104 protein-coding genes and 4 pseudogenes (1 of these 108 cut by a window edge) are annotated in these 114,805 nt (G+C 57.3%); 48 read left to right on the forward strand and 60 right to left on the reverse strand.

From position 1 onward, the window contains the following. Nucleotides 1-94: 94 nt before the first annotated feature. Nucleotides 95-589 (forward strand): annotated as a pseudogene (locus tag C8K58_RS23045) (conjugal transfer nickase/helicase domain-containing protein); the annotation flags it as partial. Between the two features lie 266 nt (nt 590-855). Here C8K58_RS23045 and C8K58_RS23050 read toward each other — a convergent pair. The 11 genes from C8K58_RS23050 to C8K58_RS23095 all read right to left on the reverse strand — a co-directional run bounded on the left by C8K58_RS23050 (nt 856) and on the right by C8K58_RS23095 (nt 16,306). Then, nucleotides 856-3,984: an AAA family ATPase gene (locus C8K58_RS23050; protein ID WP_108574369.1), complete on the reverse strand. Its 3,129-nt coding sequence runs from the start codon at nt 3,982-3,984 to the stop codon at nt 856-858. Continuing rightward, nucleotides 3,981-4,514, reverse strand: coding sequence for an ABC-three component system middle component 1 (locus tag C8K58_RS23055; RefSeq protein WP_108574370.1), 534 nt, complete (start codon nt 4,512-4,514; stop codon nt 3,981-3,983). The genes C8K58_RS23050 and C8K58_RS23055 overlap by 4 nt, the downstream gene beginning before the upstream one ends. Next, a complete protein-coding gene (locus tag C8K58_RS23060) occupies nt 4,498-5,715 on the reverse strand; it encodes an ABC-three component system protein (protein ID WP_256592541.1) in 1,218 nt (405 codons plus the stop codon). The genes C8K58_RS23055 and C8K58_RS23060 overlap by 17 nt, the downstream gene beginning before the upstream one ends. Before the next feature lie 73 nt (nt 5,716-5,788). Continuing rightward, the gene (locus tag C8K58_RS23065; RefSeq protein WP_108574372.1) at nt 5,789-6,841 is read right to left on the reverse strand and encodes a ComEC/Rec2 family competence protein; all 1,053 of its coding nucleotides are present in this window, start codon (nt 6,839-6,841) and stop codon (nt 5,789-5,791) included. A gap of 346 nt (nt 6,842-7,187) precedes the next feature. Further along, nucleotides 7,188-7,382, reverse strand: coding sequence for a hypothetical protein (locus tag C8K58_RS32345; protein ID WP_133822144.1), 195 nt, complete (start codon nt 7,380-7,382; stop codon nt 7,188-7,190). 61 nt (nt 7,383-7,443) lie between these two features. After that, the gene (locus C8K58_RS23070) at nt 7,444-8,157 is read right to left on the reverse strand and encodes a hypothetical protein (RefSeq protein WP_108574373.1); all 714 of its coding nucleotides are present in this window, start codon (nt 8,155-8,157) and stop codon (nt 7,444-7,446) included. An 87-nt stretch (nt 8,158-8,244) separates the two neighbouring features. After that, nucleotides 8,245-9,549, reverse strand: coding sequence for an RES family NAD+ phosphorylase (locus C8K58_RS23075; protein ID WP_133822145.1), 1,305 nt, complete (start codon nt 9,547-9,549; stop codon nt 8,245-8,247). A gap of 34 nt (nt 9,550-9,583) precedes the next feature. Further along, nucleotides 9,584-11,353, reverse strand: a complete 1,770-nt coding sequence (locus tag C8K58_RS23080; RefSeq protein WP_108574375.1) for an alkaline phosphatase family protein — start codon at nt 11,351-11,353, stop codon at nt 9,584-9,586. 5 nt (nt 11,354-11,358) lie between these two features. Beyond that, nucleotides 11,359-12,483, reverse strand: coding sequence for a DUF4062 domain-containing protein (locus C8K58_RS23085; protein WP_108574376.1), 1,125 nt, complete (start codon nt 12,481-12,483; stop codon nt 11,359-11,361). Between the two features lie 1,020 nt (nt 12,484-13,503). Further along, the gene (locus C8K58_RS23090) at nt 13,504-14,730 is read right to left on the reverse strand and encodes a nucleotidyltransferase (RefSeq protein WP_218279010.1); all 1,227 of its coding nucleotides are present in this window, start codon (nt 14,728-14,730) and stop codon (nt 13,504-13,506) included. After that, complete coding sequence (locus tag C8K58_RS23095; RefSeq protein WP_133822146.1) at nt 14,720-16,306, reverse strand: SAVED domain-containing protein; 1,587 nt, start codon at nt 16,304-16,306, stop codon at nt 14,720-14,722. Before C8K58_RS23095 ends, C8K58_RS23090 begins: the two co-directional genes overlap by 11 nt. A gap of 822 nt (nt 16,307-17,128) precedes the next feature. Between C8K58_RS23095 and C8K58_RS23100 the strand changes: the two genes are divergently transcribed. The 6 genes from C8K58_RS23100 to C8K58_RS23125 all read left to right on the forward strand — a co-directional run bounded on the left by C8K58_RS23100 (nt 17,129) and on the right by C8K58_RS23125 (nt 23,371). Then, nucleotides 17,129-17,443 carry a hypothetical protein gene (locus C8K58_RS23100; protein ID WP_371921657.1) on the forward strand — a complete coding sequence of 105 codons (315 nt, stop codon included), beginning with the start codon at nt 17,129-17,131 and terminating at the stop codon, nt 17,441-17,443. 189 nt (nt 17,444-17,632) lie between these two features. Beyond that, nucleotides 17,633-18,316: a hypothetical protein gene (locus C8K58_RS23105; RefSeq protein ID WP_108574378.1), complete on the forward strand. Its 684-nt coding sequence runs from the start codon at nt 17,633-17,635 to the stop codon at nt 18,314-18,316. A gap of 101 nt (nt 18,317-18,417) precedes the next feature. Next, nucleotides 18,418-19,041, forward strand: coding sequence for a TetR/AcrR family transcriptional regulator (locus tag C8K58_RS23110; RefSeq protein WP_108574379.1), 624 nt, complete (start codon nt 18,418-18,420; stop codon nt 19,039-19,041). A gap of 104 nt (nt 19,042-19,145) precedes the next feature. Further along, entirely contained in the window at nt 19,146-20,651 is a 1,506-nt protein-coding gene (locus C8K58_RS23115; RefSeq protein ID WP_108574380.1) for an efflux transporter outer membrane subunit, read from the forward strand. After that, nucleotides 20,648-21,838, forward strand: a complete 1,191-nt coding sequence (locus C8K58_RS23120) for an efflux RND transporter periplasmic adaptor subunit (protein ID WP_108574381.1) — start codon at nt 20,648-20,650, stop codon at nt 21,836-21,838. Before C8K58_RS23115 ends, C8K58_RS23120 begins: the two co-directional genes overlap by 4 nt. Before the next feature lie 12 nt (nt 21,839-21,850). After that, on the forward strand, nt 21,851-23,371 hold the full coding sequence (locus C8K58_RS23125; RefSeq protein ID WP_108574382.1) for an MFS transporter: 1,521 nt from the start codon (nt 21,851-21,853) through the stop codon (nt 23,369-23,371). Between the two features lie 73 nt (nt 23,372-23,444). Here the strand turns inward: C8K58_RS23125 and C8K58_RS23130 are convergent, their stop codons facing one another. Together C8K58_RS23130 and C8K58_RS23135 are read right to left on the reverse strand one after the other, a co-directional pair. Beyond that, nucleotides 23,445-24,389: a LysR family transcriptional regulator gene (locus C8K58_RS23130; protein WP_108574383.1), complete on the reverse strand. Its 945-nt coding sequence runs from the start codon at nt 24,387-24,389 to the stop codon at nt 23,445-23,447. Nucleotides 24,390-24,510: 121 nt separating this feature from the next. After that, nucleotides 24,511-24,945, reverse strand: coding sequence for a MarR family winged helix-turn-helix transcriptional regulator (locus C8K58_RS23135; RefSeq protein WP_108574384.1), 435 nt, complete (start codon nt 24,943-24,945; stop codon nt 24,511-24,513). A 222-nt stretch (nt 24,946-25,167) separates the two neighbouring features. Between C8K58_RS23135 and C8K58_RS23140 the strand changes: the two genes are divergently transcribed. Then, nucleotides 25,168-26,082 carry a LysR substrate-binding domain-containing protein gene (locus C8K58_RS23140; RefSeq protein WP_108574385.1) on the forward strand — a complete coding sequence of 305 codons (915 nt, stop codon included), beginning with the start codon at nt 25,168-25,170 and terminating at the stop codon, nt 26,080-26,082. 42 nt (nt 26,083-26,124) lie between these two features. On the opposite strand, the gene C8K58_RS23145 is transcribed toward C8K58_RS23140, so the two are convergent. From C8K58_RS23145 to salA, 6 genes are all read right to left on the reverse strand, one after another. Beyond that, nucleotides 26,125-26,679 carry a cytochrome b gene (locus C8K58_RS23145; RefSeq protein WP_108574386.1) on the reverse strand — a complete coding sequence of 185 codons (555 nt, stop codon included), beginning with the start codon at nt 26,677-26,679 and terminating at the stop codon, nt 26,125-26,127. A 131-nt stretch (nt 26,680-26,810) separates the two neighbouring features. Next, nucleotides 26,811-27,734: a transporter gene (locus C8K58_RS23150; RefSeq protein WP_108574387.1), complete on the reverse strand. Its 924-nt coding sequence runs from the start codon at nt 27,732-27,734 to the stop codon at nt 26,811-26,813. 121 nt (nt 27,735-27,855) lie between these two features. Beyond that, nucleotides 27,856-29,307: an aldehyde dehydrogenase gene (locus tag C8K58_RS23155; protein ID WP_108574388.1), complete on the reverse strand. Its 1,452-nt coding sequence runs from the start codon at nt 29,305-29,307 to the stop codon at nt 27,856-27,858. A 29-nt stretch (nt 29,308-29,336) separates the two neighbouring features. Beyond that, complete coding sequence (locus C8K58_RS23160) at nt 29,337-30,485, reverse strand: NAD(P)-dependent alcohol dehydrogenase (protein WP_108574389.1); 1,149 nt, start codon at nt 30,483-30,485, stop codon at nt 29,337-29,339. Between the two features lie 41 nt (nt 30,486-30,526). Next, nucleotides 30,527-31,465 carry a catechol 1,2-dioxygenase gene (gene catA / locus C8K58_RS23165; RefSeq protein WP_108574390.1) on the reverse strand — a complete coding sequence of 313 codons (939 nt, stop codon included), beginning with the start codon at nt 31,463-31,465 and terminating at the stop codon, nt 30,527-30,529. Between the two features lie 71 nt (nt 31,466-31,536). Next, a complete protein-coding gene (salA, locus tag C8K58_RS23170; RefSeq protein WP_108574391.1) occupies nt 31,537-32,820 on the reverse strand; it encodes a salicylate 1-monooxygenase in 1,284 nt (427 codons plus the stop codon). Nucleotides 32,821-32,963: 143 nt separating this feature from the next. On the opposite strand from salA, the gene C8K58_RS23175 reads away from it, so the two are divergent. Next, nucleotides 32,964-33,863, forward strand: a complete 900-nt coding sequence (locus C8K58_RS23175; RefSeq protein WP_108574392.1) for a LysR family transcriptional regulator — start codon at nt 32,964-32,966, stop codon at nt 33,861-33,863. A 15-nt stretch (nt 33,864-33,878) separates the two neighbouring features. Here the strand turns inward: C8K58_RS23175 and C8K58_RS23180 are convergent, their stop codons facing one another. Then, nucleotides 33,879-34,781, reverse strand: a complete 903-nt coding sequence (locus C8K58_RS23180; RefSeq protein WP_108574393.1) for a LysR family transcriptional regulator — start codon at nt 34,779-34,781, stop codon at nt 33,879-33,881. A 150-nt stretch (nt 34,782-34,931) separates the two neighbouring features. On the opposite strand from C8K58_RS23180, the gene C8K58_RS23185 reads away from it, so the two are divergent. The 3 genes from C8K58_RS23185 to C8K58_RS23195 all read left to right on the forward strand — a co-directional run bounded on the left by C8K58_RS23185 (nt 34,932) and on the right by C8K58_RS23195 (nt 36,254). Next, nucleotides 34,932-35,129, forward strand: a complete 198-nt coding sequence (locus C8K58_RS23185) for a 4-oxalocrotonate tautomerase family protein (protein WP_003445639.1) — start codon at nt 34,932-34,934, stop codon at nt 35,127-35,129. Nucleotides 35,130-35,215: 86 nt separating this feature from the next. Then, the gene (locus C8K58_RS23190) at nt 35,216-35,569 is read left to right on the forward strand and encodes a putative quinol monooxygenase (protein WP_108574395.1); all 354 of its coding nucleotides are present in this window, start codon (nt 35,216-35,218) and stop codon (nt 35,567-35,569) included. Nucleotides 35,570-35,639: 70 nt separating this feature from the next. Further along, a complete protein-coding gene (locus C8K58_RS23195; RefSeq protein ID WP_108574396.1) occupies nt 35,640-36,254 on the forward strand; it encodes a nitroreductase family protein in 615 nt (204 codons plus the stop codon). A gap of 54 nt (nt 36,255-36,308) precedes the next feature. Here C8K58_RS23195 and C8K58_RS23200 read toward each other — a convergent pair whose 3' ends face one another. Together C8K58_RS23200 and C8K58_RS23205 are read right to left on the reverse strand one after the other, a co-directional pair. Beyond that, on the reverse strand, nt 36,309-36,893 hold the full coding sequence (locus C8K58_RS23200) for a carboxymuconolactone decarboxylase family protein (RefSeq protein ID WP_108574397.1): 585 nt from the start codon (nt 36,891-36,893) through the stop codon (nt 36,309-36,311). A 47-nt stretch (nt 36,894-36,940) separates the two neighbouring features. Continuing rightward, a complete protein-coding gene (locus C8K58_RS23205) occupies nt 36,941-38,320 on the reverse strand; it encodes an MFS transporter (RefSeq protein ID WP_108574490.1) in 1,380 nt (459 codons plus the stop codon). Between the two features lie 100 nt (nt 38,321-38,420). Here C8K58_RS23205 and C8K58_RS23210 point away from each other — a divergent pair, with 100 nt between their 5' ends. After that, complete coding sequence (locus C8K58_RS23210) at nt 38,421-39,293, forward strand: LysR family transcriptional regulator (protein ID WP_108574398.1); 873 nt, start codon at nt 38,421-38,423, stop codon at nt 39,291-39,293. Between the two features lie 67 nt (nt 39,294-39,360). Here C8K58_RS23210 and C8K58_RS23215 read toward each other — a convergent pair whose 3' ends face one another. Continuing rightward, nucleotides 39,361-40,155, reverse strand: a complete 795-nt coding sequence (locus C8K58_RS23215) for an SDR family NAD(P)-dependent oxidoreductase (protein WP_108574399.1) — start codon at nt 40,153-40,155, stop codon at nt 39,361-39,363. Between the two features lie 138 nt (nt 40,156-40,293). Continuing rightward, nucleotides 40,294-41,202, reverse strand: coding sequence for a LysR family transcriptional regulator (locus C8K58_RS23220; protein ID WP_108574400.1), 909 nt, complete (start codon nt 41,200-41,202; stop codon nt 40,294-40,296). Between the two features lie 106 nt (nt 41,203-41,308). Here C8K58_RS23220 and C8K58_RS23225 point away from each other — a divergent pair, with 106 nt between their 5' ends. Continuing rightward, nucleotides 41,309-42,262, forward strand: coding sequence for an alpha/beta fold hydrolase (locus C8K58_RS23225; RefSeq protein ID WP_108574401.1), 954 nt, complete (start codon nt 41,309-41,311; stop codon nt 42,260-42,262). A gap of 19 nt (nt 42,263-42,281) precedes the next feature. Here the strand turns inward: C8K58_RS23225 and C8K58_RS23230 are convergent, their stop codons facing one another. Then, a complete protein-coding gene (locus C8K58_RS23230) occupies nt 42,282-43,181 on the reverse strand; it encodes a LysR family transcriptional regulator (RefSeq protein WP_108574402.1) in 900 nt (299 codons plus the stop codon). A gap of 109 nt (nt 43,182-43,290) precedes the next feature. Here C8K58_RS23230 and C8K58_RS23235 point away from each other — a divergent pair, with 109 nt between their 5' ends. From C8K58_RS23235 to C8K58_RS23250, 4 genes are read left to right on the forward strand one after another with little or no spacing between them, the layout of a single operon-like run. Continuing rightward, the gene (locus tag C8K58_RS23235) at nt 43,291-43,920 is read left to right on the forward strand and encodes an NADPH-dependent F420 reductase (RefSeq protein ID WP_108574403.1); all 630 of its coding nucleotides are present in this window, start codon (nt 43,291-43,293) and stop codon (nt 43,918-43,920) included. Nucleotides 43,921-43,940: 20 nt separating this feature from the next. Beyond that, nucleotides 43,941-44,783: a class III extradiol ring-cleavage dioxygenase gene (locus C8K58_RS23240; RefSeq protein ID WP_108574404.1), complete on the forward strand. Its 843-nt coding sequence runs from the start codon at nt 43,941-43,943 to the stop codon at nt 44,781-44,783. After that, entirely contained in the window at nt 44,776-45,447 is a 672-nt protein-coding gene (locus C8K58_RS23245; RefSeq protein WP_108574405.1) for an alpha/beta hydrolase, read from the forward strand. Before C8K58_RS23240 ends, C8K58_RS23245 begins: the two co-directional genes overlap by 8 nt. Before the next feature lie 17 nt (nt 45,448-45,464). Continuing rightward, entirely contained in the window at nt 45,465-45,866 is a 402-nt protein-coding gene (locus C8K58_RS23250) for a DoxX family protein (RefSeq protein WP_108574406.1), read from the forward strand. Nucleotides 45,867-45,942: 76 nt separating this feature from the next. Here the strand turns inward: C8K58_RS23250 and C8K58_RS23255 are convergent, their stop codons facing one another. Further along, nucleotides 45,943-46,824, reverse strand: a complete 882-nt coding sequence (locus tag C8K58_RS23255) for a LysR family transcriptional regulator (RefSeq protein WP_105521497.1) — start codon at nt 46,822-46,824, stop codon at nt 45,943-45,945. Between the two features lie 158 nt (nt 46,825-46,982). Between C8K58_RS23255 and C8K58_RS23260 the strand changes: the two genes are divergently transcribed. The 8 genes from C8K58_RS23260 (at nt 46,983) to gfa (ending at nt 53,276) form a co-directional block, all read left to right on the forward strand. After that, nucleotides 46,983-47,999 (forward strand): LLM class oxidoreductase, encoded by a 1,017-nt coding sequence (locus C8K58_RS23260; RefSeq protein ID WP_108574407.1) that lies wholly within the window; start codon nt 46,983-46,985, stop codon nt 47,997-47,999. Further along, on the forward strand, nt 47,996-48,796 hold the full coding sequence (locus C8K58_RS23265; protein WP_108574408.1) for a TIM barrel protein: 801 nt from the start codon (nt 47,996-47,998) through the stop codon (nt 48,794-48,796). The genes C8K58_RS23260 and C8K58_RS23265 overlap by 4 nt, the downstream gene beginning before the upstream one ends. Nucleotides 48,797-48,811: 15 nt before the next feature. Beyond that, a complete protein-coding gene (locus C8K58_RS23270) occupies nt 48,812-49,618 on the forward strand; it encodes a sugar phosphate isomerase/epimerase (RefSeq protein ID WP_108574409.1) in 807 nt (268 codons plus the stop codon). Between the two features lie 35 nt (nt 49,619-49,653). Further along, nucleotides 49,654-50,637 carry an LLM class flavin-dependent oxidoreductase gene (locus tag C8K58_RS23275; RefSeq protein ID WP_108574410.1) on the forward strand — a complete coding sequence of 328 codons (984 nt, stop codon included), beginning with the start codon at nt 49,654-49,656 and terminating at the stop codon, nt 50,635-50,637. Nucleotides 50,638-50,663: 26 nt separating this feature from the next. Continuing rightward, nucleotides 50,664-51,008: a helix-turn-helix transcriptional regulator gene (locus C8K58_RS23280; RefSeq protein WP_108574411.1), complete on the forward strand. Its 345-nt coding sequence runs from the start codon at nt 50,664-50,666 to the stop codon at nt 51,006-51,008. 170 nt (nt 51,009-51,178) lie between these two features. Further along, nucleotides 51,179-51,454 (forward strand): formaldehyde-responsive transcriptional repressor FrmR, encoded by a 276-nt coding sequence (frmR, locus tag C8K58_RS23285; protein WP_103408668.1) that lies wholly within the window; start codon nt 51,179-51,181, stop codon nt 51,452-51,454. 67 nt (nt 51,455-51,521) lie between these two features. Next, on the forward strand, nt 51,522-52,631 hold the full coding sequence (locus C8K58_RS23290; RefSeq protein WP_060765978.1) for an S-(hydroxymethyl)glutathione dehydrogenase/class III alcohol dehydrogenase: 1,110 nt from the start codon (nt 51,522-51,524) through the stop codon (nt 52,629-52,631). A 66-nt stretch (nt 52,632-52,697) separates the two neighbouring features. Continuing rightward, entirely contained in the window at nt 52,698-53,276 is a 579-nt protein-coding gene (gfa, locus tag C8K58_RS23295) for an S-(hydroxymethyl)glutathione synthase (RefSeq protein ID WP_108574412.1), read from the forward strand. A gap of 118 nt (nt 53,277-53,394) precedes the next feature. Here gfa and C8K58_RS23300 read toward each other — a convergent pair whose 3' ends face one another. The 6 genes from C8K58_RS23300 to C8K58_RS23325 all read right to left on the reverse strand — a co-directional run bounded on the left by C8K58_RS23300 (nt 53,395) and on the right by C8K58_RS23325 (nt 60,933). Next, entirely contained in the window at nt 53,395-54,519 is a 1,125-nt protein-coding gene (locus C8K58_RS23300; RefSeq protein ID WP_108574413.1) for a glycerol dehydrogenase, read from the reverse strand. Nucleotides 54,520-54,593: 74 nt separating this feature from the next. Further along, nucleotides 54,594-55,376: a (S)-acetoin forming diacetyl reductase gene (locus C8K58_RS23305; protein WP_108574414.1), complete on the reverse strand. Its 783-nt coding sequence runs from the start codon at nt 55,374-55,376 to the stop codon at nt 54,594-54,596. A 62-nt stretch (nt 55,377-55,438) separates the two neighbouring features. Then, a complete protein-coding gene (locus tag C8K58_RS23310; protein ID WP_108574415.1) occupies nt 55,439-56,770 on the reverse strand; it encodes a carbohydrate porin in 1,332 nt (443 codons plus the stop codon). A gap of 113 nt (nt 56,771-56,883) precedes the next feature. Further along, complete coding sequence (gene gabD, locus C8K58_RS23315; RefSeq protein WP_108574416.1) at nt 56,884-58,332, reverse strand: NADP-dependent succinate-semialdehyde dehydrogenase; 1,449 nt, start codon at nt 58,330-58,332, stop codon at nt 56,884-56,886. Then, nucleotides 58,329-60,008, reverse strand: a complete 1,680-nt coding sequence (locus C8K58_RS23320; protein WP_108574417.1) for an NAD(P)/FAD-dependent oxidoreductase — start codon at nt 60,006-60,008, stop codon at nt 58,329-58,331. Before C8K58_RS23320 ends, gabD begins: the two co-directional genes overlap by 4 nt. 124 nt (nt 60,009-60,132) lie before the next feature. Next, on the reverse strand, nt 60,133-60,933 hold the full coding sequence (locus C8K58_RS23325) for an SDR family NAD(P)-dependent oxidoreductase (RefSeq protein WP_108574418.1): 801 nt from the start codon (nt 60,931-60,933) through the stop codon (nt 60,133-60,135). Between the two features lie 312 nt (nt 60,934-61,245). On the opposite strand from C8K58_RS23325, the gene C8K58_RS23330 reads away from it, so the two are divergent. Beyond that, nucleotides 61,246-63,114, forward strand: a complete 1,869-nt coding sequence (locus C8K58_RS23330; protein WP_108574419.1) for a sigma-54-dependent Fis family transcriptional regulator — start codon at nt 61,246-61,248, stop codon at nt 63,112-63,114. 42 nt (nt 63,115-63,156) lie between these two features. On the opposite strand, the gene C8K58_RS23335 is transcribed toward C8K58_RS23330, so the two are convergent. The 6 genes from C8K58_RS23335 to C8K58_RS23360 are packed head-to-tail and all read right to left on the reverse strand — an operon-like array spanning nt 63,157 to nt 69,706. Further along, nucleotides 63,157-64,086, reverse strand: coding sequence for an electron transfer flavoprotein subunit alpha/FixB family protein (locus C8K58_RS23335; protein WP_108574420.1), 930 nt, complete (start codon nt 64,084-64,086; stop codon nt 63,157-63,159). Nucleotides 64,087-64,088: 2 nt separating this feature from the next. Beyond that, on the reverse strand, nt 64,089-64,838 hold the full coding sequence (locus C8K58_RS23340; RefSeq protein WP_108574421.1) for an electron transfer flavoprotein subunit beta/FixA family protein: 750 nt from the start codon (nt 64,836-64,838) through the stop codon (nt 64,089-64,091). A gap of 59 nt (nt 64,839-64,897) precedes the next feature. After that, nucleotides 64,898-66,136, reverse strand: a complete 1,239-nt coding sequence (locus C8K58_RS23345) for a CaiB/BaiF CoA-transferase family protein (protein WP_108574422.1) — start codon at nt 66,134-66,136, stop codon at nt 64,898-64,900. 24 nt (nt 66,137-66,160) lie between these two features. Then, nucleotides 66,161-67,363: a 3-oxoadipyl-CoA thiolase gene (locus C8K58_RS23350; RefSeq protein ID WP_108574423.1), complete on the reverse strand. Its 1,203-nt coding sequence runs from the start codon at nt 67,361-67,363 to the stop codon at nt 66,161-66,163. 24 nt (nt 67,364-67,387) lie between these two features. Beyond that, entirely contained in the window at nt 67,388-68,917 is a 1,530-nt protein-coding gene (locus C8K58_RS23355) for a 3-hydroxyacyl-CoA dehydrogenase (RefSeq protein WP_108574424.1), read from the reverse strand. Between the two features lie 3 nt (nt 68,918-68,920). Further along, nucleotides 68,921-69,706: an enoyl-CoA hydratase gene (locus C8K58_RS23360; RefSeq protein ID WP_108574425.1), complete on the reverse strand. Its 786-nt coding sequence runs from the start codon at nt 69,704-69,706 to the stop codon at nt 68,921-68,923. A 237-nt stretch (nt 69,707-69,943) separates the two neighbouring features. Between C8K58_RS23360 and C8K58_RS23365 the strand changes: the two genes are divergently transcribed. From C8K58_RS23365 to C8K58_RS23375, 3 genes are all read left to right on the forward strand, one after another. Further along, a complete protein-coding gene (locus C8K58_RS23365) occupies nt 69,944-70,810 on the forward strand; it encodes an IclR family transcriptional regulator (protein WP_108574426.1) in 867 nt (288 codons plus the stop codon). A gap of 61 nt (nt 70,811-70,871) precedes the next feature. Beyond that, a complete protein-coding gene (locus C8K58_RS23370) occupies nt 70,872-72,026 on the forward strand; it encodes an acyl-CoA dehydrogenase family protein (RefSeq protein WP_108574427.1) in 1,155 nt (384 codons plus the stop codon). Nucleotides 72,027-72,083: 57 nt separating this feature from the next. Next, nucleotides 72,084-73,358 (forward strand): MFS transporter, encoded by a 1,275-nt coding sequence (locus C8K58_RS23375; protein ID WP_108574428.1) that lies wholly within the window; start codon nt 72,084-72,086, stop codon nt 73,356-73,358. An 86-nt stretch (nt 73,359-73,444) separates the two neighbouring features. On the opposite strand, the pseudogene C8K58_RS32760 reads toward C8K58_RS23375, so the two are convergent. Further along, nucleotides 73,445-73,589: pseudogene (locus tag C8K58_RS32760) on the reverse strand (8-oxoguanine deaminase); the annotation flags it as partial. Nucleotides 73,590-73,831: 242 nt separating this feature from the next. Between C8K58_RS32760 and C8K58_RS23385 the strand changes: the two are divergent. The 3 genes and pseudogenes from C8K58_RS23385 to tcuB all read left to right on the forward strand — a co-directional run. Then, nucleotides 73,832-74,437: pseudogene (locus C8K58_RS23385) on the forward strand (LysR substrate-binding domain-containing protein); the annotation flags it as partial. Then, nucleotides 74,376-75,647 (forward strand): annotated as a pseudogene (gene tcuA, locus C8K58_RS23390) (FAD-dependent tricarballylate dehydrogenase TcuA); the annotation flags it as partial. The pseudogenes C8K58_RS23385 and tcuA, both read left to right, overlap by 62 nt. Further along, the gene (gene tcuB, locus C8K58_RS23395; RefSeq protein WP_027605744.1) at nt 75,634-76,791 is read left to right on the forward strand and encodes a tricarballylate utilization 4Fe-4S protein TcuB; all 1,158 of its coding nucleotides are present in this window, start codon (nt 75,634-75,636) and stop codon (nt 76,789-76,791) included. The pseudogene tcuA and the gene tcuB, both read left to right, overlap by 14 nt. A gap of 99 nt (nt 76,792-76,890) precedes the next feature. On the opposite strand, the gene C8K58_RS23400 is transcribed toward tcuB, so the two are convergent. The 3 genes from C8K58_RS23400 to C8K58_RS23410 are packed head-to-tail and all read right to left on the reverse strand — an operon-like array spanning nt 76,891 to nt 81,187. Continuing rightward, nucleotides 76,891-78,543, reverse strand: a complete 1,653-nt coding sequence (locus tag C8K58_RS23400; protein WP_108574431.1) for a N,N-dimethylformamidase beta subunit family domain-containing protein — start codon at nt 78,541-78,543, stop codon at nt 76,891-76,893. Beyond that, nucleotides 78,540-79,889 carry an MFS transporter gene (locus C8K58_RS23405; RefSeq protein ID WP_108574432.1) on the reverse strand — a complete coding sequence of 450 codons (1,350 nt, stop codon included), beginning with the start codon at nt 79,887-79,889 and terminating at the stop codon, nt 78,540-78,542. Before C8K58_RS23405 ends, C8K58_RS23400 begins: the two co-directional genes overlap by 4 nt. Nucleotides 79,890-79,936: 47 nt before the next feature. After that, nucleotides 79,937-81,187 (reverse strand): MFS transporter, encoded by a 1,251-nt coding sequence (locus C8K58_RS23410; protein WP_108574433.1) that lies wholly within the window; start codon nt 81,185-81,187, stop codon nt 79,937-79,939. A 101-nt stretch (nt 81,188-81,288) separates the two neighbouring features. Here C8K58_RS23410 and C8K58_RS23415 point away from each other — a divergent pair, with 101 nt between their 5' ends. Continuing rightward, nucleotides 81,289-82,257, forward strand: coding sequence for an AraC family transcriptional regulator (locus C8K58_RS23415; protein ID WP_108574434.1), 969 nt, complete (start codon nt 81,289-81,291; stop codon nt 82,255-82,257). Between the two features lie 21 nt (nt 82,258-82,278). Here C8K58_RS23415 and C8K58_RS23420 read toward each other — a convergent pair whose 3' ends face one another. The 5 genes from C8K58_RS23420 to C8K58_RS23440 form a co-directional block, all read right to left on the reverse strand. Next, nucleotides 82,279-83,040, reverse strand: coding sequence for an SDR family oxidoreductase (locus C8K58_RS23420; RefSeq protein ID WP_065948722.1), 762 nt, complete (start codon nt 83,038-83,040; stop codon nt 82,279-82,281). A 29-nt stretch (nt 83,041-83,069) separates the two neighbouring features. Further along, nucleotides 83,070-83,897, reverse strand: a complete 828-nt coding sequence (locus C8K58_RS23425) for an EamA family transporter (RefSeq protein WP_108574435.1) — start codon at nt 83,895-83,897, stop codon at nt 83,070-83,072. A gap of 74 nt (nt 83,898-83,971) precedes the next feature. Continuing rightward, nucleotides 83,972-84,877: a transcriptional regulator GcvA gene (gcvA, locus tag C8K58_RS23430; RefSeq protein WP_065927676.1), complete on the reverse strand. Its 906-nt coding sequence runs from the start codon at nt 84,875-84,877 to the stop codon at nt 83,972-83,974. Between the two features lie 181 nt (nt 84,878-85,058). Then, complete coding sequence (locus tag C8K58_RS23435; RefSeq protein WP_098479594.1) at nt 85,059-88,148, reverse strand: efflux RND transporter permease subunit; 3,090 nt, start codon at nt 88,146-88,148, stop codon at nt 85,059-85,061. After that, nucleotides 88,145-89,254 carry an efflux RND transporter periplasmic adaptor subunit gene (locus tag C8K58_RS23440; RefSeq protein ID WP_027605737.1) on the reverse strand — a complete coding sequence of 370 codons (1,110 nt, stop codon included), beginning with the start codon at nt 89,252-89,254 and terminating at the stop codon, nt 88,145-88,147. The genes C8K58_RS23435 and C8K58_RS23440 overlap by 4 nt, the downstream gene beginning before the upstream one ends. Before the next feature lie 300 nt (nt 89,255-89,554). Here C8K58_RS23440 and C8K58_RS23445 point away from each other — a divergent pair, with 300 nt between their 5' ends. Both C8K58_RS23445 and C8K58_RS23450 read left to right on the forward strand, forming a co-directional pair. Beyond that, nucleotides 89,555-91,012, forward strand: coding sequence for an efflux transporter outer membrane subunit (locus tag C8K58_RS23445; RefSeq protein WP_108574436.1), 1,458 nt, complete (start codon nt 89,555-89,557; stop codon nt 91,010-91,012). A gap of 41 nt (nt 91,013-91,053) precedes the next feature. Beyond that, nucleotides 91,054-91,839, forward strand: coding sequence for an SDR family oxidoreductase (locus C8K58_RS23450; protein ID WP_098479996.1), 786 nt, complete (start codon nt 91,054-91,056; stop codon nt 91,837-91,839). A 71-nt stretch (nt 91,840-91,910) separates the two neighbouring features. Here the strand turns inward: C8K58_RS23450 and C8K58_RS23455 are convergent, their stop codons facing one another. The 4 genes from C8K58_RS23455 to C8K58_RS23470 form a co-directional block, all read right to left on the reverse strand. Then, nucleotides 91,911-93,182 (reverse strand): OmpP1/FadL family transporter, encoded by a 1,272-nt coding sequence (locus tag C8K58_RS23455; RefSeq protein WP_108574491.1) that lies wholly within the window; start codon nt 93,180-93,182, stop codon nt 91,911-91,913. Nucleotides 93,183-93,569: 387 nt separating this feature from the next. Further along, entirely contained in the window at nt 93,570-94,190 is a 621-nt protein-coding gene (locus tag C8K58_RS23460) for a TetR/AcrR family transcriptional regulator (protein ID WP_027605733.1), read from the reverse strand. Nucleotides 94,191-94,330: 140 nt separating this feature from the next. Beyond that, nucleotides 94,331-95,194, reverse strand: a complete 864-nt coding sequence (locus tag C8K58_RS23465) for a class I SAM-dependent methyltransferase (protein ID WP_098479596.1) — start codon at nt 95,192-95,194, stop codon at nt 94,331-94,333. A 104-nt stretch (nt 95,195-95,298) separates the two neighbouring features. Then, complete coding sequence (locus C8K58_RS23470) at nt 95,299-96,192, reverse strand: NAD(P)/FAD-dependent oxidoreductase (RefSeq protein ID WP_098479597.1); 894 nt, start codon at nt 96,190-96,192, stop codon at nt 95,299-95,301. 107 nt (nt 96,193-96,299) lie between these two features. Here C8K58_RS23470 and C8K58_RS23475 point away from each other — a divergent pair, with 107 nt between their 5' ends. Continuing rightward, complete coding sequence (locus C8K58_RS23475; protein ID WP_027605730.1) at nt 96,300-96,941, forward strand: TetR/AcrR family transcriptional regulator; 642 nt, start codon at nt 96,300-96,302, stop codon at nt 96,939-96,941. Nucleotides 96,942-97,047: 106 nt separating this feature from the next. Here the strand turns inward: C8K58_RS23475 and C8K58_RS23480 are convergent, their stop codons facing one another. Continuing rightward, on the reverse strand, nt 97,048-98,088 hold the full coding sequence (locus C8K58_RS23480; protein ID WP_108574437.1) for a GlxA family transcriptional regulator: 1,041 nt from the start codon (nt 98,086-98,088) through the stop codon (nt 97,048-97,050). 243 nt (nt 98,089-98,331) lie between these two features. On the opposite strand from C8K58_RS23480, the gene C8K58_RS23485 reads away from it, so the two are divergent. The 4 genes from C8K58_RS23485 (at nt 98,332) to C8K58_RS23500 (ending at nt 100,876) form a co-directional block, all read left to right on the forward strand. Further along, nucleotides 98,332-99,036: an alpha/beta fold hydrolase gene (locus tag C8K58_RS23485; protein WP_108574438.1), complete on the forward strand. Its 705-nt coding sequence runs from the start codon at nt 98,332-98,334 to the stop codon at nt 99,034-99,036. A gap of 58 nt (nt 99,037-99,094) precedes the next feature. Continuing rightward, nucleotides 99,095-99,724, forward strand: coding sequence for an FMN-dependent NADH-azoreductase (locus C8K58_RS23490; RefSeq protein ID WP_108574439.1), 630 nt, complete (start codon nt 99,095-99,097; stop codon nt 99,722-99,724). A gap of 27 nt (nt 99,725-99,751) precedes the next feature. Next, nucleotides 99,752-100,060 carry a YciI family protein gene (locus C8K58_RS23495; protein WP_108574440.1) on the forward strand — a complete coding sequence of 103 codons (309 nt, stop codon included), beginning with the start codon at nt 99,752-99,754 and terminating at the stop codon, nt 100,058-100,060. A gap of 183 nt (nt 100,061-100,243) precedes the next feature. Continuing rightward, nucleotides 100,244-100,876, forward strand: coding sequence for a LysE family translocator (locus C8K58_RS23500; RefSeq protein WP_108574441.1), 633 nt, complete (start codon nt 100,244-100,246; stop codon nt 100,874-100,876). A gap of 62 nt (nt 100,877-100,938) precedes the next feature. Here C8K58_RS23500 and C8K58_RS23505 read toward each other — a convergent pair whose 3' ends face one another. Continuing rightward, nucleotides 100,939-101,856 carry a LysR substrate-binding domain-containing protein gene (locus tag C8K58_RS23505; protein WP_108574442.1) on the reverse strand — a complete coding sequence of 306 codons (918 nt, stop codon included), beginning with the start codon at nt 101,854-101,856 and terminating at the stop codon, nt 100,939-100,941. 191 nt (nt 101,857-102,047) lie between these two features. Here C8K58_RS23505 and C8K58_RS23510 point away from each other — a divergent pair, with 191 nt between their 5' ends. The 4 genes from C8K58_RS23510 to C8K58_RS23525 all read left to right on the forward strand — a co-directional run bounded on the left by C8K58_RS23510 (nt 102,048) and on the right by C8K58_RS23525 (nt 106,080). After that, nucleotides 102,048-102,797 (forward strand): SDR family NAD(P)-dependent oxidoreductase, encoded by a 750-nt coding sequence (locus C8K58_RS23510; protein ID WP_027605723.1) that lies wholly within the window; start codon nt 102,048-102,050, stop codon nt 102,795-102,797. Between the two features lie 96 nt (nt 102,798-102,893). Beyond that, entirely contained in the window at nt 102,894-104,195 is a 1,302-nt protein-coding gene (locus C8K58_RS23515; RefSeq protein ID WP_108574443.1) for an MFS transporter, read from the forward strand. Nucleotides 104,196-104,212: 17 nt separating this feature from the next. Next, entirely contained in the window at nt 104,213-105,061 is an 849-nt protein-coding gene (locus C8K58_RS23520) for a transketolase (RefSeq protein WP_027605721.1), read from the forward strand. Next, entirely contained in the window at nt 105,058-106,080 is a 1,023-nt protein-coding gene (locus C8K58_RS23525) for a transketolase family protein (RefSeq protein WP_027605720.1), read from the forward strand. The genes C8K58_RS23520 and C8K58_RS23525 overlap by 4 nt, the downstream gene beginning before the upstream one ends. A 65-nt stretch (nt 106,081-106,145) precedes the next feature. On the opposite strand, the gene C8K58_RS23530 is transcribed toward C8K58_RS23525, so the two are convergent. The 7 genes from C8K58_RS23530 to C8K58_RS23560 all read right to left on the reverse strand — a co-directional run bounded on the left by C8K58_RS23530 (nt 106,146) and on the right by C8K58_RS23560 (nt 112,577). Then, nucleotides 106,146-106,919 (reverse strand): phosphate/phosphite/phosphonate ABC transporter substrate-binding protein, encoded by a 774-nt coding sequence (locus tag C8K58_RS23530; protein WP_092358104.1) that lies wholly within the window; start codon nt 106,917-106,919, stop codon nt 106,146-106,148. A 34-nt stretch (nt 106,920-106,953) separates the two neighbouring features. Next, nucleotides 106,954-108,267 (reverse strand): LLM class flavin-dependent oxidoreductase, encoded by a 1,314-nt coding sequence (locus tag C8K58_RS23535; protein WP_256592542.1) that lies wholly within the window; start codon nt 108,265-108,267, stop codon nt 106,954-106,956. 51 nt (nt 108,268-108,318) lie between these two features. Then, complete coding sequence (locus C8K58_RS23540; RefSeq protein WP_108574445.1) at nt 108,319-109,224, reverse strand: ABC transporter substrate-binding protein; 906 nt, start codon at nt 109,222-109,224, stop codon at nt 108,319-108,321. A 49-nt stretch (nt 109,225-109,273) separates the two neighbouring features. Then, nucleotides 109,274-109,957: an ABC transporter permease gene (locus C8K58_RS23545; protein ID WP_043293549.1), complete on the reverse strand. Its 684-nt coding sequence runs from the start codon at nt 109,955-109,957 to the stop codon at nt 109,274-109,276. Then, nucleotides 109,957-110,586, reverse strand: a complete 630-nt coding sequence (locus tag C8K58_RS23550; RefSeq protein WP_027605716.1) for an ABC transporter permease — start codon at nt 110,584-110,586, stop codon at nt 109,957-109,959. Before C8K58_RS23550 ends, C8K58_RS23545 begins: the two co-directional genes overlap by 1 nt. Then, nucleotides 110,583-111,554 (reverse strand): ABC transporter ATP-binding protein, encoded by a 972-nt coding sequence (locus tag C8K58_RS23555; protein WP_256592543.1) that lies wholly within the window; start codon nt 111,552-111,554, stop codon nt 110,583-110,585. Before C8K58_RS23555 ends, C8K58_RS23550 begins: the two co-directional genes overlap by 4 nt. 78 nt (nt 111,555-111,632) lie before the next feature. Continuing rightward, entirely contained in the window at nt 111,633-112,577 is a 945-nt protein-coding gene (locus C8K58_RS23560) for a fatty acid desaturase (RefSeq protein WP_092358112.1), read from the reverse strand. A gap of 109 nt (nt 112,578-112,686) precedes the next feature. Between C8K58_RS23560 and C8K58_RS23565 the strand changes: the two genes are divergently transcribed. The 3 genes from C8K58_RS23565 to glcE all read left to right on the forward strand — a co-directional run. Further along, entirely contained in the window at nt 112,687-112,881 is a 195-nt protein-coding gene (locus C8K58_RS23565) for a hypothetical protein (RefSeq protein WP_027605713.1), read from the forward strand. A gap of 236 nt (nt 112,882-113,117) precedes the next feature. Continuing rightward, complete coding sequence (glcD, locus tag C8K58_RS23570; protein WP_098479605.1) at nt 113,118-114,617, forward strand: glycolate oxidase subunit GlcD; 1,500 nt, start codon at nt 113,118-113,120, stop codon at nt 114,615-114,617. Beyond that, on the forward strand, nt 114,617-114,805 hold the 5' end (the start) of the coding sequence (gene glcE / locus C8K58_RS23575) for a glycolate oxidase subunit GlcE (protein ID WP_108574447.1). The gene runs 876 nt beyond the window's last position; the window shows 189 of its 1,065 coding nt (coding positions 1-189); it begins with the start codon at nt 114,617-114,619; its stop codon lies off the right edge, out of view. Before glcD ends, glcE begins: the two co-directional genes overlap by 1 nt.

Genomic DNA, 114,805 nt, shown 5'->3' on the forward strand with positions numbered 1-114,805 from the left:
TTACGAAGCCTTGCTGCCGTGGAACTGTTCGCCCGCATCGCCTAGCTAAGCGCGCCGCCTATTTTTGAACAGGTGGGGTTTATGGAGCGCTTACGATGCCGACTACCTCGGAACATTGCTGGATATGTTCGAAATGGGTGAAACCGAGGCGCGTGATACGCCGTCACAAAATGCGTTCGAAATATCAAATCCCACTCCGGACAACCCTGGCCAGGCATTCCTGAATTGGGTCAAGGAAGGCATCCAGAGCCACAAGCTGATGATCAATGACAGCAAGGCCAAAATCCATACAGTGAGTGGCTGTGTATTTCTAGTCACGCCTGGCATTTTTCAACGCTATGCTCAGGAGTGTTCGGGCATCTCTACAGGTGCCGATCACGAAGGTGGAAAATGGCGTTGGATGCAGAAACAGTTCGAGAGGCTGAGGGCCCACAAAAAGCGCGACGATGGTTTAAATATCTGGCTCTGTCAGGTCGAAGGCCCCCGGAAAAAGGCGAAACTCAAAGGTTATCTTCTAGAAAACTCAGCACTATTTTTCGAAGCCGGGTCCATACCTGCCGACAACCCCTTTCTTAAACTCGAAAAATAGTAACTTTCCATAGCTTCTACTGGAGTGATTGGTAGCGGCCAACATATTTGGACCTGCAGTATCCAAGGCCAGCGTAAACCAGCTTACTCAACGGCTAAGCTGATTCGAAACGCCAAGGTAGTTCGCAGCGACCCTCCAGCTCACAATAATTACATCAAGATAAGTAATTAGCAGATACTGTGCAATGTGAAAATCAGGCCCTAAAAATTCCGTCGCCGAGTTGTGTATCACGGAAGGGGAAAATTAATCCCCTCCGCGATGACTTACTAATTCAGGAATGGCTCGACCGGCACTACCACACCAAATTTTTCCAACTGCAGAAACTTTGCGCCCAAAACCTCAGCTGGAATCTTACGCTGCAGAAGGCCGAAGAAGTTTTCATCGTGTGTGGAGATGATAATTTGTTTATCAAACTGTAGACAGATACTGCGCAAAAGATCAATGGTTGAGAGAATATTGATGGAGTCCATCGACTGGATAGGATCATCGATCATCACGACATCGATCGAATTACCCTGATCATCCTTGGCATGAAGCGCGCCGGCCAGAAACACACTGAGACTGAGGATGTTGGACTGAGCAGCGCTGAAGTACAGGATTGGAGAAATCAAAACCCCGTCTTCGTCACTCACGACAATATTCAAACCGGGCTTATCAGAGTCAAAATACGGCTTGAATTCTACCTTCTTAAAGGATGGGTGCGGGTCAATTTTTTTGTAGATAACGTTGATGAGATCTTCATAGAAGAAATTATTAATCATTGTCTTCAGCTGTTCGATCACGGTCGACCGCTCCGAACTCAGGAGAATATCAACCTGGCTTCGCTGATCCAGCTTCACTTCCAATTCAGCCAACTCATCTTGAAGGGATAACCGCTTGATGTAGGGTTTAAAGGAAGCCATCAACTCCAACAGTAGTTGGAAACTATTTTCAGCGGTTGCAAGTTGCTCGGTACGCAAGCGACGGGTCTGGAGCTCACCGGCGATCAGTGCTTTGACTTGGTCTAGACTATCCTCTAAGCGAACAACCATCAAAGCGGCAAGGCTTTCATAGAAAGCATTGATTGCGGACTGAGCGCGAGCCAATTCCAGATCAAGCCCATCTTTCTGAGATCGAAGCTGGGCAAAACTCACCCATGTCCCATCGGCCACCATCTTCTGCTGGAGCGCACTGCACTGAGTCGTCAGTTTATCAGTAGCGGCCTTGGCGTTAGCAAGTTGAGATTCAAATTTGCTCTTCTCGGCCTGACAATATTCAGCCAACTGGGCTGAATTGATACCGTTATTAACCAGGTATTGAGAGACAAGAAGATAGGACGCTTGAAACTTAAGGCTATCGACTTCCGTTGTCAGCACCTGCAAATCTGCATCAATCCGTGAAACCTTTCGATTGAGCTGTACAATCTCTTCAGACAACTCGGTTTGGCGTTTTACAAGTCCGGAACGTTTGAGTGAAAGCTGAGCGATCTCGCCTTGAGCACGGGTCAAGAGCTCATCCAGTGCGAGACTCCATACGGTCTTATCGAGTGTGTTGACTCTGTCCTCTAGGGCGCGTTTTTCGACCTCCAGATCAGACTTTTCTCGTTCAATTAGCTCCAGTCTTGCACTCAATTCCTTGATTGTTCCGCGAAGGTCAGCCAACTGCTGCCCATGTGCCTCTTCTGCCACTCGCGTGATAAATTTCATTTCATCCAGCAGCTGCTTACGACGTGTTTCCGACTGTGCGAGGAGTTCCGCGTTTTCTTGACTAAGTCGCGACAGCAGAGTCTGCGATTTAACTTTTAGCCTGAGCTTGTCGGCATCTTCGTGGGGGGCACTGCACAGCGGGCAAATATTTGACGGCCATGCACTGAGGTAGTCAAGGCCGGTGGAAATCAAACGTTCATGCACACCCATCTGGTTAGCCAAGGCTGTTTGAGTCGCATGCACAGTTTTGTCATGGAGATCAATAGATTCCAACTCAGTAAAACATTTGATCAAGCGCTCAATATTCTGTTGACTTAAATATTTAGTGCCTTCAACCGCAGACAAGATAAAGTTTGCAGTAAGTTTGAAACCTGACACTTGCTTCAAGTTGGCTTGAAGGCCATCTAACTTTGCTGTGTCCAAGCGAACCGAAACCTCTTTCTCAGCAATTTGCTGAGAGATCAATTCTATTCGCGCACGATGAGACGTTAACTCTGCATATATCGGTCCAGCATTATCGATGGAGTTCCTAAGGAACGAAGCGCGATCATCAGCCTCTTTGAGTTCCTGGGTAAGATCGCTCAAGGCCTTTGCAAACCCTGACAACTGTGCGGCATAACCTGATCGGCTATCTCCCAGCGTTATTTGACGTTTGGCGATCTCATTGAGGCGTGTTTCAGACTGAAAGAACCCAACGGAATGATTGATTACATCAAGAATATCTGTGGAGCGCTGACTCGCTTCTAGGACATCGTTTGTGCTTTTTTCATGAGCGTTCAGCAGCTCCTGATAGCCGCCAGCATCTTTTACACCCTGGTCAAGACGCGCTGAAATAGCTTTCTGCTCGACGAGAAATTGACTATTAAGTTCAATCTCAGGAATCTTTCCCAATCTATCAGCAAGAGTGTCAACCGCCCGGACATTAGTTTCACGCTCTACGTTTAATTCATGCTGTCGGGAGATAAGGCTTGCATTCAGTGCATGTTCAGCCTGGGCGGAAAATTTCTCGTCCGCAAGCAAGATGTTCTCACCAGCAGCGTTGAGCTGTGTAGCTAGTGTGTTGAAACTATCAAAGATGGAGAGGTCAACAGGCTGATCCAGCTCGGCGATAATGGCTTCACGCTGAGAATCCAAAGCCAGCAGCTCAGATTTATTATCAAGGATAAGCGCAGTCAATTCCTTGCGGGCCTTTTCAGTTTCCCCTCCGAAATTTTCCATGAACTTCGTATAGCGTTCTTGCGGCTTCGCCTCCCGGAGGAATCTGTCAATCTCATCTTGACTTAAGATGACACGCCGAAAATAATCGTTCTCGCGTCCTTTTTCTCCAAAACGCAAGTCGCGTCCATTAATGCGTATCTTTCCCAACTCTCGTGTAAAAGGAGTAGGCAGCGTAGTTGAAACAACCACCTGAGTTTTAACGTCGTCGTCGACGTATTTATTTCGAAGAATCTCCTGCCCCTTGTCCACATCCTTGGTCGCGCGGGCGGCGCCTTCATAATTAGCTCTATTGTAGTCGCCACCTAAACGCTCCAAATGATTCGTGACCGCCCATTCGACAGCATCATAAAACGAGCTTTTACCAAATCCATTAGGAGCAAATATCGCAACAAAATTAGAAGGAAGATCATCAGCATTCGTAAAATCGAATGTGCCTTCTGATTTAATTTTGTAAGCACGAAATGCTTCAATTTCAACCTTTTTGATTTTCATTTTTTATTCAGAGATTCTATGATTTCATTTATCATTGACGCGCGCTTTTCCTTGGATTCAATTTTTTGATCTAACGGCGCGCCCCGAACAAATTTCTCCAGCGACAATAATGGTTCCCGGGTTTCCGCAACACGAGGATCCAGCGTCAAATCTGTTCCTAAGAGCTGCTCTTCCAAACAGTCAGTCAATTGCTCTACCGTGGGCAGTTCAGCATACCCATCAATTATCAATTTACGAGCAGAGTATTTATTGTTCTCGATCTGGTATTTATCCCAAATCGGCACAGTGCCGATCGTCACAAAAGCGATATACACGTTCCACACTGCGAGGTTTCCCGGAGGCTGGTGGTGAACCGAAACAAGGTTTTGGATCACCCGCCAATTTTTTACGATAACTGATGATTCTTTACAAAGGCAGGCAATACACGAAATATAGGACAGCGAATCATCTGAGCGAAACATGTGAAACGCCATGTCACCAAACTCAGCGGCGAGAAATCCAAAGTCGTAGTCTTTAGCTAATAATTTCATTCAAATTTTTCCTGAGCTCTAGCAGTTGATCCCTACCCGGCGCCAAGCTGCGATAGTCAGACTCTTTTTCGATGACACAGCTGTTGCGCAAACCTTCCAGGTGAGTCAATTTATAACTGGTGTAAATTGCACTCTCAACTTCATCAATGGAAAATGGTTGGCTGGGGACGATTGCTATGTTACCAATCACATTCTTAAGCATGAAATCTTTAGGAAAAGGTTTCGCAGCAGAATCAGGCGAGGCAACCACGAGGGTGCCATCTTTGTCGAGTAACTTACGCGCGATTTTGAGAATTTCATCCAATCGGCGGAGCCAGTTAGTGCCATCGTTGGTGTACAGCATACGACGTTTCTTATCAATCCCGCTGATATAGCCGTTATCTGCACTTCCAATACCGTCGATGAGTGCGGATATCACAACGAACTCTAAATATGCGACCCACAACTCTTGAGCCTCCAGCACGCTGGACTCCTCCGCATCGAGCAATAACTGGACATCATAGCGCCTCATGATTTCGTAAGGCGGCGGCATTCCGTTCTTTATTAACAAATCTGCGAAATCAAGCAATGCGGATTTCAGATGCTGAACATTACTCGGATCATACACATTGAACGCGAAAATACGGTTCCGCATTCTCGAAAAGCACTCCATGTGTGGCGGAATCATCGGAGCACTTGAATGGAGGGTAAGGAGTTCGGTGTATCGAGCGAGGCCATGACAATCGACGCGGCCATACTGGTGATCCAGGCAACTGGCCTCCATCTCGAATTCCACACCCACCAGATACGGACAATCGTCATCTATATGGTATACGCCACCTCCAGACATCCCTTGAATAATTTCCTTACTAGGAATACCCGCCAACTCCAGGGTTATAAGATCGTTGACCACGCTGGCCGCGTGGCCATTCCGATGCTTGATTGGAGTTGCACTCGCCCTTTCCGCTTTTGGGAGGCCCACAAAAGTAAGGTTGGCCTGCGGTGGCAAATGAGCAGCATTCCAGGATTTCTGAGATAGGCCCGCCTGATGCGTAATTTTCAATATCGCGCAATCCAAGGATTCCTGCTGACCAATTTTGGGGAAGACCAAGACGCCCAGCACTTCAATGGCGTTCTGATTATGGTCAACTACCACGTTTCGGGCAGCGTCTTCAAAAACGGCGTGCCTGGCCGTGAGCACGTAGGAAAATTCCTGAGTCATGGCATTCACCAGAACACCGCTTCCGCCATTAACCATTACACAGTATGACTGCATAATTTCCGAAACTGTCTTATTAGAATCTGATTTCATCATCGAGCACTTCTAGCCGAGAGGAGTATTCCTCAATTTCATGAGCTAATAGCAGCGGAGCAACCACATGATCATAATTAAAACATACTTTACCCTGCGTAGATTTTATGATCCTGGCGATCGTCCTTTTGTTCGGAAGCCCATGCCTAGATCCATCAGTGGACACAATATAAATCGGCGAATCCAGAAGCCCCAACAAATCGCTACTGGTATTGTATTGGCTTCCATGATGCGATAATTTTACAAGCTCCAATTGGAGCTTGTTGGTTTCGCTGTGGTCAAAAGCCCGTAAGCTTTCGCACACTACGCCATCGTGTGCATCGCCTAGAAAAAGCATGCGCCTACCATCTGCTTCGAGTATAAATGCTATAGAGCTGCCGTTGTAAATAGAGGCATCCGAATGAAACTTATCGTCTGACCAGATATCTTGAAAAGCTAAATGATAGTCAGTGTTGTGCGCCGAGGTCTTTCCTGAATCAACTTCGAAAGGCCATATATTCAATAACTTCACAAGTTGCTCACGACTAGGCGACAAAACCTTGAACGTAAAGGGGCCAGCCTTATAAGTTTGCCCTGCCATTACAAGCGGAGCTCGAACGCAGCCAATCTTATCAAGCAATTCTTCCAGGTCTTTTCCTTGCTTGACCGATGTTTGCGGATCGTCATCAAGCAGCTTAATATTATTTTCGGGTATTTCGGGTACATCAAAATGACGTGTGATCAATCGCGAAGAATTAAACCAGATGGATTTGACCATATCACCTAGATAACCAGGTTTCTCAAAGGCTTTGATAAATCCATTGATATGATCGTCATCAATGTGAGTGAGGATGGCTAGATCGATCTGCTGCCCTTTGGCTTTCAAGTCATCGAGGGTATTGCACAGCGCACCGGCGTAAAGCTGCCGTGGCCCATGCCTGAAGGTCGTAGACGTACCTCCATCTATCAGCAGATTGAACACCCCGCCAGGCCCCTCATGGCTGACGAGAATGCAGTCTCCTTGCCTCGCTTTGAGAACGCGGACGATTATAGCCATCAGGACTCCCTGTCACTGCCTGGCTCTGCCAGGCTGTCAAGATGCCAGTAGCATAGGCCCTACGCGGAAGACTTCCAAGGGAAGCGTCCAAGCCAATTTCTGGCGTCAGACAACCGACAGAGTTTTCCCTTCATTTCGTACAGTGCGTAGACACTAGTCAGATAACAACAGATCTTTATGCTGACTAACCGCGCGACAGTCTACGAGTCCCTTTGCGCCTTACTACCGAGTCACTCCATTTCCCCTAACATATCGGCAAACGTCATGATAGGCATGACCTTCTTCCGCCGGAGCGACCACGGCTCAAAGGTGTCATCGATGAGTGGTATCCCGGTTCGATGGGTCATCATCCACAAAAGTCAACGTCGGCTTCGCCCTGCTTGGAAGACAGCCAAGAACGGCCGGATGAAGATAGTGCCCAGCGAGAGAGCTGAGCATCATCTGTGGAGAGGTCATCACTGTCTTCAAACAACGGGTGGCTCGCCGCCAAAAGACCGTGCTTGATGGCCAGCGACCATGCCATCCCTAGATCGTCGAGCATAGATAACGCAAGCGCCACGCGAGACTCGGAGGTATTCGTACCGCGAAGGGCTTCCAAAGAGTCAGCATCGCAGTAACGAGCCAGCTTCGCGCCAAGCACCAGAAGCAGCGGCGCAGCTAACTGCGGATCGATGTGGTCTACCGCTCGATGAATCACCGACCAAGGCACTAGATTGAGCTCGGAGGACATGCAGCGCGCCACCGAGGATTGTGTCGATTTGCCGCCGCGTCTCCTCATGGGTCATACCTTCGATCAGGGCGAAACGACCGGCTAGGCTAAGTTTCCCCGCCGCATCGAGATTGAGATTCTTAGGGAGGAAGGCAGCATCAGACTTCTGCTCAGGATAACTGACTCGTCCCTTGGCCAAATCACCATCTACGCTGGAGTTGGTGATGAAGACATAGCGACGACTGCTATCGGCAAGCAGCAGAGCTTTGGCACGAGATCGCGGCTTCGGCCCTTTGACCCCCTTCCCCCCCTTTTCGTTGACTACGCTCGCAAACTCCTTGGCGCTCCAGGCGCCAGCGCCCTTGAACTTGATTTGCACATGCAGTTCGCCGCTAGCGGTGATCTTGAGGCTGGCGTCGGCCGCTTCCTCCGGCACTGCTAGGCGCGCCATTACGTCGTCGTGAGACGCTGGCTCCACCACCACCTGGTCTGTGACGGCACCCGGACCAAACATTAGGCGCAACGCCACCCAGACAGTCACCAATTTCTGGTAGTCGTAGCCGTAGTAGGACGCGTTGGCCCCACCTTCGTCATTTCTTATGGTCATAGAGATGCTTGTCCGCTCAAGATGGTGCAACCGGTTAGTACTCGGGTGTCTAAGTGGCCCTATGCATCGGTGATAAACAAAAAGGTCTCAATAGTCCCATTCACCGTAGGGGTCTTGCTCGTAACGCCAATCCCTGATGACGATATCGCCGTTTATAACTAGCGGCTCGACCTCAAAGGTGACACAGCCGATTTTGTGGGCCTCCAGAGTATCCGGGATATACGCAAGACCAGACGGGAAAGGCCCATTGCCGATGATGGGGTCGTCCTCTGTCCTTTCCTGATAAGGAATGATGGCGAGCACACGTGAAAACAGAACAATGTTGATCCCATCCTGGTGCTGAACAGAGGCAAACATCACTCCATCAATAGGCGGCTCAACCTGCGTAGAAAGGTATTCTGCAATCACTTGGGTCAGTAAATATTCATGTTCTTGGTCAGGCGTGACCGGCGAACTAATTTTACTGTGCAAGGTGCGTAGAAACTGTCTTCGCTCCATATTCATTCGATACGCCGGATCAAAACAACTCATAGGCTGAGAATCGAATATGTTCTCCAACACACCAAAATCGAGCACCCGGGCATCCCGTAATAACTGAAACGCCCCCGTTAGCACCATACCGCCCACCGATGGGCGCAACTCGGCGATGCACGTGTCTCGATCAAATGCGCCATAAAACACAGGAACGCCAACAGGATTCATTCTTCCTGCACGCGCCTTTTCCTTGGGAGGTGCCGCTAGTTCAGTTTCCGGGGAGACAAGAATGTTTTTAGGATCCGATGACGGTGGGCAGTAGCGCCCTCGATACAGTTCCCAACCATCTTCTACTTCAAACAATCGCACCACCTCCTGGCTGTTTTCGTCTTTGAGGTGATGAATACCTTTAAACAACCAATCGAGGAACGCTTTACCGTGATCGTTAAAGAAGCGGCTGCGGTGCATCACACCACTTTTGAATTCTTGCCATTTTTCCTCAACTTCTGTCGGTCGGATACTGCGCCGCATGTACAGCGCATCAGCCTCAAAACGTGGTTCACCGCCTCTTTTCAAGTCACATTCAGAGCAAACAGTGAGCAACTCGACAACGGCAGCAATGACGGAGCCTTCACTATCGTCGCACTCAAGCATTTCCGCGACGATGAGCGCCAAGGGATTTCCGGCGCGAATGTAGCGTCCCAGATCCCCAGCACCGCAAGTTCTGATGACCGGATCAGTCCCGTAGAAATTGTAAAGAATCTCTGCAATATCATCCGCTAAAACCTCAATGGCTATGCAGGGCCGCACATGCTTACAGACCGAACACTTGGCCATATCGCATTGATCACGAATACGTTGCCGAAGAAAGATATCCCCCACACAGCCATCACATACAATTTCTACGCTGTCTTTCAAATCATACCCCTTGAAAGCATCTATCCTAGAACCACTATTTCTGAGCCGGATGCACCGCTTGCAGATGGTTGGAAAAACCTGCCTCAGTTTCACAACGCCAAGTCGCCCACAGCTTGCATCCCGTCTCGCCCCCCATGTCCAACTCAAACGCCAACCAGTTCCGGGCCGGCATCACATACCGATTAAAACCGGGGAACAACATCATCTCGACACAGTGCTGCACATCGATGGATTGGACCTTGCTGGCGGTATGGTTCAGCAACTGAAGAAAAAGCCGTTCGGCCACTCCAATCAACGACGGATGCACCACACCTGACGAAGTAAATTGCTGAATCTGCGCCCAGTTCGACGTCGGTGGAATATCCCGACGATAGCAACTGCCCCACGCCGCGACATGCACGTCCCCAGAAGCAATAGATACACGCAGCATTCTCTGCTCAGCAATACGAGTCAGCGACTCCAGGAGTCGCTTACGCTCCCCCTCGTGATCCCCGTGCGACCAATGATCCTTAAGGTCATCAGCATTACTGTCGAGCACATGATCCTGCCCAAACGTATCGAGCAACCCTTCAGCCAGCGACAATTTGGGGTGCGCGACCGGAACCGAGGACATGAAGATCAAGTGCTGACATTTGCTTCCCGGATGAGCAGGCTTACCGTCACGGAGCGTGTTGAGCCAAGCCTGCATAGCAGTCCAGGTATCGGCCCCAAGTACTTGGGTACGTGAACGCTCAGTGCGCAGATCAGCAACAAACAACGATACCGGCCCCAAGTGATAGCCGAAACTAAAGCCCGGTTGACGATCCAAGAGCGGCAAGGCCAATCGGTCTCCCTTTAATCGGGCACTCCATTGCACCGGCTCATACTGTGGGTCCTGCTGGGAAACGTTTGCACGTTGCAGCAATTGCAATGGCGGCAAATCATCAAGGGCATGCTGCAACTGAAACACCCAGAACGCCTTGCGCGCATGACGCCTCAGCACCTGGAACAACTCGCAGTGCTGCATAGCCGGACTGTAGGAACCCCAACCGTCGAAGATGTCATGGTCGTCCCACATCATCACCGTAGGAATTCTCGCCATCGCATCAGCGGCATCAAGGTTCGGTTTGGGGTGCCCCCAGTCACGCCGCGTATCTGGCAGCCAACGATTGGCATAGAGCCCGAAATAGTAGGACTCGATGTCTTTCTCCAGCGCCACGCTTACCTTGAACGCCAATTGCTCCTTGCGCGACAGTCCGACCCATTTCTTGAGGGACTTCACATCCTCCCAAATCGAGTCAAAGTAAATTTGGTCGCCCCCCATCAGCAGCAATTGGAACCGCTTCAAGCCCTTGTCATGAATTCGTCCTTCATGCCAAAGCTGTTCCTTGTCCAGCACGTAACCTGCAGCACGCAAGTCACTGTCATGATTGCTGATCAGGTCAGCCCAGACGGCGTTTTCAGGGCGCACCAACTTGCGCATCCCACTAGGGTCCGAAAAGCCATTGCAAGAGACGTAGGCCATTCTTGGGGCATAGTCTCGACCGGGAATGGAGAACTGCCATTGCGGCCCTCCCTGCCCGACACCAAACTGAACCGTTCGCTCCTGCGCATGCTGATCACAGCTCAGGTCGTAACGAAGGATGGTTTCTTTCGGACGCTCCAGCAAAACCTTCGGCGCCGGACAAGCCTGGCCGTCAACAGAGAGAACAGGAAATGCAGCGCCAGCTAGAACTCCGACTAACGCGGTCACCTGCCACTGCCCGGTTTTGGTGACGCCTCGGAAGGACAACACGGGCCCCACAGTAAAAAGTGCTTTTGACATCCCTGTTATCTCCCTTCAAGTTCAGCGGCAATAACTTTGACAATCTTGGCGCGTGAAGCGGCTCTCTTGGCCAGGATTTGCGCTTCACCTGTTTGATCCAACCATTCCCTAAAACGCTGGAGCGCATGGCGCGTTTGCGACGCATCGCGACAGTTGGCCAGGAAGGCAAACTGTACTTTCTGTACATCATCAGCGACAAAAATACCGAAGGAACCGCTGACAACCGTAGCATCAGGAAAGCCTAACAACGCAGTGGCCTGAGTCTCTGTCGCTCCACGGTGACAGGCGATCAAATGCAACGGTCCTTCTGCACCTTTCAATAGATCAGCATGCTCATGGTCACGCAGAAAAGGCTTACCCACCAGCTCACGCGCAGCAGCGACCGTGAACGCAGCCGGGATTGCATGGACAAAAACAACGACATTCACCCCAACAATTGGAACAATGGCGAACGCTTCGCTAGCAGGGTCTTTGCCACCATTGAGCGCCTGCAGTAACACCGTTTCCATCGCTCGTTTGCGCTGACGGAAATCCATTCGTGTCCAATCCAGCGCCTGGCCCATATCGAAACGGCTCGAAGCCGCGGAGGTTACACCACGCTGGGTCAGAACTACCAACGCATCAAGAAGCGCTTCCTGAACACGGGTACGCAGTTGATCCACGGTAGAAACCATTCCCCCCCTGAAGGGTGTCTGTTGTGCAACAAACGTCTGGAAGCGCTGGTTACGTGCAGCCTCGGCTTCCCGGCTATCGCCTGCTGGGATATTTGGCATAGCGATGAAGCGCACCTTCCCCCGAGTGGTGGCAAGTCCCTCCATGTACTCCGCGTGGCAGATACCAATGTCGCCGTCACTGCTAGCCCACCCGGCATTGCCATTGGACAACACAAGCAGCACATCGCAATCCCTGACCGCCTGCAAACAGGCATCCCAACTGTCCTGCATGCCATCCGCAGGAGGTGCATCTTCGTTAATCCAAACTTCAAACACCCGCTTGCCAAACAGCTTGGTGCCTTCTATCTCACGCTTAAGCTGCTCTCGGATACTGCTGAGTGTTTGATCGCTGTCAGCGGGAAAGCGGTCGTTACAACGACTGGACAGCATTACTTTGATTCTCTTTGACTGGGCCATCCCTGCTCCTGCCCCAATTCCGAGGCTTCAAAATTCTTTGATCAATGAATAGACGCGGCGTTGGCAGTGGTCGATTACCTGCTACAGACAAGTCCGATTGGCGGTGCCTAAACACCTGCCCGGTTATTGGGCGCCGATGTGGTGACGTACTTACCGGGCTCAGGTGAGTTAAATGTTAGGTCGCATTTAGTACGCGATGCTGCTTATGCTGAGCGTCCGCTTTTGGCTATGGATTCAACCGGTCCTTCATGACTTAAAAGCGAATCATATACGCATAGCTCCGACCCTGAGAGCATGGCTTCTGACAGTAACTGCTGGCGCTGAAAACGGCACCTAGTCGAGCTAATATTTCAGAATTGAATCAGGTCTAAATTTGTTCCTGAAGTTCTTTATAGGCTCGCTTGATATCCCATCGAGACAGAGATGCCCTCGCTCGATGTGCAGTTGCATGTAGCCTACAACAAGCGAATCGACGGCCACACCCACATGGACACGGTAGCTTGTTAGCCCTTCTGCGCTTCCTTGAAAGCAGATCAAGCAATCCCATGAGGACGCCAGTATCCTTCACTCCAAATATCATCCTGTAGTCGTCGATCAGCCCCTGGGAACCATGTGCAAGCTCCCCGAAAGGAAAATTAGCAATGTCCCTCTCCCTTAATGACTGCGCATACAGAAATGGCACCAAACACAGCTCGACAAACCGAGTAAGCGTCGGTGTGGCACCCAGCTGCAGCCGTTGGCTAAGCGGTGATCCTAGGCACAATGAGCTATCCGGATTTACGTGATTATCCCTGGCAGATGAAATTCTTCCTCCAGTCTCGTAGATGACAGGAAGCGCCTTGTCTAACGAATCAACGATGTCGATCCGTATCCGGTACTCGTCAGTTATATCGGGAAGCCCCGCAGCTGACGCAGAAAATGGCAATCGGCCGACAAGTGAAATCGTTCCGTACACCGTCGGCCTAAACCTCATACGCGGGTAGTCGGCCAAAAATGATTCGATCATCGAACCATGCTTAATCAACCGTTGCTAACCCAAGGACGAGGCGGCTGAGAAACTACAATGGCAGGGGCGGCGACCTGAGGCGGTGCTGACGCAATGCCCAGAGCGGCGGTCGAGGTCGGCGTTTCGAAACAATCCTCGATGTGCTCCACCAGACGTTGCCCATCCAGATCCCTGATTTGCTTGAAATCTTGAAGAGCCTGGCGAACCCAAAGGTGGAAGTGCTCTTTCAATCGATCTTTCTCCCCCTCAGGCATCTTCCAGCGATCGGCGAAGTTCTCCTTAGGGTTCACCGGGTTCGGCACAGTGTCGGAATTACTGGCCACAAAGGTACTAAGGGCAGCGAGGCACGAGGCGACGGCTTCCTTCAATGAGCCACCTGGCTGATAGGCTTGCGCCGCCAGCGTGGTGATGATGACTGAAATTGGTTTTGAGTCGGGATTGTCACGGTACATCACATCACGATGACGCTTGAGCAATTGAATTGCCCGCTGAAGATTTGTCTTTCGTTGATAAAATGGGACCTCATCAACTTGCGCTTCCATCGTGACTAATTCTTTCTCAAAAACTGGCTCTGACTTGGACTCGAACCATTTGCAGTAACCGTCCGGATTGCTGACCATCCAGCCAGCGTTGACGTCCTTATAATCTGGACGGCGTTTGTCGGTAATGTAGACTGCAAGATTAGAAACGTCCTGAGCTAGTACCTGCTTGACGCCATAGCTCTCCATGGTGATAGCCAGCTCCTGGCGCCTACCTTCTTCCACGGGAACTCCGGGCACAACGTCCATATGGAAGCTGACCCCATCTTGATAGTAGAGACGCCAGCATCGATTCTTTTCTTCCAGAGCTTCCTGAATACGCTTGGCTTCGCGGTACCCCTCCAACTCAATTCCCACCAACTCCTTCAGATCCGACTGGCTGTGGGTCTGCGGGTAAATCCCCTCCCTCAGTTTGCACGACAGATCCAAGTCGTAGCTCTCTCCAGCAAGCAACGGACGGATGGCCGTACCCAAAGCGAACGATCCTTGAACAAAAATGTGAGGATCGTTCGTGGCGACGGTTGATTCAGGTCGGCTGAACCACTCGCCCAGTGATTTATACCGCTGTATCGCTTTCTCATAAGCACTAGGCGGAAGCTCTAAAGCATCTACTGCGACAAGCAAGCTGCGTTCTTCAATATCCATGCGGAAAGCCCTCATGAAGGTAATGTTGAAAAGATGTTGCTTGTAATCAGCAGGCATCCAACTGGAGCACGCTGCCAGGTGCATGCGGCGGCACGCTAATCGCATGCCTATCCAAAGTGAAGGCGTGGAACGGCAAGGTTTTAGGAGCCATTTGGAACATGTGGATTCGCGGGTGCAAACGCGACTGAAGCTTCATGCCGAGAGCAAAAATTGCCGCCGCAGGGGCGATCGTACAAATTGAAATTTCTGAAGCGTGGAGCACATCGACCGCATATGCCCATGCTTCCTGGCAGGTATTTCTGAATCTCTCCATCGCCTCTTTGGGTGCCACAACATCAACACCATAGGTGGTGGAAAAAATCCGTATGCGAGACATGTTCAGCATTTCCGCCGTTAGCGCTGCATCGGTGATTTCTGAGGTGATCTCCAGCGTGATCAAGACATGCGAGCCAACTTTCACGCCTGGGGGCTTAGTCCACTCGAATTCCACAGCAGGCTCGGAATCGTCAGGGCGTACCCAGGTTCCCGGGTTACGTCGGAAGCTAAACAGCTCTACTCGTCTCGCTTCTCCCACCAACCAGCCGCCTAGCAGCATTGCCGGCATGTTGCCTAGTGGGAAGACTGCGAGCTCCTGGGCTTGAGCACCGAACGCACCATCGCCCCTGATCGCGGTATGGATGTGGAGAATTTGTGCCCGGAAAACTCGCAAGAAGTTAGCCCAATATCCGGGATCGTTTACATCGTTACCGCCTTGGGCATCGCGTAAGAGATATTCGGCCACACGTTCGCTCGCAGGCGTAAGGTGCGCGGCCAACAAGGCCTGTCGGCCATCGTGCTGTGAGTATGTCGTTGTGCGACCGGCGATATCACCTATGAATGCCAAGGCATGCACAATCGGGTAAGACAAACTAGCTGCTTGATTGGTACGCCAGTTGACCCTAGTGGCGACCATTCCCTGGAGTCGTTCCCGGCTAAAACTATCCGGATCGACCTTATCGATCAGCCGATGATGGATGTCACAACACAGCATGATATTCGAGGGTGACTGCGCCAGTTCTGCTGACAGGTGGTCATCACCGCGCGGGCCTTTTGGCTTGGCTGCAACGATGTGGGCGAGGTAACCATAGTACCCGTAGTTGCCCAGGTTATCCCTGAACAGCTCAGCGGGGCAGCCCTCGAATTCACAGATCCCGGCTGACCTTGCGAAAACCCAATTGATGACTTCGCCCGGCAGGTTGGGGCGCTTCATGTCTTCCAGCAGAGCGTCGCGCTGCTTCAGAAATGCTTGGACAGCTTTCTTTGTTGCCTTAGCGGGCAGAGATGCAAGCAGTAGAGCCGCGAACAACTCAGTGTTAACAGATACATGTGGTACGTCGTCCATTACCGCATATTCGAGCTTGGCGACGAGTTGTTTGTCGCCTGCCCATTGCAAGACCAGGTCTCTGGATAAAACTCCGAAATCCCCGGTGATGGCTTCTTGCGGATCAGAGGTGGTTGCGTCGAACCGAAAAAAAGCAAACCTCCAGCCACCGGCTTCCGTTGCCAGAACCACGCGACTGGTCGAAGAGTACTGCCATGCCTCAAGCGCGGCACGTAGCTGTTGGTCATACATCGCATCAAGAGGTACCGACACATACCACCCCTACTACCTGCCAAGGTCATGGAAACTAACCAGGACTCTTCAGCTCATGTGCCTAGCGGCGAAGATCAGTTAGCTTTCGACAAAATATGCCATCATCAGATCATAAACACAACATATACCAATATAAAAAACAAAAAGCACAACATGTAGTACCAAGAGAGAAAACCGCAACCGCTCCATGCACAATGCTATCACTGTACATGCAACCACCAAAAAAGGGGAAGTAATTGGGTCCATTTCTCAATATGCATCTCGATCTGTTTGTTGGCTTGAGATAGCTCAACCGCTCTTGAAATGTCGCAATCTTTCATTGAGAGACGGCACGAGAAACAGCGAAGGCGCTTACTTCGGCTTCGGGTTGGTCATCCAGTGTACGGAGGCGCACTGAATACCAGCCACGGCCACCCAGGTCCGCGTCAGAAATCGCCATTCGCGATTGCTCGCACATCCGGTATGAATGGGGGCAAAACTGGGGGCATAATTGGAGTTTGTCAGGCTGTAACTACCATTCTAGAGCCAAGTCAAAATGTTTTTTTGGGGACCCTGAGAGTCTTTAGGCGTCGTCGAGCAGGCTGTTCGGCTGATCATTTTTGCCTTTCCACAAACCACGAAGTTCCATTCACTTCCAGTGGATCGCTACATTGGGGGCACATTTGAGGGCATGCTTTGGATTGATCTGAAACGGATGCCCCCAGCCTGAGGCCTTCGCGAAAATCAGTCACAGCTGCTCTATCTATCCTTAGAGAGCTATCCAGACTCCTGCCCTGCTGCGCGAGCTAGGTAAACCCGTTTGGTGGCCGAAGAAGGCAAAGGATGGGTGTTCGTCTCACGGTATATCTGGGTCGCCCGATCAACCCTACTTCCATGCTCAACGCTTTTCAGCGTATCTGGCCAGAGTACGACATCACACTCCACGGATTTCGCGCTACGCTCCGGACCATTGCCCATGAGCATTTGGCTATTAATCCCATCGTGCTCGAACCGTCATTATCCAACCGGATGCCGGGTGCGTTAGGAGGTGTATACGCGCGCGCCCATCTGCTAGTACAACGCCGGAACCCGGCTCAACAATGGGCCGACTATTTAGATCTGTTGCGGCAAAACGCTGCGCGAATAACCACAGATTGACGATACAGCGAATGTAAATCAGGGGATTGGAGCGGGAATAGGAATGTTAGGGATTTCAAATTCAGTCAGATGTGTGATTGCACCACCATCACGCTCATCAATTATAGTTATCTTAGTAAATCATTGGGACTCGACTACCCGTTGGTGTCTCATGCGACAACTTTTGTTGCATGATCGCTGGAGTTTCACTTGATTGCCTTTTTTTCTCGCCTCAAATCCCCCCTTTGTTTTTTCGCCCTCAAACTGTTGCTGATCGGCTTCACCCTGTCCATGCTCTGGTTGGATATCGCAGTCTTCCATACGCAAATTCTGGAAATTTCATTTACCGAGATATCCCAAGAGCTGATGCTTTTTGCCTGCGCACTGTTGTTCTGGTGTGCGCCAAAGGACGACGGGCAATCGGGCTTCAACGGCCTGGCGGCGGGATTTTTCGGATGTTTGCTCATGCGCGAACTCGACGGCCTGTTTGACCCCATCAGCCATAGCGCCTGGTGCTGGCCGTTCCTGGCCATAGCCGCGGTTGCGCTGTTCAACGGATTTCGAAGAAGGAATCGAACGCTGACACGCGCGCACCTTGAGGCGTTTTTCAGATCACCTATTTTCGCCACCCTGTCGACGGGTTTTGCAATTTTGCTGTTTTCCCGAGTGTTTGGCATGGGCAGCCTGTGGCACCAGATTCTCGGTCCTGGTTACGCGCGATTGGCCAAGACCACGGTGGAAGAAGGCGTTGAGTTACTGGCCTACAGCATGTGGTTTGCCGCGAGCATCGAGCACTTCCTGCGCTCCCGGAAGGCGCAGTTGCTGAATGCAAACACACGATTTCCTCGTGCCTTAACCCCAGATGACGCATTGCTCGGACGTCAGGCCGCATGAGGAATCTGCGAAGTAACCGCAGATAACCCGCTGTATAAACACTGACAGTTTCTATAAGCTCTTCATACCTATTCCCATCGATCCGGAGCGGCACCACAGCGATGACAGCGAAGAAACCCGCCAAGCCTGCGTCTGCCAAAACCCGCAGCCGATCTTCGATTGGTGCGGTACGCAGCCCACAAAGCACCGAGGCGATTCTCGAAGCGGCGGCTGCCATTCTTGAAGAGCAAGGGTATCGGGCATTCACCATGGACGCCCTGGTCGAGCGCGCCGGCTCAAGCAAGCCAACCATCTACCGCTGGTGGCGGAGTAAAGGCGCATTGCTTAGAGACGTTTACGAGCGGGCAGCGCTGACATTCGTGACCACTCCCGACACGGGTAACCTCGAACAAGACCTGATTGTGCACTTGCGCTCGCTGTGGAGCTGGTGGCGGTCATCCAGCGCCGGGGAAACCTTGCGCAGTTTCTTCATTGAAATCCAACTGGACTCAAAAGCTATTGCGGAGTTTCGCGACGAGTTTCTACCGCGCCGGGAACGCACGTTACGGCGTATTTTCGCGCGTGCCGTCAGCTCAGGTGAAATTGTCGACGGCCCTGGCGTAGAGGTGGCTGTCTCCATGCTCACCGGCATGTCCTGGCTGCACCTGATCACTGCGAACCTGGACAACCTGGATGACATCGACCATTCAGTAGCGGTGCTGGTCCAAGGCTTGAGAGCTCGATAGCCCAGGGGCCTGGCCCCTTTTTTTACACCTAACGACACTGACAGTTTTTATAGAGTAATCGTTGCCAACCAATCGTATTTGTTGCGTACCAGAGAACACTTTTGATGAAGAGCCGAACTAGCCAAGCCTCAGTGCCCAAGCATTCCAGACATGCATTCGCCATCCAGGCATCCATGGCGCTGTCGCTCCTGCTGGGCGGGTGCTCCTACAGTGACTTGAAGCCACAGTCGCACCTGCAGCCGGCTGGACATGCGAGTGACACCCTCGCCCAGAGTGGAATCACGCTTTCGCCAGCCGCGTGGCCAGCCGAAACCTGGTGGACAAGTTTCAACGACAAGCAGCTCGACAGCCTGGTGGATGAAGCTCTCGCCCAAAGCCCAACGTTACGCTCGGCTGCCGCCCGAGTGCGTCAGGCTGGAGCACTGGAAGCCATCGAAGGTGCTTCTTTGCTCCCGCGCGTGGACGCAGCCGCCAGCACCACCCGCGAACGATTCAGCGCGAACGGTACAACCCCCGCGCCGGTAAAAGGCACCTGGCAAAATGTTGATCAGGCAACGCTTAACGTCGGTTACGAATTGGATTTCTGGGGCAAGAACCGCGCAGCCGTCGAGGCCGCCGTGGGACGCCGACATGCCGTAGAGGTCGACAGCCGCGCGGCGGCGTTGATGTTGTCAGCGTCCGTCGTGCAAACCTACATCGCGCTACAGGACACCTATGAGCAGTTGGATGTCGCGCAAGCGCTGCTGGACCAGCAAGTCCATATCGAAAAGCTCACGCAACAACGCTTCAGCGCCGAATTGGGCACCCAGATCGATATCAAGCAATCACAAGCATCGCTGCCGGCGAGCCGCGCCAATATTGCCGCCCTCAAGGAAATGATCGAGCTGAACCAAAACAAGCTCGCTTCATTATTGGGCCAGGGGCCTGACCGTGGTCGCTCCATCGGTCGACCACACCTTAGGGCCAGTAGTGGCGTGGTTCTACCGAGCAATATTCCCGCCGAACTGGTGGGCCACCGTCCGGATGTGGTCGCCCAACGGTGGCGCGTCGAAGCGTCCGGGCATGAGATAGAAGTGGCCAAGGCGCGCTTCTATCCCAATGTAAACCTGACAGCATTTGTCGGGCTGCAAAGCCTAGCGTTCGATACGTTCAATGACCATAGCAGCCGAATCCTGGGTTTCTCCCCTGCGATCAGCCTGCCGATTTTTGAAGGAGGCCGTTTACGCGGCAATCTGGATGCACAAGACGCCGCGTACGATCTCGCGGTTGAAAATTATAACCAGACTGTCGTCGACGCACTGCGCGATATCGCCGATCAACTGTCCTCACTGCGCTGGCTGAAAGAGCGCATGGCTCAACAGAGGGAAGCCGTCGAGACGGCACAGGCCGCCTCCGACCTGGTCAACCTGCGCTACGGCGCGGGACTGGCTACGTACCTGCAGGTGCTGTCCACGCAGAACGCGACACTCATCCAGAAACGCCAACTAGTCACGCTGCAATCTCGCGCACTGTCGCTGCAGGCCAATTTGAGCCGAGCGCTTGGCGGCGGTTACCGCCCCGAGTTCTCCGCGAACGCTCCCACCCTCCCTACCGTAGTTGATCAATCATGAGCACTCCAACGCCCTCCTCCGCCGATACCGCCAACACCAAACCGTCCTACCGCGCGCAGTGGCTGCTGATCATGGGTATCGCGCTACTCCTGCTGGTACTGGCCGGCTGGTACTTCTTTGGGCTGGGTAACGAGGCCACCGACGACGCCTACGTCGATGGCAACATTGTTCAGGTCACGTCCCAAGTTAGCGGCACCGTTACGGTGATCAGCGGCGACAACACCGACCATATCGATGCTCATGCACCGTTGGTCACGCTTAATCCCGTAGATGCCGAGATCCAGTATCAGCGTGCCCAGTCCAATCTGGCCCGCGCCGTACGCCAAGCGCGCACTCAGTATTACCAGGTGCAGCAGCTGCAAGCGGAACTCAGCCAACGCCAAAACGACGTGCGCAAGGCCCAGGACGATGTGCGCCGGCGTAGCCAACTGGCCGCCAGTGGCGCGGTGTCCCGGGAAGAAATCAGCCATGCCGAGGAAGTCCTCAAAAACGCCCTGGCCGGCCTTGAGGGTACCCGACATGCCTTGGCGGTGCGCCTGGCCATGGTCGATAACACCACGCTGCGCACCCATCCGGATGTCCTGGTAGCGGCCGCCAACTTGCGCGATGCCTATATCGCTCTGCACCGCACGCAGATCTACTCGCCCGTCAGCGGCTTGATCACCAAGCGCAATGTGCAAGTGGGTCAACGGATCAATCAAGGCGTGGCGCTGATGTCGGTGGTACCGATTGACCAAGTGTGGGTGAACGCCAATTTCAAGGAGTCGCAAATCGAGGATTTGCGCATCGGCCAACCGGCGGTACTACGCGCCGACGCATACGGACGCAAAGTGATTTTTCACGGCACGATCGTGGGGCTGGATGCGGGTACCGGCAGCGCGTTTTCCTTGATGCCCGCGCAAAACGCCACGGGCAACTGGATCAAAGTCACCCAGCGCGTACCGGTGCGGATTGCGTTGAAACCTGAGGAAATTGCCGTTAACCCACTGCGCTTGGGCCTGTCCATGCGCGTGTCGGTTGACACCACTGACACCAGTGGCCAGGTACTCAACAACAAGTCACCGTTACAACCGGCCTACAGCACCAACGTTTTTGAAAACGAGCTCAAGGACGCCAATGATGTGGTGGAGCGCGTGATCAGTGCCAACGAAGACCGTGGGCAAATCGCTCAGCGTTTGAAGCCTTGACGGGAGGCCTGCATGTACCGGAAAAACGCTGCGCTTCTGATCACTGTGGGTTTGCTGTGCGCACTTGAGTATCTGCAAGCCGGCATGATCGCCTTTGCCTCCGCCCCGATTCGTGGCGAGATCGACGCCAGCCCTGAGGAATTCACCTTGGTGGCGGCGCTCTATGCGTGTATCGCCGTAGTGGTCATTTCCAAACAACGCTGGCTGGTTGAACGACTCGGCTGGCGAAACTTCATGCTGGGCTCCATCGGTATTTACGTGGTGGGAGCGCTGGTTTGCGGCGTCAGCGGGAGCTTGACCACCTTTACCGTTGGCCGCGTAATCATGGCGCTGGGTGGCGCATCCTTCATGACCTCGGCTCGCCTGATGGTCAACTTGCTACCCGCGGGGCCAGGGCGTTTTGTGGGGGTCAAGGTGTTTGCCACGGGGCTTGCCTGCGGCACGGCGGCAGCGCCTTTCCTCTCTTCGCTGGTCGTAGTTGAAGACACTTGGCACGCAATCTTCTGGCTGATGATTGCGGGGGCAGCGGTAGCAGGCGTGCTGTGCACACGTTTCTTGCCCACGACACCGATTCATGAGGATGAGCGCTCGCCGTCCAGCCCAGGCAATATTTTACTGTTAGCCGTCAGTACCTTCTTCCTCCTGTATGTGCTGCAGCGTTCCTACTATGACTTCTACAACGAGTCGATCATTCTTGTGGCGTTCGCGCTGCTGGCCGCACTCGGCGTGTATATTTTCTTCCATGCCGAACACGCCAAAGACGCGCCCTTCCTCAAGGTTAAAGACTTGATGAAGTCGCGCTATATCCTCGGCGTAGGGCTGTTCTGCTTCACGTACATCGTGCTTGGCAGCAACAATTATATCCTGCCGTATTTCCTGCAGACCGGCCTTGGCTACTCATGGGATACCATCGGCACGTTCCAGGCATATGGGCTTGGCGGCGCACTACTGACCTGGTTCGCAATGGCCCTGATCATCCCCAAGTACCCAGGACCCAAGAAATTCTTCATGATTGGCTTTGCCGCGCTGATCAGTTTTGGCCTGCTATTGGCCTCGCTAACTCTAGACGCCAATATGTGGACCAACATCCTGCCCGCACTGGTGCTCAACGGCTGCTTTGTCATGCTGGTTCTCGCCACCGCTGCCATGCAGACATTTCGCGATGTCACCCATCACGACACGTTGTTCGCTCACGCCTACCAGATCAAAAGTATGCTCGGGCAAATCGCCATGGCTATCGGCACCACCGTCGCGACCTTGTTCCTGCAGTGGCGTACCACGCTGCAATACAGCAACCTCAATGGGCACTTCAGCACAGGTGACGCGCTGTACCAGGAAAGCACCCAGCGTCTGGCCCAGGCTCTCACGCCGTCAGTAGGGGCAGGCCCGGCCAATCAGATGTCAGTAGCAACACTTGCCCAGGAACTGCATCAGCAGGCAACGCTGGTGGCCAGCATGGAATACTTCTGGGCGATCATTGTGGTTGCAAGCCTCGCACTTGTGGTTTCGACGCTGCAGAAAACCTTCAAGTGAAGTCGCGGAGCGGGTTGAGTTGACCGGCCAACCACGATTTGCATTACAGGCGCCACCGGTCAAGCGGTAGGGATCAAATGCAAACAGCGTCATGGGCTTGCAGTGCTGACTCATGCGCAGCGAGGGTCACAGGTATCCGACAACGCAAGACATCCAGCCAGGATTTCATCTTCGCATCCAGGTAATGGCGTGAAGGATACAGGGCATAAAGGTGTTGTTCTTCCAGCCGGTGACCCGGCAGCAACCGAACAAGCGAACCGCTCAGCAATCCTTCGATTGCCATGTAGACCGGGAGCACCCCAACGCCCATACCGGCGAAGATTGCCCTCTTCATTGCCTCAATCGAGTTGGCCTGAAATGCAGGATTTTCGATCTGTATGGCCTGCTGGCCCTTGTGGTCTTCGAATAACCACCTATCAGAAGGCAGCACGGGGCTGACGTGGCGTAAACACGTATGGGCTGTCAGGTCCGAAGGCTGTTTGATGTCTTTGTTGGCGCGTACATATCCTGGCGACGCGCAAACAATGCTGTAGGTCGTCCCCAGTCGCTGGGAAACCATACCTGAATCCGGCAGCTTGCTGGCCAGCACCATGGACACGTCATAGCCCTGCTCCAGCAGATCAGGCATGCGATTATCCAGCGTCAGTTCGACTTCAACATTCGGGCTTTCGGTACGGTATCCCGTGAGGGCATCCATGACGAAATGCATACCGACACCTATCATCGCGTGAATCCTGAGCTTGCCTGCGGCGTTGGCCTGCGTGCCTCTGGCGTCGAGTTCTGCAGCCTCTATCGCCGCCATGATGTGCTCGCAGCGAAGCAAGAACCGTTCACCCGTGGGCGTCAATGTGATACGGCGAGTAGAGCGGTCTAGTAAACGTTTTTGCAGATTGCGCTCCAGCTCGGAAACATTGCGAGAAATACTGGCAGTCGCCGTTCCAAGTTCATTTGCAGCGAGAGTAAAACTGCCCAGCCTTGCGACGTACATGAAGCTTCGCATGTTGTTCAACGTGGCCATGTATTTTCCCGTGAAGTGAGTGCCATACGCTAAGGAGAACGGGGAACAAGAATGCTTGGGTACCCGTCGATTGAGCCGACCCTTTTTGTCTTGAAGTTAATCCGATAGCAAAAGAGTGGACTCACAAAAAATCGTTTTCAGAGGCGGGTTCATAAAGGTGAATGGCTCGATTGAGCCATCTCACTTCATCACCTGCTGATTTCTGAAGTGCAGCCTCCCAGGCAGCCGACACCGACTGGGCGGCGCGTTGGTAAATGGCCTCCCCTGCTGGCAAAAGCTTTATCGTTATGAACCTACGGTCACAGCCCTCGCGGGCCCTGATAATCAGGCCCAGCGTTTCGAGCTTGTCGAGGATGTGGGTCAAGCCCGCTGGCGTAAGATTGATCGCCCGACTGCATTGCGCAGGGGAGCAGGCCCGACCTGAGACGAGGGTTTCCAGTAATCGAAATTGCCCTACACTCAAATCAAAACCTTCCAACCCTTCGTGCGTGCACCGCTGCAGCAATCCATAAGCGTCGTTGATAAGGTGATTGACTCTAAAGTATGAAACGTTCATCAAAGCCTCTGCGCCTACGGTGATGTAATTTCTCAGCGCCCAGACAAGGCACGCCGCTGGGCACTCACAAGTCTGGAGCGCCTGCCAACAAACGGCTGGGCAGTATTGGCAGTGACGGCCGAGAACCCTAATTGTGAGTGTCGATAACGGCTATTTAAGTTAAAAATGTCGCTGCCCTGCTTTTCAGGAAGGCACGTTCACAGAAAGAGGGACGCGTTACCGATGAATCGAAACGAACTGCGCAAGGCCGATATCAATTTGATGGTGGTGTTTGAAACGCTCATGCTTGAGCGCAATGTGACACGTGCGGCCGAAAAACTGTTTCTCGGGCAGCCCACGATCAGCTCCGCATTGAATCGCCTGCGAGCACTTTTCAATGACCCGTTATTCATCCGCGTCGGTCATCGTATGGAGCCCACAGCGCGCGCCAACGAAATTATTGTTCATCTGTCCCCGGCCCTGGACGCTATGTCAACAGCGTTGAGCCTGACCCGGGATTTCGACCCAGCCAGCAGCACTATGACGTTCCGTATCGGGCTGTCCGATGACGTTGAGTACGGGTTGCTACCAAGCTTTCTGGCAGCACTTCGTGTGGAAGCGCCCAACGTGGTGATCGTGATCAAGCAGGCCAACTACTGGAATATTTCTGAACTGCTGATAGCCGGCGACATAACCGTAGGCGTCTGCCTGACAAAAGAGTTGCCAGCCAACGCCAAGCGAAAACTGTTGCGTACCATGAAGCCCATGGTGGTGCGAGCGGATGCGCCAGGCACACCGCTGACGCTGGAGGAGTACTGCGCCCGTCCACATGTTGTGGTGTCGCACGTAGCCAACATCTCCAGCTTTGCCGATGAGTGGCTCGCGGCAATAGGCCAAAAACGCCGTGCAGTGCTTTCCGTCCCCCAGTACACAACGCTGCCGGCGATCATGGCCGGCACCGACTTGCTGTGTAACCTGCCCGATTATTTGAGCGGTGCGCTGAGCCAGTCAGGGCTGCTCCAAGGAGAGCCCCTGCCCTTCATTACACCCGAACTGGAACTGGATATGGTCTGGCTGAGCGTGATGGACTCAGACCCCGCCGAGCGATGGCTACGCAAGAAGCTGGAGCAGTACATGAGTGACAGGAGCAGTGCCTGATACTTGGCGCGACTGATTTTTTTGCCCTAGATCGCTGGCGATTTAACGCTTCGATGCGGGCAACATGCCCTTGAGTATCTCGTCTTTGTCGACAAAGTGATGCTTGAGCGCTATCAGCACATGCCCACCAACCAGCGCTGCACAGAACCAGGCAGTCCATGTGTGGATCAGCTTGGCCAAGTCATAGAGGTCAGGATTGGGCGCAACTAACGGCGGCAACACAAACAGGCCAGCAACCAGAATGGCCTTGTCCGCCACCGAACTCCAATACCAGCCAGACACCGGCAGCGCCATCAAAGCCACCGCATACAAAAGCACATGCCCCAGCACAGCGCCGCGCTGCATCAGCGGGCTCATGCTGGCAGGCAACGCGGGTGGGCGCTTGATCAAGCGCCAGAACACTCGCAGCACAATCAGAAAGAGCAAGGTGCTCGCCGCAGCCTTGTGTAGAAATGTCAGTTCATGGTGAGGGTTGAGCTCCTCACGCCAATGGCTGGCGAGAATGCCAACGCACCAGCTTCCGAGCCAAATCAAGGCCATCCCCCAGTGCAGCCACTTGGCTGTGCCGGTGTAACCGTCGGTTTTTGCTACCGTCATCGTTTCATCCCTACTCTCTAAATGCCTGATGCAATCCACGCAGTACGCACGCGATGCGATCCTATAGAGCTTTTCAGCAGGGATAAACGCCGAGAAAATCGCCGCTGCGTAGAAAAAATCTCTACTTATCGCTAAAGAGGAATGGTCAGCTTGACCCAGTACGCCTCCCCTTCAGGACGGTTGCGTACCTCGCTTTCCTTTTGCCATTTGGCTGTCACAAACCAGCCGGAGTTACTTGCGAACTTGATTGACGGGCCAATGGCAAACGCGCGCCCGCGATTGTCCTCAATGCGTTCGCCGTCTTGATGGTCGTCGGTGGTCTGTCGATACATATAGCCTCCGACACCCACCACCCAACCATTCCCCAAGCCCCAACCCAGTGAATAGTCAGCGTGCAGTTCCTGTCCCGAGCGATAGTCAGTGGCGCGGTTGCGCAGGTTGAAGTCGTACATCACTTTGATGTCGGCATTTACCCCGGCGGGATCGACGTACGAGAAGGCAGCAATCGGCTCGAATGCCCAGTAATTGCGGCCAATATTTGCCAGATCGCCGCGGTCATAACGGCCGGTGGGGGCGAAGATATCCAGCGCGTAGATTGCATGGAATTTATCACTGTAGTGATAACCGAGCGCGGGACCAAAGATGATATCGCCCATGCCTGTTTTCTTCTGGTGCTGGCCGTTCACGTCCACGCGCAGGTCGACCAGGGGGACGTTGAGGTGGAATGCCAAGTCGCCGTCGAGGACCTTTTGTTCGGTCACCCAGATCAGCCTGGGAGCAATCACATCGGCGCTCAGGTGAAAATCATCAAGCGCCGACTTGCCCCGATTATCCAAGAGCCGATCAGCGCGATAACTCTCTGCAAAAACCTGCGTGTAGAACCCCGGAGGCGGCATGGCCCCGGTCATGTAGTTTTCGGCGCCCATTGGGTAGGAGGAACCACCCCCCTCAGTAGCCTGGGCGGCAGGCAGACAAAATGCCAGCGCGCAGCCCGCCGTCAATGCAGGCATTTTGGACAGGACAGTCACAGAGGCAACGGTTTTTTTATTATTCATTATGGCAACCATAGGTGCGTTGAGAATTCGCAGGCAGCACCGGGCGCGACACCCGGAGTGCCGTGTTCTGTTCAGGCGTAGTAAACGCCGGCTCCGTGGAGCCGGCATCTAAGCGTTATCGTTAGAACGGATAAGGCTGGTCGGAAGGCTCGACCGTGACCCATTTCACTTCGGTGAATTCTTCAATGACTGCGCTACCGTCAAAACGGCCATAGCCACTGTTCTTCATGCCACCGTAAGGAGCCTGGGGTTCGTTTTGCACGGTGGCTCCGTTGATATGCACGCAACCGGCGTCCAGGCGGCTGGCTAGGTCGAGGGCGAGGCTGACGTTACGGCTGAAAATCGCCGAGGAAAGGCCGAACGCCGTGTCATTGGCGACTTCCAGCGCCTGCTCGGCACCTTTCACACGCACGACCGTGGTCACGGGGCCGAAGGTTTCCTCATCGTAGATTTCCATGGCCGACGTCACACGATCGACCAAGGTTGGCGCCATCTGCGCCTGCTCCGCCAGCCCACCGGCGACAATCCCGGCGCCTTTGCCAATGGCATCATCGAGCAACTGATTAATGCGTTGGACCGAACCGTGGGCGATCATCGGGCCTATCACACTGGCAGGATTGGTCACGGGACTGCCCTGCTCCAGACCACGAATGCGTTCTGCGAACTTGGCGACGAAGGTGTCGGCAACCGCTTCATCGACCACAAACCGCTCGGTCGACATGCAAATTTGCCCTTGGTACAGGAAAGCCCCGAATACGGCAGCATTAACCGCACCATCCAGGTCGGCATCCTCCAGCACAATAAATGGCGCCTTGCCGCCGAGTTCCAGCAAGCAACGCTTGAGGTGTTTGGCGCAGGTCTGGGCAATCATTCGGCCGACGTTGGTCGAGCCGGTGAAATTCACCCGCCGTACCGTATCGTGGGCAATCAACACTTCGGTGACGGCGCCGGCATCTTCGGGGGCAGAAATGATGAAGTTCACCACGCCCGCCGGAAACCCTGCGTCATAGAAGGCTTGGGCCAGCAGTTCATGGGTACGCGGGCTGTTCTCCGAACCTTTGAAGATCACCGTGTTGCCGCAGGCCAATGGGTAAGCAATGGAACGCGTGCCCAGGATCACCGGACCGTTCCACGGCGCGATACTCAACACCGTGCCGGCGGGCTGGCGCAAGGTCACGGACAAAGTGCCCGGTTTATCGGTCGCTAATGTTTCGCCTTTGATTTGCGTCGTCAACGCAGCGGCTTCGCGCAACAGGTTGGCAGACGCGCCCACATTGAATTGTGACCACAAACGTGAGGCACCGATTTCTTCGGCCATGACGGTGCAAAAAAGCTCCATCTTGCCTTCCAGCGCATCCGCCGCGGCCAACAGCAGCCGGCGACGCTCGGTTGGGCCGACCTTCGACCACGTCTTGAACGCTTGCTGGGAAGACGCCGCAACGCGCCGCGCATCGTCTACGCTGCAAGCGGCACCCGTGGTGACGACCTTGCCGCTGACCGGGTCGATACGCTGGTAGGTCTTACCGTTAGACGCCGCTTGCGCGACGTTGTCGATTACGAGTTGAACATTCATCAAGAGGTCCTTTGGGTGAGCCTTAGGAATTACGCCAGATCGGCAGCTGCCGGCATGCGCAGAATCGGTTTGATGGTGATGCCGCTTTCGCTGTCGGCCATGGCTTCGTTGACCTGGTCAAAGGTGTAAAACCGGCACAGTTTGTCGAACGGGAAGCGGCCTTGCAGATGCAGGTCGACCAGCGTGGGAATAAACGCGTTGGCGACCACGTCGCCCTGGACAATGCCCATGATTCGCTTGCCGGGAATCATCACGTCATTGATGTTGAACGCCACTTCCGTGCCCATCTTTGTCGCCCCTACGATTCCGCAGGTGCCCAGCGTGGTGAGCGCGTCGATGGCCTGGCGCAACACGTCTGCACGACCGGAGCATTCGAGGCTGTAGTTCACCCCGCCGCCGGTGATTTCACGAATGCGCTGAACCGGGTCTTCTTCACGGCTGTTGATCACATGAGTCGCGCCCACTTCAAGGGCAAGGCTCAAGCGACTAGGGGTTACATCGACGGCAATAATCGTAGTAGCACCTGCAACTTTGGCTGCCATTACCGCCGCCAGGCCTACCGCGCCTGCGCCAAACGCAGCAAAGCTGGCGCCCGCCTCGACCTTCAGCGCCTTGAGCACCGAACCCGCCCCCGTCTGAATGCCGCACCCCAGCGGGCCCAACAATTCCAACGGCGCCTTTTTCGACACTTTCACTACGCTGCGCTCGCTGGCAATCACATAGGTTGAGAACGACGACTGGCCAAAGAAGTGGTCGTGTATCGGCGCGGCGTTGTCGCAACTGCAGGTCGAGGTACTGCCATCCAGCCGCCCGCCGCCAAAGTTCAGCGGGTGCATATGGGAACAATGCGCGGGGTGCCCGGTTTCGCAAGGCAGGCACAAGCCACACGACATGTAGGTCATGACCACATGATCACCCGGTGCGATGGTGGTAACCGCTGCCCCTACCGATTCAACAATCCCGGAACCCTCGTGGCCCAACACGATCGGCAACGGCGTCGGAAACAGTTGGTCACGCACGACCATGTCAGTGTGGCAAACCCCTGTCGCGACGATACGTACGCGCACTTCATCGGCGCGCGGTATCCCCAGCTCTGCACGTTCAAGCTGGAGTTTGCTTCCGGCCTCACGCAGTACGGCAACTTTAATTTCAATGGGTGCAAGATTGCTTTGGGACATCTACTTATCCTCTTTAATCGTTCAGGTTTGACTGTTTTGACCTACGCGGTTTGCAGTGCACGCGGGCGATTGCTGCGCTGTTGCGCTTCCAGGCTGGTTGCCGGGCGCAACTGAAAATCAAAAGTCATTTGTGCATAACGCCCTGGCACATCATGGGTAGCAGCCAGCGCCTGGTCATCGATGAACTGAACCTCGCCGATCAATCCATCGCGCGTGGCGTAGGCAAAGTCATCCCAAAGGTACTTGTCGTTGGACAGGTTGATTTGGGTAGTGAGGTGCTCATAACCGGGAGCGGACAGGAAGAAGTGGATATGCGCAGGACGCTGGCCATGGCGCCCCAGATGATTGAGACATTCCTGAGTGGGGCCTTGAGGGTTACAGCCGTAGCCCGAAGGCACGATGCTCCTGACCCGATAGCGTCCATCAGTATCGGTCACGATGCGCCGGCGCAGGTTGAACTCGGACTGGCTTTTATCGAAGTGCGAGTAGTTGCCTTTGCTGTCCGCTTGCCACAAATCGACTAGAGCCCCAGCGATAGGCTGGCCTTGCAGATCCAGGATTCGGCCCTCAACGAAAAACGGGATGGCAATCCCGTCTTCCGAGCCGTCGTCCATCCGCGCAAAACCCTCGCGAAGAGGCGCACCCGCGACATACAGGGGCCCTTCTATCGTGCGTGGCGTGCCACCGGTGCGCCCGGCCTCAGCTTGCTTGGCATCGTTGAGCAGATCGAGAAAATGCTCCACGCCCAGGCCAGCCACAAGCAACCCCGCCTCATTACTCTTGCCGAGTCGGTTGATGTACTCGACCCCCGCCCAGAATTCATCATCAGTGATCTCAAGCTCTTCAATAAGCCTGGCGGTCTCTTGCAGGATACGCAGCACAATGTGCTTGTTGCGTGGGTTGCCAGCAGCGTTTTTCAGCCCGGCTGCATCGCGGAAAAATTCAAGCATGTCGGGGGTATGGGAAATGCGGACGGTCATGGTCGTTTCACCTATTTATTGTTGTGGTCAGGCGCACCAGCGGTTCGGTGCTGGCGCCGAATGCATGCACTTCAAACAGCCTCTGCCCAACCGAGCCGCGTGCGAGCCTGTACAAGGTCCGACTGCATATCGTGATTCCACAACCAATCGAAACGGCTGGCCAACGTGGTCGACAACAGCGACTCCTGGCCCTCGACTTGAGGGTCTCGAAATTCGTAAAGTTCGCCGGCTTCCCAGGACGTGCGTTGCACACGGCAGGCGCGCGGTCGACGAATTTCGTCATATACCTGCAAAACGTTTTGGGCGTTGCTCTCAAGTACTCGCGGGTCGCCCAACAGGCGCGCAAGCAGCCAGGCATCTTCGAGCCCTTGGCCAGCCCCGGCGCCTTGATGGGGCAGCATGGCGTGGGCAGCGTCACCGATCAGCCCGACACGGCCGTGGGTGTAGCCTGCAAGCTCATCAAGTTCGTGCAGCGCCCATAACGTCGGCGCAGGGATGCACTCAAGCAATACCCGTACGGCATCGCCCCAGTGCGCGAAGGCCTCCAGCATGTGCGCCTGGCTGGTGCTTTTGACCCAGGGAGTGTCCTGCGGCCACACCGGGTTGGGCTCGGAGCGATCAGACACGAAGGCAACCACATTGATCAGCCGACCTTGCTTGACCGGGAACGTGAGGATATGGGCGTCGAGCCCCAGGTACATTTGCGGGACATTGATCAGGTGCTCATCCACGCCGGCCGCGCGATAGGCCTGGCGCAGCTGCTCGCTATCAATCATGCCGCGGTAGGCGCAGGTGCCACTGAATCGAGGTGCGACCAAAGGCAGGCCCAGCCCTTGAAGCACATAGTCGCGCAGGGATGACTTGATACCGTCGGCTGCGATCAGCAGGTCACATTCGTAATCAGTACCGTCGGTGAATTGGACGCTGACCCTGTCCCCTGTCTCATGCACGCTGACCGCGCGCTTATCGAAGCGGGCAATTCCGTCCGGAAGTTGCTGGGCCAGTGCATCGAGGAAATCGGCGCGGTGCACGGAGGACTGGCCCACGCCATCAGCAATGCTGGCACCCAGGTAGCCGGCATCCACGCCGCGGCGCCATTCAAACCAAATGTCTTGCCAGGGTTGTGGGGTGCGGTCAGCAATACGCTCGTAGGGCGTGCCGATGCCCAGGCCTTCTATGGCACGCACTGCGTTTGCACCGAACGAAACACCGGCGCCGACTTCACCGAAGGCAGGTGCGGCTTCAAATAACGTCACGTCCAGATGCGGATGACGGCAGAGATCAAGTGCCAAGGCCACGCCAGCGATACCACCGCCGACGATGCCCACTTGCAAGACAGAATGAGGGCTAGTCATGGGAAAACCTTATGTTTGTTTTTGGAATAGCCCGATCATGACTATTCACAAACCATTGATAAATGCCCTGTCCTCCATACAAACTATCACCAGTGTGAATATAAAAATGACTTCACCCGCACATGTGTCCAAGAGAATCCACGATGAATCTGCGCGAGCTGGACCTGAATCTTTTGGTGATCTTCAACCAATTGTTGGTAGACCGAAGTGTTTCTGTGTCGGCTGAAAGCCTTGGCCTGACTCAACCGGCCGTCAGCAATGCGTTGAAGCGTCTGCGCATCACGTTCAACGACGAACTGTTCGTGCGAACCCCGAACGGCATGCAGCCAACCCCATTCGCAGTGCAACTGGCAGAACCGGTATCCCAAGCGATCGGCCTGTTGCACGGTGCGATAAACCGCCACGACGAATTCGATCCAGCGACTAGCCGAAAACGCTTTGTGGTGGCGATGACCGACATCGGGGAGATTTATTTCGTGCCGCGCCTGATCGACGCGCTGCTGAAACTGGCCCCTGGCATTTCGGTGAGTACGCTGCGAAGCAATGCCCAGCTATCCGAAAGCCTGGCCAGTGGCGAGGTGGATCTGGCCGTGGGGCTGCTGCCAGACCTGCAAGCGGGCTTTTATCAGCGGCGTTTGTTCCACCATCGCTATGTGTGCCTTTGCAGAAAAGATCATCCATTGACCCAACAGCCCATGACCCGTGAGGGTTTCTGTGAGTTTGGGCACGTCAGGATCGTTGCGGCCAGCACCGGGCATGGCGAAATCGACACGCATATGCAGCGTGCGGGTCTGCAACGTGAGATTCGCTTGGAAGTACCGCACTTTGTAGCGGTCGGGCATATCCTGCAAAGCACCGACTTGATCGCGACCGTTCCCGAGCGGTTCGCCAACAGCTGCGCGCAGCCGTTCGGGCTTACCAGCCTGCCGGTCCCGTTGCCCTTGCCCGAGATTGCCATCAACTTGTTCTGGCACGGCAAATACAACCGGGACCCCGCCAATAAATGGTTCCGACAACTGATGTTCGACCTATTCAGCGATTGACTGCGCCTGCTGCCCTCACTGCCAATGCGCGCACAGCTTGACCAACTCGTCGACTACATAACGAACCTTGGGGCGCAGGTGCGACACTTTGGGCCACACCGCATGTACATCCACCGCTTCAGGCTCATAGGCTTGCAACACCTCGACCAGCCTGCCCGCCTCGATATCATCCTGGAACAGGCTACGCGGCATTTGGCATAGGCCCGTACCCGCCACGGCGGCCAGAATCATGGCTTCGCCATCGCCGATCTGATGGGTTGAGGGGGGCGCGTAACGCACGGTTTTACCCGCTTGCATTACTCGCCATGAAAGCGGCTGGCCGCGCCGATGGCCGACGATGCAGCGATGCTGGGTCAGCTCTTCCAGGGTTTGCGGGGTGCCGAAGCGCGCAAGGTAGTCAGGTGACGCACAAACGGCCCAGCGTTGACGGGTCAATCGCCGTGCGACCAGCCCGCTGGTGTCCTGCAACTCGCCGAAGCGCACCAACAAATCGATACCCTCTTCAAACGGGTCCACTAAGTGATCGGAAAAAGTCAGGCTCAATTGAAGCGCCGGGTATTTGTTGGCGATCTCAAACAACAGTGGCGCGACGACCCGGCGTCCGAACGCCACAGGAATATCAACCCGCAAGCGGCCCGAGGGTTCACCACCACCCGGGCCCAATCCGCTTTCGGCTGTACCAATTTCTTCCAGCGCCGTGGAGCAGGCTGCGAAATAGGCCTCGCCATCGGCGGTAAGGGAAATCCTGCGGGTGGTGCGATGGAACAACTGTGTGCCCAAGCGCTCCTCCAGACGCGCGATAGCCTTGCCCACGGCAGACTTGGACAACCCCAAGCGCTCGGCTGCCTGGGTAAAGCTGGAGGAGCGCGCCGCCACAACGAAGGTGATCACGCCCTGGAAGGAATCGATAGGAACCATGCTGCACCCACTATTGTAGAGTTTTAATCTACCCAGATTATAGTTGCAGGCCGTTTATCGCCACTTCATTCAACAGTACGATGGATTCCAGTCAGACAACGGTGCACTTCGCGCACCTCTCCCAGATCAATGTCCCAGAAGGAATACATCATGCCCGTCGTACGTGTGAGCTGGTTCGAAGGTAAAGAACACGCGCAGAAAGCTGCTGTTGCAGCTGATATCACCGAAAGCATCGTTAAACACACCGGCACCGATGCCAATTACATCTACGTGATTTTCGAAGACGTAGCCGCATCGGATTGGGCCGGCGCCGGCAAGCTATTCGGGGAAGCCCCCGAAAAATCCTGACGCCCCTGACCTGCACCGCATGCACCGGCTGATCCAGCGATGCTGCCGTGCAGGTATTCGTCGTACACCTGCCGGAGACCACCCCCATGCATCCCCATATTTCCTGCCTGTTCTCCCTTGCGGTCAAACCCGCAGAGTTCGCTGAATTCAAGGCACTGATCGCCACCATCGTTGCCGCCACTCGCGCTGAGCCGGGCACACTGGTTTACGAATACAGCGTCAATGAAAACAACAACACCGTGCACATCCTTGAGCGTTATAACGTCGATGCCGTGGTCAGCCATGTCGACACCACATTCGCGCCGTTCGGCCAACGTTTCCTGGAGCTGTGCACCATCAAGAGCCTGGTGGTCTACGGCACCCCCGACGCTGAAATCCGCAAGCGCCTGGACCCGTTCGGCGCCGTTTACATGACGCCATTCGACGGCTTCAGCCGCTGAGTTCAAACAAATCGCAGGCTCAAGAGTGACAACCGGGTCCTGCGCACCCCTATCCCGCACAGAGATCACCATGTCCGCTATCGCTGAAGTTATTAAGTCCCGCATCTCCGCCAACAGCTACGACACTGAACGCTCATTGACGGACGCCCAGATTGCCGAGCTGGTTAACCTGGCCACCCACGCACCCTCCGCCTTCAACCTGCAAAACTGGAAATTCCTGGCCGTGCGCAGCACCGAAGCCAAGGCGCGCTTGTTGCCATTGGCATTCGGCCAGCAAAAAGTCATGGATGCCGCCGTGACGTTTATTGTCTGCGGCACCCTGAACCCGCATGTAACCCTGCCGGCTGCATTGAAACCGACCCTGGATGCCGGAATCATCGACCAGTCGATCTACGACATGTGGGTGGGCGCGGCTCAAGGCATGTACCAGGAAAACGCTCAATTGCAGCGCGACGAAGCCATTCGCTCTGGCTCCCTCGCCGCGATGACCTTGATGTTGGCCGCCAAGGGCCAGGGTCTGGTATCGACGCCGATGATCGGGTTCGATCAGGGTGCAGTGGCCAGGGAGTTTGGCCTGTCGGATGAAGAAGTGCCGGTGATGTTGATCACGGTTGGCTACCCGGGCGCGGCCAACTGGCCACAAAAGCCGCGTAAAGCCGTGAACGACGTATTGCAGTTTGTATGATCTGCCGCCGCGCATGTCCGGTTTATCCGGGCATGCGCAGCCTATGCATCTACTTCAGCCCTTGATCCAACTTCCGTCCTTTTGTGCGTCAATCGTGATATCGAACGTTTGGATATAGCCTGACAACATCCGATAGTAGCCAATCACGATAATTGCATCGCTTAACTCCTGGAGAGAAAAGTGCTCCAAGGCGTGCTTGAACAGAACGCCCGGTGCTTTACCTTTCGCAAGAATAGCGTGACCAAACCGCAGCAGCACTCGCTCGTCGTCTTTAAAAGCATTGATATCCTCCAGGCTACCCTCTGCGATGGCAATAAACTGGTCCTGGCGAACACCCGCAACTTGAGCGATGGAGACATGCTGCTCCCACTCATAGGCTACGTTTTCGTGTGCAGCCGTGAGTAAAACCATCAGCTCCTTGTGATAGTCGGAAATCGTCAGATCCTTGAATATCGCATTGGTCAAATCGATGATCGGATTGAATGCGCCCGGGCTATGACCGAGCATCCGGAAAAAGTTGACCTTCGTTGGCAGCCTCTCAAACTTTTCCTGCACATGGGTGGGTAACTGTGTGAAGTCCGGGTAGTCAATGTCGACCTTGGAGCTGACTTTGTCATTCGAGCCGGTAAGCTGTGCCATAAAAATTCCTTTGAGTTGAGGCCAGTAAGTCAGAGATAGCGGGGATGTCAGCCGTTTACGGGTGACCTGGTCGCCTGGTTCACCCAGTGATTCACGGCGATGCAAGCGGTCAGAACGACCGCAGACACGATCATTGCCGTCGATAACCCTGCGGAAAACGCAGCGGGCTCGGTGCTAGTGATCATCGCCCCAAACACGGCAACGCCGATGACACCGCCCAACTGTCTGGCCGACGCCATCAACCCCGAGGCAATACCGGCGTCATGCGAAGACACCGACGACAGCATCGAATTGGTGATCGAGGGCACGGATGACGCGCTGCCAATACCTACGACCATCAAGGCAATATTCAGGTACCACAGCGATGTCTCAGGCGTGACGCGGGCCAACGCCACGAAGCCGACTGCCTGGATCAGGAAACCGATGGTAATGATGCGTTGCGCGCTCACATACCTGGCGATCCGAGACGAGATCATCGTGGAGAGGGTCAGCACTGCCGTCAGCGGTATGAACGCCAGCCCCGTCCTGAACGCGTCGTAATGCAAGAACGACTGAAAGTAGATGCTGAATACGAAAACGGTGCCATAGAAGGTGAAATTGATGGCAGCGCCGGCCAATGCAGTAGTTGCCAACGTTGTGTTCCGGGCCAGTCGGCCTGGAAGCATGGGATCTGATGCACGTCTTTCAATCAAAACGAACGCCACCGCGCAGAACACGGCCATTGCCAGAATTGAAAACGTTTCAGTCCCCCAACCCTTGGAACTTGATTCAGTCAGTGCATAGGTCAGAGACGCCAGGCAAATCCCGATGCTGACTTGCCCTGGAATGTCTACTTTCTTATCGAACCGAGGAGAGGATGGTGCATATCGGATGATCAAACCGATGGCAACCAAGCCGAGGGGGACGTTAAGCAAAAACACACTTGGCCAGCCCAGCGATTCGATCAGCAGACCTCCCACTATAGGCCCCGCGGCCAAAGCGATGCCTCCACAGGCACCCCACGCCGCCACGGCGGAACGCCTTTTAGCAGGGTCCTCAAATGCCAGTTGTATCAATGTGAGTGAGGTGGGTACCAGGAAAGCGGCCCCCACGCCTTGGATAATGCGCATACCTATCAGCATGCCCATGCTGTCGGACAGGGCGCAGCCTACGGATGCGACAGTGAAGACCGCAAAGCCTGACGCGAATACAGTTTTGGCACCGAACTTGTCACCGCCTGCGCCTCCCAAAATCAGCAGCGCCGAGAATGCAAGCGCATAACTGTTGATCACCCATTGCAGGCCTGTAAGGTCTGTATCGAATGCGATTTTTAATGCTCCCAAACCAACGTTAACCACGCTAACGTCAAGTTGGACGACTAGAAAACCAAGACAGGCCGCGATCTGGATCGCTACTAAGGATGTAGTTTTGGAGGATGCGTTGGACATGATTGGCGGTCGCTGTGAGTTGATGGGCAAACGGTAGCGCTTGACTTGCCATGCGTAAATACTAGTATTAGCACACATTCAATGCATAAAAGCATGGCTCATGGACTGGGAAGATCTGCGTTTCTTTTTGGCAATTGCCACGGCCGGCAGCCTCTCGGGGGCTGCACGTACACTTAATGTGAATCAAGCCACAGTGAGTCGCCGGCTAGCGGCTTTAGAAGCCCAACTCAATGTGCGTCTGGTAGACCGGCTCTCTCGCGAGTCGCGCCTCACAGAAATAGGTCAGCAGATACTGCAGGACGTATTGGACATTGAAGCCAAGGCATTCGCGGTCGAACGCAAGTGCTCGTCATCCAAGTCGGCTGTGCGGACCAACGTCACCATCACTGCACCACCTGTCCTGGCAAGGCATTTGCTCACACCTAACCTGGCTGAGCTCTGCGCGAAGTCTCCACAGGTGCAGCTATCTATTCTTAGCGAACCGCACTTCGTATCTCTGGCCCGCCTCGAAGCTGACCTGGCATTGCGTCTTTCGCCACCTGTAGAAGATACCGACATCACCAGAAAGGTCGGGCTGATGCAGTTTGCGCTGTACGCGGCGGCTGGTTACGCCAATGCGCTGGATGAGGATAAATGGGAATTCGTTGGCTACACCGATCGGCAAGGTGACTTTGCCCATAAGCGTTGGCTTTACGAATTGATCGGTCCGAGACGCGTTGTCTGCGAGGTCACAGATTTAAGCCACCAATACGAGGCCGCGTGCACCGGCATCGGCGTTGCAGGATTACCGTGCTTTATCGGTGACAATGACGATCGTCTGGTCAGGCTACAGAGCCAGCGATCAATGCTTGAACTCGACATTTGGGTCGCCATGCACCCGGACCGCCGTAATGACCAGGTGGTGCGCAACACCGCAGAGCTGATCGTGCAATTACTCGAGCCTATTGGCTTGGGCATGTCGTTGAAGGGTTGAGCCACAGCGGCTCGACATGGGCGGGCACTTTCGAATCCATACGTGTCCCGCCAGCCCTTAAGCCCTGTCAGACGATATCGTCCACCACACCACCGTCGACTCTTAACGAAGCGCCGGTGGTGGCCGATGCCTGCGTAGAGCAGACATAGACAATCATGTTGGCCACTTCCTCAACGCTGGCGGCGCGTTGGATGATCGAGCTTGGGCGATGCGCCATGACAAAATCGGCGACCACCGTTTCAAGGGATTTTCCGGTGCGCTCGACTTCGTCCTTCATCATGTCGGCGACACCATCAGACAACGTAGGCCCTGGCAGCACGCTATTGACGGTCACACCACTGCCGGCGACCCGTTTGGCCAACCCACGGGCCAGTGCCAATTGGGCGGTCTTGGAAACGCCGTAGTGAATCATGTCCGCAGGAATGTTTCGCGCAGACTCGGAGGCAACGAACACCACCCGCCCCCACCCGCGATCAACCATGGCTGGCAGCAGCGCGCGGCTCAAGCGCACGCCTGACATCACGTTGGTGTGCCAGTAGTTGTCCCATACGTCATCGCCGGCTTCGAAGAAATCCAGCGGTTCATAAATGCCGGCGTTGTTTACCAAAATGTCGATATCACTGATGCCGGCCAACAGGGTTGCCACCCCTGGCGCGGTGCTTAGGTCTGCCGCCACACCACTGATACTGGCCCCCGGCACTTCTGCCAGCAGGCGGGCAACCGCTGCATTCACTGAGCCTTCACTGCGACCATTGACGACGACGGCGGCGCCTGCCTCGGCAAGCCCCTTGGCCACCGCAAAACCGATGCCGCCAGTCGAAGCGGTAACCAGTGCGCGTTTCGTCTTCAGTTGGATATTCATCATTTCTCCATCAAGAATGTACGGGCCTTATGCCCGCCATCAGTTCCTACCGTTATGTAGAAAACAAAGCGGCCACTGTATGGCTTAGCCGCTCCTGGATAAATGTCAATTCCGGTTGGTGATCTACAACAGCCTGTTTCAAAAGGACTCAGGTTCTACGGAGTCAGCACCGAAGTTCTGCGTGGCGAAGTCAAGAAAACTGCGCAGCTTGGGGGTGAGCCGGCGGTCGGGGGCATACAGCACGTGCAAAGGGCGACTGGGTGGCGGGTAATCCGGCAGTAATGTGACGAGCGCCCCAGCAAGAAGCGATTTTCGCACCAGTTCCACCGGCTGGAGCAGTATTCCCAGCCCCGCCAGGGCGGCGCACAGCAGCGGTTCGCCGTGATCGGCCATGAACCGGCTGCCGACGGGAACAACGACGGTTCCTTCAGGCCCATTGAACGTCCAATGCGTGCGCAACTCAGTGTGGGAAAACCCCAGGCACTCATGATTCTGCAGGTCCCACGGCGTCTCTATCGGGGGCTTGCCTTCAAGGTAAGACGGCGCAGCACACAACACTAGCCTGTAGGGCGCCAATGCCTTGGCAACCAAGCCACTGTCGGCCAATACCCCGACTCTGAACACCACATCAAAGCCCTCATCGATCAGATCCACAGCACTGTTGGCCAGGCTCAGCTCTACGCTCACCTGAGGATTGGCCTCCATATAGGCTGGCAGGCAGGGCGAAAGCGACTGCATACCAAAACTGACGGGCGCGTTGATACGCAGTCGTCCGCTTGGCGCCGCCTGGGTATGCGCTGCCAGGTTCTCGGCGGTTTCTACTTCGGCCAGGATGAATTTGGAACGCTCGTAAAACTCGCGGCCGAAGTCGGTGAGGCTTTGCCTGCGCGTAGTACGGTTGAGCAAGCGCACACCGAGGTGCTGCTCAAGATGATGCACGTGCTTGCCGATCAATTGCGCCGACATCTGCAACGCATCACCCGCGGCACTGAATGACCCCATTTCAACGGCTTTGACAAATGCCGCCATACTGCTCAGACGATCCATTACCAATGATCCGTTTCGAATGTTCCGGCATTTTGGGTATTTATCCTCGAACTGTCCAAGCCCTATCGTCGCTCGACCGTCATTTGAATCGACACAGGATTGGACCGTGAAGTACCCCCTGATCAAGCAATCGCTCCCCGCCCTGCTCGGCGAAGACTTTTACTTTCCCCACGAAATCATTGGCCAGGCCTTCCGCGCCTCGGACTTTCCCGAGCTTAAAGTCAGCAGCTTCAGCACCAGTGACCGCGTCAATCTGGCGTATTGGGAAGCAGGTGAAGGGCAACCGTTGATTTTCATCCCGGGTTGGTCGGCCAACGGTGCGATGTATTTCCACCTCATGCATATCCTCAGCAAGCACTATCACGTCTACGTGCTGGATGTGCGCAACCAAGGATTTTCCGAAAAGGCCGCGTCGGGCAATCGTATTTCCCGCTATGCCATGGATGTCAAAGAGTTTGCCGAGCACCTGGGTGTGCCTGAGGCGCACTATTGCGGTTGGTCGATGGGGGCGTCGGTGATGTGGGCCTACATTGACCTGTTCGGAACCCAAGGTATTCGCACCCTGAGCATCATCGACCAGGCACCTTCGGTCTATTGTCACGTCGATTGGACAGAACAGCAGCGACTGGATGCCGGGGCTTTCACCACCTCACCGGAGCGCATGATCGACTCCTACGTGAACATGACACCGACCAACCAGCTGGTTTCACGAACTCGCGTGCTGGAGCGTGCAAAGGCACTCGACTCACCTTATTTTCACAATGTAATCAGCCTGGTCCAGGCAGCCATAAACGACGACATGGCGTTCACCGGATTGGTGCTTTTCGATCATGTCACCAACGATTGGCGAGATGTCATCCAAACCAAGATCGACGTGCCCACCGCGATATTTACCGGGGAATACAGTGACTGGCTGGACAGTCAGAAATGGATGAACTCAGTGATCCGCGACTCGGTACTGTATGTGTACGATAAGGCCGAACAGGGCGACCATTTTCTGGCGTTCAAGAATCCGCAAAAGTTTGCCGCAGACCTGCACAGTTTCTTGCAGCGGTCCTGATACGCGCCGATTCAACCCTTCAGCGTTCCCACTCCGGATCGGCGAAGCGTTCAGTCAGAAAACTGATCAAGGCCCGAACCTTGCTCGCCAGGTGCTTTCGCGTGGGATAAACCACGTAAATGCCCAACTCGATGGAGCGGTACTCCGGCAGGATTTCCACCAGGGCTCCGCTGCGTAAATCCTCACCGACCATAAAGCTTGGCTGCAGGGCAATGCCCCCACCCGCAAGGGCGATACTGCGGCACGTATCGCCATTGTTGCAGCGTACGCTCGAGCGGGTGCGCACGCTGACGCGACCATCGGGCCCGTCGAACAGCCAGTCATTGCCCGTCGCAAAGTTGGTATAAGCGATGACGCCGTGTTCAGCCAGGTCCGCCAGTGTACGCAGCGGGGGATGGCTCGCCAGATAATCGGGGGAAGCACAAAGGCACATACGCGTGCCAGCCAGCCGCCGCCCTACCAGTGATGAATTCTCCATGCGCGCAATGCGTATCGCAGCGTCGAAGCCCTCATCCACCAGGTCTACCAAACGGTCATTCAGGCTGATATCCAACTCGACGTTCGGGTGCGCACTCATGAACGCCCCCCATAGCGGCGCAAGATGCAAAACGCCGAAACTGACCGGTGCATTCACCCGCAACACACCGCTGGGTTCCGGCGCTGCAGACGATACAGCCTCCTCTGCCTGATCCATCAGCGCCAGCACCTCGCGTGCCTGATGGTAGAACTGCCTGCCCTCCTCCGTCAGCGAGAGCTTGCGCGTGGTGCGATGCAGCAGCCGCGCCCCCAGGCGCTCCTCAAGGGCACTCACATACCGCGAGATGGCCGCCTTGGACATTTCCAGGGCGTCGGCCGCGCCTACGAAAGTACCTTTGTCGACCACGGTGCAGAACACCTGCATCTCCAACGCTCTGTCCATAACTGTCTCACTTAGTGGAACTATCAATCACATTTGGCCTTATTTATCTCAAAATCTCAATCTATAAACTGAGCCCATCGAAACACACACCAACGCTTAAGAGGTCGATATGAAAATTACAGTAGTGGGTACCGGCAACATGGGTTCAGCGTTCGTCAAGCAGTTGTCTGGCGCCGGTCACGTGGTCCGAATCACGGGGCGTGACATCCAGAAAGCACAAGCACTGGCAGCCCAGTTCGAACAGGTCACAGCCTTTACCGCCGACCAGGCGTTGGGCGACAGCGATGTGGTGGTGCTTGCCACGGCCTACGCTGACGCGGTCACGGCGCTGCAGAGCCTGGGCGATCTGAGCGGCAAGGTCGTCATCGATATCACCAACCCGCTCAGCGCCGATTACATGTCGCTGACCATCGGCCACGTCACCAGCGCCAGCGAAGAAATCGCCAAGGCAGTGCCACAGGCCCAGGTCGTCAAAGCCTTCAACACCCTGTTTGCTCAAGTACTGGGCGATGGGCCAACGTTCGCCAATGACCAACGTGGCAGCGTATTCGTGGCCAGTGACAGTGAACGCGCCAAGCAGACGGCCGTAGCCCTGGCTCGCAGCCTGGGTTGGAACACCGTCGACACCGGCGCACTGATCAACGCCCGCTACCTGGAGCCGCTGGCAGGCCTGAACATCTACCTCGGCTATGGCGCCGGCCTGGGCACGTCCATCGCCCCGGTCTGGCTTGGCAAGTAACCCCTTCGGAGCATTCCACCATGAACACCCCGTTTCCCCTGCTATTTGTGTCTCATGGTGCTCCAATGTTCGCCATCGAGCCTGGCCAGGCGGGTCCCCGCCTGGCTCAGGTCGGTCGTGAGCTGCCGCGACCTGACGCCATCGTCGTCCTCTCTCCGCATTGGATGACACGCGGCGAAGTCCTTGTCACGGCGAGCACCGCGCCTGCGACCATCCATGATTTTGGAGGGTTTCCCGACGCACTGTATCAACTGAGCTACCCCGCACCGGGCGCTCCCGCCCTGGCTGGACATATCGTAGACCTGTTGCAGGCTGCCGGCTGGCAGTCGCGACTGGACGCTCAACGCGGCTTGGACCATGGCGCCTGGGTACCGCTGCTGTACCTGGCTCCCGAGGCAGATATCCCGGTGGTGCAAGTCTCCATGCCGGCCAGTCTTGACACTCATCAGGCCTGGAAGCTGGGCGATGCGCTCAAGCCACTGCGGGATATGAATGTGCTGATCGTCGCGTCAGGCAGCCTGACCCACAACTTGTACGAGTTCCGCGGCGCCACCCGCGAGAGCGCTGCCTACGTCGATGCGTTTGCCGCGTGGACCGCTCAAACCCTGCAGGACGGGAACACCGGACAATTGCTGGAGTTCAAGCAGTACGCGCCGTCGGCTGAGCGGGCTCACCCCACCGATGAACACTTTCTGCCCTTGCTGATCGCCCTCGGCGCAGCCGGGGAAGGCTATGAGACACAGGTATTGGAGGGCGGCGTGACCTACGGCGTGCTGGCCATGGACAGCTACTTGTTCTCCTCGGCCCCGGCCACTGGCTACGAACCTACTCAACTGACTCGAGGCACTATTGACCATGCGTGACACTACATTTTCCGACGCAGCCCGCGAACCACAGACGGGTCTGTTTTTCCGCAAAGGCTGCAGTACTTTCGCCCCGAAAGGCCGCTTGATTCTGCTGCACGGTGTGGGTTCGAACGAAGGCAATCTTGCTGCCCTGGCCGAATCACTGCCTGAAGAGCTGGAAGTCATTCTGGTTCGCGCCCCCTTGCAGGTCGGCCCGCAAGGCTTTGCCTGGTACCAGGTGAACTTCACCAGCAATGGTCCGTCGTTCAACCAGGAACAGGCGGAAGCCAGCCGCCTGCTGTTGCAGCGGTTTATCGAAGCGCTACCCGCCTTGCCGACGGTCATCGCGGGCTTCAGCCAGGGCGGCATCATGAGTGCGAGCTTGGGCGTCACCGAGCCGGAACTGGTGGCGGGCTTTGCGATATTAAGCGGTCGCATGCTGCGCGAAATTGCCCCACGGATCGCCTCAGCCGAACGCCTCAAGGCGGTCACGGCGTTCATCGCCCACGGCCACCAGGATGCCGTCCTGCCGATTGACTGGGCGAACGAGGCAGATGCCTGGCTGGATCGCATCGGCGTCAAACACGAAACCCATTTCTACAACATGGCCCACGAGATTATCGGTGAAGAACTGGCCGATTTCTCTCAATGGCTAAGCCACACGCTGTCCCTTGCCAACTAAATAAAAGGAGCTACACCATGATTGATTCTCGCACTGCACCCTACGCTGCATTCGTGATGCGCCTGGCCCTCGGCATCATGTTCATCGCCCACGGTTTGACCAAAGTGCTGGTGTTCACGCCAGCCGGCACCGCAGGCTTTTTCGAGTCCATCGGTTTTCCAGGCTTCCTGGCTTATCCGGTCATGGCATTCGAAGTGATCGGCGGCCTGATGCTGGTATTGGGCGTGTATGCACGCTGGGTAGCGGCACTGGCAGTGGTCCAGCTGTTTGTCGCGGCAACCGTGCACTTCGGTAACGGCTGGAGCTTCACCAACGCCAATGGCGGCTGGGAATATCCAATCTACCTGAGCGTGACTGCACTAGTCGTTGCGTTGCTGGGTGAAGGCGCTTTTGCGGCCAAGCCATCCAACAATACGTGATTGAGCCATACGCAATCGCTGCCGGCGCCCTGGTCAACCAGTGCGCCGGCAGTTGCGTTTGGCGCGCTGCGGCGGTTCACGTCAGGCGTGAGGCCATGAAACTGACAAACGCCTTGATCTTAGGCAGCGGCTGTCGGCTCGACGGCCACAAGATGCTGAACGTGCGGTGATCGCTGATGTACCGGTCCAATACCGGCACCAAACGCCCTGCCGCGATGGCATCCTCGATAAAAAAGTCGGGCAGGCAGGCGATGCCCTGCCCCGCTTCAGCCATTGCCAGCAAGGCTTCAATCGCGTTCGACGTCGCCGATTGGCCCAGCTCCAGCGCGTCTTGCCCTTTCTTCGTCACCAATGGCCAAGGATCAAGCTTTCCGCTGGTGGGATAGCGGTATCGCAGGCAAGCATGGTTCGAAAGGTCCGTCGGCCGCGCAGGGACACCTCGACGCGCAAGATAGTCGGGCGATGCAACCAAGCGGTGGCTGTAGCCGTTGAGCTTACGCATCATCAGTCGCGAGTCATCGACCTCGCCAATGCGCATCACGGCATCGAAGCCCTCCTCAATCACATTGACCAGGCGATCACTGAACTCCAGTTCCAATTCCACTTCTGGATACGCCTGCTGAAACGCAATCAAATGAGGCATCAACCGCATGCCAAGCTGTGGCAAGCCGAGGCGCAATTTGCCTTGAGGGTTGCCGGCCGCTTGAGTGAGCTCACGCTTGGCGACTTCATATTCCGCAAAAATCCGCTGACAACGTTCCAGAAAAAGGCTGCCTTCCGCCGTCAAGGTAATCGCGCGGGTAGAGCGATGAAACAGCCGCACGCCCAACTCTTCCTCCAGCCGCGCCACCGCCTTTCCAACAGCCGAGGAAGATACCCCGGTTCTGCGCCCAGCCTCAGTGAAGCTGCGGGTATGTGCCGCCTGAACAAATGCGCTGAGCGCGCCGAAATGATCCATGAACAGCCTCATTTATTTGAGCATTATTTTCACAAATGATCGGAATTTCATCCTGTTTTTCTTTCCAATCATAGCGCCTATAGTCCCCTCCAACGTGACTTTATGGCGCGCATCTCGCCTTCAACGTCACCGCCATCCGCTATTACGAGCGTACCCCGATGACCTCTCAACCTTGCGCACGCGCAATCGCCCCGGAGCTTCAGCAGCACCCTGGCTATGCCCGCGTATTCAAACAAGGGCATTTGACCTTCGGTTTTATTGCCCCACTGGAAAGCTACCCGAACAGCCCAGGCCCTACCCTGCAGGATCACGCGCAGATAGCTCAACGTGTGGACGAAGCTGGCTTCTCCGCGATCTGGCTGCGCGATGTACCGTTCTATGACCCTAACTTCGGGGATGTCGGCCAGATCCTCGATCCATTGGTCTATGCCGGCTACCTGGCGGCCGTGACCAAGCATATTGCGATTGGCACGGCGGGTATCGTCCTGCCGTTGCGCGATCCACTGATTGTCGCCAAGCAGGCTGCCAGCCTGGATCAATTACTGGGCGGGCGATTCATCCTGGGGCTGGCCACCGGCGACCGGCCGATCGAATATCCGGCGTTCGGCCTGGATTTTGATAACCGTGCCGAACGCTTTCGCGACGCGCTGGATATCATTCGCGCGACCACGCAAAGCCATTGGGCCAAACATACATCGCGTTTCTATGGCCAGTTGAACGGTGAAATTGACCTGGTCCCCAAACCCGTTGGGACGCGCTTGCCCACCCTTATCGTCGGCCACGCAGGCCAAACGCAGGAATGGATCGGCGAACACAGTGACGGGCTTCTCTCCTACACCTCCAACCCTGCGCTGATTCCCCAGGTGATCGAACGCTGGCGTGCCGTCTGTGGCAACGATGTGTACAAACCCTACGGCTACGGCACGTTGTTTGACCTGGATCGCGACCCGAACCATCCCGTGCAGGCCGGCCGGGTACTGCGCGCCGGGCGTAATGCACTCATCGAGCACTGGAAACGCCAACAGGATCAGGGGGTGGGTCATGTTGCCCTGCACTTCAAGCCGCAACGCCGCCCTGCCGCTGAAGTTATCGATGAGCTGGCTGAATACCTGCTGCCGCACTTTCCCAGCATCACCCTCCCTGTCGTCTCTCAACCTATGCAGGCTGCCCAATGAATCGCGCCCTTCACCACATGGACTTCATCTTCCAGACAGCCATGGGCACCTACCCCTTGGCGGCACAGTGCGAAATGCTCGCCGAGCATGGCTATCAAGGCATGACGATGTCGGCGTGGAGCCAAGACCTGAAGTCGATTCCTCAGGTCAAACCCACCTGGGGCCTGGACGTGGGCGCGGTCTACTTGATCTACCGCAAAGGCCTCGAAGCGTTCGTGACCCAGGTATTCGAGAGTCTTGAAGGTTGCACCACGATTGAACTGGCGCTGCATTCAGGTGAGGAAGTCACCAATTTTGACCGCCGCATGCTTGAGCGCCTATTGCCTATCTGTGAGCGCAGAGGCCTGCACATCAACCTTTATCCGCACGCGCGCTACGGCCTGCAAACCACCACCGAAGCCATAGCACTGTGCCGGGAGTTCAACCACCCCCGGCTCAATATCGTGTTCAACGGTTATCACTGGTACGCCACTGAAGAAGGCGCGCTGGAAGAACGCCTTGATGCGCTGTGGCCCTGGCTCCAGCACGTGAATATTGCCGGCACACGTCGCTCTCCATTGGGTTGGGGCGGCCTGGCGACCATCGAGCCGCTCGATGAAGGCGAGATGGATAATTTCGTTCTGCTGGGCGCTCTTGAACGCCGAGGTTTTACCGGTCGTGTCGGCGTGCTGGGATGGCAAAGCATGGGTGGCGACGTTTACGGCAACCTGCGCCGTTCAGCCGTGGCCTTTCGCTCCATGGAGCAACGCCTGGCCGCACACCCCGAATGGGCCTTATTGACCGAAATGCCACGCTAGGCAAGGAGACAGACCGTGGCCCATCGCGTCCATGCACTCGATTCATTTTTTTACTCTTCAATGGGTGTCTACGCCTTTCAGTCGCAGTGCGAAATGCTCGCCGAACTGGGTTTTGACGGCATCACGGTGTCAGCCTGGGGCGGCACGCCGCTGACCGACCTGCGCCTGCTGCCGCGCGTTCGCGAACAGCATGGTCTGCGGGTTGAAGGCCTGTATTTGGTGCTGCACGAAGGTCGCAATGATCACCTCATAAGGCGAATCATCGAAAGCGTCGAAGGGGTGGAGCTCATCGAACTGGCAGTCCAGACCTCGGTCAACGGTAGCTCGGCCATCTTGCGGTTCATCGAGTCGGTACTGCCCATCGCAGTGCGTCGCGGCTTGAGAATCGCGCTGTATCCCCATCTTCACCACGTCACCCAGACCACGGCTGAAGTGGTGCAGATCTGCGAATACTTCGCTCACCCGCACCTAGGCGCGTCGTTCAACGGCTATCACTGGTACGCCAGTCAGGAGGGCGAACTTCAGCAACGCCTTGAAGCCATGCAACCCTGGTTGATGCAGGTCGTGCTCTCAGGCAGCACGCTCAGCGAACTGGGCTGGGGCGGCGTGGCCACGATGGAACCGGTAGATCGTGGAGAGTTGGACAACTTCGCAGTGGTCGCAGCACTCAACAGCGTTGGCTACACCGGCAGCATTGGCGTGCTCGGCTGGGACTACGGCGGCGATATTTACCTGAAGCTGCAACGCTGCCTGACAACCCTGCGCGATATTGATCGTCGCCTCGGCCGCCATCCGCACGCGTCTGACTTTACATCGCTGTAACGCCCTCTCCACCTGACATGAAAAAGGAGCCTGCAATGACAGCCCTCTCTGTACTTGACCTGATGATGATTGGCGACGGTAAAACTTTCACGGACACACTGAATGACGCGGTCGCTTTGGCGCGGCATGTGGAGGCCCACGGTTATAAACGTTACTGGGTCGCCGAGCATCATGACCTGCCGGGCATCGCTTCCTCGGCAACCACGTTGCTCGTCCAGCATCTGGCAGCGGCCACCCAGACACTGCGCGTGGGCTCCGGCGGCATCATGCTGCCCAACCACTCGCCCTTGATGGTGGCCGAGCAGTTCGGCACATTGGCCACCTTGTTCCCTGGCCGCATCGACCTGGGTATCGGTAGAGCACCAGGTTCAGCGGGGGCAGCCATTCGAGCCTTGCGCGGTGACGCTTCAGAGCGTGATTTCACGCAGGATATTCACGATGTGCAGGATTACCTGGCGGACAACGGGCATCAGCCGGTGCGGGCGATTCCCGGTCCCCACGAGGTGCCACTTTGGCTCCTGGGTTCAAGCATGAACAGCGCTGACCTTGCCGCCAAGCTCGGTCTGCCCTATGCCTTCGCCTCACACTTCGCACCGCGCTTTTTGATGGATGCGATTACGCACTACCGTACGTCGTTTCGCCCATCGGCGGCGCTCAAACAGCCCTATGTGATCGCGGGCGTCAATGCCTTTGCTGCCCCGTCACGAGCCGAAGCCGATTACATCGCCAGCTCTCACCGGCAGTGGGTGTGCAACCTGTACGCCGGCAAAGCTGGCCCGCTACCGCGTCCCTCGGAGGGTTTTATGGACAGCCTTACCAACATCGATCGGCACACCCTCAACCAGGCAATGCTGTGCACGGCGACAGGTGACCAGGACGACGTCGGCAGTTGGCTACGCCAGTTCATCGCAACGACCCAAGCGGATGAAGTGATCATTGATGCACGCATCTATGACGCCAAGGCGCGTTGCCGATCCTATCAACTGATTGCCGAATCCCTGGCCGACATGCTGGGCTGATCCAACTGGCAGCGATGGGACAGTCCATGTGTAAGCAACAGCAGAAACGCCCCCGGCTTCACGTCGATGCCGCCGTGCGCGCGATTGCCCATCCGCTGCGGCGGGAAATCCTGAAGTGGCTAAAGGCCCCACAGCTGTATTTCTCCCTGCAGGAGTGGGGCGTTGAACGGGGAATCAGTGTCGGCCAGATCACCCAACGGTGCGGCTTGTCCCAATCGACCGTGTCCCAACATTTGGCGGTGCTCAAACAGGCGGGGCTGGTTAACGCTTGCCGGACGGGACCTTTTCACTTCTACCAGCGCAACGAAGCAGCAATCGAAGCGCTGGCGAAATCGCTATGTGATCAGCTTCAGCATCAGCCTGCTCCCTAGCCATTGCCACCGGTGCCTTGCGAGCATTAGAAACAGATTGCGATCAGTCCCCAAACAAAACGCCCATGTTTGTTTGCCAGGCGGGCCAATATACTCCTAGCCAGTATATTCACATACTCCCCCTCAGTACCGGCGTACACTGGCCACCACGCCTATACTGGAGTCGTTCAATGCCACATTCGCCCGCTGAAAAAAAACGTGTATTAGGCAGAGTCAATCGGGTCCGGGGCCAACTGGATGCCCTGCAAGCTGCACTTGAACAAGGTGCTGAGTGCGGCCCGGTTCTGCAACAGATTGCAGCGCTGCGTGGCGCGGTAAACGGTTTGATGGCTGGTGTTCTGGAAAGCCATCTCAGGGAAGAGTTTTCACAGCTGACCGACACGTCGCAGGCACAGCGTGCCTCGATCGATGAAGTGGTTTCACTGGTGCGCACTTACCTCAAGTAAGCCCCGAACCCTTCAGACCCTACGCTGCACCCGCCATACGAGCATTACCACTTGGAGAAAAACCTTTATGAAATCCCGTGCTGCAGTTGCATTTGAACCAGGCAAGCCACTTCAAATCGTCGAGATCGATGTGGCGCCGCCGCGCAAAGGCGAAGTGCTGATCAAGATCACCGATACCGGCGTGTGCCATACCGATGCCTTCACCTTGTCGGGTGATGACCCTGAAGGCTTGTTTCCGGTGGTTCTGGGCCATGAAGGGGCTGGCATCGTCGTGGAAGTCGGTGAAGGCGTCACCAGCCTCAAGCCCGGCGACCACGTTATCCCTCTGTACACCGCCGAATGCGGCGAATGCCTGTTCTGCAAGTCCGGCAAAACCAACCTTTGCGTCGCGGTTCGTGAAACCCAGGGCAAAGGCGTTATGCCCGACGGCACTACGCGTTTTTCCTATAATGGCCAGCCGCTCTATCACTACATGGGTTGCTCGACATTCAGCGAGTACACCGTGGTGGCGGAAGTCTCTGTCGCGAAGATCAACCCTGACGCCAACCCTGAGCACGTATGCCTGCTGGGCTGCGGTGTCACCACCGGGATCGGCGCAGTGCATAACACCGCCAAGGTGCAACCGGGGGACACCGTTGCCGTATTCGGTCTCGGCGGTATTGGCCTTGCCGTGATTCAAGGCGCACGCCAGGCCAAGGCCGGCCGCATCATTGCCGTGGACACCAACCCAGGCAAGTTTGAACTCGCCAAGTCTTTCGGTGCTACCGATTGCATCAACCCGAAAGACCATGAAAAGCCGATCCAGCAAGTCATCATTGAGGCGACCGGCTGGGGTGTGGACCACTCGTTCGAATGCATCGGTAATGTGAATGTCATGCGCGCTGCGCTGGAAAGTTCGCACCGTGGCTGGGGGCAATCCATTGTCATCGGCGTGGCCGGTGCAGGTCAGGAGATCTCCACACGTCCCTTCCAGCTTGTGACGGGTCGCACCTGGAAAGGCTCGGCGTTCGGCGGTGTCAAAGGCCGTACGCAACTGCCAAAAATGGTTGAAGACGCCATGAAAGGCGAAATCGAGCTGGCGCCATTTGTCACCCACACCATGCCATTGGAACGCATCAATGAAGCGTTCGACCTGATGCATGAAGGCAAGTCGATCCGCACCGTCATCAAGTACTGACGTGAGGCCCGGGGGCTACGGGCCCCTGAGGTCATTTCGAGTTCCTTACCGATCTGGAGATTCACAGTGAGCGACATCAAACTTCATCCATCACTGGATAATGGTCTATCCCCTGCTGCCTCTGATTTTACCGGCGGCACTCTGCAGTGCCTGTGCGCCTTTGATAAAGTCGAAGTGACCATCGCGGCTCAGACCCTGCATAACCATGCCTGTGGTTGCAGCAAATGCTGGAAACCGGCCGGCGCGACATTTGCCGTCATCGCGGTGGTACCGCGTGATGCTGTCAGCATCACTGCACATGCAGAAAAACTCGCGGTCGTCGACGAGAACGCAGTCATTCAGCGCCACGCGTGCACCACGTGCCACGCGCACCTGTACGGGCGTATCGAGAACAAGGATCACGCCTTCTACGGTCTGGACTTCGTTCACACTGAACTGTCGCCACAGGCTGGTTGGTCTGCGCCGGGGTTCGCGGCGTTCGTTTCCTCGATCATTGAAACCGGTACGCCTCCTGAGCAGATGAAGGGAATTCGCACGCGTCTGCGTTCAATCGGCCTGGAGACCTACGACTGCCTGTCCCCGGACTTGATGGATGTATTGGCCACCCAAGTTGCCAAGCTCAAAGGCGTGGCGCATTCTCGCTAACACGGGCAATCGTCAGTTCGGAGCTCAAAAAAAGGCGCCGCCAATCGTTTTGAACGATTGACGGCGCCAAACCGTTTCGGCGCCAAGGACGCCTCAAAACGGGTACCCCATCAACTGTTTAGTGCACCGACTTTTGTCTCTTGAACGCCTGCAACATTGCGTCAGTCGCCACGATCGCGTCATACACCAGGTCCGGCGTCACCGTGAAAGGCATGTTGTGCATCGTGTCGTTTTTATCGCAGGCCAATTCGGCAACTTTTCTCCACTCCACTTCTTTGAAGTGTTTGAGCCCCAGATCTTCGAGCGTCAGCGGCAAGCCGACGGCTATCGCAATGTCCACAACCTCCTCGATTTCAGCCATAGGCGCAGCTTCCATCACGAGCTGGGTAAATAGGCCGAATACGACTTTTTCTCCATGTTGTGCGCCGTGCAGATCGTGCACGTTGGTCATCCCGTTGTGGATCGCATGCGCAGCTGCGCAGCCACCCGATTCAGCCCCGACAGCGGACATATAGATCGTGGCTTCAATCGTGTTTTCCAGGGCGGCGGTAATGGCTTTTTTCTGCACCGCAAATGCCGCCTGGGCCGAATACTTTTTGATGGTCTCGTAGCACGTTTGGGCAATCGCAAATCCGATCAATGTAGGCTTGAGCATCTTGCCGTCATTGCCCAGGATCAGATTGTCGCGTTGCGCGGCAAAGCACGCACGAGCCTCGAAATACGTGGCCAGACCATCACCCACGCCCGCCGCAAAAAACCGCGCGGGTTGTTCGGCCAGAATGCGTGTGTCGGCTAAAACAACGTCAGGGTTTTTGGATAAAAACAAATAGCGATTAAACGTATCGTCGTCGTTGTAAATCACCGAAATCGCCGTACAAGGCGCATCCGTGGAGGCTAATGTGGGCAGGATCAACACGGGTTTTTCCAGGAAGTGTGCCGCCGCCTTGGCGGTATCCAGGGTTTTTCCACCACCTATTCCGACGACATAATCAGCACCACGCGCCGCTTCCACGTGCAGGTTGATTTCACTGTCGCAACACTGCCCGCCAAACACGGCCAACTCTGCGCGCTGTTCGTTCTTGAACCCCGGCATCGCTTTCTCATGAACCCGGCCAACGATAAATTGATCGCAGATCAGATACGCATTGGCCCCGAAGGCTTTGCCATGGACCGCTAAATCTACCAACGCATCGGCTTGGACCAGAAATTTTCCCGGCGATGCAATACCTTTAGTGATAGTCATCTCATTCCCTCACGTCGCATGCGCGAAACGCTCAGCGAGTGCACGCTTGAGCGCTCCTCTGCAAGCATGACGAATCAATTAAATACCATTCCGCCATCAATGATCACGGCCTGCCCTGTCATGTAGTCGGAGTCAGGGCCAGACAGAAACGAAACACAGGCCGCTACGTCCTCGGGCTGGGAAAGACGTTTCAAGGTGATGTGCTGGGCAAATTGTTCCATCCCCCATTCAATGCTCTGATTGGCGTTATCGGCTACGTCCTGGGCGACCTTGCGCATCATCGGTGTATTCACAATGCCAGGGCAGTAGGCGTTTACCGTGATGCCCAGATGTGCCAATTCCCGGGCCGCTGTCTGGGTGATGCCTCGCACGGCAAACTTGGTCCCACCGTACACCGCAAGATCAGGATTGCCGATATGACCCGCCTGCGACGAAGCACTGATTATCTTGCCGCCGTGACCTAACGCCTTGAACGCGTGAACAGCCGCCTGTATGCCCCACAGCACGCCACCCACGTTGATGTCGAACGTGCGGCGGTAGATCTCTGGTGTAATCGCTTCGATGGGAGCAATCGGCGCAATGCCTGCGTTATTGATGACCACATGCAGATCACCCAAGCCATCCACTGCTGCCTGCACGGCCTTGAAAACATCCTCGCGGTCGGCCACGTCGACCTTGAGCGCCAGGGCTTTACCACCCGTTTTCCTGATGTTTTCAGCAACCTGCTCAGCGGTATCAAGATTCGTGTCGGCGCAGGCGACGGCGAAACCATCTGCAGCCAAGCGCAAGGCAATGGCCTCTCCGATCCCTTGACCGGCACCGGTTACAAAAGCAACTTTTCCCAAGGACTTACTCATTCTGGTGTTCCTTCCTATAGGTGAGGGGGGGAGTTAAAGACTGCTCACACATCTGCCGAGGCTTAGAAGCTTGCCTGCAGCTTCACACCGGCGATCCAGGCGTTGTCCACCTCGTAGACGCCGCCTGGATTGCGCACGTATTGCACGTTCGGGCGCACGGTCAGCCAATCGGTCACGTGTACGCCGTAATTGAGTTCGATGTTGTATTCGCTGTGTTGCACTGGAACGTACTGCGGGTCGTCGTAGTCACTGATGCCCGTGCTGTCATTGATCAGACGCTGGCGCTTGGTGACGTCGTCATTGACCTTGAGGCGGGCGATGCCCACGCCGAGGTCATCTTTGGGCCGCGCATCAAACGGGCCTTTGTAGACCGCGCCAATATTCTGGAAGCTTTCGATACCACTGGTGGCTTTGTCGTGCACGGTAAGGCTGGCAAATACGCTCAGGCCACGCGAAGCATCGCCGTTATGGGTTGTAAGCTGCTGTTGGCCAATGACCCATGCGCCGTGTTTGCTGCTGCGTGACTTTGGCGCCTGGCCGGTCAACACCTGCGGGTTACCGTTGACGTCGTCGTACAGATCGTTGGCGCTGGCACTGCTGTGGTAGTAACCCAAACGGTATTCACCGGGTAAGGCATCTTTACCGACGATGGGCTTCCAGATGATCTCTACCGGCACCAACGCGCCTTGGGTGCCACTGCCGCTGAGTTTGAAACCGTTGCCTGTCTCCAGGTACGACGGATTTTGCTCATACGCCCCCACTTGCACCGCCCAGTGATCATTGAGGTTATAGCGCACACGCCCACCCCACTGACTCACTGGCCCGCTGTACCAGATATCCCCAGCGACGTTGCCGATGGGGGCACTGCAAAATGACAGGCTCTGGAAGTCGCAGGGGAAACTGGCGAAATCCTCATTGACGCCCACGCGGCCGAACTTGAGATCCAGGGCGCTATTGAAAAACTTCTGGCGATACCACATCTGGGTCAGGCGCCAAGTCTGCCCCCTGCCCCACACCTCCTGCACCGAACTGAGCTGTGGAGCACGGGGGTCGGAAACGCGCTCGTTGGAGAGGTTGTTGCCGTTGCGTTCAGTTACCAGCAGCTGGAACTCAGCCTCATTCCAGCCGAGCAACTTTTGCAGATCCAGGTGCGTGCCCAGTGCCCATTGCGCGGTATAACGCGCCGTGCGGTCATGGTTATAGCCTCCGTGGACATTGGTGGCGGCTTCGCCGACGTAACCGACGATTACATCAACGCCCTGCTCCAGTAGCTCACTGCGTACCCCTCCCCAATCTCCGGTTCCCCATTTCGAAGAAGCGTCCTCGGCAGAGGCAGGCACGGCGATGCATGACAGGAGCCCGAGCCCCAGCGGCAATTTCCAAGCGATGTTCATGTCGATTTTTCCTATTGTTTTTATGTTCTACGACACAGCGTTGACCGGACCGCAGGGCAACGCCCTGGCGGTCACTCAAAAAAGCAATCAGTTGAAAAATGGGTCGCTACAAATCAAATGCCGGCCAGGCACAGGTATTTGATCTCCAGGTAATCCTCCAGCCCGTATTTGGAGCCCTCCCGGCCAACACCCGATGCCTTGACCCCACCAAACGGCGCGGCCTCAGAACTGATAATCCCGGTGTTGACCCCGACGATGCCGTACTCCAGCGCCTCGCCCAGACGAAACACCCGGCTCAGGTTCGCGGTGTAGAAATACGCCGCCAGGCCGAACTCGGTGTCGTTGGCCTTAGCGATGACCTCGGCGTCATCGAAGAAGCGAAAGACCGGTGCAAGCGGGCCGAAGGTCTCCTCTTTGGCGACACGCGCGCTGTCCGGCACATCCACCAGGATGGTGGGTTCAAAGAAATTGGCGCCCTGGGTATGTGCCCCACCGCCCTGAACGACCTTGGCGCCTTTGGCCAACGCATCTTCTATATGCTCGCGAACCTTGGCGACAGCTTTCCCATCAATCAGCGGCCCAAGGGTGACGCCATTGGTAAAACCATCGCCAATCTTCAGCGCGCCGACCGATGAGGTCAGTTTGTCGACAAAGGCGTCATACACCTTGTCGTGCACATACAGGCGATTGGCGCAGACGCAGGTCTGCCCTGCATTGCGAAACTTCGATGCGAGTGCGCCTTCTACCGCAGCGTCCAGATCGGCATCGTCGAACACGATAAAGGGCGCGTTGCCGCCCAGTTCCAAAGAGACTTTCTTGATGTCGTGGGCACATTTTTCCATGATCTGGCGCCCGATCTCAGTAGACCCCGTGAAGGAAATCTTGCGCACGACCGGGTTGCTGGTCAGCTCCTCGGCAATTTCTGCAGCGGCGCCGGTGACCACTGACAGCACGCCCTTGGGAATGCCTGCCTGTTCGGCGAGGTACACCAGTGCCAATGCCGAGAACGGCGTCTGGGAGGCCGGCTTTATGACCATCGTGCAACCGGCTGCCAGCGCTGGCCCAGCTTTGCGGGTGATCATTGCGCTGGGGAAATTCCACGGTGTAATGGCAGCACAGACACCCACAGGCTGCTTGATGACCAGCAAGCGTTTGTCCGTTGCGCCCGGAATAATATCGCCGTAAACCCGCTTGCCCTCCTCTGCATACCACTCGATATAAGAAGCGGCGAAGACGATTTCACCCAGCGCCTCAGGCAGCGGCTTGCCCTGCTCCAGCGTCATGATGTGCGCCAGGTCATGCTGGTTTTCAATGATCAAGTCGTACCAGCGGCGCAACGCATTTGCGCGCGCCTTGGCCGAAAGCTCACGCCAGGCCGGCAACGCGTGCTCAGCCGCTTCGATGGCACGGCGTGTTTCAGCCTTGCCCATGCGCGGCACCTGGCCGATGGTGGCGCCCGTCGACGGGTTGCTCACCGTGATAGTGGCTTCATTGTCCGCAGCCAGCCACTCACCGTTGATAAAGGCTTGATGACGCAGGAGTTCGGGGTTGTTCAAGTTCATTGCAGGTTCTCCGTTACGCGACGCTTGGTCGCCCCTTCAACACTGACAGCCTTGAATTTGAAGCCCCGGTAGTCATCCTTCTTGACCGCAGCCAATTGTTCGCTGAACGCGCCCAAGCCACCCATATAGAAATAAACCTTGTTGCTTTTGCCGGGGATATTGGCGCCAAAGATCCACGAGTCGGTCTTCGCGAACAGCGTCTGATCAGCAATGTCCTGGCAGGTCTTGCCCCACTCCTGCTCGCTTTGCGCAGACGGTTCCACGCAGGCAAGTTCGTTCTGCTCCATAAAGCCAACCAGATCGGAGACCCACTCCACTTCGGTTTCAATCGTCGGTGGAAGATTGGTAAACGGACCGTTGGGCCCCAGGATCATGAACATATTCGGGAATTTGGCGGTGGCCACCGACAGATAGCTGGAGGGACCGTCAGCCCAGTGATCCTTCATCGAGGTGTTGTCGCGCCCACGGATATCGATGCGCTTGTAGTTACCGTCCACGGCATCAAAACCGGTGGCAAACACCAGCACATCCAGTTCGTGTTCGACGCCATCTGCGGTGCGAATACCCTTGGCAGTGATTTCTTCGATCGGGTTGGCCTTGACGTCCACCAGCGACACGTTGGAGCGGTTGAAGGTGGCGTAGTAACCGCTGTCGCACAGTGGGCGCTTGGCGTAGAGATCGCGGGGCATCAACTTGCGGGCTGTTTCCGGATCCTTGACGATCTCGGCGATCTTCTCGCGAACGAAATTTTGCGCCTCGATGTTGGCCTCTTCACTGGTGGCGATATCGTTAAAGGTCTGGAACATGTAGCGGAAACCACCGCCGCCGTCCCAGGCGCGCTGGAAGATGGCTTTGCGTTCAGTTGCATCGACACTCATGGTGGGAATGTCGCTTTCAGGGAAGCCGAACGCCAGGCGTGACGACCGCACCTCCTGCCAGATGGCGTCGTAATTGCGCTTGATGTCGTCGACGTAGTCGCGACTGACTGGGCCGTTGCCCACCGGCACGGTGTACTGCGCAGAGCGTTGGAACACGGTGAGGTGGCCGACTGTCGGTGCGATGGCGGTAATAACCTGGCAACCTGTAGAGCCCGTACCGATCACACCTACGCGCTTGCCTTCCAGCACTGCGTCGGCCGGCCAGTTCGCCGTGTGGTACATGCTCCCCTTGAACTGATCGAGGCCTTTGATCTTGGGTACATTCGTTGCGGACAACAGGCCCAGCGCGGTTACCAGATATTTGGCGCTGTATTGATGACCGTCATCGGCCGTGACCAACCAGCGACTGCTCTGCTCGTCGAACACGGCAGCGGTGATACCTGTCTCTAGTTGGATATCGCGTCGCAGGTCGTGGCGATCCACGGCGTGGTTCAGGTAGGACAGGATCTGTGGCTGGGTCAGGTAGCGCGTGGTGATGTCCCATTCCTGGCAGAGCTCACGGTCCCAGGAGAAGCAATAGACGAACGACTCACTGTCGGATAACGCGCCGGGGTATCGGTTCCAGAACCAGGTACCGCCGATGCCACCGGCCTTGTCGAAGGCGCGCACTTTCAAGCCCAATTCATCGCGCAATTTCTTGAGCATGTAAATGCCGCCAAAACCTGCGCCGATCACAATGGCGTCGTAGTTGATAACGTCGGTGCCAACGGAACGTTTGGCCAGAACTGTAGTTGTCATTATGTTCTCCTGTTTCGATCAATGCGCCTGCTGACTTCACTCAAAAACAAAGCTGCAGGCAAGCCGTATCCGCTCCCCTGAATCAGGATCCAGGGGACAGAAACTTGAAAAATGAACGGGGCAGTTAGAGCGAGAAGCCGCCATCAACAGCAATCGCCTGCCCGGTAACGTGTGGCGCGCACGCCAGGTAAACGGCCAATTGGCCCATGTCTTCCACTGTTTGCGCTTCCCCCTGAGGCAGCAGGCTGGACTGATGCCGCTCCCAGGATTGCACTTCGGTTTCGCCGGGTTGCGCCCAGCGCGCGGAAAGCCCCTCATCACCGCGCCACATACCGGTGCCCACCACGCCAGGGCAAAGGGCGTTAACCGTGATGCCTTCGCGGGCAACTTCCTTGGCAAAAGCGTTGGTGAAACCGATCACCGCAAATTTCGAGGCGCTGTAGTGAGAGAGATCTGGGAAACCGACTTTGCCGGCAATCGAGGCCAAGTTGATGATGCGGCCGAAGCTATGTTCGCGCATCAGTTTGAGTTCGGCCTGGCAGCAGAGGAATACACCACGGGCGTTGATGTTCATGATGCGGTCCCACTCGCTGACGGCCAGCTCTTCGACCCGACCGAGGCTGACCACGCCCGCGTTGTTGACCGCCACATCCAGGCGGCCAAATTGCGCCCTGACCTGCTCGATCAAACTCGCGACACTTTCGGGTTTGCTGACATCAACCTGCAGGGCCACAGCCCTGCGACCCAGGGCCTGGACCAAGGCGGCAGCCTCTTGTGCGATCCCCAGGTCGTAATCGGCCAGTACCAGGTCTGCGCCGGCCTGGGCCAGGCTCAGCGCAATGCCCTGGCCAATGCCACGACCAGCGCCTGTTACCAGGGCAACCTTGCCGTTCAGGGAGAAATTCACAGCGTTGAATTCGCTCATGTACTGCCTCTGTCGTTATTGTTGTTGGGATGCGACCGTTCGACGCGGCCTGCTGAGACTGACAGAGCAAGTCGGATGCCAATACCTTGAAATTCGGCCGCAACCCACAGAATAGAGGGCTCAACGCGTGATTGGACGCAGCCCCCAGGCCATCACCGCAAGACATAACCGCTCGTGTCTCCTGTGGAACGCTGCGACTATTGAGCGGTTATGTCTCACCGACACCGGCTGACGGATTCCGCTTGTAGGGATTGGCCAAGCCGCCTTTAATGGCCATTAACAGAAAAATAAGATCCAACCTTCGGAGGTACCATGTCCTCTGGTTTTTCGAAGACTCATGTGGAACACGTGAGTCGTGTACTGCGTACTGCCCAGAATGCCCCGACGCTGCCGGTGCCCAACGCCATCCTCGACTCCTGGCGTCGCTCGGTTCAGCATTACAAGCTCGACCCGGGCTCCCTACAGGGGCCCAGGGTGCTGGAGGCTCACCAGATCAACGAGCACCGCCAGCGAGTGGACGATTTCCTGCATTTGGCCGGTGATGAAATGTCGCGGCTGCACGGTCGCGTTCGCGATGCCGACTACTGTGTGATGCTCACCGATACGCTGGGATGTACCGTCGACTACCGGATCGACTCGGCCCTGCGCGGCGAGTACCGCCGCTCCGGAATGGACGTCGGCACCTGCTGGTCGGAGAAAGAAGAAGGCACGACAGCCGTTAGCGCGGTGTTGATCGACAAGCTGCCGGTCACCGTGCACAAGCTTGATCACTTCCGTGCGGCGTTCATTGGCAATACCTGCTCTGCGGCGCCGATATTTTCACCCAGCGGCGAGATTCTTGCGGTATTGGACGTTTCTTCAGTGCGTGCTCCCGATGACAGGCGCAGCCAGCATTTGATTCGTCAGATGGTCATTCAAAGCGCTACCGAACTCGAAAATGCGTACTTCATGTACAGCACCCAAGATCTATGGGTATTACGGGCACACCCTCTGCCAGGCTACGTCGACAGTCAACCGCAATGCCTGTTCGCCTGGGACCGGGATGGCCGCATCGAAGCTCTCAACCCCGCAGCACGGCGACTGCTGTTACAGCGTCGTGGCCGAATTCCCGCGCATATTGACGAAGCCTTCGCCTCAGCAAAGCTTCCCGCTGCCGGCGACGACAATATCCACTTTTTGCCGTCGATGGGGTTGCACGTGCGCCTCAGGGCGCCCCGCCGCCCCATCAGCGCCCCAATGGCCAGCAGCCCGGCCTCAGCGCTGGACCCCAAGGTTGCGCAGGCGATGGAGCTGGCGGTACGCGTCAAGGATCGCGGTTTGCCTGTGCTGATCCACGGTGAGACCGGGGCAGGCAAAGAGTTTTTTGCCCTGCAACTGCATGCCGCGAGCAAGCGTCGCGAAAAGCCCTTTGTCGCAGTGAATTGCGCAGCGATCCCCGAAAGCTTGATAGAGAGTGAATTGTTCGGTTATGCCGCTGGCGCTTTTACCGGCGCGTCGACCAAAGGCATGCGCGGTCTGTTGCAGCAGGCCGACGGCGGCACGTTGTTTCTTGATGAAATCGGCGACATGCCCTTGGCCCTGCAAACCCGCCTGTTGCGAGTACTCAGTGAAGGCGAAGTGGCACCGTTGGGCGGTGCGCGCGCCCAGGCCATCGATATTCAGGTGATTTGTGCCAGCCACCGCGATATTGCCACGCTGGTTGAAGCCGGAAGCTTTCGTGAAGACCTGTTTTTCCGCCTGAGTGGCGCACGTTTCGATATTCCCCCGCTACGCGAGCGCAAAGACAAACTGGCGTTGATCAACACACTGTTAGACGACGAGTGCGAGCGCTCGGGCGAGCGCGTAGAACTGAGCGAGTCTGCGTTGGAGATGCTGTTGAATTACAGCTGGCCCGGCAATATGCGACAACTGCACCACGCGCTGCGATACGCGTGTGCCGTGTGTAAAAGCCCGGTGATCGGAGTAGATGATCTACCCGTGACACTCGGTGCGAGTGCGCCGGTGAAGGGCCAGGAGACTGTCAGTGGCAGCCCGGAACGCCAGACGTTGATCGACACGCTCGTGCGCAACCGCTGGAAACCACTGCTGGCCGCACGGGAACTGGGGATTTCCCGTGCAACGCTGTACCGCAAAGTGAACCTGCATGGCATCACCATGCCCGGCAAGGGTTCGTACGACTGAACCTGCGGCAGACGAGCTACGTGCTCGCCTGCCGATGGCTCCTTACACGGCCTGCTGCAACGCAGGTACGGCTTCGAACAAGTCCGCCACCAGGCCGTAGTCAGCCACCTGGAAGATCGGTGCTTCTTCGTCCTTGTTGATCGCAACGATCACTTTGGAGTCTTTCATACCGGCCAAGTGCTGGATCGCGCCGGAGATACCGACCGCGATGTACAGCTGTGGCGCAACGATTTTGCCGGTCTGGCCGACCTGCATGTCGTTGGGTACGAAACCTGCGTCGACAGCCGCGCGGGACGCGCCGACCGCAGCGCCGAGCTTGTCGGCCAGGGCGTACAGGTGCTTGAAGTTGTCACCGTTCTGCATGCCACGGCCGCCGGAAACGACGATCTTGGCAGCGGTCAGCTCAGGGCGGTCCGACTTGGCCAGCTCTTCGCCAACGAAGCTGGAAGTACCAGCGTCATGGGCAGCAGCGACGGCTTCAACGGCAGCCGAACCACCTTCAGCAGCAACCGGGTCGAAACCGGTGGCACGCACGGTGATCACTTTGATCGCGGCGGTCGATTGCACGGTGGCAATGGCGTTACCGGCGTAGATCGGGCGCTTGAAGGTGTCGGCGCTTTCTACCGAAACGATCTCGGAGATCTGGTCAACGTCCAGCTGCGCGGCAACGCGTGGCAGGATGTTTTTGCCGTTGGAAGTGGCGGCAGCCAGGATGTGGCTGTAGCCGGCGCCCAGCTCTGCAACGAGCGGTGCTACGTTTTCCGGCAACTGGTGAGCGTACGCGGCGTTTTCGGCCAACAGTACTTTGCTCACGCCAGCGATTTTCGCAGCGGCTTCAGCCACGGCGCCTGCGCCTTGGCCGGCAACCAGCACGTGAATATCGCCACCGATTTTAGCGGCAGCCGCCACGGTGTTCAGGGTGGCCGAGGCCACGACCTTGTTGTCGTGTTCAGCGATTACCAAGATAGTCATGGTTAGATCACCTTCGCTTCGTTTTTCAGTTTCTCGACCAGTTCAGCCACCGACTTGACCTTGATGCCCGCGCTGCGAGCAGCGGGTGCTTCAACCTTGACGGTCTTGTTGGTGGAGGCAGTGGAAACGCCCAAAGCTTCAGGAGTAAGCGACTCAAGCGGCTTCTTCTTGGCTTTCATGATGTTTGGCAGGGACGCGTAGCGCGGCTCGTTCAAACGCAGGTCGGTGGTGACGATGGCCGGCAGTTTCAACGAAACAGTTTGCGCGCCGCCGTCGATTTCACGGGTCACAGCCACGCTGTCGCCGCTCACTTCAACCTTGGAGGCGAAGGTGCCCTGGCCGTAACCGGTCAGTGCAGCCAGCATCTGGCCAGTCTGGTTGTTTTCGCTGTCGATGGCTTGTTTGCCGAGGATCACCAGCTGAGGCTGTTCCTTGTCGACAACAGCCTTGAGCAGCTTGGCCACGGCCAGGGAAGTCAGGTTTTCAGCGGATTCGACCAGGATGGCGCGGTCGGCACCCAGGGCCAGGGCGGTACGCAGCTGCTCTTGGGCAGTGGTAGGGCCGATGGAAACCACGACGATTTCAGTCGCAATACCTTTCTCTTTCAGGCGTACGGCCTCTTCCACGGCGATTTCGCAGAAAGGGTTCATCGACATCTTGACGTTGGCAAGGTCGACGCCGGTATTGTCCGCCTTGACGCGAACTTTGACGTTGTAGTCGACCACCCGCTTGATGGCTACCAGGACTTTCATGAATTACTCCATAACAACTTAGTGAACCCGATACGCCACCGGCATACCGGGAAAAAAGATCAGCGCTCGCCCAATTGCTCGATCACGCCACTGGCCTTCAACTGCGCCAATCGCTCGTCATCCAGCCCGAGCTGACGCTTGAGCACTTCATCCGTGTGCTCACCCAGCATCGGCGCCGGGCGCAGGTATTCCACCGGTGTACCGGACATCTTGATCGGGCTGCCGACTGTCACGAAGTCCGCTTTTAAGGGATGTGGAATCGTCACCAGCATATTGCGCGCCTTGACCTGAGGTTCATCCAGGGCCTGGGCGATACTGTTGATCGCGCCGATCGGCACGCCACGCGGATGGACTCGGTCAATCCACTCCTGCGCACGCCCCTCGATGAAGTGCCCTGACAAGATCTCAATAATCGCTTCGCGATTGGCCACACGGTCGGCATTACGCGTAAAGCGTGGGTCCTCCGGCAGGTGACCAAGGCCGATGGCGTCGCACAGCGCGACAAATTGCGAGTCGTTGCCACAGGCGATGATGAAGTCCTGGTCGCTGGCACGAAACACCTGATACGGCACGATATTGGCGTGAGCATTGCCGTAGCGCCCCGGTGGTTTGCCCGAGGCTAGGTAGTTCTGGCTCTGATTGCACAAGGTAGCAACCTGCACGTCCAGCAGCGCCATATCGATGTGTTGGCCTACACCGGTTTTTTCCCGGCTGAGCAAAGCCGCCTGGATGGCAACCGTGGAATACAGGCCGGTCATTAGATCGGAGAAGGCCACGCCAACCTTCTGGGGGCCGCCGCCAGGCAAGTCATCACGCTCACCGGTAATACTCATCAGCCCGCCAATGCCCTGCACAATGAAGTCGTAACCCGGTTCGGCCGCGCGCGGGCCAGTCTGCCCAAAGCCTGTGACGGAGCAGTACACCAGCCGAGGGTTCAACAGCGACAGCGAGGCATAATCCAACCCGTATTTGGCCAGGGATCCCGCCTTGTAGTTCTCGATCAGCACATCACAATCGGTCGCCAGCGCTCGCACCAATTCCTGCCCTTGCGGGCTGGCCAGGTTCAGCGCGACGGATAACTTGCCGCGATTGGTCGATTGGTAATACGACGCTTCAGTGGTCAACTCCTCGCTCTGGCCTTTCATCCAGGGCGGGCCCCAACCACGGGTATCGTCGCCCACGCCCGGCCGTTCGACCTTGATCACTTCTGCGCCCAGATCGGCCAGTGTTTGCCCGCACCAGGGGCCGGCAAGCACACGGCTCAAGTCGAGTACGCGGTATCCAGTCAAAGCACCCATGTTATTTCACCTTTGCTTGAGCGATTACACACGCTCGATGACCATCGCCAGCCCTTGGCCGACCCCGATACACAGACTCACCACGGCATAGCGCTTACCGCTGCGCTGCAAGGCTCGCGCAGCGCTCAGCGCCAGACGCGCACCGGAGGCGCCCAAGGGGTGACCCACCGCAATCGCGCCGCCATTGGGGTTGACGCGAGGATCGTCAAACGCCACGCCAAGCCCTTTGAGGCAACCCAGCACCTGGCTGGCAAATGCTTCGTTGATTTCGATGATGTCCATGTCCGCCAACGTCAGGTCAGCGCGGGCCAGTGCTTTATTGATTGCCTCCACCGGGCCCACGCCCATGATACGAGGGGCGACGCCAGCAGCCGCGCTCGACAGGATACGCACCATGGGCACCAAACCGTGGCGCTCGCCGGCCGCACGCGTGCCGATCAACAATGCTGCCGCGCCGTCGTTAACACCGGATGCATTGCCGGCGGTGACGACGCCACCCTCATGCAGAGGGCGCAGGAGGCTCAACGCCGCGAGGTCGGACTGCGGGCGCGGGTGTTCGTCGTGCTCCACAAGGTTGGGCGGCGTTTTACGGCCCGTGGGCACGCTGACGGCCAGTATTTCATCGTCGAAGAATCCACTTTCGCGCGCGACTTCGTAATTGGCCTGTGAACGAGCTGCAAAAACGTCAGCTTGCTCACGGTCGATGCCATATTCCTGCGCCACGTTGTCGCCGGTCTGCGGCATGGTGTCGTTACCAAACTCCGCCACAATTTTCGGGTTCGGGAAACGCGCGCCGATGGTGCTGTCGTAGACGGTAAAATCCCGGCTGTAGGCCGCCTCGGCCTTGGCCATGACGAAGGGCGCGCGCGACATGCTCTCCACCCCACCCGCCACAAACAGTTCACCTTCTTGGCAAGTGACTGCGCGTGCGGCATCAATCACTGCTGCCAGCCCGCTGGCGCACAAACGGTTGATCGTCTGCCCAGGCACAGTCACGGGCAGCCCGGCAAGCAGCGCCGCGTGACGTGCAATATTGCGGCTGTCCTCACCGGCCTGATTGGTATTGCCGAGAATCACGTCCTCAATAGCGTCGCCAGGGATGGCGTTGCGCGCGAGCAGTTCCCGAATCACGTGAGCCGCGAGGTCGTCAGGCCGTACCGGCGCGAGTGCGCCCGCATGACGACCAAAAGGCGTACGTAACCCCGCAAAAATATAAGCATCGAGCATGGCAGTTTCCTAAGCGTTGATAGATCAGGTCAATGTCGGTTCTGGGTGGCACAGCGATAAGCCCAGTGCCGCGCGACGGCGCAGCCAGGGGCCGGGCCGATAACGCGGGTCACCGGTCAGTTCAGTCATGCGTTCGAGAATGGTCAGCAAACGCTGCGCCCCGACACTGTCGCCCCAGGCCAACGGGCCCTGCGGGTAACCCAGCCCACGACGTACGCCTTCATCCAGGTCTTCGACGCTGGCTATGCGCTGTTGGACGATATCGCCCGCCAGGTTGACGATCATCGCCAGCACCCGCTGAGCGACAAAGCCAACACTGTCATTGATCACGCTGACGCCCACACCGTCGCGAGACAGCAGCGCATGGGCGGCGTGGCGCATATCGATGCGGGTTGCCGGTGTGAGCATGAGCGTGCGATAGCGCGTGCAATCCAGCAGCGGGTCAATACAGACCGTGCGCGCCGGGTCTACGCCAAAACGTCGCGCCGCGCTGGTTGCGTCCACACCATAGGGCGCCAACAGGCAAAGCGCAGCGTCGGAAGGTGCGCTGCCCCGCTCTACCTCGGCGCCCAATCGTTCCAGCAATACGCTGAGGCTGGCAAGGTCGGCATCGTTTTCGGCACCCAACCAAACCGGTGGCATAGCCTCCACGACGGGCACTGGCTGGGGCTGCGGAGCGTCGACCATTTGGCCATTGGCATAGCGGTAAAAACCACGCCCCACCTTACGCCCCACGTAGCCAGCCTCAAGCATCTGGCGGGTCAGCGCGGCGGGCCGATAACGGGGTTCCTGGTAAAACTGGTTATAAATCGACTCGATCACTGGGTGGGAGACATCCAGCGCGGTCAGGTCGAACAGCTCCAAGGGGCCCATGCGAAAACCCAGGCCTTCACGCAGAATACGATCAATCTCGGCTGGCTCGGTTACGCCCTCCTTGAGTATCTGCAAGGCTTCGGTGCTGTAGGCGCGCCCTGCGTGATTGATGATAAAGCCAGGGGTGTCTTTTGCGCGAATCCCGCGGTGCCCCATGCGCGCGGCCAATGCCTGCAGGTTGTCACCGACGCGAGGATCACTGGCTAGGCCATCAATGACCTCCACCACTTTCATCAGCGGCACCGGATTGAAAAAGTGAAACCCCGCCACACGTTCAGGCCTACGGCACTCGCGAGCGATGCTGGTGACCGAGAGCGAAGATGTATTGGTGGCGAGAATACAATCGTCGGGAACGACCGCCTCAAGCTGGGCGAGCAAGGCTTGCTTGGCATCGAGGCGTTCAATGATGGCTTCGACCACCACGTCAACGTCGCTGAGATCAGTCAATGCGCTGGCAACACTCAGGCGATCAAGGGTTGCCTGGGCATCACCGGACGAGATTTTTCCTTTGGCCACCAAGGTGTCCAGGGTCTGTTGCAGGTTTGCGCGAGCGGTCTGCGCGGCGCCTTCACGATTGTCGAACAGCATAACCTCAAGACCGGCCTGGGCCGCAATCTGAGCAATGCCCGTTCCCATGACACCTGCGCCCACAACAGCCATCCGTTGGATTTCACGTGTCATGGGTCATTCTCCAGTGAAGGTTGCTGTGCGTTTTTCAAGGAACGCATTGGCGCCTTCCTTTTGATCCTTGGAATCGAACAGCATCTGAAACGCTTTGCGCTCCAATGCCAGTGCGCTCTCCAGAGGCAGATCAGCACCGAGCAGCATGACTTCTTTGATCTGCGCGACGGCCAGAGGGGGCAACGCGGCTATTTGCGCGGCCAATTCGAGGGCTCGGGGCAATGTGAGCTCATCACTGACCACTTCGCTGACCATGCCCATGGCGAGCGCCTCGGGTGCGGGCACCAGGCATCCGGTCAACGCGATCCGCATCGCCTGGAATTTGCCGACAGCGCGGATCAGCCGTTGAGTGCCGCCAGCTCCCGGCATCAGGCCAAGCTTGACTTCGGGTTGACCGAAGCGCGCCGATTGACCTGCAACAATGATGTCGCAGTGCATCGCCAATTCGCAGCCGCCGCCCAGGGCAAACCCATTCACGGCGGCAATGATCGGTTTGGGGCATCGAGCGATAGCGTCCCACAGGCGTTCCGTATGACGAAGATACATCTCGACAGGGCTGGCCTGAGCAAACTCGCGAATGTCGGCGCCAGCCACGAAGCACATCTCGCCGCCGGTGAGGACGACGGAGCGCACGCGGTCATTCTCCGCCAGGCCGTGAAAGATATCCGCCAGTTGGTGGCGCACGGCGCTGTTAAGCGCGTTCTTGACTTGGGGCCGCTCAATGCGCACGACTGCGACTGCATTGTCTTGTAGGTGCAGATGCACGACGGGCTCTGGATGGGAGTTCATATCGACCTCTTATTATTGTTTCGTCAGACGAAACTGGATTCCGTAAATACGATCAATCATAGGTATCCTTACAAAGGCCTGTAAACAGGAAAAGCTAAATCCTTCTTGAACCCCTTTATTTACTTACGCTTAACAACTTAAAAGATGCCCATTGGTTTTCGTGACTTCAGCGAATATAATTTCGCCTAGCGAAACTGAATTTTATTTTCTTGCATTTTTTTAAAGTGAGGTTCTACCATGGCTCGCATCAAGGCAGATCAACAGGCCGCCGACACGACAACCGGAGCGGACGAAATCGGGTTACTGAAGATGGGCATGCTTGACCCCTCCAGTGCATTGAGCGACGACGAAAACAGCGGGCAGTTTGTGACAGCGCTGGCACGCGGGCTGGAGTTGATGCGGTGCTTTACGCCGCGCGACAACGTGTTGGGCAATCAGGATCTGGCACGTATGACAGGCCTGCCTAAACCGACCGTGACACGGCTGACCAATACATTGATGCGTCTGGGTTGCCTCAAACGTGAAGTGCATTCTGGCAAATATCAGTTGGATGTCGGCGTGTTGGGTTTTGGCTACGCAATGCTGTCGAACCTGGCGATACGCACGGTGGCCCATCCATTGATGGAAGAGCTGGCCAACCATGCCCAGGCGGCCGTTGCCATGGCCTCCCGCGATCGCCTGCAGATGGTGTACCTGGATGTAGTTCAAGGTCAGGGCAACATGACCATGCGCCGCCAGACCGGCAGTTACTTGCCACTGGCACAGAGCTCGGTAGGCCGCGCTTGCCTGGCGGCAATGCCCGAAACCGAGCGGGAGTTTTTGCTCGACCACATCCGCCAGCGTGAATCGGAGCAGTGGCCAACCATTCGCAAGGGGCTGGACCGGGCATTCAGGGATTACACCGACTATGGCTTTTGCCTGTCGATCGGCGAGTGGCATCGCGACGTTAATTCGGTAGCGGTACCGCTGTTGCATCCGCAGTACGGGTTGCTGACGTTCAACTGCGGCGGGCCGAGTTTTCAGCTGCCGCGTGAACGACTGATGGACGATATCGGGCCGCGCCTGATCAACATGGTTAACAACATTGGCGCCGCTGCTCGCTGACGCAACGGAGTAACGGCGCCCTAATAAAAGAACCGCTCGCCTGCGAGCGTTAGGAGCGCACATGATCCGTGATACCGAAACCCTGCAGATTTTGCTGGATTCACTTCGTCAGTTTGTCGGCGAAGTGCTGATCCCTCGCGAAAACGAGGTGGCTGACACCGACACAATCCCCCAGGACATCGTCGAGCAAATGCAAGCCATGGGGCTGTTTGGTCTGACGCTGCCGGAGGAATTTGGTGGGCTGGGCGTCACGATGGAAGAAGAGGTGAATATTGCCTTTGAGCTGGGGCATACCTCGCCAGCATTTCGCTCCTACATCGGTACTAACAACGGGATCGGTTCCATCGGCATCCTGCTGGACGGTACCGAAGAACAGAAACAACACTACCTGCCCAAGCTTGCCAGCGGTGAACTGCTGAGCTCCTTCTGCCTGACCGAGCCCGATGCGGGCTCCGACGCTGCCTCGCTGAAAACCAGCGCCGTACGCGACGGTGACAGCTATATCCTCAATGGCACCAAGCGTTTTATCACTAATGCTCCGCATGCTGGCATCTACACCGTCATGGCGCGCACCAGCACTGAAATCAAGGGCGCAGGCGGCATCAGCGCATTCATTGTCGAGCGCGGCACGCCCGGTGTTTCCCTGGGCAAACCCGACCACAAAATGGGCCACAAAGGCGCCCATACGTGCGATGTAATCTTCGAGAATGCCCGCGTGCCCGCCAGCCAATTGATCGGTGGCGTTGAAGGCGTAGGCTTCAAGACCGCGATGAAGGTCCTCGACAAGGGTCGCCTGCATATCGCCGCACTGAGCGTGGGCGCCGCAGAGCGGATGCTGGACGACGCCTTGCGCTACGCATTGGAGCGCAAACAGTTCGGCAAACCTATCGCCGAATTCCAGTTGATCCAGGCGATGTTGGCGGACAGCAAGGCCGAAATCTACGCCAGCCGCTGCATGGTGCTGGATGCCGCACGCAAGCGCGACGATGGGCATAACGTCAGCACCGAAGCCTCGTGCGCCAAGATGTTCGCCACAGAAATGTGCGGCCGGGTCGCCGACCGTTGCGTGCAGATCCACGGCGGCGCCGGCTATGTCAGTGAATACGCCATCGAGCGCTTTTACCGGGATGTACGCCTGTTCCGTATCTATGAAGGCACTACCCAGATACAGCAGATCGTTATCGCGCGAAACATGATCCGCGCTGCTCAAGGCTAAGGCCTCGAACGCAACTTACAGCTCTAGAACCACCCATAAATACAATAAGGTCACTCTATGGACGCTGCTGCTCAGGCAGGCGCGACTGCGCACGCCAAATCCAGTACTTGGGTACTGGTCTTCATTTTTTGCTTTCTCGGTTTATTGATTGACGGCGCGGATTTGATGCTGCTGTCCTACAGCCTAAACAGCCTCAAGACAGAATTCGGCCTGACGAATGTTGAAGCTGGCAGCTTGGGTAGCTTCACCCTGGCCGGCATGGCACTTGGCGGGATCTACGGCGGCTGGGCCTGCGACAGGTTCGGCCGAGTGAAAACTGTAGTCTGGAGTATCTTGCTATTCTCCGTGGGCACTGCAGCCCTGGGGCTCACCCATAGTTACTGGCAGTTCGCGCTTATCCGCTTTCTTGCCTCACTGGGGATCGGCGCGCTGTACGTCGCTTGTAACACGCTGATGTCCGAGTACGTCCCTACCCGCTACCGCACGACGGTACTCGGCACCCTGCAAGCCGGCTGGTCTGTCGGCTACATCGTTGCGACCCTGTTGGCCGGTTGGATATTGCCGATTCATGGCTGGCGCTGGCTGTTCTACATCGCGATTATCCCAGTAGTTCTGGCGTTGGTAATGCAACGTTTCGTACCGGAACCCCAGGCTTGGATCAACGCCCAGGCCGAACGCGCCAAGAATAAACTTGCCGGTATACGCACCGGTTCAGCCATGAAGCGCGACAGCATGTACACCCAGATTTTCAGCGATCCGCAGGCGCGTCGGATGTTCATCTGCTGGGCCCTGACGGCCGGCTTCCTGCAGTTCGGTTACTACGGCGTGAATAACTGGATGCCGACTTACCTGGAAAGCGAATTGGGCATGAACCTCAAGTCGATGACCGGCTACATGGTCGGCACCTATACCGCGATGATCCTCGGTAAAATCCTCGCCGGTATGGCGGCCGACCGTATCGGGCGCAGAACCGTATTCGCCTTTGGCGCACTGGGTACGGCGGTGTTCCTGCCAGTCATCGTGTTGTTCCAGAGCCAGGAAAACATCCTCTGGATGTTGGTGGTGTTCGGCTTTTTGTATGGCATTCCGTATGGTGTGAATGCAACGTACATGACTGAAAGCTTCGAGGCGAAATTACGCGGCTCTGCGGTAGGCGGTGCCTATAACATTGGCCGCTTGGGTGCCGCAGTGGCGCCTGCCGCGATAGGGTTCCTGGCGTCACATGGCTCAATTGGCGTGGGATTCTTGGTGATGGGTGCGGCTTACTTTATTTGCGGCGTGATACCGGCGCTGTTTATCCGGGATAAGCAGTTCGATCCGCAGAAGCAATAAACCTGGGATAGGAATCCCCAGGTTGCCAAATTCCTGTGCTCCGCACGCAGTTACCGCATAAGGCCGAAACCAACCCGCTCCGACTAGGCTTGGTGCACCTCACCGCTCATGCCAGCGCCATCGTTGAAGGCCCAGCGGTCCCCCAAGCCCCACCGGCACACAGTGGTTGCGCATCTTGCGGATGGGCGTGATGCCCGAGACTATGTTCGAGCATGGGCATTGGGCGCCACCACACCGCTGGCCGCTGTGGAAGTGGCTGATTAAACTTTCCTCTCAAACAACCATAGACTTATTTACGCGAAGAAGCCTCAAACCCACACTGACGCCCAAACGAAATACATTGATCCAGGCACTGCCAGACTTGAGGCCGTTGGAAATCGCCGTTCGCGATCGCTTGTACCCCGCTGCGAATGGGGGCAAAACTGGGGGCATAATTCGAGCTTTTCACGCTATAACTACCGTGCTAGAGCCATGTCAAAATGTTTTTTGGCCATCTCGCGAGCCAGCTTAACGCTCGGCAGTTAGATCTGGCGGTTGTGTTCCAAGCCGATGCCGGAAGGCGATGGCACGTCACTCCGTTGCTCGACGAAAAGCTGTTTGTCATAGCAGTCCCGACTCTGCTTGATATCCCTGAAGGCGATACCGTGCAAATTGATCAACTCGGGCATGTACCGTTGGTTATGCCGAGTGCACAGCACGGATTACGCACTAGCATAATCATGGCGTTTGAGCGCAGTGAAACCGTTCCTCACATCGTGATGGAGATCGATGGGCTAGCGACGCTGATGCAAGCAGTCAAAGCTGGACATGCAGCGACAATACAGCCTGGTGCCGCCGCCGCTCGCTTAGGGGATGCGGAACTTCGCATGGTCGAAATCTCTGACGACCATGTGGGGCGCCGCAACTTCCTAGCCAGCCTTTCGGACGACGAGCTGTCCCCTGCTGCGTTAGCCACGCGCGTCGTTCTTCTTGAGGTCAGCCGTGAGCTAGTGAATATGCACCTTTGGCCGGGGGCAAGCCTTCCCGGAGGAAGAGTACTGGCAGGATTTGCTGAAGGTCACCGGCGGGATCACGAATGAAAAACTTGCCCGACTCACGATCCTTGCATCTTCCAACTGCCGAGACTGGATGCGCTCCCAAGGCGTTCACTTCCAGGCGCCGCTCTCCGGCGCGCTCCATGTTGCAAGGACAAATGCCTTTTTCATGGGCGGTGGCAAAGCCTTGGTCAATGCTTATTTCCGAAGCGCTGAGCGAATAGGCGTTCAGATTCGCTATAACGCCCAGGTCACCGATATCGAGCTCAAGGACGGAAAGTTCATTGCTGCACATATCCCTGAACGCGTGGTGGATGACGAGCATCTGCCGGCTGAACGGATCGAGGCCAAGTCCTGTGTGCTCGCTGCTGGCGGTTTTGAATCCAACCGTGAATGGTTGCGAGAAGCCTGGGGCCAGAACGAACGGGGTGAATGGCCCTCCGATAACTTTTTGATTCGCGGCACGCGTTTCAATACCGGAGTGCTACTTAAACGCATGATAGCGCTGGGCGCGGATGTCATCGGTGACCCGACTCAAGCCCACATGGTTGCGATTGATGCGCGGGCTCCTCTCTACGATGGAGGGATATGCACCCGTATCGACTGTGTGTCTCTTGGGGTCGTAGTCAATCGGGAAGGTGAGCGCTTCTACGATGAAGGCGAGGATTTCTGGCCCAAACGTTATGCCATCTGGGGTCGACTGGTCGCAGGGCAGCCCGGTCAGCAAGCGTATTCAATCATCGACCAGCAAGCTATAGGCAGATTCATGCCACCTGTGTTTCCAGGCACCACCGCTAACACACTGGCAGAGCTTGCCCGGAAACTGAACCTGCCCGTCGAGACCTTCGTTAAGACAGTGGAAGATTTCAATCAGGCATGCCAGGCAGGGACATTCGATCATACCGCGCTCGATGACTGCCACACTGAGGGCCTAACCCCTGCGAAGACCCACTGGGCGCGCCCTCTAGTTAACCCCCCTTTCTATGCATATCCGCTCAAGCCGGGAGTTACGTTCACATACTTGGGACTGGCGACTGACGAAACCTCTGCCGTTCATTTCAACGGCAAGCCTAGCCCCAACTTGTTCGTCGCAGGGGAGATGATGGCTGGGAACGTACTGGGAAAAGGTTACACAGCCGGGATTGGCATGGCCATCGGCACTGCTTTCGGTCGCGTTGCCGGGGTCCAAGCCGCAGCCAGCGCAGACATTGCTTCCAAATCAGAGACAGGGGGATCTCGATATGCAGCTTTATGATCCCAAAACTGCCAACCCGTTGATTCCGGTTCTAAATGTCGATGAGACTGAAGTTCAGCGACAAATGACCATTTGCAACTCGTGCCGTTATTGCGAAGGGTTTTGCGCAGTTTTTCCAGCCATGACGCGCCGCCTGGCGTTTGGGCAAGCAGACATCCATTACTTGGCCAACTTGTGTCACAACTGCGGCGCATGCTTGCATTCTTGTCAGTACGCAGCCCCGCACGAGTTTGCGGTCAATGTTCCCAAAGCCATGGCCAAGGTGAGGGTCGATACCTATGGGGAATACGCGTGGCCTAGACCATTTGGCCAGCTTTATCAGCGTAATGGGCTGACCCTCGCTGTAGCCTCGGGTATTGGCCTGGCGCTGTTTTTGTGTCTGACGCTGGCCATCATGGGCAACCTGTTCCGTGAAATGCCGGGCGGTAATTTCTACGGCATTTTCCCTCATAACACCCTTGCATTGATGTTTGGCGCCGTGTTTGGTTTCTCCATATTGGCGTTAGGGATTGGCGTGAGGCGTTTCTGGAAAAATGTGTCACCCGCCCAAGTTCCTACTTCCCTGAAGGCATCGGCAGCCATCGAGGCAACAGCCAATGTCGCTAAGCTCAAGTACCTGGACGGCGGTCATGGTGAGGGGTGCAACAACGCCGATGACAAATTCACGCTCTGGCGACGTCGCTTCCACCACTTCACGTTCTATGGCTTCCTGTTGTGCTTTGCAGCCACTTGTGTGGCCACGCTTTTCCACTACTTTCTCAACTGGTCCGCACCCTACCCTCTCTTCAGCCTTCCAGTGATTCTCGGCGTACTAGGCGGCATTGGGTTGTTGGTGGGTCCTGCAGGCTTGTTATGGTTGAACTTCCGGCGTGATCCCGAACATGGCGATGCGAACCAAAGGCCCATGGATCGTGGTTTCATAGCCCTGCTGTTTCTGGTCAGCCTTAGCGGTCTGGCTTTGCTGGCCTGGCGGGAGTTTTCAGCCATGCCGCTGCTGCTGGCGATCCACTTAGGATTCGTTATGGCCTTCTTCCTGACGATGCCTTACAGCAAATTCGCCCATGGGATTTTTCGATGTGCGGCGTTGCTTAAGTTCTCAATCGAGAAACGCCAACCAAATCCTATCAACGCCGGGAGCGATTGAATCCGGCCTTCACGATTAGAACCCGTTTTTTCACAGAAATAACTAATGCAAGGAGACGAAATTGAAAACTCTCGAGTTTCTCACCCATGCTCTCAATAGTTACGTATTGCGGAGGAAACGCTCGAGCACATTGTTGGTGATCATCACGGTGTAGATGTCTGCCTGCATGAGCCCATGCACCCATTCGCACGTGGCGGCAGTGAACACCTCGCCTCGACCTTTGTGGAAGTGCACCACCATGCCGGCCCCGCGGCTATGCATATCGATGCTGGCGTCGCTGAGGTCCGGCGCCAGGATGGAAGCACGAAACCGCGCATCGCCATCGCCGAGCATGAATGAATAGGCATCCTCGGACCGGCCATGCTCGGCATTGGTCGCCCAGCCCATGGCGAGGATTTGCAATCCGCAGGGCGCCCCGTCTGTGTAGAGCGGTTCCGGGAGGCCGTCGACGAAGGTGTATTCCAGGCCATCCACCTCATAGCCGAAGAGGTTGGCTTCGTCCGCGAACATATCCGCGTAGCCGAGGCCCGTCCCCATGAACGCCCAGTGCTTGGGCCTGAAGACTGTGTAGCCGCGCGGGCTGCGCGGCGCCATGCCTCCAAAGCTGGCGTAAATGCCTCGCAGAGCATTCACCCCGAACGTCGTTGCCCCGGGGTGATTCACCCTCGGATCTTCCCAGGCCCCCGTTAGCCGATGAGGCTCGGTAGCGGCCACAGGATCGAGCGCACCGGCGTCGTACTTGTAGGCCACCTGCCGCCGGCCTTCATCCTCCAGGCGAATCTGCCACATGAAATTGCCGGCGAAGCGCGCGACCTTGCCGCCCTCCTCGACAAAGGCGTCGACATGGTCGCGCATTTCCCGCGTCCAGTACTCGTCGTGCCCGACGAAGACGGCGCAGGCATAGCCCTCAAGCGCGTGGGGGTCGTGATGCAAATCGTCCTGGGTCAGGATATGCACCGTATAACCTTGCTGCTCGGCCCAGAGCACAAAAGGTCTCTCGTAGGAAGCCCACCCCGCCAGCGCGTAGTACTTGGCGTAGCCGTTAAGGGAGGCCCATTCGATAAACTCATAGCGCGCCGGCCCTGGCTTGCGGGGCCGGGTCGCGTTGACGCAACGTGGCGCATCGGCCGGCAGCCACACCTGCCCTCGCGCCCAGGGGCGCTGTGCCGACAGCAACGGTGAGCGGCCACGTGGCGTGCCGGGATGAACGCCAAAGTAATGATTGGCGCCGCCCCAGTCGTTATAAGCGGCCCACGTCGAGGTGGCCGCGACGAGCACCAAGGCATCGGCACGCTTGCACAGCGCCTTGACGATAAACAGATGATGCCCGAGGATGCTGTCGTCGCCGTCCCGCACTTCCACTATGTAGCCACCCTGCTCGGCATCCGCCGGAATTGACCATTGCATGAAGACAGGCCATTGGCAGCCATGCTCATAGGCACGTTCGGGTATGGGGTGGAATCGAGCGTCAAGGCTGTCGGTGGTATGCAGCGTGCGGGCGATGGCGCCATCACGATAGATCCGCAGCCGCACGTGCGGGCGGTTCGACGACAGATACAGGCAAACCGAATCACCCGGGCTATAGGCGCGACGGTCCGAGTAGCACCAGGCGGCCGCCGGGCCCGACTCGCAAGGAACTTCGACCCAGGTCTCGCGTGCGGCCTGGCGTGGGCCCGAAGTCTGGCTGACGATCACGTTGGCGCCCGGGCGTTCGCCTCGCGCAGCGGTGTTTTTGAGGTCTGTGGAATTCATTGAGTCGTACTCCTTTGATCGGCTGATTCTGCGGCTCGATCAGCCAATGTGTTTACGCTGAGCCGAGCTCCAGGCGCCTCGATGTGCGCAAGGTCGATGCCAGCCGTTTCGTCGATAAGAAACCCTGCCAGGACAGTGACTACGCCCAACCCGATGACGTAGCTGACGTACAAATAGCCAAGGTCGGCGCCGCCAAGATAGTTGTGCAGATAAGGAGCGGTGCCGCCAAAGATCGCCACCGAAACCGACGAGACCAAACCGACGCCCTGTGCCCGAGCCTGAGTTGGCACCTGCTCGGAGAGCACAGCGGGGAAAATCGCCGCGATCAACGACCAGGCGCCGAGCCCCAGCACCTGGGCCAGGAACAGCGTGTAGGGCTCAATGGTCACCATTATCGAAATGGGATAGGTCAGCACGATCACACCCAGGCCCCAGGCGATAACCATGGGCCGGCGCCCTACCCGATCGGACAACATCCCGCAGACCGGCAACCAGCACACACAGAGGATCTGCGCGAGAAGACTCGCCACATAGGCACCCGTGGCGTCCATGCCCTGGGCAATCGCCGTCGAAGCGCCGAACGTGACCCAGGCGTAATAAGTGACATTGGCGGCCGCTGCAAGCATCACGATGTTACGTGCAACGCGCACCATCTCCCCCCTGGACAGCTTGCGCGGCGGCCGCGCCAGACCCTGCTGCGCTACGAACACATGAGACTCCTTGGCACCACGGCGCAAAAACAGCGCATAAATACCGAGTACTCCACCGATGGCGAAGCCAATCCTCCAGCCGTAGTCACCCATGGCCTGCGCGCCCAGCAGCCAGGTCAGCACTGCCGCCACGGCCGTTGCCGCCATCACGCCCAGCGTCACCCCCACATACACGGAACTCGACCATAAGCCACGGTGCTTGCTTGGGGCGATCTCGGCGACATAGGTGTAGGACACCCCCGTCTCGCCACCATGGGCGAGCCCCTGCATCAGCCGGAAAAACAGCAGCGCGCCCGAGGCATACAAGCCGATGCTCTGGTAGTCAGGGATAAGCGCGATGCCCAGGCTGCTGATCGCAAGCAGCAGCATGGTGAGCACCATGATGGTCCGGCGCCCCAGTCGGTCGCTCAATCGGCCAAACAACCATCCGCCGACAGGGCGTGCGACAAAGCCAACCGCAAACACCGCAAGGGTCGCGAGCATCGCCGAGCGCGCATCGGTCTTGTCGAACAGATTGCTTGCCAGGTACACCGAAAAGGTTGCGTACAGGGTCCAGTCAAACCATTCAAGCGCATTGCCGATACCGGCTGCGCGCAACGATTTGAGGCGTCCTTGGTGGGACGTCGTATTGTTCATGGGTATCTCCTGTTGACGGACGAATCGAGACGGTTTGGCCAACCGGATCAGAGGTGCAACCCGGGCTTGGGCTGGCGAACGCCATGGGCAGAAGGGACGCGGACACGCAGCGCAATCAGCAATGCGGCCAGCAGCATCAGCACGGCCGCCGCTACGAATACGCCTGCGCTGCCACCGAGGCTGAACATTGCACCGCCCGCGGCGGCGCCGGTGGCGATGGCTGACTGCACAGAGGCCACTACCATGCCTCCGGCGCTTTCCGCCTGATCAGGTACCGCGCTGGCGACCCAGTTCGACCACGCCACCGGCACACCACCAAAAGCCAGGCCCCAGACCGCCAGCAGTACCGCCTGCCCCGGCAACGAGGCCGGCAACAGCACCAACGCCAGTGCTGCAACGCCGACCAGCGCGGGCATCAGCACCAGAGTGGCCAGCGGGTGGCGCTCCAGCAGCCTGCCGGCCAACAGCGTGCCGACGAAGTTCGCCACACCAAAGCCCAGCAACATCAGTGACAGCCCTTGCGAGCCGATGCCGGTAGTCCCTTCAAGGAATGGCCGAACATAGGTGAACATCGCGAAGTGGCCGCTGTGCACCAGCACACATCCGAACATCCCGATGGCAATGCCCGGACGCTGCAACACCTCGACAACGGTGCGCAGACGTGCAGGCCGGCGCGGTGCAAGGCGCGGCAGAGTGAACGACTGGAACGCCAGGGTCACCAGGCCGACCGCCGCTGCGGCGAAGAATGCGCTGCGCCAGCCATATAACCCGCCCAGATAGCTGCCCAGCGGCACTGCGACGACCGTGCCGATGGCAATGCCGCTGAAAATGATCGACAGCGCCCGGGGCAACAAAGCACTCGGCACCAAGCGCATCGCTACCGCCGCCGCCATGCTCCAGAACCCGCCAAGGGCAATGCCCAGCAAGATGCGCATCAACAGCAGCACCGCGAAGCTGGAGGAAACGGCGACCAACAGATTGGAGGCGACCATTAGCGTGGAAAAACCCAGCAGCACCCAACGTCGGTCGATGCTGCGGGTCAGGCCTGGCACCAACAGGCCGGCGAACAGCGCCACTACGGCAGTCACCGTTACCGCTTGGCCAGCCAGCGATTCAGACACTCCCAGGTCGGTAGCCATCAGCGTTAATAAACTGGCCGGAAGGTACTCAGCGGTGAGTAATCCGAACACACCCATTGCCAACGAGAAAACGGCCATCCACGCGGGCGTCGCAGGCTCTACATCCGCGCCGACGCCAGGATGGCGGTCGGATACGGCATTACATACACAGTCAGTCATTGCACGGATCTCCCAATCTTCATTGCGAGCCGAGTCTAGGCGCGGAAAACTGGATGATCTATGATCCAAAGTCTCTACTTTTTGACTAAAACACCTGAACGATGCCTGCAGATCAGTTTGCTCTCTCCTCGGATCTCATCAACGAGCTGTTGCGCGGCATGCGCCTGCGTGGCGTCGAATACCGGCGTATCCAGGCGGGTCCGACCTTCGGTTTGGGCTTCGCGGAAAAACCTGGGCACGCCTGGTTCCACTTCATGGCCGTCGGCAATGCGTTACTGCGAATGGAGGACGGCAGCACCTACGCGCTGTCTGCCGGCAACGCTGTGTTCATCTCCCATGGCGCAGCCCATCAACTGTCGTCCCATTCGGACGTGCCTGTTGAAGACATCGAGCGTCTGGACGGCGCGCCCTTGGGTGACACCGTTAGCGCGGTGAATACCGGAATCGATGCCAGCCCCACGCCGAGCACTATTTTGTTCAGTGGTTGCATGGAGTTCGAACTGGGCAGCATCCATGGTCTTGGTCGGCTGATGCCGGGACTGATGCTGATTGATGCCGGCGGCCAGCGTTACCCCGGACTGGTGCCGATCCTGACCACCATGGAGCGCGAGGTCGGCGCCGCGCGTATCGGCTTCGCCGGTATCCTCGCGCGGTTGGCCGACGTGGTGGCCGCCATGGTCGTTCGCGGGTGGGTGGAGTGCGCCTGCGGGAATGCCTCTGGCCTGGTCGCCGCCTTGCGCGATCCGCGCTTGGCCGGTGCACTGCTGGCGCTCCATCAACAACCGGGCCGCGACTGGACTGTTGCGCAGCTGGCCGAGCACTGCAATACCTCGCGCTCGGTCTTCGCGGACCGCTTTCAAGTGACGATTGGCATGACCCCGCTGCGCTATGTCACCGAACTGCGAATGCGGCTGGCAAGCCAGTGGCTGACGCTCGAAAGGCTGCCGATTGAAGAGGTGGCGCAACGTCTGGGCTATACCTCCCAGGCCGCTTTCAGTCGTGCATTCAAGCGCATTACGGGCCAGACACCGGGTTTGAGTCGCAAGGTGAGGCAAGCCGAACGCAGCTAGTCGATGATCTGTGCCTCTGACTCATTTACCCCCCGTTACGTCGAGGAATGTACCGGTAACGAAGGATGCCTCCGCGCTCGCCAGCCATAGAATCGCGCGCGCCACTTCCTCCGGCTGACCACCCCGCCCCATGGGGATCGAATCCTTGACACGATCCACCCGCCCCGGCTCACCGCCACTGGCATGCATGTCGGTATAGATATGTCCGGGGCGAATACAGTTAACGCGTATGCCTTCCCGGGCCACCTCCTTGGCAAACCCGATGGTGAACGTCTCCAGCGCGCCCTTTGACGCCGCATAGTCGACGTACTCATTGGGGCTGCCAAGGCGTGCCGACGCCGAAGAGACATTGATCACCACCCCGCCCGGGCCGTTGTAGCGGTAAGACATGCGCTTCACCGCCTGCTGGGCACAGAGTATTGGCCCGATGGCATTGACCGCAAAGATGCGCTGCATCCGCTCGAAGCCGAGGGCCTCCAGGCGTGACTGAGGTGCGAGCATCCCGGCGTTATTGACCAGTACGTCGATACGACCGAAGGTGCGGTCGATGGCCGCGAACATATCGGCCACCTGTTGCGGGTCCGCACTGTCGGCTCGCATCGCCAACGCCCGGCGCCCCAATGCTTCTACATCCGCCACCACCGCCAGCGCTGCGGACTGGTTGGCAACGTAGCTGATCGCGACGTCATAACCTCTTTCGGCGGCCAGCCGGGCGGTTGCCGCCCCCACTCCACGACTTCCACCCGTGATTAGAATCAGCGGTGCCTGCGAGACGTTGACCATTAGACATTGCTCCTGAGCCGTTGGCTGTATCAGCCGATGATGAGGGTGCCGCTGGCGATCACTACGCATGCCAGTATTCGGCGGGGGGTGAGCGTTTCGCCGAGAAACACATAGCCGATCAACGCCGCAAACAGCACGCTGGTTTCGCGCAATGCGGATACCGCGCCCAGTGGCGCTTCGTTCATGGCGTAAATGATCATTCCATAGGCGAGCAAAGAGACCAGCCCGCCGACCAACGCGGTCACTGTTCCAGGCCGGACGCGGAACAAGCTGCGGGTGTCGCGCAGGCCGATGTAGACCACCGGCATCAGCACGCCCCACAGCGCGCACATCCACACCGTGTAGGCAAGCGGCGCACCGGAGAGCCTGGCGCCGATGCCGTCGACCACGCTGTAGGCCGCAATAAAGCCGCCCGTTCCCAGCGCATAGGGCAGGCTGGGAACCGACAGACTGCGCCCTCTGAAGGCCAGCGAAATAATCCCGCCGGACACCAACGCAATACCGAGCAACTCGCCAGGCGTGATGCTTTCCCCGGCAAACACGGCGGCCCCCAAGGTGATCAGCACCGGCGACGATCCCCGTGAAATCGGATAGATCTGCCCCAGGTCGCCGACGCGGTAACTGCGCACCAGAAACAGGTTGTAGCCCACATGCAGCAACCCCGACAGCACCGCGTAGCCCCAGCTTTCAGTTGCAGGGGGAACCATGAACGCTGCGGCGACGACACTGGCGATGGCGATGGCAATGCACATCACCGTCATGGACCACAGCCGGTCGGCGCCGCTACGCAGCAGCGCATTCCAGCCGGCATGCAGGAGCGCGGCGAAAAGCACGAGGAGGATGAGATGAGTAGGCATGCCCCACTGTAGGCAATCCCGCACCGGGGCTAAAGCGAAGTCTCCTCAGCACAGCATGAGCGAAGACTCATGACTCACTCATCCGGTCGTTGGACCTTCAGTGCCTCGCTGACCAGCCATTGGCGAAAGCTGGCGATGTGCGGCTGGGATTCGATGCCCTTGGGGCAGACGAAGTAGTAAGCAAGCGGCGATGGAAGCGGTACGTCGAACAGCCGCACCAAACGGCCATCGCTGATTTCGTTCTCGACATGCCCGCTGCGCACCAATGCAACGCCCTGGCCGAGCAAAGCCGCCTCGACCGTCATGTTGGTATCGCCAAACCTGACGCTTTCCTGGAGCGGCAAATAGGCCAACCCGACGGCTTGAAACCACACCTCCCACTTTGGCACCAACTCGGCGCCATCCCGAGTCAGGAGCGGGAAATGCAACAAGTCTGCCGGGCTTTGCGGCGTGCCAACGCGCCGCAGCAGTTCGGGACTGGCCACGGGAAATACCTGCTCCCCAAACAGGAACTCCGAATACAGGCCTGGGTAATTGCCCTTGCCGAGCCTGATCGCAACATCAGCCTGGCCGTGAGAGAAGTGGATGATTTTATCCGTGGTGTCCAGCGAGACCAGCAGCTCGGGATGCTGGCGAGACAGGCGCGGCAAGCGTGGCAGCAGCCATTTGAGCGCGAAGGAATAGGTGGTGCTGACGCTGAGCCGAACCCGGCCCTTTTGCTCGCGCAGGTCACCCAAAGTCGCCTCCAGGCTGATGAAAAACTCCCGCACGATGGGCGCCAGCGCAGCCCCCGCCGCCGTGAGGCGTAACGCCTTGCCACGTTCAAACAGCGGCAGCCCCCAAAGCGCCTCAAGGTGCTTGAGCTGGTGGCTGACCGCGCTTTGAGTCACATGCAGTTCCTGTGCGGCTGCAGTAAACGTCGGGTGGCGGGTGGCAACTTCAAAGGCGCGCAAGGTCGCGGTAGGCGGCAGGTCTCTCATCGGGGCAGGATCCAGCGAGTTATGGGAAAAGCGCATGCATGAACGTTAGCTCATGCAGCAGATTACCTCACTGTACCCATTTGAATCCTCGTCCTTGTTCAGTCCGCGCCTACAGAAGCAGCAGCTTTGGCGAATTGACCGACGAGAGGACGCCGGCGCCCTCCCCTCGAACACCCCTTGCTCAGGTAGGTTGCGCCGCTTGAGCCTTGCTCGCGTTGCCTGGGCGGATTTTGAACCAGATGGCGTACATCGCCGGCAGGAACACCAACGTCATGATGGTGCCGACCAAAGTACCGCCGATCAGTGTGTAGGCCAGCGTGCCCCAAAAAACAGAATGGGTCAGCGGGATGAATGCCAGGATGGCCGCCATCGCCGTCAGCAGTACCGGGCGAGCCCTCTGTACCGTGGCTTCGATGACGGCGTGAAAGGGATCCAGGCCTTCCTGGGCGTTGTGATGGATCTGCCCGATCAGAATCAGCGTGTTGCGCATCAGGATGCCCGACAGCGCGATCAGCCCAACCAGGGCGTTGATACCAAACGGTTGATGAAATATCAGCAGCGTCGGCACCACGCCAATAAGTCCCAGCGGCGCGGTGAAAAACACCATGATCATGGCCGAGATCGAACGCACCTGGACGATGATGATCAGCAGCGTCAGCGCAATCATGATCGGAACCAGCGGCACTATCGCCTGGCCTGCCTTGCCCGACTCCTCGATTGCACCCGCTTGCTCGATCCGATAGCCGGCGGGGAGCGTGTCGATAATCGGCTGCAGTTGCTTGATGATCACACCCGATACATCAGGTGGTTGAAGGCCTTCGTCAATATCGCCACGCACGGTGATCGTCGGTGTACGGTCACGGCGCCTGAGGATCGGATCCTCCATGCGCACATCCACCTCTCCGACCTGGGACAGAGGGATCCGCTGACCCGCGGCGCCCACCAATGTAAACCCTTCAATCCGCGCAGGGTCCAGACGTATATCGCCTGCGGCGCGCCCAACCACCTGCACTGAACGAATGTCTTCACGAACCGACGTGATCGGCACGCCCGCCAGCAGGAACTGCAACTGCTGGGCGACGGCGCTGGAGGTCAGTCCAACCGCCTGCAAGCGATCCTGATCCAGGCTGAAATGCAGGGTCGGCGCCAGAGGGCCCCAGTCGCTGTTGACCGTCCTCATCAACGGACTCGCGTGCATGACCGCTTGTACACGGCCCGCAATCTCGCGCAGCTTCGTCGGGTCAGGCCCCATTACCCTGTAGGCGACGGGATAGGGTGAATACGGCCCAAACACAATTTGAGTCGCCCTGACACGGGCCTCTGGGGCGAGCCCGGCAGCGACCGCCTCGCGAAAACGCAGCTTGAGGGTTTCCCGTGCCTCCTGGCTGGACGTCAGCACCACGATCTTGGCGAACGAGGGATCCGGCAGTTCTGGCGCCATCGCCAGGAAGAAACGCGGCGCGCCCTGCCCGATATAGGCCGTGACGATTTTTGCCTCTTCCTGCTTTTGCAGCCAGGCCTCGACCTTTTTCGCAGTGGCACTGGTCTGCTCGATGGAGGTTCCGTAGGGCATCTGCACCTCGACCATCACCTCGGGACGGTCTGACGTCGGGAAGAACTGCTTCTTCACCAGGCCCATGCCCAGGACGGCCACGACAAACAGCGTGATAACCGTGCCAGCCACCAGCCACTTGAGTTCGATGACCCGGGTCAGGACCCGGCGGAAGCGGTTGTAGCGCGGGGTATTGTAGATAGCCGCATGCCCACCCTCTACCTGCTTGATGTCTGGCAGCAACTTCACGCCCAGGTAAGGGGTGAAAGCCACTGCGACAACCCAGGAAGCGATCAGAGCAATACCCACGATCCAGAACATGTTGCTGGTGTACTCGCCGGCAGTGGACTGGGCGAAACCGTTGGGCATGAAGCCAACCGCCGTTACCAGTGTGCCAGAGAGCATCGGCGCGGCCGTATGACTCCAGGCATACGCGGAGGCTTTGATGCGGTCGTAGCCCTCCTCCATTTTCACGACCATCATTTCGATCGCGATGATGGCGTCATCTACCAGCAACCCGAGCGCCAGGATCAATGAACCGAGGGTAATACGGTCAAAGTTCTTTCCGGTGGCCGCCATCACCACAAACACGATCGCCAGTGTCAATGGCACGGCAGCTGCGACCACGACGCCCACACGCCAGCCCATGCTGAGGAAGCAAACAAGCATCACCACGAGCAGCGCGACAAAAAACTTGACCATGAACTCGCCAACGGCCGAGTCGATGTTGACGGCTTGATCGGTCACCTTGGTCAGCGTCATGCCCAGTGGCATGCCTTCATTGATCCTGGTCGTCTCGGCGTCCAGCGCCTTGCCCAGGTCCAGGCCGTTCCAGCCTTCGCGCATGATGACCCCCAGCAGCAGGGCCTCTTCTCCGTTACTGCGCACCAGAAAGGTTGCCGGGTCTTCATAGCCACGTTCGACAGTGGCCACGTCGGAGAGCTTGAGCGTGCGCCCCTGAACCACAATCGGCGTGTCACGAATCTTCTCCAGCTTATCGAAGGCGCCGTCCAGGCGGAGGAAGACCTGCGGCCCATTTGTTTCAATCGAACCGGCGGGCGTGAGCACGTTTTGATTATTCAGCGCGGCAAAGATGTCCTGAGGCGCAATGCCCAGGGTGGCCAACCGATCATGGGAGAACGAAACAAATATTCGCTCGGCTTGCTCACCGATGATGTTGACCTTCTTCACGCCCGGCACATGCAACAGTTGCTGGCGCAACGACTCAGCATCACGCACCAGCAGCCGCTGCGGCTCGCCTTTGGCTTTGAGGGCGAACAGCGCAAACGTCACGTCCGAATACTCGTCGTTGACCAAGGGCCCGATTACCCCCGCCGGTAGCTTGGTGGCTTCGTCGTCGAGCTTTTTGCGTGCCTGATAAAACTCTTCCTGCACCTGTGAGGGTGGCGTGCGGTCCAACAACGACACCATGGTGAAAGCAAGACCAGGCCGCGTATAGGTTTCCGAGCGGTCGTACCATTTCAATTCCTGCAGGCGTTTTTCAAGTGGCTCTGCGACCTGGTCCTGCATTTCCTGCGCAGTAGCCCCCGGCCAGGCAGTAATGACCGTCAACTGCTTGACCGTAAACGGTGGATCCTCCGCACGCCCCAGCTGGAAGAACGCCAGGGTGCCCGCAACCGCGATCAGAAAGATCAGGAATACCGTAATGGATCGCTCACGAACGGCGATCGCAGAAATATTAAAGCGGCCTTCGCTCATGGATGACTCCCGGCAACATGGGCGTCATCCTGCTGGGGCACTCTCACGTCTTCTCCATCGCGCAGCAGATGGGCGCCTAGCGCGACGATCTGCTCACCGACCTTGAGATCGCCTGCCACGCGTGCGGCATCGTCGCTCAATCCCAGCACCTGAACAGGACGCCAGCTCACCTTTGCCGGCGAGCCTGCGATCACCCACACACCGGTGCCATTGCCTGGGTCATAAAGGGCCGCGATGGGGACTTGCAGCGCCTGCCCGTGCGCGGCGCCTTCTGCGATCCGCAACGTGACCGTCGAACCTATCGGGGCATTGGCCAGCGCGCCCTCAAGCACATACCGCGCCTCAAACGTGCGCGTCACTGGGTCGGCAGAGTCAGAAAGCAGCCTGAGCTTCGCTGTAACAGCCCCTGCGGTACTGCCGTAAAGCGTCGCTTGCGCGCTGGATCCGGCTGCAGGACGCAACGTCTCGGGCAGATGCACGATGGCTTCGCGCTGGCCTGCGCGGGCCAGTCGAACCACGGGCTGCCCCGGGCTGACGACTTGCCCGGGCTCTGCGAGTGTCTCCACCACGACCCCGTCGGAATCCGCAAATAACACCGCGTAGCCGGAAGCATTGCGGGCGACATCGGCCTGGGCTTGTGCGGCGCTGAGCTGCGCCTTTGCGCTATCCGCTGCGGCCTTGACCTGGTCGTAGGCCGATGCAGAAACAGCCCCTGCGGCGACGAGGTCGCGATATCGCGCCTCGTCATCGGCTGTCTGCCTGGCGCGGGCCCTGGCGGCGGTGACCGACTCTTGCTGTGCTCGCGCCTGCAACCCCAGGTCGATAGGGTCAAGGCGCATAAGCGGCTGACCGCGTTTAACGCTCTGGCCGGTATCGACCAGCCGCTCGAGGATCTTGCCGGAGACCCGAAAGCCGAGATCGCCCTGCACGCGGGCCGCCACCACTCCCGTGAATGAGCGTGACGTCTCCGAGGAACCCTCAACCGTTCCGGGCCTTACCAGAGGAGCCTGCGTGCGCGGATCGTCAATGTTGGATGAGTCACCACACGCCGTCAGGACGAGAGGCAACAAGCAGGCTGCAATGGGGATGGGTCGGAGCCGGAGCATAGGTTCCCTTATTGAATAGAAAGAACAGGGGTCACATATTCAGACTAGTGACTATTATTGTCAACGGTCACATTCGAACTCTCCAATGGCGCAGAAGGATGCACCACCCCACTACGCGATCGCTCATGACCCCGTTACAACAAGGCTGGGTTGATGCAGGACTGCATATTCCAAAGCAGCACATGACGGAGATGAACGATATTTTCCAGTCATATCTGAATTTAGCCCAGAGGCCTCAATTGACAGAGAGTGACCATGCAGTACTATGGTCACCAACAATGTTCGATTCAAGGAATCTCAATGCACTCCCTCCGCCCCGCTGCTTTTTTGATCAGCGCCAGCTTGATGACAGGTTGTGCGGTCGGTCCGGACTATCGCCGTCCGGACGCCCCGCTCCCGGACCGTTACCTGGGCCAGTCTTCTGTCGAGCAGAGACCAGGGGCGACGCCTGCCAGCCTCGTCATCTGGTGGGAGGGCTTCGGTGATCCACTGCTCGCCGACTTCGTCGCCAAAGCGCTTGAGCAGAACCTCGATCTGGCCCAGGCCCAGGCGCGAGTCACGCAGGCGCGGGCAGGACTAGGCGCCGCCAATGCCGCTTTATTGCCCTCGGGAAACATCAGCGGCCAGGCCGCCCGCGCCTACCAATCAGTCGAGACGCCACTCGGCCAGGTGCTGAACTCAACCCCTGGCTATGATCGCTATGGCAGTTCCTACGAAGCCGACCTCAATGCCAGCTGGGAAGTGGATGTCTTTGGCGGCCTGCGACGCGGACGCGAGGCTGCACTGGCCGAGTACCAAGCGTCCGAGGCTGGCGCCGCAGCCACGCGATTGGCCATCGCCGCACAGACTGCGGATATCTACATCACTGTCCGCGGACTGCAGGCTCGGCTGGACATCGCGAATCGACAAGTCAAAACCCAGCAGGGGCTGCTGGAGAAAGTCCAATTGCTCTACAGCAAGGGGCTTGCCGCCAGCTATGAGGTTCGTCAGGCCGAGGGGGCTTTAGCACAGGTCCAAGCCACCGTACCGGTGCTGCAGACCGGTCTGGAAGCGGCCATGAATTCACTCGATGTCATGCTCGGCACGCCACCCGGTACTCATCGCACGCAACTTGCCATGGTCGCAAGCATTCCGGCAGCGCCGCAGTTAAAGGCCATGGGAACGCCAGCCGACTTACTGCGCCGCAGGCCTGACCTCATAGTGGCCGAGCGCCGCCTTGCCGCCTCAAACGCACGCATCGGGGAGGCGATTGCCGAGTACTACCCTAAGTTCTCTCTGAGCGCCTTACTGGGGAGTGCGACGGCTGTATCGGCAGGCAATCTTTTTTCCGGCGGCGCCAGTCAATCGTCGGGCGTACTCGGACTGCGCTGGCGACTCTTCGACTTCGGGCGCATCAACGCCCAAATCGATCAAGCCAAGGGACAGGAAGCCGAATCCCTGGCCGCTTACCGTCAGTCTGTGCTGCGCGCCACCGAGGATGTCGAGAACGCGCTCTCCTCACTGGTGAATCGGGACGCCCAAGCAACCACCCTCATTGGAGGCGAGACGTCTCTGACGCAAGCGCGCCAATCGTCGTTCACTGCTTATGAGAAAGGCACGGCCAGCTTGATTGACGTCCTGCACGCTGACGAGACCCTGCTTCAGGCTTCCGACGCTCGGGCGCAGGCACAAACCGAATCGGCACGCGCGGCAGTCGCCGCGTTCAAGGCGCTGGGCGGCGGCTGGCAGCCCTCGGACAGCCGACTGACGAGCCGATGACACGGGTGGTTTTCGAGATTCAAAAACAAGGGGTATGCAAGATGACAGTGAGAGAAAATTCACGGGTGCTCATTACTGGAGCCTCCAGCGGATTCGGCAAGGAATTTGCCCGACAGTACGCCGCAAAAGGGAAATCGCTGATTCTGGTAGCCCGCAGGCTGAACGAGCTTGAAGCACTCGCGGACGAATTGCGTAGTCGTTTCGACGTCGACGTGATGGTGCAGCAAGCGGATCTTTCATCAATAAATGTGATTATCGATCTGCATCGGCGCCTGCGTGACAGCAATACGGTGGTCGATGTCCTGATCAACAATGCGGGTTACGGCTTGCAGGGAGCATTCCTGGATGAGCCCCTGGAAAGCTCCCTGGCGATGATCGACCTGGACGTCGCCAGCCTGACCGCCATCACTCGTCTGTTTGCAGAGGATATGCGGGCCAGGCGCAAGGGGCATATCTTGATGACGGCCAGCCTGCTGTCCTACCAGGGCGTGAAGAACTTTGCGGTTTACTCTGCCGCCAAGGCTTACGTACTCAGATTCTCCGACGCCCTGCATCGTGAGCTCAAACAAGACGGTGTGGTGGTCACAGCGCTTTGTCCAGGCATGTCGGATACCGGGTTTGCAGCAAGTGCCAAACAAAAGATAACACCGGTCTTGAAGAGGGTCATGATGCAACCCGAGCCTGTAGTGCGTGCAGGGATACAAGCGTTGCACGCAGGCCGCATGAGCGTCGTGCCGGGCTTTGGCAACAAGGCTATTGCGGTCCTGACCTGGGCCACACCCCGTCGACTTCACCAGGGCCTGATGTCACGGGTAATGGGTGTTTGAGCGGGCCAGGCAATGCCCCCGACGACGGATACCTGATCCACTAGGTATCCGCTCTCAGGCCCCGCAGTGAGTCAGAATCGATAGCTGACAGAAGTGCCCAAACCGCTTGCGCTATTTTTATACTTCGAGCTGTAGGCGCCTCTTGAGGCGGATACGTCATTGACCTGTACGCTTTCCTCCCAGAGGTAGGAATACGCCACATCGATCGTGACATTCTCCGCCGGCGTCCACCCTGCCCCGACACTGATGACTTTCCGGTCACCGATAGGGATTCGCGGCCCACGGTTGACGTTGTTGGCGGGGGACTGGTCAACCGAGAAGCCGGCGCGAAGAACCCACTGATTGTTCAGCTTATACGCCGTGCCGATAGCGTGCGCCCACGTGTCGTGCCAGTTCTGCTCCTCGGTAATACGACTCAGCGTTCCGCTCAACGCCGCAGGCAAGCCACTGTTTTCGAACACCAATTCCTTGAAGCGACTCCAGCGCGTCCACGTACTCCCCAGGTAGAGCGTCCAGTCACTGTTGAGTTGGTGAGTCACGGAAAAATCGACTGATTCCGGGGTGTCCACATCCAAGGACGCGTCATAGCTCGTACCGCTTACACCCAGCACACTGAAGATGCCGTCGGTGAGCTTGGTCTTGGCATCCAGCCGGTAGCTGACCTTGGAGTGATAGGTCAGACCCAACCGAGTTCGATCTGTCGCTTGCACTAGAATACCCGCGTTAAACCCAAGCGCCGTGTCATCACCGGTGCTTTTGAGTTTTCCGTCATTGCGGCCCGGGCTGAGTGGATTGAGCACCATCCCGGAAAGCTCACCACTGATACGGTTGATGGTCGGTCCGAAACCGATCGAGACCTTGTCGTTGAACGCATAGCTGATGGTGGGCTGAAACGTAAGGGTCGTGACCTCACTTTTGTTGGCGTAGTAGCGGCCGGCGAACCCACTGCCATAATCGGTCATTAGCCCAAACGGCACATAGAAACCCACACCGAACGCCCAGTGCTCATCGATGGGTTTGACGTAGTAACCCATGGGCACTGTGGTGGTCGGCACCATGTCACCGTCCTCCTGCCCCCCGAATGTGCTGCGCGTCTGGCTTATATGGGCCTTTGCGAAAAGCGTTGCCGCCCCGACGCTGGCCTGCTCTTTTTTCAAGCGAGACATACCGGCCGGATTACCGAAGACGGTACTCGCATCTTCTGCCGATGAAGAACGGCCGGCAAATCCGGAGCCCATCCCACTGATGCTTTGTTCATTAAGAGCGAAACCGCTCGCGAACAGTTGAGTCGACGATAGGGCAACAGCAAGGCCAAGCGGGGTCCTGCGCAGTATTTTTTTCATTATTAGGACTCGATAGATCATCGGGATAAAGCGGTAGAGAGCGTCACGCTGAGCGCGGGCTACCGGGAGGGGCCGCAGCGCAGATTTACGAAGATCGTGCGCGCCACGGCGATTCCTCCAGGATAGGTACAGCATACTTATTCATGTGACCATTCATGTCAATAGTCACAAATCCGGCAAATGAACATGCATGGCTACGCGGCAAATGCTGCGCGGATAATCCACTCAGTTACCTAGTGAGGTTTGATACGAGGCCCTGAATATGGGGATCAGGCCCCGGATTCGAGTTAATACCGCGCCCCGGAAAATGGTGTCCACCTGGGTCGGTGTTCACCATCATCTCAGCGTTGATATCAGAGCAAAGTGATAGAGATGATTAACGCAGGCTCACGGCATCAAGCTACGCAGAATGAGATTGGAAGTGAGGACCGGAGCCAGCTCGACGAAGTCAAGGTTGTATTGCAAAAGCAACGGATTGACGAAAGGGCGTAGCGTAAGGTGGATCGAATCGACTGTTTCGTCCAAGGGTGTTTTGCGTTCAAATTCGCCGATTTCTCGGCCTTCACGCACAATCTGCAACACGAAGCCCCTGACCAAGACGTCATATTGCTGAGCGCAGGGCCAGTTCTCAGACGCTGCAAATGCGGCGATGTCATAGAGCTTTCGATCGCTGAAGAACAAATTCACCCCGGTAGCGATCAGCGTTTTCACCAAACGTCGAAAACGTTCGGTCGGCGAAATGTCCTCTACATTGATGGCCTGTTCTACGGCCGCGATGATTTCCGCCAGGCAATTGCCACAGATAGCCTCACCAATCGCCTGCTTGGAATCAAAAAACTTGTAGATGTACGCCTTGGAAAACCCGATCGCTTTCGCCAGGTCGGAAACCGTGGTTTTGCTATAGCCGTATTGACTGAAGTGCTGATTGGCCGCCGCGACGATCTGATTCCGGATCTCATGATCGGCTGGGCCACGGATGCTGGGGGAAGCTATGGATGTCTTGTTCATGCGAGCTAGCTTACGCATCCGAAAAGCGCTTGACAACGAGTGACCAAATTATACTTTTGTCACAACCTCGCAATGATCAGGGTTGGTTTCAGGTCAATGTCTCTACGCGGAAGGCCAAACACCTCCCCTATCAATCCCTGTCAGCTTGCCGGATTGCGTGCCATGACGATCCACGTCGCGCCGTCGATCATCACCGACCGCTTGCCGGCTAGGCCCGCGAAGGCGGCGCTAACCGCGGCCCAGGCGCGGGCTCGGATGGCGTCGGGCTGATCAGCGAGCACAAGCGCCAGCGGGCCCCCCTCGAATGCCATCTTCACCGCGTCGTCGATCGCCGCGTCCCGCGTCACGCCCTCGCCGAACGGGATGGAAGCATCGAAGGGTGTGCTGGTGATATCGGTAAAGCCGGCCGCTGTCAGGATGCGTGCCACGCGCTCCCGGTCGCCAAACGAGAATGGGCCGGGCGCTTCGGGATCGGGCCGGGCGGTCAGCGGGAGGATGCCCTTGAGCACGCCCATCGGCAGGCGCACCCAATCATTCTCGGCCACACCACGCCAGCAGACGAAAGCGACCCGCCCGCCCGGCCGGAGCGCGCGTCGCATATGGGCGAACGCCCCTGTCGGATCGTCGAAGAACATCACCCCGAAACGCGAAAACAGGAGGTCAAACGCGCCCTCGGGCAACTCGGCGCTGCTGGCATCGGCTACCCGGAACCGGGCCGGCGTATCCTGTGGCGCCAGCGCACGCGCGCGGCCGATCAGCGGTTCGGATATGTCCACACCCAGCACATGACCACCCGCGCCGACGCGGGCGGCCAGAGCCAGGCTCGACGCGCCCGCGCCGCAACCGATGTCAAGCACGCGTTCGCCCGTGGCTGGCGCGGCGGCTTCGATCGCGGCCTGGCCGAATACCGCAAACATGGCGTCGAGCCGGGCCTGGTTAGCGGCCCAGTATTCTCCGCTTTGGCCATTCCAGTCGGCAACCTGATAGGCATTTTGCTCTGTCATGACATCTCCTCGTTTTGATTCGTTTTTAACCAGGCCGTGCAAAAGCCGGGAACAGCGACCTTCTGAGACCGGGATTCCAGAAGCCTGCGACAACCGAATTGTCCTCAAACCAGCATCGACTGTTGGGCGGAGATACCCGCCGTCGCGCCGTGCGATATTGCCAGGGTGACCGAGGCCATAAGGGGGTTTGCCAGGTCGCCGGCGGCATAGATGCCGGGCATGCTGGTTTCGCGACGCTCGTCGACCTTCAGGGCGATGCCCTGGGGCGTATCCACCGTGGCGAGGCCCAGCGACTCATGCAGGCGCGCAGACGGCTTGTTGCGCGGATGCGCAAACAGAATGTCGACCGCGACAGGTGGGCCGGCGTTGAGCCTGACGGTGGCATTATGGTTCTCGGCATGGTCGATTTCGGTGATCCGGCCATTGACGACAGAGATGCCACGTCGCGCCAGATCGGCCTGGATGTCGGGTGGAAGGTCATGCCCATTGGTGAAGACCGTCAACGTGTCGGTCCAATCGTGGAACAGCCTGACCTGATTCATCGATTGCGGGCCGGACCAGACGAGGCCCCAATGCTGGCCGGCGACTTCAAAGCCGTCGCAATAGGGGCAAGGCACGATGGAGGTGCCCCAGTTTTCGGCATAGCCCGGAACATCAGGCATCTGGTCAACGACGCCATAGCTCAGGATCAGGCGGCGGGCCCTGAGGCTTTCGCCATCGCCAGTGAGGACGCAGAAATCGTCGATGGCGCCGGAGATGCTCTCGGCACGGGCAGTGACCAGCCTGACCGTGGGATAGCGTGCCAGCTGCCGCCGCGCCTCGGCCAGGATCTCCAGCGGTGGCTTGTGATCGTGGCCGAGCAGGCCATGGGAGTGGCCGGCGAAGCGGTTGCGTGGCAGGCCGGTATCGAGAACGGTGACCGTGCGCCGGGCACGACCGAGCTGCAGGGCTGCAGCAAGACCGGCAAAGCTGCCGCCGATGATGATGACGTCATTCATGGTGATGGGCTCTGTGCTGTGGATGAAGGGAGATCGGCTTGCATGCTTAAGATACTTTGAAGTACCCTAATTCAAGAATTAGAATACTGTCAAGTACTGGAATATTTATGACTGAACACAACCAGGGTCGGCGCGGCCGGCCCGCCAACGAGGCGCTTGGCCAAACGATAGTCGACGCCGCGTGCGAACTTTTTGTGGAATTGGGTTTTCAAGCGACGACAATGGACAAGGTCGCCCAGCGGGCGAAGATATCCAAGCTCAGCATCTATCGGCACTTTGAGAACAAGGAAGCGCTGTACAGCGCGGCCATCGCGGCCCACTGCCATCAGTTTGCACCACAGACCCTTATTGAAGGCGTCGACGGTTCGGCGGCAGATCAGCTCATGGCGGTGGGAACATTCCTGCTTCGCACGTTGTTGAGCCCGGATGTGCGCAGTGTCGAAGCCATGATCATGGTCGACAAGACGAATCAAACGTCGTTAAGCAAGCTCCATTACGAAGCCGGCCCCGCCTATGTCATCGCCCAGATCGAGGCCCTGTTGCGTCAGTTGCACGGGAAGGCGGTGCTGAACGTGCCCGATCCTCTGGGGTCCGCCCGCTTGTTTGCCGCGCTTTTCAAAGGCTCCGATCTCCTGATGATCGCCCGCTTCGATGAGGCGAGAGCAGAGGATGAAATCGAATCCTATTGCCGATCGGCCGTCACCCTGTTCATCGCCGCGCATGGTGGTAACGACCGCGCTGGCGGCTAAGCATTCGTTGCTCCAGGCAGCTTGGCCTGAGCCGCTGCCCGGGCCTTGGCAGCTATCACCTGATCTATTCGAGCCAGCAGGCCAAACATCTGCATGGCCCCATGGCTTAGCTGAACACCGAAGAACTCTCAGCTTCGATATCGACCAAGGCGCGCCCTTTCGACCAACGCTTATAATCCGCGGGAGTCATCCCCGTCAGTTGTATAAAAGAACGACGAAATGACGTGTCCTCGTTGTAGCCACAATTAAGGGCTACCTGTTTAACGCTGGCCCCTGGTACCTGTAGCAGTACACAGGCCGTCTCTATTCTCACGCGGGTGATGAGTTCTTTAGGCGATTCATTTGTGAGGTTCTTGAAGCGTCTGTGTAAAGTTCGCTCGCTCACATTCAACGCCTTGGCCAGCCCCGCAGCGGTCAGGCCAGGATTTCCGTGTCGAATGATTTGCTCGGTTTCCAGCAGCAGGGGATCGGCATTGTTAATGAATCCTCGGGGCGCGTAGACGGACTGGGGCAATGGCAAGCTATCGGTCACAGAAATATCAGCCGTTAATTTCGCTACCTCCGCGCCTGCCAGGCTCCGGATCACATAAAGCGCCAAATCAATCCACGACAAAGGCCCGCCGGTAGTCACGATGCGATCCTGGGACTCTACTGCGGAACCCCATGCAACCAGCGCCTTGGGAAATCGCTGTTTGAAAACATGGTGGAGCCACCACGTTGTAGTACAGCGCCGACGGTTCAACAGGCCTGCCTCGCCCAGCACAAATGTGCCGGCACACGCCGCACCCACCAGTGCTCCCTGTTGGTGATTGGCTTTAATCCACTGTGCAGCTCGCGTGAGGGATTCAGAGCCAGGTGGCAGCCGATCAGCCCCGAGTGCCATCCCGGTAACAAGTACAGCGTCGCAAGGCCCGACATTTTCAAATGTTGTATCAACGGGGATCACCCGCCCTTGCGGGTCTCGCACTGCGTTGCCATCGGCACTGACTATGATCGTCTCAAACTCGTCGCAGACGTGGGCCTTTAAGGCCGATGGCAACCCCGCCGGTGGAGACCTCAACGCCTGATTGGTCATCCAGAACAAATCAGCCAGCCCGGTAATCGCAGACATCAGGCTGCCCTCTAAAGCAACGATGGCAATGCGCATGGTAATTCCCTGTTTAAAGATCAAGATGGCGAGTTTTGCATGAAATATGGCCGATCCGAGCCCTCACGGTTTTAGCAGAGTCTCCCTAGACTTGCAGCACAAACTGTAGAGACGGCCTGCATGAAAAAGCTATTGCACCTAAATGTTCACTGCGCAAAAGAACGTTTGTGGGCGTTTCTAAGGTGGTCAGGTCGACTCACTTTCACAGTGGGAGCGTTCCTGCTGATATCTGGAGGCTCCGCCATGGCGGCAACAACCGCACACCCCGTGCCTAATATCGTGCTGGTACATGGTGCGTTCGCAGATGGCTCGAGTTGGTATGCAGTGATGGAGCGATTGACTGCGATGGGCTATCACGTCACCGCTGTCCAGAATCCATTGACGTCATTGAGTGATGACGTAATCGCCACGGAGCGCGTTCTGCGCAGGCAAAAGGGCGATGTACTGCTGGTGGGACACTCGTGGGCTGGCGCGGTGATAACACAGGCTGGCAACGCCAGTAATGTAAAAGGCCTGGTCTATCTATCCGCGCTCGTGCCCGACAGTGGTGAGTCTGCTGCGGATCTCTTGGCGCGGTTGAAGGCGCCAATGACGGGCCTCAGCCCGGATGCGGATGGGCTGCTTTGGCTGGATGACCCAGCGCAATTTCATCACGTGATGGGCGCAGACCTGGCGATGTCAAACGCACGGTTTCTGTCATCAGTGCAGCAGCCAATTGCCGCCGTCTGTTTCGCCGCAAAGGTCAAGCATGCGGCCTGGCATGACAAGCCAAGTTGGTACTTGCAAACAATCGATGACCAGGCACTTCCCTACCCGGTACAGCAAACCATTGCGCGCCAGATTGGCGCCAGGACCTTGTCTATTCGATCCAGCCACCTGTCATTGATTTCTCAGCCCGATGCAGTAGCCAAATTCATCGACCGTGCTGCCAGCGAATCGGAAAGATGAGCCTCTGCCCACAAACAACGTTGATAACAACGCTTTTCCACTCCCGAGGAAATCAAGAATGAAAGTGCTCCATATTGACTCCAGCATCATGGGCAAAGCTTCCATCACCCGAGATCTTACCGCCTCCATCGTTGCGCACATTCAAGCCAGTAATCCTGGTGCCCACGTGCAGCGCCGCGACCTCGCCGACCAAGAAGTGAGACACCTGAGTGGCTCAATTGCCGCAGGGTTTCGACAAATGGGAAACAGTGATTTTTCGGCAGAAATTTTATTGGAGCATCAACTCTCGGAAACGCTGGTGACCGAGTTTCTCGCGAGCGAAGTGCTCGTAATCGGTGCGCCAATGTACAACTTCAGCGTTTCGACTCAGTTGAAGGCTTGGTTAGACAGAGTCGCGCAGGTGGGGCGCACGTTCAAATATACCGAACGCGGCCCTGTTGGCTTATGCGGCGGGAAGCGCGTCATCGTGGCATCGGCGCGCGGAGGTTTTTACGCTGAAGGTCCTTTTCAGAACATGGACTTTCAGGAAAGTTACCTGAAAGCGTTTTTTGGCTTTCTGGGAATTGACCATATCGAATTCGTTCGTGCCGAAGGCGCCTCTAAAGGCGAGCAGGTTCGCGATAACGGCGTAACGCTGGCCAAAAACGCCATTACCTCGGCAGTGGCACACTTGTCAGCCGCCTACTAATAACCATTAAAGCCAGGAGATTAACGGATGCTTTACGCCATAAAGTTGACCTACACCAGTTCTGCCGAACAGATTCGGGAGCACCTGGATGCGCACAAGGGCTGGCTGATCAAATACATCGGATCGGCACATGTGCTTTTCGCCGGCCCGCTCATGGATAAGAGTGGCGGATTCATTCTTGCCCACGCCCATCAGTTGTCAGACATTCAGAAAATAATGGACGAGGATCCTTTTGTTGCCCAAAGGCTTGTAAGCCTCGACATAATTGAGTGCGACCCGGCAATTCGCTCGACGGATTTCGCAGCACGCTGGGCCGAGAATGCGCAGTTTGTATAAATGACCGGTGAGTTTGTAAACAACAGGCTGCTTTAGACGAGGGGTCCAGAAATACCAACTTTGTCGACTCTTCACAGCAATCTTTGGCTTGCCTGCACCACCGCGATTCGATGAGTAATCCGATTCTATACGCTATGTAGAAGCGTTCCTCATCATTCACCTCTGATTGATCTGGAACTCCCCATGGATATTTCTTTCACGACCTTGGTTCTATTTGCTACGTCAGTGGCGATTCTAATGATCACGCCCGGAGCGGACATGATCTACATCCTGTCTAATTCGATCAGTAATGGTGCCCGCGGGGGTATGGCTGCGATTCTTGGCGTGGCGAGTGGCGCGTTTTGTTATGTGCTTCTGGCGATAGCGGGTGTGGCGGCCCTGATCGCCGCGTCTCCACTGTTGTATGGCCTGTTGGTAATAGCAGGCGCGGCATACCTCTCCTGGCTGGGTGTGGGCCTGCTCCGCTCCGGTCAATCGGTGATACAGGTCCAGGGCGGAATCAGGGCAACTTTCTGGCCCGTCTACCGACGCGGGTTAATGACCAACTTGCTCAACCCGAAGGCGATGATGTTCACCCTCTCATTCATGCCGCAATTCATTCCACAGCACGCAAGTCATAAAGCACTTTCGATGCTTTATCTCGGTGTCGTCCTGGTAGTGGTCATGATTTTAGTAGAGCTGCCCGTTGCGCTCTGTGGACGACAGATTGGCCTTAAGTTAGGTAGTAGTCCACGCATTGGTGTGTGGATCAACCGAGTCGCAGGGGCGTTGCTGCTGTCCATTGGTGTTTTTCTTGTACTCTCTAACGTCTTCTAAACCGTCTTGCCCAGGATAGTCGTTGGACAAATAACGGTCATTCCCTTTGGAAAACCACAGCGCTAGAACACAAAGCTATGCCCTAACTCCACCTCCATCCACCCCAAGAACCGCCTGACCCTGGGAAAACTGGAGTGCGCCTTGGGGAACACCAAATGGTGGGCGGCAACCGCAGCGCTCAACGCTTCGGGGGCGACTTCAACCAGCGAACCGTTGGCCAGGTATTTTTGCGCCAGCAGCGTGCTTTCAAGGGCGAACCCCAGGCCGTGGCTCGCGGCTTCCAGGCTCATGTAGGAACGGTCGAAACTCAAGGCGTAGGGCTTTTCGGGGCGCGCCAGGCCATGCTGGGCGAACCACTCAGGCCACCTGAGCAAGGTTGCTTCGGAAAGGATCAGCTCTTGTGCCAGGAGATCCGTGGCGTTTTCTACCGCGCAGCGCGCGATCAGCTTGGGCGAGGCCAGCACCGCGAAACTTTCGTTGCGTACGGTGCGCACTTCATAGCTGGGCCAATTAGGCCGGCCGTGACGAATATCCACATCGATCTTGTCCTGGCTGAAATGCAGCGACTCATAGGAACACGACAAATTGATCTGGATGTCCGGATTGCTCGCGCGAAACGACTCCAACCGCGGCATCAGCCAGAGCAAGCCAAAGCTGGGGGCCGAATGCAGCCGCAGGCAATCCAGGCTGACGTCACTCGCGGCGCGCTCGGTGGCGACCTCAAGGCTCTGCAACAGACCGGAAATATCCTTCAAGTACTGCTCACCCACTGGCGTCAGGGTCACCCCACGCGCTGCCCGCACAAACAACTGCCGACCAATCATCACCTCCAGCTTGGCCAGTTGATGGCTGATCGCTGACGGTGTGAGGTCGAGCACTTCGGCGGCCCTTGCCAGGTTGCCGAAACGGGCTGTCTGCTCGAAGGCCTGAATGGCTCTCAGCGGTGGCAGATTGGAGGTGGGGATATCGTCCTGGCGCATCGGTATTCAGCCTATTGTTTTTTGGGTCGCGGGCGGATCGTGCCATTCAAGCATTTGCGGTCCACATTGACGAGTGCTGAATTTTATTCATGTAGCAGTGAGGTTTGCGTTATTGCTCGGCCCGTCGACGGGGACCACTCTGAGCCATCGATCGCTGAATCGAACCATAAAAACAATCAGAGGTATCCCTCATGCTTCTTCAAGGCAAAGTCGCGATTATTACTGGCGCCGCATCCGCACGCGGCATCGGCCGCGCAACCGCGCTCACCTTCGCCCAACACGGCGCCCGCGTTGTCATCCTGGATCTCGACGAGTCCGCCGCCCGTGACGCCGCGGCCACCCTCGGCGAAGGCCACCTGGGCCTGGCTGCCAACGTGGCCGATGAGCAACAAGTCCAGGCAGCGGTCGCCAAGGTGCTGGAGCACTACGGCCGTATCGACATACTCGTCAACAATGCCGGCATCACCCAGCCCATCAAGACCCTGGACATTCGCCCGAGCGATTACGACAAGGTCCTGGATGTCAGCCTGCGCGGCACGCTGTTGATGTCCCAGGCGGTGATTCCGGTGATGCGCGCCCAGGCTTCGGGCAGCATCGTCTGCATGTCATCCGTATCGGCCCAGCGCGGCGGCGGGATTTTCGGCGGCCCGCACTACAGCGCCGCCAAGGCCGGCGTGCTCGGACTGGGCAAGGCCATGGCCCGCGAATTCGGCGCGGACAACATTCGCGTCAACGCCATTGCGCCAGGCCTGATCCATACCGACATCACCGGGGGCCTGATGCAGGATGAACGCCGCCACGCAATCATCGAAAGCATCCCCCTGGGTCGGCTTGGTGCCGCGCAGGATGTTGCCAATGCGGCGCTGTTTCTCGCCAGCGACTTGTCCTCCTATCTCACCGGCATCACCCTGGATGTCAACGGCGGCATGTTGATCCACTGACCACAGGTGCCAGCACCCGCTGTCCATTAAGTTCTGGATCGAAGATACGTCGGGCTTCAAGCCCGGCGTTCTATAAAAACAAGAGATCAGACCCTCATGATGACCACCATGACGCTCGACACTGTGTCCACAGTGCGCGCAAGCGCGTATCGCAAAACTGCCTGGCGATTGATGCCTTTCCTGATGCTGTGCTACCTGTGCGCCTACCTGGACCGGGTAAACGTCGGGTTTGCAAAGCTGCAGATGATGAATGACCTGTCCCTGAGCGAAACCGTATACGGGCTCGGCGCGGGCATGTTCTTTCTTGGCTATTTCCTCTGCGAAGTGCCGAGCAACCTCATCCTCCACAAAGTCGGTGCCCGGCGCTGGATCGCGCGGATCATGATTTCGTGGGGCATTATCTCCGCCCTCTTCGCCTTCGTGGAAACGGCCTGGCAGTTCTATGCGCTGCGCTTCCTGCTCGGTATCGCCGAAGCCGGGCTCGCACCGGGCCTGCTGCTCTACCTCACCTACTGGTTCCCCTCCTACCGCCGCGCCAAAATGACCGTGCTGTGGTTCATCGCCATCCCGCTCTCCGGCATGATCGGCGGGCCGCTCTCGGGCTACATCATGACCCAGTTCGCCGGCGTACATGGCTGGGCGGGCTGGCAGTGGATGTTCGTGCTCGAAGCCATTCCGACCGTCATCGTTGGCCTGATGGTGCTGGCTTACCTCAAGGACGGCGTGCACCAGGCGACCTGGCTCACCGATGAAGAAAAAGCGCTGGTCAGCAAAGAACTCGCCGAGGACAACAGCCGTAAAGTCACCCATGCATCGGTCGGCGCCTTCCTGCGCGACCGCCGCCTGTGGATTCTCGCCTGCATCTACTTTTGCGTGGTCATGGGCCAGTACGCGATCACCTTCTGGCTGCCGACCCTTATCCGTAATGCCGGTGTTGCCGACCCGATGCACATCGGCTTGCTCACCAGCCTCCCCTACCTGTGCGCCATTGTCGCGATGGTGCTGATGGGGCGCAGCGGCGACAAGCACCAGGAGCGCCGTTGGCATCTGGTGGCGCCAATGCTTGCCGGTGCGCTGGGCCTCACGTTGGCGGCGGTGTTCGGCACCCAACTGATGCTGTCGGTGTTGTGCCTGTGCCTTGCAGCAGCAGGCGTGCTGTCGGCGTCGTCACTGTTCTGGATGCTGCCGACCACCTTGCTCGGCGGCGTCTCCGCCGCTGCCGGGATCGCTGGAATCAACAGCTTTGCCAATCTGGCGGGTTTCTGCTCGCCCTACCTGATTGGTTGGATCACCACCACGACCGGTTCGAGCGCCATCGGCATGTACCTGATTACCGGTGTGCTGTGCATCGGTGCCTGCCTGGTGCTGCGCATTCCTGCCGCTTCGGTCAATCGTTGAGTTAACGGAGAATTTCCATGACTGCCACTTTATCTCGCGCGTCCTCCACCACCCTGGTGCAGCGTGCCCATAACATTCGCCGCCATGCCTTGCGCATGGGCCAAGTCCAGGGCCAGGGCTATGTCGGCCAGGCGCTGGGCGCGGCAGACTTGCTCGCCGTGTCGTACTTCCACGCCTTGAACTACAAGCCCGAAGACCCGGAATGGGAACAGCGTGATCGCTTTTACCTTTCCATCGGCCACTACGCGATCGCCCTGTATGCGGCGCTGATTGAAGCGCAAATCATCCCACTGGATGAGCTTGAAACCTACGGTTCGGATGACAGCCGCCTGCCCATGTCCGGCATGGCCGCCTACACCCCCGGCATGGAGATTACCGGCGGCTCCCTGGGCCAGGGGCTGGGCATCGCAGTGGGTGCCTGCCTGGGCTTGAAGCGCAAACAGTCCGCCTCATTCGTCTACAACCTGCTGTCGGACGGCGAGCTGAATGAGGGATCCACCTGGGAAGCGGTCATGTCCGCTTCGCACTGGAAGCTCGACAACCTGATCGCCATTGTCGACGTGAATAACCAGCAAGCCGACGGACATTCCAGCGAAGTGCTGGCATTTGAACCCATCGTTGACCGCTGGCAAGCCTTTGGCTGGTTCACCCAGCGGGTAGACGGTAACGACCTGGATGCCTTGGTCAAGGCGTTCGACGCGGCCCGCAGCCACCCCGGCGCACAACCGCGCGTCATCATCTGCGATACCAAAATGGGCAAAGGCGTGCCGTTCCTGGAAACCCGCGAAAAGACTCACTTCATCCGCGTCGACGAGCATGAATGGGATGTGGCCCTGAACAACCTGGAAGAAGGCAAAACCGTATGAGCAACGCACACAAGACTGACGTTCAGGCACCCGCAGCGGCGAAGAAAAAGCTGACCACCTCGGCGATGATTGCCTCGATTGCCGCTGAAGGCCAGGCCACAAAACCAGCGCCATTCGGTCACGCATTGGCCGCACTCGCGGACCAGCGCCAGGACATCGTGGGTTTATCGGCTGACTTGTCCAAATACACCGACCTGCACATTTTTGCCAAGGCGCATCCGGAGCGTTTCTACCAGATGGGCATGGCCGAGCAACTGTTGATGAGCGCGGCAGCCGGCATGGCTCGGGAGGGGTTCGTGCCCTTCGCTACCACTTACGCGGTGTTTGCGTCGCGCCGGGCCTATGACTTCATCTGCATGGCGATTGCCGAGGAAAACCTCAACGTCAAAATCGTCTGCGGCCTGCCGGGCCTGACCACCGGGTACGGCCCCAGCCACCAGGCAACGGATGATCTGGCGATTTTCCGCGCCATGCCCAACCTGATGATCGTCGACCCCTGCGATGCCCTGGAAATCGAACAAGCCGTGCCCGCCATTGCTGCGCATCAAGGGCCGGTCTACATGCGGTTACTGCGCGGCAACGTACCGCTGGTGCTCGACGAATATGGCTATACATTCGAGATCGGCAAGGCCAAGACCCTGCGCACGGGCAATGAGGTTTTAATCATTTCCACCGGTTTGATGACCATGCGCGCCCTGGAAGCCGCCAAGGAACTACAGGCAGATGGCGTGGATGTCGCGGTGCTTCACGTGCCCACTATCAAGCCTTTGGATGAGCAGACCATTCTGGCTGAAGCCAGAAAGCCGGGACGACTGGTAGTGACGGCCGAAAACCACTCCATCATTGGCGGATTGGGCGAAGCGGTGGCAACCGTGCTGTTGCGCAATGGCGTTACCCCGACGTTCCGGCAAATAGCGCTGCCGGACGCGTTTCTCGATGCGGGAGCGCTTCCGACGTTGCACGATCGCTACGGTATTTCCACCCAGGCTGTGTGCGCGCAGATCAAGGGTTGGCTATAGGGTTTGAACCTGCCGGGGACTGAATGAGTCCCCTGCAGGAGTGCCTCCGTTTGAGGTGGGGCCGCTCAGGACGCTACAAACGAAAAGCCGCGACTGGCCGCACTGCGCTCATATTCCAGGAGACACTCATAGTCAGCCTCACTGGCCGGCAGGACTTCCTTGATCGCGAGGTCACGGGACACCTCAGGAAGCTGCCCCAAGGCTTCGTTCATTGCGTTTCTGATTGAAACGGCGTCCTGACCAATCGAGGTGATGTAAGGCAGGCAGGGACTGCGCGCACTTCGTGTCAGGATCCTGAGGCCTTCGATCTCGTCACTGTGATCTCTCGCAAGATAGTCGTAGGTGACACTGTCGATGGAAGCCAAATCACCCTCGCCTTCTCTAAGCCTTCGCAGGCTCTCCCTGTGGGATCCGGTGAAGGTGAGTTTCGAGAAGAAACCTCGGTCGCTGATCCCGGCCAGCGTGTGGCGAAATAAATTCATTCCAGAGTTGGAATCCAGGGCGTTGATCAGGCCATGGCGCCCCTGGAAACCCGCCAGGTCAATCACGGCCGAATCAGCCCTGCAGAGCAGCAAACTGCAATGGTCCCCGCCGGAGCCATGGGTAAGCTCATAGCTCGGGCGCCCTACCAGCTTTACCTTTCCCCGCAGCGACGTAACGAATGGATAGCCGCAGGTCTGGGATAACAACAGATCCGGGGAAAGCCAGTGCGCCGCGAGATCAACGACCTGTGTTTGCCCACGGCGCTCGCCGAGAATCGCCAGGATGCGCTCAAGCCAGGCATCCTGTGCGTGTAGAACCCTGGCGGGAGCGAGGTACATGGATAGATCGCTGGTCATATGACATCCATTCAGAGGGTGCGATTGATACTGCTCACAACAGGAAACGGTTGGCCGGCGTCTTCAAGCCCAAGCGATCCCTCAGTGTCCCGGGCTCATATTCCTGGCGGAACACCCCTCTGGCTTGCAGCAGAGGCAGCACGCCACGGGTGAAGGTTTCGAAGTCAGTGGGCAAAAACGGAAACATGAGGTTGTAGCCATCGACGGCATTCGACTCGTATAACGCTGAAAGCTTGTCGGCAATATGCTCCGCCGTTCCGATCAACAGCCAGGTGCTGGAGCTCTTGACCAACCGGCGCCCTATTTCGCGGATGGACAGGGAGGTGTCGTACTGCTTGAGCAGGGCCAGCTCGGTTCGAATGCCATCAAACTCGGACTCATCCGGCAACGCTGGCAACGGGCCGTCCGGCGATAGTCCTGTCAGGTCCAGGCGGGTGTAGCTGGAGACCAGGTCAATCGCCACCGCATCGATAATCAGGCTGTCCTCCAGGTGCCGACGTCGTTCCTCCTCAGTCTCATCCCCGAGCACCACCGGCAGCACGCCGGTGATGATTTTCAGATCACTGGAATGCCTGCCCTTCAACTCGAGTCGGCGATTCAAATCGGCCCTGTACGCCAGTCCCTCCTCGACCGAGTTGATAAAACAGAAGTGTACGTCCCCATGGGCGGCGGCCAGGTTCTTGCCGGCTTCAGAAGACCCCGCCTGGGCAAGGACCGGATGCCCCTGGGGTGGACGCGGCACGTTAAGCGGCCCACGTACGCTGAAATGTGCGCCTTTGTGATTGATCGGGTGGATTTTCGAGGGGTCGGCAAAGTCGCCGGTGCCCTTGTCAAATTCAAGCGCGCCCTCCTCCCAGGAGTCCCAAAGCTGCTTGACGACCTGGATGAACTCCTCGGCCCGCAGATAACGATCGCCGTGTTTCGTCACGCCTGACAATCCGAAATTCGAAGCCTCTTCTTCCAGCCAGGACGTCACGATATTCCAGCTGGCCCGCCCTGCGCTGAGGTAGTCCAGCGAAGCAAAATAGCGCGCGAGGTTGAAGGGCTCGTTATAGGAAGTCGAAGCCGTGCCCATCAGCCCGATGTGCTCGGTAACCGCCGCCAGTGCGGACAACAGCGTAATCGGTTCCAGGCGGGCGTTGGCATAGTGCCTGAGCCCGCTGGCCACGGAATCCCAGACCGCAACGTGATCCGCAACAAAAACCGCATCAAACTTCGCCGCCTCCGCCGCCTGCACCAGTTTTACGTAGTAACCCAGGGTCAATATCTCTTGGGTCGGTGCCTGCGGGTGGCGCCAGGAAAAACGATGATCGCCCTGGGGGTTAAAAAAGAACAAATTCAAAATCATACTTTTATTCGACATAACGCCTCCGCGACCTTACCCACGTCGCATTGATTTTCACTGGACCGTCTTGACGGTATGTTCGGCGACCCACTGCGCCGCGACTTTCGCGGGGTCCTTGTGATCGATATCAACCAGGCGATTGAGTTGCTTGAGGTCGTCATCGGTCAGCTTTGCAGAAACCTCGTTAAGCACCTGGGTGACTTCCGGGGTCAGCAACGCCTTGCGCCCCAGTGGCGTGATGTTTTGCAGGGGCTGTTGGTGCTTGTCGTCCTCGAGGACAACCCAAGGCTCTTTCGCCAGGATGCCTTGCGTGGAGACCACCGTGGCCACGTCGATGGCGCCGGAGTTCAACGCCAGCCGCGACAAGGGCCCGCCCATGTCCAGCGACTTGACGCTCTTGAAGTTGATGCCGTAGACCGCCTTCAACCCGGGCAGGCCTAACGCGGCCGTGGCGACTTCGGGAGGCCCGCCCAGGGTGAAATCACCCGAGACGGGCGCCAGGTCGGACAAGGTGCGCAGGTTGTACTTTTCTGCGGTCTTTTGGGTGACGGCCCAGGCAGTAATAGAGCCTGCGGACGAAGGCTCAAGCAGCTGGAGGTCCGCCGGCAACTTCTGTTGCAAAGCGCTGAGGATCTCCTTTTGGGTGGTCAGGGCGGTCTTGTCGTCATAGAAACTCAACAGTGACCCCAGGTATTCGGGGACGACGTCTATATCGCCGTTTTCCAGGGCCTGGGCGATGATCTGGCGGTTGCCCAGATTGAGTCGGGTCTTGACGTCTATCCCTTGATTTTTCAAGGCTGACGCATAGATGTTGGCGAGAATCGTCTGCTCGGAAAAATTGGCCCCTCCAATGGTGATGGACTGAGCGCTGGCCAACGCGCTGCCCACCAGCAAGCCCAGCCCCAGCAGCAATGAAACCGAGTGCGCTGAGCAAGCCTTCGAACGTTGTTTGTTTTTCATGTGGGTTTGCACCTCTGCAGAGTTAATAGACACTTTCAAATGCCTCAGGTCATGTAGCGCTTAGTTCGATTTTCCCCGCGCGCCATTTTCTAACCATGAATGTTTCTATCATTGAACAAACCCACTCACTGGCAATCGCCAGTGCCGACACCATCAGTGCGCCGCCAATGATTTGCGGCGTATCATTTCGGCCCAGTCCATCAATCAGAAACCTGCCCAGCCCGCCGAAGCCGGCATACGCGGCGATGGTGGCCGTGGCGATAAGTTGCACCAGGGCTGATCGGAACCCTGAAAAGATCAGCGGAAAAGCCAGCGGCAACTCGAGCTGAAAAAACATCTGCCCTCTGCGCATGCCCATCGATCTGGCAGCCTGCTTCAGGGATGAATCCACCTGATCGATGCCAACATAGGTATTGGTTAATATCGGCGGGATGCTCATGGTCACCAACGCGATAATCACCGTGCTGGTTTCATAGCCAATAAGCATGATTGCAAGTATCACAATACCCAGGGACGGTAATGCTCGCCCAATATTGAACAGCCCTATCGCCACCTGCGCGCCTTTACGGTAGTTAGCCAAAAGTACGCCTAGCGGCAACGCTATTGCGCAAGCAATGGCCAGGCTCAAGGACACATAATAAATATGCTCTGCCAGCCGAGTCAGTATGCCGTTTTCACCCAACCAATTATCTGGAAGAGAAAACCAAAGGTAGACACTTGCGATCATGTTCATCAGCGCACCCAAGGCACCAGCCATTTATTGATTGAATAAAACAGAAAATCAAAACATAACGCCAACATCACGGTCAGGACCAGACTGACCGCCACAGGTGTAGTGAAACTTTGGGCCAGCCCGGTAATGAACAACTGGCCCAGTCCGCCTTGACCAATCAAGGCAGTAACCGTCACCAGCCCCACCAACGTGACCGAGGTTGTTCGTAAGCCCGCCAATAACGCAGGCAGCGCCAGTGGAAGTTCAACCCCGAGGAATCTCTGCATGCGCGTATACCCGAGCGCACGGGCTTCCTCCAATACGTCCGCAGGGTTACTCGCAAGTCCCGCCAAGGTGTTCTGCAACACAATAAGCAAGGAATACAGGCTCAAACCAATGACCGCCGTGGTCTTGGATAACCCGGTAAAAGGCATTATCAAAATAAACAGTGCCAGGGACGGAATGGTAAAAAGTATGCCGCAGGCATAAATCATCGGCCGCGCCAATCCTGGCTGCCACAACGTCAAGAGCACCATTGCACCCGCCAACAGCATCCCTATACACAGGCCCAGGGTCACCAGTTGAATATGATCGACTAACAGCTGGCCGATCTGCTGCCAGTTTTCAACGATCCAGGACCAATCAATCATTGCGCACTTCCGAAGCGGCGTTCATTGAGTGCGCTGTGAAGGCTGGCAATCGACAGGCAACCTTCGTAACCGCCGGCCTCGTCCACGCGAACAACCACCCCCATAGGCGCCGTTAGCATCTTAACCAGGGCGTGATGCAACGAGTCGTGACTCGGCTCCGGAACAGGCATGTCCGAGTCACTGACCCACTTCAACGGGTTGGACTTGTCATCCAGTAGAAGTTTGAATTCACAACTGACCTCATCCACCGGAAGATCAGAAACCTTCATCAGCGAAAGTCTTTTTAACAGCGGATCTTTGCCGATAAAGCTCCTCACAAACTCGCTGGCAGGATGGGCAAGGATGTTGTGAGGGGTATCGAACTGGACAAGTTTCCCTTCGCCCTCGAAGATCGCAATCCGATCACCAATCTTGATGGCCTCCTCCATATCATGGGTCACCAGGATAATGGTTTTATGCAGACGTCGCTGAAGCGCAACCAGTTCATCCTGCAGTCGCTCGCGTATCACCGGATCAAGCGCGGCAAAGGGTTCGTCCATCAATACAACCGGTGGGTCCGAGGCCAATGCCCTTGCCAGGGCGACACGACTTTGCTGCCCGCCCGACAGCTGATTAGGGTAGCGGTCCAGAAATTCCGGCTGAAGCCCAACCAGGGAAATGAGCTCGCTCACGCGCTGGCGGATTTTATGTTGGCTCCAGCCCAGCAGCCGCGGGACTGCGCCAATATTTTCGGCAACCGTCTGGTGAGGAAACAAGGCGGCGCTCTGCATCATGAAACCAATGCCGCGACGTAGCGTAACGACGTCAAGTTCATCGGTCGCCACGCCGTTGACACGGATGCGGCCACTGTCCTGGGTATCCAGCCGGTTGATCATGCGCAGAATGGTGGTTTTGCCGCAGCCACTCGGCCCGACAAATACACAGATCTCCCCCTCCCGGACGTGAAGCGTTAAATCGCTCACGGCCATTCGCGGGCTGCCTTTATGAGTTTTCCTGATGGCTTCAAAACGTATCATTTTCCGACGCCCACATTAGCTTGCCTAGTGTTAGTGCTCAGCAGGATGGCGAGGACAATCCACGGGACTGACCAGATGTTTCTGCAATAACTGGAAGTAGCCATGAATGACATAGCCATTGTTTCGCGCGATCCATTGTTCACGCCTGGCTCTATACACCCTGGGTAAGTAAAACCAGGGCAAACCGGGAAGATCGTGATGAACCAGGTGAAGATTGAGGTTGAGAAACAGCCAACTCAACAGCCCCGACGATTCATTGATAACCGTGCGGTGTTCCGGATACGTTGACGGACGATGTTCGTAAAACGACCTGATCATGGCAATCGACAAAGCCGGCAACGAAACCAGGAATAAGTACTGTATGGCACTGATGGCGCTGTATTCCTCAACCAAAGCCAGCACTACGCCAACACTGAGTAGATGCGCGGCCCACATCCGCCAAGCGATTCGGCCGGTATGAAACAGCCCTCTGATTTCGCTACCCGCAAGGGCTATCACCGCCAGTGGCGCGCCCATAAGCAAACGACCGCCCAAGGTCTTGTTTACCCATAACAACGTTCTGATATACCGAGGCGAGCGCAACCAAAAAGCACCGTTGACATAACGACTTTCCGGATCTTGCCCGGGTACCGTCAGCACTTCGTCGTTGTGATGTGCCAAATGGGTGTCCCTGTAAATGTCATAGGGGTACCAAACGGCAAACGGCAGAAATCCCAAGGCCTTGTTTATGGCGGGCCAACGGGTTGGGTGACCATGGATAAGCTCATGCTGAATCGACATCCACAGCACAACCAGTGGCACCAGCAGGACAAGGCTGAATACTTCGCCAAGTACTTGCCCATAAAAAACAATAAACGCCCAGGCCAGATAAAACCCGACTAACAAAAGCCAGGTGGGCCATTCGGTTCTACTGGTCAGGGTAGTGCTCAGCTTGACGATTTCCGCTCGATGAGCGTCATCCAAATAGTTTGGCATTGTTGTCAGTCGCGATAGAACGTGCTCGGAACGGGCGCCCAATCACTCACACTTCAAGCTGCAACCCATAAACCGGGATTACCTGAAGATGAATGGCTGGACTAACGGTATGGAAGTGCCCAACAACGACGATTCACATGGCGTAGAGAAGAAACGCCAAGCCTTCGCTGATTGCACTGCAGGCTTCGCTGTTGGCCTGACAAGGGAGAGGTTTGCCGGTAACGGATGGAACGGCAATGGAAGAAAAAGGACGGGTGCTGATATTGTCGGCGTGAGAAATCGCGACATGGGCGCCGTCATGTGACAGAGCCTCAAGGCTGATTTGGAAGATTCGGGCGCCGGACATAGTCGTACCATAACAATAGGATTGAACATATCCGGCGGTCCGGTGACAGCAAGGTAGCATGATGATTAATACGATCAAGGACTATATTTTATTATGCTTATTCCTAAAATGAATAAGTAATCCAGGCGAATGATGCAAGCCAGCTGCATCGGAACAGACCTCGAATAAAAACAACGGAGGGTTGCCTACCGACTATGAACATTCTCTACGATGAACGCGTCGATGGCGTCCTGCCTGACGTCGACAAACAGGCGCTGCTGCACGCCCTGCAGACTCGCTTGCCTGACCTGGAAATCCTGCACCAGCACGAAGCGCTCAAGCCGTACGAATGCGACGGACTCTCGGCTTATCGCACCACGCCCATGCTGGTGGTGCTGCCGCGCCACATCGATCAGGTCCAGGGCGTGCTTCGAGTCTGCCATGAGCGGCGTGTACCGGTGGTGGCTCGCGGCGCGGGCACCGGGTTGTCCGGCGGTGCGCTGCCGCTGGAAAAAGGCGTGCTGCTGGTGATGGCGCGCTTCAACAACATTCTGCACATCGACCCCGCCGCCCGCACCGCCCGGGTTCAGCCGGGGGTACGCAACCTGGCGATTTCCCAGGCGGCTGCGCCGTTCGGCTTGTATTACGCGCCGGACCCTTCCTCGCAGATCGCCTGTTCCATCGGCGGTAACGTGGCGGAAAACGCCGGTGGCGTGCATTGCCTGAAGTACGGGTTGACCGTGCACAACCTGCTCAAGGTCGACATCCTGACCGTCGACGGCGAACACGTGAGCCTGGGTTCCCAGGCCCTCGATGCTCCGGGTTTCGATCTGCTGGCATTGTTCACCGGCTCCGAAGGCATGCTCGGGGTGATCACCGAGGTCACGGTCAAGCTGCTGCCCAAACCACAAACCGCCAAAGTGTTGCTGGCAGCCTTCGATTGCGTTGAGAAGGCTGGCCGTGCGGTGGGTGACATCATTGCCGCCGGCATCATCCCGGGCGGCCTGGAGATGATGGACAACCTGGCCATTCGCGCCGCCGAAGACTTCATTCACGCCGGCTACCCGGTGGACGCCGAAGCGATTCTGTTGTGTGAACTCGATGGCGTGGAAGCCGACGTCCACGACGACTGCCACCGCGTGCGCCAGGTGCTGGAACAGGCCGGCGCCACCGAAGTGCGCCAGGCTCGGGATGAGGCTGAACGCGTGGGTTTCTGGGCCGGGCGCAAGAATGCGTTTCCGGCGGTGGGCCGCCTCTCACCGGATTATTACTGCATGGACGGGACAATCCCGCGCCGCGAACTGCCTGGGGTGCTGCACGCTATCGCGGCGTTATCGACCGAGTACGGCCTGCGGGTAGCGAATGTTTTCCATGCCGGCGACGGCAACATGCACCCGCTGATCCTGTTCGATGCCAATCAACCGGGCGAACTCGACCGCGCCGAAGCCCTGGGCGGCAAGATCCTCGAATTGTGCGTGAAGGTCGGCGGCAGCATTACCGGTGAACACGGTGTGGGTCGCGAGAAGATCAATCAGATGTGCGCCCAGTTCAACAGCGATGAGCTGACCGTGTTCCACGCCGTCAAAGCCGCCTTCGACCCGGGCGGATTGCTCAACCCCGGCAAGAACATCCCGACGTTGCATCGATGCGCCGAGTTTGGCGCCATGCACATTCATCTGGGTCAGATGCCCTTCCCCGACCTGGAGCGTTTCTGATGCGCAGCGAACACCCTATCGACGCCAGCGCAGCGCTGCTGGAGCAGGTCAACCAGGCGCTGAACGACGCCACGCCGCTGCGTATCCAGGGCTCCAACAGCAAGGCGTTCCTCGGCCGCGCAGTCACCGGGGAAGTCCTCGACACCCGCGTCCACCGGGGCATCGTCAGCTACGACCCGACGGAACTG

Origin of the sequence: Pseudomonas sp. GV047, from assembly GCF_003058245.1 — a bacterium.
GTDB classification, from domain to species: Bacteria; Pseudomonadota; Gammaproteobacteria; order Pseudomonadales; family Pseudomonadaceae; genus Aquipseudomonas; species Aquipseudomonas marginalis.

Coding starts and splice junctions, on each gene's coding strand:
- frmR (WP_103408668.1), top strand. CDS start 51,179: ATGCCACATTCGCCCGCTGAAAAAAAACGTGTATTAGGCAGAGTCAAT.
- C8K58_RS23435 (WP_098479594.1), bottom strand. CDS start 88,148: ATGAGCGAAGGCCGCTTTAATATTTCTGCGATCGCCGTTCGTGAGCGA.
- C8K58_RS23240 (WP_108574404.1), top strand. CDS start 43,941: ATGAACACCCCGTTTCCCCTGCTATTTGTGTCTCATGGTGCTCCAATG.
- C8K58_RS23550 (WP_027605716.1), bottom strand. CDS start 110,586: ATGATTGATTGGTCCTGGATCGTTGAAAACTGGCAGCAGATCGGCCAG.
- C8K58_RS23505 (WP_108574442.1), bottom strand. CDS start 101,856: ATGCGCCAGGACGATATCCCCACCTCCAATCTGCCACCGCTGAGAGCC.
- catA (WP_108574390.1), bottom strand. CDS start 31,465: ATGACCGTCCGCATTTCCCATACCCCCGACATGCTTGAATTTTTCCGC.
- C8K58_RS23080 (WP_108574375.1), bottom strand. CDS start 11,353: ATGTCAAAAGCACTTTTTACTGTGGGGCCCGTGTTGTCCTTCCGAGGC.
- C8K58_RS23330 (WP_108574419.1), top strand. CDS start 61,246: ATGTCCTCTGGTTTTTCGAAGACTCATGTGGAACACGTGAGTCGTGTA.
- gcvA (WP_065927676.1), bottom strand. CDS start 84,877: ATGAGAGACCTGCCGCCTACCGCGACCTTGCGCGCCTTTGAAGTTGCC.
- C8K58_RS23290 (WP_060765978.1), top strand. CDS start 51,522: ATGAAATCCCGTGCTGCAGTTGCATTTGAACCAGGCAAGCCACTTCAA.
- C8K58_RS23190 (WP_108574395.1), top strand. CDS start 35,216: ATGCATCCCCATATTTCCTGCCTGTTCTCCCTTGCGGTCAAACCCGCA.
- C8K58_RS23465 (WP_098479596.1), bottom strand. CDS start 95,194: ATGACAGAGCAAAATGCCTATCAGGTTGCCGACTGGAATGGCCAAAGC.
- C8K58_RS23210 (WP_108574398.1), top strand. CDS start 38,421: ATGGACTGGGAAGATCTGCGTTTCTTTTTGGCAATTGCCACGGCCGGC.
- C8K58_RS23085 (WP_108574376.1), bottom strand. CDS start 12,483: ATGGCCCAGTCAAAGAGAATCAAAGTAATGCTGTCCAGTCGTTGTAAC.
- C8K58_RS23320 (WP_108574417.1), bottom strand. CDS start 60,008: ATGACAACTACAGTTCTGGCCAAACGTTCCGTTGGCACCGACGTTATC.
- C8K58_RS23160 (WP_108574389.1), bottom strand. CDS start 30,485: ATGTCCCAAAGCAATCTTGCACCCATTGAAATTAAAGTTGCCGTACTG.
- C8K58_RS23405 (WP_108574432.1), bottom strand. CDS start 79,889: ATGAACAATACGACGTCCCACCAAGGACGCCTCAAATCGTTGCGCGCA.
- C8K58_RS23510 (WP_027605723.1), top strand. CDS start 102,048: ATGCTTCTTCAAGGCAAAGTCGCGATTATTACTGGCGCCGCATCCGCA.
- C8K58_RS23495 (WP_108574440.1), top strand. CDS start 99,752: ATGCTTTACGCCATAAAGTTGACCTACACCAGTTCTGCCGAACAGATT.
- C8K58_RS23370 (WP_108574427.1), top strand. CDS start 70,872: ATGATCCGTGATACCGAAACCCTGCAGATTTTGCTGGATTCACTTCGT.
- C8K58_RS23360 (WP_108574425.1), bottom strand. CDS start 69,706: ATGAACTCCCATCCAGAGCCCGTCGTGCATCTGCACCTACAAGACAAT.
- C8K58_RS23275 (WP_108574410.1), top strand. CDS start 49,654: ATGACAGCCCTCTCTGTACTTGACCTGATGATGATTGGCGACGGTAAA.
- C8K58_RS23060 (WP_256592541.1), bottom strand. CDS start 5,715: ATGACTCAGGAATTTTCCTACGTGCTCACGGCCAGGCACGCCGTTTTT.
- C8K58_RS23540 (WP_108574445.1), bottom strand. CDS start 109,224: ATGAAAAACAAACAACGTTCGAAGGCTTGCTCAGCGCACTCGGTTTCA.
- C8K58_RS23220 (WP_108574400.1), bottom strand. CDS start 41,202: ATGGATCGTCTGAGCAGTATGGCGGCATTTGTCAAAGCCGTTGAAATG.
- C8K58_RS23335 (WP_108574420.1), bottom strand. CDS start 64,086: ATGACTATCTTGGTAATCGCTGAACACGACAACAAGGTCGTGGCCTCG.
- C8K58_RS23515 (WP_108574443.1), top strand. CDS start 102,894: ATGATGACCACCATGACGCTCGACACTGTGTCCACAGTGCGCGCAAGC.
- C8K58_RS23300 (WP_108574413.1), bottom strand. CDS start 54,519: ATGACTATCACTAAAGGTATTGCATCGCCGGGAAAATTTCTGGTCCAA.
- C8K58_RS23305 (WP_108574414.1), bottom strand. CDS start 55,376: ATGAGTAAGTCCTTGGGAAAAGTTGCTTTTGTAACCGGTGCCGGTCAA.
- C8K58_RS23525 (WP_027605720.1), top strand. CDS start 105,058: ATGAGCAACGCACACAAGACTGACGTTCAGGCACCCGCAGCGGCGAAG.
- C8K58_RS23420 (WP_065948722.1), bottom strand. CDS start 83,040: ATGGTCAACGTCTCGCAGGCACCGCTGATTCTAATCACGGGTGGAAGT.
- C8K58_RS23215 (WP_108574399.1), bottom strand. CDS start 40,155: ATGAATATCCAACTGAAGACGAAACGCGCACTGGTTACCGCTTCGACT.
- C8K58_RS23560 (WP_092358112.1), bottom strand. CDS start 112,577: ATGCCAAACTATTTGGATGACGCTCATCGAGCGGAAATCGTCAAGCTG.
- C8K58_RS23235 (WP_108574403.1), top strand. CDS start 43,291: ATGAAAATTACAGTAGTGGGTACCGGCAACATGGGTTCAGCGTTCGTC.
- C8K58_RS23180 (WP_108574393.1), bottom strand. CDS start 34,781: ATGGTTCCTATCGATTCCTTCCAGGGCGTGATCACCTTCGTTGTGGCG.
- C8K58_RS23135 (WP_108574384.1), bottom strand. CDS start 24,945: ATGAACGTTTCATACTTTAGAGTCAATCACCTTATCAACGACGCTTAT.
- C8K58_RS23530 (WP_092358104.1), bottom strand. CDS start 106,919: ATGACCAGCGATCTATCCATGTACCTCGCTCCCGCCAGGGTTCTACAC.
- C8K58_RS23545 (WP_043293549.1), bottom strand. CDS start 109,957: ATGAACATGATCGCAAGTGTCTACCTTTGGTTTTCTCTTCCAGATAAT.
- C8K58_RS23050 (WP_108574369.1), bottom strand. CDS start 3,984: ATGAAAATCAAAAAGGTTGAAATTGAAGCATTTCGTGCTTACAAAATT.
- C8K58_RS23125 (WP_108574382.1), top strand. CDS start 21,851: ATGTACCGGAAAAACGCTGCGCTTCTGATCACTGTGGGTTTGCTGTGC.
- C8K58_RS23345 (WP_108574422.1), bottom strand. CDS start 66,136: ATGGGTGCTTTGACTGGATACCGCGTACTCGACTTGAGCCGTGTGCTT.
- C8K58_RS23425 (WP_108574435.1), bottom strand. CDS start 83,897: ATGCCTACTCATCTCATCCTCCTCGTGCTTTTCGCCGCGCTCCTGCAT.
- C8K58_RS23090 (WP_218279010.1), bottom strand. CDS start 14,730: ATGCCTGCTGATTACAAGCAACATCTTTTCAACATTACCTTCATGAGG.
- C8K58_RS23480 (WP_108574437.1), bottom strand. CDS start 98,088: ATGCGCATTGCCATCGTTGCTTTAGAGGGCAGCCTGATGTCTGCGATT.
- C8K58_RS23065 (WP_108574372.1), bottom strand. CDS start 6,841: ATGGCTATAATCGTCCGCGTTCTCAAAGCGAGGCAAGGAGACTGCATT.
- C8K58_RS23200 (WP_108574397.1), bottom strand. CDS start 36,893: ATGGCACAGCTTACCGGCTCGAATGACAAAGTCAGCTCCAAGGTCGAC.
- C8K58_RS23120 (WP_108574381.1), top strand. CDS start 20,648: ATGAGCACTCCAACGCCCTCCTCCGCCGATACCGCCAACACCAAACCG.
- C8K58_RS32345 (WP_133822144.1), bottom strand. CDS start 7,382: ATGCTCGACGATCTAGGGATGGCATGGTCGCTGGCCATCAAGCACGGT.
- C8K58_RS23355 (WP_108574424.1), bottom strand. CDS start 68,917: ATGACACGTGAAATCCAACGGATGGCTGTTGTGGGCGCAGGTGTCATG.
- C8K58_RS23415 (WP_108574434.1), top strand. CDS start 81,289: ATGCCTGCAGATCAGTTTGCTCTCTCCTCGGATCTCATCAACGAGCTG.
- C8K58_RS23195 (WP_108574396.1), top strand. CDS start 35,640: ATGTCCGCTATCGCTGAAGTTATTAAGTCCCGCATCTCCGCCAACAGC.
- C8K58_RS23100 (WP_371921657.1), top strand. CDS start 17,129: ATGGGTGTTCGTCTCACGGTATATCTGGGTCGCCCGATCAACCCTACT.
- gabD (WP_108574416.1), bottom strand. CDS start 58,332: ATGAACTTGAACAACCCCGAACTCCTGCGTCATCAAGCCTTTATCAAC.
- C8K58_RS23310 (WP_108574415.1), bottom strand. CDS start 56,770: ATGAACATCGCTTGGAAATTGCCGCTGGGGCTCGGGCTCCTGTCATGC.
- C8K58_RS23485 (WP_108574438.1), top strand. CDS start 98,332: ATGGCGGCAACAACCGCACACCCCGTGCCTAATATCGTGCTGGTACAT.
- C8K58_RS23265 (WP_108574408.1), top strand. CDS start 47,996: ATGAATCGCGCCCTTCACCACATGGACTTCATCTTCCAGACAGCCATG.
- C8K58_RS23205 (WP_108574490.1), bottom strand. CDS start 38,320: ATGTCCAACGCATCCTCCAAAACTACATCCTTAGTAGCGATCCAGATC.
- C8K58_RS23450 (WP_098479996.1), top strand. CDS start 91,054: ATGACAGTGAGAGAAAATTCACGGGTGCTCATTACTGGAGCCTCCAGC.
- C8K58_RS23110 (WP_108574379.1), top strand. CDS start 18,418: ATGACAGCGAAGAAACCCGCCAAGCCTGCGTCTGCCAAAACCCGCAGC.
- C8K58_RS23555 (WP_256592543.1), bottom strand. CDS start 111,554: ATGGCCGTGAGCGATTTAACGCTTCACGTCCGGGAGGGGGAGATCTGT.
- C8K58_RS23350 (WP_108574423.1), bottom strand. CDS start 67,363: ATGCTCGATGCTTATATTTTTGCGGGGTTACGTACGCCTTTTGGTCGT.
- C8K58_RS23255 (WP_105521497.1), bottom strand. CDS start 46,824: ATGGATCATTTCGGCGCGCTCAGCGCATTTGTTCAGGCGGCACATACC.
- C8K58_RS23565 (WP_027605713.1), top strand. CDS start 112,687: ATGGAAGTGCCCAACAACGACGATTCACATGGCGTAGAGAAGAAACGC.
- C8K58_RS23460 (WP_027605733.1), bottom strand. CDS start 94,190: ATGAACAAGACATCCATAGCTTCCCCCAGCATCCGTGGCCCAGCCGAT.
- C8K58_RS23140 (WP_108574385.1), top strand. CDS start 25,168: ATGAATCGAAACGAACTGCGCAAGGCCGATATCAATTTGATGGTGGTG.
- C8K58_RS23340 (WP_108574421.1), bottom strand. CDS start 64,838: ATGAAAGTCCTGGTAGCCATCAAGCGGGTGGTCGACTACAACGTCAAA.
- C8K58_RS23500 (WP_108574441.1), top strand. CDS start 100,244: ATGGATATTTCTTTCACGACCTTGGTTCTATTTGCTACGTCAGTGGCG.
- salA (WP_108574391.1), bottom strand. CDS start 32,820: ATGACTAGCCCTCATTCTGTCTTGCAAGTGGGCATCGTCGGCGGTGGT.
- C8K58_RS23245 (WP_108574405.1), top strand. CDS start 44,776: ATGCGTGACACTACATTTTCCGACGCAGCCCGCGAACCACAGACGGGT.
- C8K58_RS23410 (WP_108574433.1), bottom strand. CDS start 81,187: ATGACTGACTGTGTATGTAATGCCGTATCCGACCGCCATCCTGGCGTC.
- C8K58_RS23455 (WP_108574491.1), bottom strand. CDS start 93,182: ATGAAAAAAATACTGCGCAGGACCCCGCTTGGCCTTGCTGTTGCCCTA.
- C8K58_RS23130 (WP_108574383.1), bottom strand. CDS start 24,389: ATGGCCACGTTGAACAACATGCGAAGCTTCATGTACGTCGCAAGGCTG.
- C8K58_RS23440 (WP_027605737.1), bottom strand. CDS start 89,254: ATGCTCCGGCTCCGACCCATCCCCATTGCAGCCTGCTTGTTGCCTCTC.
- C8K58_RS23175 (WP_108574392.1), top strand. CDS start 32,964: ATGAATCTGCGCGAGCTGGACCTGAATCTTTTGGTGATCTTCAACCAA.
- C8K58_RS23490 (WP_108574439.1), top strand. CDS start 99,095: ATGAAAGTGCTCCATATTGACTCCAGCATCATGGGCAAAGCTTCCATC.
- glcD (WP_098479605.1), top strand. CDS start 113,118: ATGAACATTCTCTACGATGAACGCGTCGATGGCGTCCTGCCTGACGTC.
- C8K58_RS23375 (WP_108574428.1), top strand. CDS start 72,084: ATGGACGCTGCTGCTCAGGCAGGCGCGACTGCGCACGCCAAATCCAGT.
- C8K58_RS23280 (WP_108574411.1), top strand. CDS start 50,664: ATGTGTAAGCAACAGCAGAAACGCCCCCGGCTTCACGTCGATGCCGCC.
- C8K58_RS23150 (WP_108574387.1), bottom strand. CDS start 27,734: ATGAATAATAAAAAAACCGTTGCCTCTGTGACTGTCCTGTCCAAAATG.
- C8K58_RS23155 (WP_108574388.1), bottom strand. CDS start 29,307: ATGAATGTTCAACTCGTAATCGACAACGTCGCGCAAGCGGCGTCTAAC.
- C8K58_RS23230 (WP_108574402.1), bottom strand. CDS start 43,181: ATGGACAGAGCGTTGGAGATGCAGGTGTTCTGCACCGTGGTCGACAAA.
- C8K58_RS23260 (WP_108574407.1), top strand. CDS start 46,983: ATGACCTCTCAACCTTGCGCACGCGCAATCGCCCCGGAGCTTCAGCAG.
- C8K58_RS23365 (WP_108574426.1), top strand. CDS start 69,944: ATGGCTCGCATCAAGGCAGATCAACAGGCCGCCGACACGACAACCGGA.
- C8K58_RS23470 (WP_098479597.1), bottom strand. CDS start 96,192: ATGAATGACGTCATCATCATCGGCGGCAGCTTTGCCGGTCTTGCTGCA.
- C8K58_RS23145 (WP_108574386.1), bottom strand. CDS start 26,679: ATGACGGTAGCAAAAACCGACGGTTACACCGGCACAGCCAAGTGGCTG.
- tcuB (WP_027605744.1), top strand. CDS start 75,634: ATGCAGCTTTATGATCCCAAAACTGCCAACCCGTTGATTCCGGTTCTA.
- C8K58_RS23400 (WP_108574431.1), bottom strand. CDS start 78,543: ATGAATTCCACAGACCTCAAAAACACCGCTGCGCGAGGCGAACGCCCG.
- C8K58_RS23115 (WP_108574380.1), top strand. CDS start 19,146: ATGAAGAGCCGAACTAGCCAAGCCTCAGTGCCCAAGCATTCCAGACAT.
- C8K58_RS23445 (WP_108574436.1), top strand. CDS start 89,555: ATGCACTCCCTCCGCCCCGCTGCTTTTTTGATCAGCGCCAGCTTGATG.
- C8K58_RS23325 (WP_108574418.1), bottom strand. CDS start 60,933: ATGAGCGAATTCAACGCTGTGAATTTCTCCCTGAACGGCAAGGTTGCC.
- C8K58_RS23250 (WP_108574406.1), top strand. CDS start 45,465: ATGATTGATTCTCGCACTGCACCCTACGCTGCATTCGTGATGCGCCTG.
- C8K58_RS23475 (WP_027605730.1), top strand. CDS start 96,300: ATGACTGAACACAACCAGGGTCGGCGCGGCCGGCCCGCCAACGAGGCG.
- C8K58_RS23055 (WP_108574370.1), bottom strand. CDS start 4,514: ATGAAATTATTAGCTAAAGACTACGACTTTGGATTTCTCGCCGCTGAG.
- C8K58_RS23520 (WP_027605721.1), top strand. CDS start 104,213: ATGACTGCCACTTTATCTCGCGCGTCCTCCACCACCCTGGTGCAGCGT.
- C8K58_RS23185 (WP_003445639.1), top strand. CDS start 34,932: ATGCCCGTCGTACGTGTGAGCTGGTTCGAAGGTAAAGAACACGCGCAG.
- C8K58_RS23070 (WP_108574373.1), bottom strand. CDS start 8,157: ATGACCATAAGAAATGACGAAGGTGGGGCCAACGCGTCCTACTACGGC.
- C8K58_RS23535 (WP_256592542.1), bottom strand. CDS start 108,267: ATGATTTTGAATTTGTTCTTTTTTAACCCCCAGGGCGATCATCGTTTT.